The organism is Dyella sp. 01N36 (assembly GCF_056399745.1).
Map to the genome: position 1 here is coordinate 1 of NZ_JBFTRY010000003.1, position 115,343 is coordinate 115,343.

94 protein-coding genes (1 of these 94 running past the window's edge) are annotated in these 115,343 nt (G+C 63.0%); 48 read left to right on the top strand and 46 right to left on the bottom strand.

The genetic code is table 11. The features are described 5' to 3' along the window. Positions 1 to 144 (bottom strand): helix-turn-helix domain-containing protein (locus AC1DMG_RS01250; protein WP_477180132.1); only part of this gene is annotated, 144 nt, incomplete at its 3' end. Between the two features lie 151 nt (positions 145 to 295). Between AC1DMG_RS01250 and AC1DMG_RS01255 the strand changes: the two genes are divergently transcribed. Next, positions 296 to 1,225, top strand: coding sequence for a hypothetical protein (locus AC1DMG_RS01255; RefSeq protein WP_477180106.1), 930 nt, complete (start codon positions 296 to 298; stop codon positions 1,223 to 1,225). After that, positions 1,222 to 2,232 carry an ATP-binding protein gene (locus AC1DMG_RS01260; protein WP_477180107.1) on the top strand — a complete coding sequence of 337 codons (1,011 nt, stop codon included), beginning with the start codon at positions 1,222 to 1,224 and terminating at the stop codon, positions 2,230 to 2,232. Before AC1DMG_RS01255 ends, AC1DMG_RS01260 begins: the two co-directional genes overlap by 4 nt. Before the next feature lie 1,493 nt (positions 2,233 to 3,725). Here the strand turns inward: AC1DMG_RS01260 and AC1DMG_RS01265 are convergent. The 6 genes from AC1DMG_RS01265 to AC1DMG_RS01290 form a co-directional block, all read right to left on the bottom strand. Next, on the bottom strand, positions 3,726 to 4,658 hold the full coding sequence (locus tag AC1DMG_RS01265; RefSeq protein WP_477180108.1) for a plasmid partitioning protein RepB C-terminal domain-containing protein: 933 nt from the start codon (positions 4,656 to 4,658) through the stop codon (positions 3,726 to 3,728). After that, a complete protein-coding gene (locus AC1DMG_RS01270) occupies positions 4,655 to 5,536 on the bottom strand; it encodes a plasmid partitioning protein RepB C-terminal domain-containing protein (RefSeq protein ID WP_477180109.1) in 882 nt (293 codons plus the stop codon). Before AC1DMG_RS01270 ends, AC1DMG_RS01265 begins: the two co-directional genes overlap by 4 nt. Before the next feature lie 14 nt (positions 5,537 to 5,550). Next, positions 5,551 to 7,119: a recombinase family protein gene (locus AC1DMG_RS01275; RefSeq protein WP_477180110.1), complete on the bottom strand. Its 1,569-nt coding sequence runs from the start codon at positions 7,117 to 7,119 to the stop codon at positions 5,551 to 5,553. Between the two features lie 112 nt (positions 7,120 to 7,231). Further along, the gene (locus AC1DMG_RS01280; RefSeq protein ID WP_477180111.1) at positions 7,232 to 7,540 is read right to left on the bottom strand and encodes a helix-turn-helix transcriptional regulator; all 309 of its coding nucleotides are present in this window, start codon (positions 7,538 to 7,540) and stop codon (positions 7,232 to 7,234) included. A gap of 38 nt (positions 7,541 to 7,578) precedes the next feature. Continuing rightward, the gene (locus tag AC1DMG_RS01285; protein ID WP_477180112.1) at positions 7,579 to 7,818 is read right to left on the bottom strand and encodes an antitoxin VbhA family protein; all 240 of its coding nucleotides are present in this window, start codon (positions 7,816 to 7,818) and stop codon (positions 7,579 to 7,581) included. After that, positions 7,815 to 8,102, bottom strand: a complete 288-nt coding sequence (locus tag AC1DMG_RS01290) for an antitoxin VbhA family protein (RefSeq protein WP_477180113.1) — start codon at positions 8,100 to 8,102, stop codon at positions 7,815 to 7,817. The genes AC1DMG_RS01285 and AC1DMG_RS01290 overlap by 4 nt, the downstream gene beginning before the upstream one ends. Between AC1DMG_RS01290 and AC1DMG_RS01295 the strand changes: the two genes are divergently transcribed. The 6 genes from AC1DMG_RS01295 to AC1DMG_RS01320 all read left to right on the top strand — a co-directional run bounded on the left by AC1DMG_RS01295 (position 8,013) and on the right by AC1DMG_RS01320 (position 13,846). Then, positions 8,013 to 8,222, top strand: a complete 210-nt coding sequence (locus tag AC1DMG_RS01295) for a hypothetical protein (RefSeq protein WP_477180135.1) — start codon at positions 8,013 to 8,015, stop codon at positions 8,220 to 8,222. The two genes, AC1DMG_RS01290 and AC1DMG_RS01295, sit on opposite strands and share 90 nt — an antisense overlap. Positions 8,223 to 8,376: 154 nt before the next feature. Next, positions 8,377 to 8,598 (top strand): ribbon-helix-helix domain-containing protein, encoded by a 222-nt coding sequence (locus AC1DMG_RS01300; RefSeq protein WP_477180114.1) that lies wholly within the window; start codon positions 8,377 to 8,379, stop codon positions 8,596 to 8,598. Continuing rightward, positions 8,591 to 10,087, top strand: a complete 1,497-nt coding sequence (locus AC1DMG_RS01305) for a DNA cytosine methyltransferase (RefSeq protein ID WP_477180115.1) — start codon at positions 8,591 to 8,593, stop codon at positions 10,085 to 10,087. The genes AC1DMG_RS01300 and AC1DMG_RS01305 overlap by 8 nt, the downstream gene beginning before the upstream one ends. Beyond that, positions 10,056 to 11,714, top strand: a complete 1,659-nt coding sequence (locus AC1DMG_RS01310) for an McrB family protein (RefSeq protein WP_477180116.1) — start codon at positions 10,056 to 10,058, stop codon at positions 11,712 to 11,714. Before AC1DMG_RS01305 ends, AC1DMG_RS01310 begins: the two co-directional genes overlap by 32 nt. Positions 11,715 to 11,717: 3 nt before the next feature. Beyond that, positions 11,718 to 13,370, top strand: coding sequence for a DUF2357 domain-containing protein (locus AC1DMG_RS01315; protein ID WP_477180117.1), 1,653 nt, complete (start codon positions 11,718 to 11,720; stop codon positions 13,368 to 13,370). Between the two features lie 8 nt (positions 13,371 to 13,378). After that, entirely contained in the window at positions 13,379 to 13,846 is a 468-nt protein-coding gene (locus AC1DMG_RS01320) for a very short patch repair endonuclease (RefSeq protein WP_477180118.1), read from the top strand. Between the two features lie 89 nt (positions 13,847 to 13,935). Here AC1DMG_RS01320 and AC1DMG_RS01325 read toward each other — a convergent pair whose 3' ends face one another. The 10 genes from AC1DMG_RS01325 to AC1DMG_RS01370 form a co-directional block, all read right to left on the bottom strand. Then, complete coding sequence (locus AC1DMG_RS01325; RefSeq protein ID WP_477180133.1) at positions 13,936 to 14,466, bottom strand: GNAT family N-acetyltransferase; 531 nt, start codon at positions 14,464 to 14,466, stop codon at positions 13,936 to 13,938. Positions 14,467 to 14,528: 62 nt separating this feature from the next. Continuing rightward, positions 14,529 to 15,032, bottom strand: a complete 504-nt coding sequence (locus tag AC1DMG_RS01330; protein WP_477180119.1) for a holo-ACP synthase — start codon at positions 15,030 to 15,032, stop codon at positions 14,529 to 14,531. 310 nt (positions 15,033 to 15,342) lie between these two features. Further along, positions 15,343 to 16,350 carry a nucleotide kinase domain-containing protein gene (locus AC1DMG_RS01335; RefSeq protein WP_477180120.1) on the bottom strand — a complete coding sequence of 336 codons (1,008 nt, stop codon included), beginning with the start codon at positions 16,348 to 16,350 and terminating at the stop codon, positions 15,343 to 15,345. Positions 16,351 to 16,452: 102 nt separating this feature from the next. Further along, complete coding sequence (locus AC1DMG_RS01340; protein WP_477180121.1) at positions 16,453 to 17,301, bottom strand: dCTP deaminase domain-containing protein; 849 nt, start codon at positions 17,299 to 17,301, stop codon at positions 16,453 to 16,455. After that, positions 17,301 to 17,891: a hypothetical protein gene (locus AC1DMG_RS01345; protein ID WP_477180122.1), complete on the bottom strand. Its 591-nt coding sequence runs from the start codon at positions 17,889 to 17,891 to the stop codon at positions 17,301 to 17,303. The genes AC1DMG_RS01340 and AC1DMG_RS01345 overlap by 1 nt, the downstream gene beginning before the upstream one ends. A gap of 14 nt (positions 17,892 to 17,905) precedes the next feature. Further along, positions 17,906 to 18,721, bottom strand: a complete 816-nt coding sequence (locus tag AC1DMG_RS01350) for a hypothetical protein (RefSeq protein ID WP_477180123.1) — start codon at positions 18,719 to 18,721, stop codon at positions 17,906 to 17,908. Positions 18,722 to 18,734: 13 nt separating this feature from the next. Next, positions 18,735 to 19,370, bottom strand: coding sequence for a C1 family peptidase (locus AC1DMG_RS01355; protein ID WP_477180124.1), 636 nt, complete (start codon positions 19,368 to 19,370; stop codon positions 18,735 to 18,737). Then, complete coding sequence (locus AC1DMG_RS01360) at positions 19,367 to 20,341, bottom strand: ImmA/IrrE family metallo-endopeptidase (RefSeq protein ID WP_477180125.1); 975 nt, start codon at positions 20,339 to 20,341, stop codon at positions 19,367 to 19,369. Before AC1DMG_RS01360 ends, AC1DMG_RS01355 begins: the two co-directional genes overlap by 4 nt. A 37-nt stretch (positions 20,342 to 20,378) precedes the next feature. Continuing rightward, positions 20,379 to 20,735: a helix-turn-helix domain-containing protein gene (locus AC1DMG_RS01365; RefSeq protein ID WP_477180126.1), complete on the bottom strand. Its 357-nt coding sequence runs from the start codon at positions 20,733 to 20,735 to the stop codon at positions 20,379 to 20,381. A gap of 11 nt (positions 20,736 to 20,746) precedes the next feature. Then, a complete protein-coding gene (locus AC1DMG_RS01370) occupies positions 20,747 to 21,118 on the bottom strand; it encodes a hypothetical protein (RefSeq protein WP_477180127.1) in 372 nt (123 codons plus the stop codon). Between the two features lie 898 nt (positions 21,119 to 22,016). Between AC1DMG_RS01370 and AC1DMG_RS01375 the strand changes: the two genes are divergently transcribed. From AC1DMG_RS01375 to AC1DMG_RS01390, 4 genes are all read left to right on the top strand, one after another. Next, the gene (locus AC1DMG_RS01375; protein ID WP_441602879.1) at positions 22,017 to 23,255 is read left to right on the top strand and encodes a parallel beta-helix domain-containing protein; all 1,239 of its coding nucleotides are present in this window, start codon (positions 22,017 to 22,019) and stop codon (positions 23,253 to 23,255) included. A gap of 11 nt (positions 23,256 to 23,266) precedes the next feature. Further along, the gene (locus AC1DMG_RS01380; protein ID WP_441602878.1) at positions 23,267 to 24,412 is read left to right on the top strand and encodes an SO2930 family diheme c-type cytochrome; all 1,146 of its coding nucleotides are present in this window, start codon (positions 23,267 to 23,269) and stop codon (positions 24,410 to 24,412) included. A gap of 61 nt (positions 24,413 to 24,473) precedes the next feature. Then, entirely contained in the window at positions 24,474 to 26,936 is a 2,463-nt protein-coding gene (locus AC1DMG_RS01385) for a TonB-dependent receptor (RefSeq protein ID WP_441602877.1), read from the top strand. A 16-nt stretch (positions 26,937 to 26,952) separates the two neighbouring features. Next, positions 26,953 to 28,365, top strand: a complete 1,413-nt coding sequence (locus tag AC1DMG_RS01390; protein WP_441602876.1) for a coniferyl aldehyde dehydrogenase — start codon at positions 26,953 to 26,955, stop codon at positions 28,363 to 28,365. A 210-nt stretch (positions 28,366 to 28,575) separates the two neighbouring features. On the opposite strand, the gene AC1DMG_RS01395 is transcribed toward AC1DMG_RS01390, so the two are convergent. After that, the gene (locus AC1DMG_RS01395; protein WP_441602875.1) at positions 28,576 to 30,015 is read right to left on the bottom strand and encodes an OmpP1/FadL family transporter; all 1,440 of its coding nucleotides are present in this window, start codon (positions 30,013 to 30,015) and stop codon (positions 28,576 to 28,578) included. Positions 30,016 to 30,339: 324 nt separating this feature from the next. Here AC1DMG_RS01395 and AC1DMG_RS01400 point away from each other — a divergent pair, with 324 nt between their 5' ends. Together AC1DMG_RS01400 and AC1DMG_RS01405 are read left to right on the top strand one after the other, a co-directional pair. Continuing rightward, positions 30,340 to 30,642: a YcgL domain-containing protein gene (locus tag AC1DMG_RS01400; protein WP_441602874.1), complete on the top strand. Its 303-nt coding sequence runs from the start codon at positions 30,340 to 30,342 to the stop codon at positions 30,640 to 30,642. A 71-nt stretch (positions 30,643 to 30,713) separates the two neighbouring features. Then, positions 30,714 to 34,178, top strand: coding sequence for an ankyrin repeat domain-containing protein (locus AC1DMG_RS01405; RefSeq protein WP_441602873.1), 3,465 nt, complete (start codon positions 30,714 to 30,716; stop codon positions 34,176 to 34,178). On the opposite strand, the gene AC1DMG_RS01410 is transcribed toward AC1DMG_RS01405, so the two are convergent. The 3 genes from AC1DMG_RS01410 to AC1DMG_RS01420 form a co-directional block, all read right to left on the bottom strand. Further along, complete coding sequence (locus AC1DMG_RS01410) at positions 34,097 to 35,266, bottom strand: glycosyltransferase family 9 protein (RefSeq protein ID WP_441602872.1); 1,170 nt, start codon at positions 35,264 to 35,266, stop codon at positions 34,097 to 34,099. The two genes, AC1DMG_RS01405 and AC1DMG_RS01410, sit on opposite strands and share 82 nt — an antisense overlap. 176 nt (positions 35,267 to 35,442) lie before the next feature. Then, a complete protein-coding gene (locus tag AC1DMG_RS01415; RefSeq protein ID WP_441602871.1) occupies positions 35,443 to 37,287 on the bottom strand; it encodes a monovalent cation:proton antiporter-2 (CPA2) family protein in 1,845 nt (614 codons plus the stop codon). Positions 37,288 to 37,378: 91 nt separating this feature from the next. Then, complete coding sequence (locus AC1DMG_RS01420) at positions 37,379 to 38,269, bottom strand: LysR substrate-binding domain-containing protein (protein WP_477178240.1); 891 nt, start codon at positions 38,267 to 38,269, stop codon at positions 37,379 to 37,381. Positions 38,270 to 38,374: 105 nt separating this feature from the next. Here AC1DMG_RS01420 and AC1DMG_RS01425 point away from each other — a divergent pair, with 105 nt between their 5' ends. The 3 genes from AC1DMG_RS01425 to AC1DMG_RS01435 are packed head-to-tail and all read left to right on the top strand — an operon-like array spanning position 38,375 to position 39,468. Beyond that, the gene (locus AC1DMG_RS01425; protein WP_441602869.1) at positions 38,375 to 38,524 is read left to right on the top strand and encodes a hypothetical protein; all 150 of its coding nucleotides are present in this window, start codon (positions 38,375 to 38,377) and stop codon (positions 38,522 to 38,524) included. A 5-nt stretch (positions 38,525 to 38,529) separates the two neighbouring features. After that, positions 38,530 to 39,066: a DUF4865 family protein gene (locus tag AC1DMG_RS01430; protein ID WP_441602920.1), complete on the top strand. Its 537-nt coding sequence runs from the start codon at positions 38,530 to 38,532 to the stop codon at positions 39,064 to 39,066. Positions 39,067 to 39,087: 21 nt separating this feature from the next. Further along, entirely contained in the window at positions 39,088 to 39,468 is a 381-nt protein-coding gene (locus AC1DMG_RS01435; protein WP_441602868.1) for a tautomerase family protein, read from the top strand. Here the strand turns inward: AC1DMG_RS01435 and soxR are convergent. Further along, the gene (gene soxR / locus AC1DMG_RS01440; RefSeq protein WP_441602867.1) at positions 39,465 to 39,935 is read right to left on the bottom strand and encodes a redox-sensitive transcriptional activator SoxR; all 471 of its coding nucleotides are present in this window, start codon (positions 39,933 to 39,935) and stop codon (positions 39,465 to 39,467) included. The genes AC1DMG_RS01435 and soxR overlap by 4 nt on opposite strands. A 69-nt stretch (positions 39,936 to 40,004) precedes the next feature. Here soxR and AC1DMG_RS01445 point away from each other — a divergent pair, with 69 nt between their 5' ends. Continuing rightward, positions 40,005 to 40,334, top strand: coding sequence for a hypothetical protein (locus AC1DMG_RS01445; protein WP_441602866.1), 330 nt, complete (start codon positions 40,005 to 40,007; stop codon positions 40,332 to 40,334). Positions 40,335 to 40,899: 565 nt separating this feature from the next. Here the strand turns inward: AC1DMG_RS01445 and hemB are convergent. Further along, a complete protein-coding gene (gene hemB, locus AC1DMG_RS01450; protein ID WP_441602865.1) occupies positions 40,900 to 41,892 on the bottom strand; it encodes a porphobilinogen synthase in 993 nt (330 codons plus the stop codon). 187 nt (positions 41,893 to 42,079) lie between these two features. Between hemB and AC1DMG_RS01455 the strand changes: the two genes are divergently transcribed. The 4 genes from AC1DMG_RS01455 to AC1DMG_RS01470 all read left to right on the top strand — a co-directional run bounded on the left by AC1DMG_RS01455 (position 42,080) and on the right by AC1DMG_RS01470 (position 47,767). Continuing rightward, entirely contained in the window at positions 42,080 to 43,636 is a 1,557-nt protein-coding gene (locus AC1DMG_RS01455) for a S53 family peptidase (RefSeq protein WP_441602864.1), read from the top strand. Positions 43,637 to 44,357: 721 nt separating this feature from the next. Beyond that, positions 44,358 to 45,137: an alpha/beta fold hydrolase gene (locus AC1DMG_RS01460; protein WP_441602863.1), complete on the top strand. Its 780-nt coding sequence runs from the start codon at positions 44,358 to 44,360 to the stop codon at positions 45,135 to 45,137. A gap of 489 nt (positions 45,138 to 45,626) precedes the next feature. Beyond that, positions 45,627 to 45,923: a hypothetical protein gene (locus AC1DMG_RS01465; protein WP_441602862.1), complete on the top strand. Its 297-nt coding sequence runs from the start codon at positions 45,627 to 45,629 to the stop codon at positions 45,921 to 45,923. Beyond that, positions 45,920 to 47,767: a tetratricopeptide repeat-containing diguanylate cyclase gene (locus AC1DMG_RS01470; RefSeq protein ID WP_441602861.1), complete on the top strand. Its 1,848-nt coding sequence runs from the start codon at positions 45,920 to 45,922 to the stop codon at positions 47,765 to 47,767. Before AC1DMG_RS01465 ends, AC1DMG_RS01470 begins: the two co-directional genes overlap by 4 nt. Positions 47,768 to 47,791: 24 nt before the next feature. Here AC1DMG_RS01470 and AC1DMG_RS01475 read toward each other — a convergent pair whose 3' ends face one another. The 5 genes from AC1DMG_RS01475 to AC1DMG_RS01495 form a co-directional block, all read right to left on the bottom strand. Then, on the bottom strand, positions 47,792 to 50,827 hold the full coding sequence (locus AC1DMG_RS01475) for an efflux RND transporter permease subunit (protein ID WP_441602860.1): 3,036 nt from the start codon (positions 50,825 to 50,827) through the stop codon (positions 47,792 to 47,794). After that, positions 50,824 to 51,870 carry an efflux RND transporter periplasmic adaptor subunit gene (locus AC1DMG_RS01480; RefSeq protein ID WP_441602859.1) on the bottom strand — a complete coding sequence of 349 codons (1,047 nt, stop codon included), beginning with the start codon at positions 51,868 to 51,870 and terminating at the stop codon, positions 50,824 to 50,826. The genes AC1DMG_RS01475 and AC1DMG_RS01480 overlap by 4 nt, the downstream gene beginning before the upstream one ends. Continuing rightward, the gene (locus tag AC1DMG_RS01485; protein WP_441602858.1) at positions 51,867 to 53,207 is read right to left on the bottom strand and encodes a TolC family protein; all 1,341 of its coding nucleotides are present in this window, start codon (positions 53,205 to 53,207) and stop codon (positions 51,867 to 51,869) included. The genes AC1DMG_RS01480 and AC1DMG_RS01485 overlap by 4 nt, the downstream gene beginning before the upstream one ends. 87 nt (positions 53,208 to 53,294) lie before the next feature. Next, positions 53,295 to 54,701: an ATP-binding protein gene (locus AC1DMG_RS01490; RefSeq protein ID WP_441602857.1), complete on the bottom strand. Its 1,407-nt coding sequence runs from the start codon at positions 54,699 to 54,701 to the stop codon at positions 53,295 to 53,297. Then, entirely contained in the window at positions 54,698 to 55,363 is a 666-nt protein-coding gene (locus tag AC1DMG_RS01495; RefSeq protein WP_441602856.1) for a response regulator, read from the bottom strand. The genes AC1DMG_RS01490 and AC1DMG_RS01495 overlap by 4 nt, the downstream gene beginning before the upstream one ends. Before the next feature lie 238 nt (positions 55,364 to 55,601). Between AC1DMG_RS01495 and AC1DMG_RS01500 the strand changes: the two genes are divergently transcribed. From AC1DMG_RS01500 to AC1DMG_RS01515, 4 genes are all read left to right on the top strand, one after another. Beyond that, positions 55,602 to 59,168 (top strand): autotransporter domain-containing protein, encoded by a 3,567-nt coding sequence (locus tag AC1DMG_RS01500; RefSeq protein WP_441602855.1) that lies wholly within the window; start codon positions 55,602 to 55,604, stop codon positions 59,166 to 59,168. 75 nt (positions 59,169 to 59,243) lie between these two features. Beyond that, complete coding sequence (locus AC1DMG_RS01505) at positions 59,244 to 61,664, top strand: DEAD/DEAH box helicase (protein WP_441602854.1); 2,421 nt, start codon at positions 59,244 to 59,246, stop codon at positions 61,662 to 61,664. Then, a complete protein-coding gene (locus AC1DMG_RS01510; RefSeq protein WP_441602853.1) occupies positions 61,661 to 62,527 on the top strand; it encodes a ribonuclease H-like domain-containing protein in 867 nt (288 codons plus the stop codon). Before AC1DMG_RS01505 ends, AC1DMG_RS01510 begins: the two co-directional genes overlap by 4 nt. 110 nt (positions 62,528 to 62,637) lie before the next feature. Further along, complete coding sequence (locus tag AC1DMG_RS01515) at positions 62,638 to 63,309, top strand: MarC family protein (RefSeq protein WP_441602852.1); 672 nt, start codon at positions 62,638 to 62,640, stop codon at positions 63,307 to 63,309. A 15-nt stretch (positions 63,310 to 63,324) separates the two neighbouring features. Here the strand turns inward: AC1DMG_RS01515 and AC1DMG_RS01520 are convergent, their stop codons facing one another. The 3 genes from AC1DMG_RS01520 to AC1DMG_RS01530 are packed head-to-tail and all read right to left on the bottom strand — an operon-like array spanning position 63,325 to position 64,970. Then, positions 63,325 to 64,053: a cytochrome c biogenesis CcdA family protein gene (locus tag AC1DMG_RS01520; RefSeq protein WP_441602851.1), complete on the bottom strand. Its 729-nt coding sequence runs from the start codon at positions 64,051 to 64,053 to the stop codon at positions 63,325 to 63,327. Next, positions 64,053 to 64,439, bottom strand: coding sequence for a thioredoxin family protein (locus tag AC1DMG_RS01525; RefSeq protein WP_441602850.1), 387 nt, complete (start codon positions 64,437 to 64,439; stop codon positions 64,053 to 64,055). Before AC1DMG_RS01525 ends, AC1DMG_RS01520 begins: the two co-directional genes overlap by 1 nt. A 27-nt stretch (positions 64,440 to 64,466) precedes the next feature. Next, positions 64,467 to 64,970 (bottom strand): DoxX family protein, encoded by a 504-nt coding sequence (locus AC1DMG_RS01530; protein WP_477178239.1) that lies wholly within the window; start codon positions 64,968 to 64,970, stop codon positions 64,467 to 64,469. Between the two features lie 276 nt (positions 64,971 to 65,246). On the opposite strand from AC1DMG_RS01530, the gene bufA2 reads away from it, so the two are divergent. The 10 genes from bufA2 to AC1DMG_RS01580 all read left to right on the top strand — a co-directional run bounded on the left by bufA2 (position 65,247) and on the right by AC1DMG_RS01580 (position 77,202). Further along, a complete protein-coding gene (gene bufA2 / locus AC1DMG_RS01535; protein ID WP_441602848.1) occupies positions 65,247 to 65,531 on the top strand; it encodes a BufA2 family periplasmic bufferin-type metallophore in 285 nt (94 codons plus the stop codon). Between the two features lie 61 nt (positions 65,532 to 65,592). Then, positions 65,593 to 66,435, top strand: coding sequence for an MNIO family bufferin maturase (bufB, locus tag AC1DMG_RS01540; protein WP_441602847.1), 843 nt, complete (start codon positions 65,593 to 65,595; stop codon positions 66,433 to 66,435). After that, a complete protein-coding gene (locus tag AC1DMG_RS01545) occupies positions 66,432 to 67,223 on the top strand; it encodes an HvfC/BufC family peptide modification chaperone (RefSeq protein WP_441602846.1) in 792 nt (263 codons plus the stop codon). The genes bufB and AC1DMG_RS01545 overlap by 4 nt, the downstream gene beginning before the upstream one ends. Positions 67,224 to 67,300: 77 nt before the next feature. Next, on the top strand, positions 67,301 to 68,245 hold the full coding sequence (locus tag AC1DMG_RS01550) for an AraC family transcriptional regulator (protein ID WP_441602845.1): 945 nt from the start codon (positions 67,301 to 67,303) through the stop codon (positions 68,243 to 68,245). Positions 68,246 to 68,712: 467 nt separating this feature from the next. Beyond that, positions 68,713 to 70,704, top strand: coding sequence for a serine hydrolase domain-containing protein (locus tag AC1DMG_RS01555; RefSeq protein WP_441611437.1), 1,992 nt, complete (start codon positions 68,713 to 68,715; stop codon positions 70,702 to 70,704). A 3-nt stretch (positions 70,705 to 70,707) separates the two neighbouring features. Next, on the top strand, positions 70,708 to 71,088 hold the full coding sequence (locus AC1DMG_RS01560) for an MliC family protein (RefSeq protein ID WP_441602843.1): 381 nt from the start codon (positions 70,708 to 70,710) through the stop codon (positions 71,086 to 71,088). A 229-nt stretch (positions 71,089 to 71,317) separates the two neighbouring features. Further along, positions 71,318 to 74,248: a TonB-dependent receptor gene (locus AC1DMG_RS01565; RefSeq protein WP_441602842.1), complete on the top strand. Its 2,931-nt coding sequence runs from the start codon at positions 71,318 to 71,320 to the stop codon at positions 74,246 to 74,248. Positions 74,249 to 74,472: 224 nt separating this feature from the next. After that, positions 74,473 to 75,426 (top strand): prolyl aminopeptidase, encoded by a 954-nt coding sequence (gene pip / locus AC1DMG_RS01570; protein WP_441602841.1) that lies wholly within the window; start codon positions 74,473 to 74,475, stop codon positions 75,424 to 75,426. 255 nt (positions 75,427 to 75,681) lie between these two features. Continuing rightward, complete coding sequence (locus tag AC1DMG_RS01575; RefSeq protein WP_441602840.1) at positions 75,682 to 76,632, top strand: hypothetical protein; 951 nt, start codon at positions 75,682 to 75,684, stop codon at positions 76,630 to 76,632. Positions 76,633 to 76,740: 108 nt separating this feature from the next. After that, the gene (locus AC1DMG_RS01580; RefSeq protein WP_441602839.1) at positions 76,741 to 77,202 is read left to right on the top strand and encodes a hypothetical protein; all 462 of its coding nucleotides are present in this window, start codon (positions 76,741 to 76,743) and stop codon (positions 77,200 to 77,202) included. Between the two features lie 66 nt (positions 77,203 to 77,268). Here the strand turns inward: AC1DMG_RS01580 and AC1DMG_RS01585 are convergent, their stop codons facing one another. From AC1DMG_RS01585 to AC1DMG_RS01600, 4 genes are all read right to left on the bottom strand, one after another. Further along, positions 77,269 to 78,849 (bottom strand): tryptophan halogenase family protein, encoded by a 1,581-nt coding sequence (locus AC1DMG_RS01585; RefSeq protein ID WP_441602838.1) that lies wholly within the window; start codon positions 78,847 to 78,849, stop codon positions 77,269 to 77,271. Between the two features lie 201 nt (positions 78,850 to 79,050). Next, positions 79,051 to 81,492, bottom strand: a complete 2,442-nt coding sequence (locus tag AC1DMG_RS01590) for a TonB-dependent receptor (protein ID WP_441602837.1) — start codon at positions 81,490 to 81,492, stop codon at positions 79,051 to 79,053. Positions 81,493 to 81,860: 368 nt separating this feature from the next. Continuing rightward, complete coding sequence (locus AC1DMG_RS01595) at positions 81,861 to 84,314, bottom strand: glycoside hydrolase family 3 protein (protein WP_441602836.1); 2,454 nt, start codon at positions 84,312 to 84,314, stop codon at positions 81,861 to 81,863. A gap of 395 nt (positions 84,315 to 84,709) precedes the next feature. Further along, positions 84,710 to 85,723 carry a LacI family DNA-binding transcriptional regulator gene (locus AC1DMG_RS01600; protein ID WP_441602835.1) on the bottom strand — a complete coding sequence of 338 codons (1,014 nt, stop codon included), beginning with the start codon at positions 85,721 to 85,723 and terminating at the stop codon, positions 84,710 to 84,712. 304 nt (positions 85,724 to 86,027) lie between these two features. Between AC1DMG_RS01600 and AC1DMG_RS01605 the strand changes: the two genes are divergently transcribed. Both AC1DMG_RS01605 and AC1DMG_RS01610 read left to right on the top strand, forming a co-directional pair. Further along, a complete protein-coding gene (locus AC1DMG_RS01605; RefSeq protein WP_477180128.1) occupies positions 86,028 to 86,516 on the top strand; it encodes a hypothetical protein in 489 nt (162 codons plus the stop codon). Between the two features lie 70 nt (positions 86,517 to 86,586). Beyond that, positions 86,587 to 87,282 carry a dienelactone hydrolase family protein gene (locus AC1DMG_RS01610; RefSeq protein ID WP_441602833.1) on the top strand — a complete coding sequence of 232 codons (696 nt, stop codon included), beginning with the start codon at positions 86,587 to 86,589 and terminating at the stop codon, positions 87,280 to 87,282. Positions 87,283 to 87,304: 22 nt separating this feature from the next. On the opposite strand, the gene AC1DMG_RS01615 is transcribed toward AC1DMG_RS01610, so the two are convergent. After that, positions 87,305 to 88,153, bottom strand: coding sequence for a LysR family transcriptional regulator (locus AC1DMG_RS01615; protein ID WP_441602832.1), 849 nt, complete (start codon positions 88,151 to 88,153; stop codon positions 87,305 to 87,307). A gap of 166 nt (positions 88,154 to 88,319) precedes the next feature. On the opposite strand from AC1DMG_RS01615, the gene AC1DMG_RS01620 reads away from it, so the two are divergent. Beyond that, the gene (locus AC1DMG_RS01620) at positions 88,320 to 89,099 is read left to right on the top strand and encodes an alpha/beta hydrolase (RefSeq protein WP_441602831.1); all 780 of its coding nucleotides are present in this window, start codon (positions 88,320 to 88,322) and stop codon (positions 89,097 to 89,099) included. A 66-nt stretch (positions 89,100 to 89,165) separates the two neighbouring features. On the opposite strand, the gene AC1DMG_RS01625 is transcribed toward AC1DMG_RS01620, so the two are convergent. Beyond that, the gene (locus AC1DMG_RS01625) at positions 89,166 to 90,350 is read right to left on the bottom strand and encodes an alpha/beta fold hydrolase (RefSeq protein ID WP_441602830.1); all 1,185 of its coding nucleotides are present in this window, start codon (positions 90,348 to 90,350) and stop codon (positions 89,166 to 89,168) included. Positions 90,351 to 90,654: 304 nt separating this feature from the next. Between AC1DMG_RS01625 and AC1DMG_RS01630 the strand changes: the two genes are divergently transcribed. Both AC1DMG_RS01630 and AC1DMG_RS01635 read left to right on the top strand, forming a co-directional pair. Then, positions 90,655 to 91,776 carry a hypothetical protein gene (locus AC1DMG_RS01630; protein ID WP_441611441.1) on the top strand — a complete coding sequence of 374 codons (1,122 nt, stop codon included), beginning with the start codon at positions 90,655 to 90,657 and terminating at the stop codon, positions 91,774 to 91,776. A gap of 182 nt (positions 91,777 to 91,958) precedes the next feature. Next, the gene (locus AC1DMG_RS01635; RefSeq protein WP_441602828.1) at positions 91,959 to 92,603 is read left to right on the top strand and encodes a hypothetical protein; all 645 of its coding nucleotides are present in this window, start codon (positions 91,959 to 91,961) and stop codon (positions 92,601 to 92,603) included. Between the two features lie 52 nt (positions 92,604 to 92,655). Here the strand turns inward: AC1DMG_RS01635 and AC1DMG_RS01640 are convergent, their stop codons facing one another. The 6 genes from AC1DMG_RS01640 to AC1DMG_RS01665 all read right to left on the bottom strand — a co-directional run bounded on the left by AC1DMG_RS01640 (position 92,656) and on the right by AC1DMG_RS01665 (position 102,410). Then, on the bottom strand, positions 92,656 to 94,305 hold the full coding sequence (locus tag AC1DMG_RS01640; protein WP_441602827.1) for a M20/M25/M40 family metallo-hydrolase: 1,650 nt from the start codon (positions 94,303 to 94,305) through the stop codon (positions 92,656 to 92,658). 120 nt (positions 94,306 to 94,425) lie between these two features. Beyond that, on the bottom strand, positions 94,426 to 95,400 hold the full coding sequence (locus tag AC1DMG_RS01645; RefSeq protein ID WP_441602826.1) for a glycoside hydrolase family 43 protein: 975 nt from the start codon (positions 95,398 to 95,400) through the stop codon (positions 94,426 to 94,428). Continuing rightward, on the bottom strand, positions 95,397 to 96,974 hold the full coding sequence (locus AC1DMG_RS01650) for an exo-alpha-sialidase (RefSeq protein WP_441602825.1): 1,578 nt from the start codon (positions 96,972 to 96,974) through the stop codon (positions 95,397 to 95,399). Before AC1DMG_RS01650 ends, AC1DMG_RS01645 begins: the two co-directional genes overlap by 4 nt. A gap of 106 nt (positions 96,975 to 97,080) precedes the next feature. After that, the gene (locus AC1DMG_RS01655) at positions 97,081 to 99,858 is read right to left on the bottom strand and encodes a TonB-dependent receptor (RefSeq protein ID WP_477180129.1); all 2,778 of its coding nucleotides are present in this window, start codon (positions 99,856 to 99,858) and stop codon (positions 97,081 to 97,083) included. A 110-nt stretch (positions 99,859 to 99,968) separates the two neighbouring features. Then, positions 99,969 to 101,153, bottom strand: coding sequence for a glycoside hydrolase 5 family protein (locus AC1DMG_RS01660; protein ID WP_441602823.1), 1,185 nt, complete (start codon positions 101,151 to 101,153; stop codon positions 99,969 to 99,971). A gap of 126 nt (positions 101,154 to 101,279) precedes the next feature. Further along, positions 101,280 to 102,410 (bottom strand): aldose epimerase family protein, encoded by a 1,131-nt coding sequence (locus tag AC1DMG_RS01665; protein ID WP_441602822.1) that lies wholly within the window; start codon positions 102,408 to 102,410, stop codon positions 101,280 to 101,282. Between the two features lie 425 nt (positions 102,411 to 102,835). Between AC1DMG_RS01665 and AC1DMG_RS01670 the strand changes: the two genes are divergently transcribed. From AC1DMG_RS01670 to AC1DMG_RS01700, 7 genes are all read left to right on the top strand, one after another. Further along, positions 102,836 to 103,561 (top strand): FadR/GntR family transcriptional regulator, encoded by a 726-nt coding sequence (locus AC1DMG_RS01670; protein ID WP_441602821.1) that lies wholly within the window; start codon positions 102,836 to 102,838, stop codon positions 103,559 to 103,561. Continuing rightward, positions 103,558 to 104,478 carry a 2-dehydro-3-deoxygalactonokinase gene (locus AC1DMG_RS01675; RefSeq protein ID WP_441602820.1) on the top strand — a complete coding sequence of 307 codons (921 nt, stop codon included), beginning with the start codon at positions 103,558 to 103,560 and terminating at the stop codon, positions 104,476 to 104,478. The genes AC1DMG_RS01670 and AC1DMG_RS01675 overlap by 4 nt, the downstream gene beginning before the upstream one ends. Positions 104,479 to 104,482: 4 nt before the next feature. After that, a complete protein-coding gene (locus tag AC1DMG_RS01680; protein WP_441602819.1) occupies positions 104,483 to 105,121 on the top strand; it encodes a 2-dehydro-3-deoxy-6-phosphogalactonate aldolase in 639 nt (212 codons plus the stop codon). Beyond that, complete coding sequence (dgoD, locus tag AC1DMG_RS01685; protein ID WP_441602818.1) at positions 105,118 to 106,266, top strand: galactonate dehydratase; 1,149 nt, start codon at positions 105,118 to 105,120, stop codon at positions 106,264 to 106,266. The genes AC1DMG_RS01680 and dgoD overlap by 4 nt, the downstream gene beginning before the upstream one ends. A 2-nt stretch (positions 106,267 to 106,268) precedes the next feature. Next, positions 106,269 to 107,030 (top strand): SDR family NAD(P)-dependent oxidoreductase, encoded by a 762-nt coding sequence (locus AC1DMG_RS01690; protein ID WP_441602817.1) that lies wholly within the window; start codon positions 106,269 to 106,271, stop codon positions 107,028 to 107,030. Next, complete coding sequence (locus tag AC1DMG_RS01695) at positions 107,027 to 107,932, top strand: SMP-30/gluconolactonase/LRE family protein (protein WP_441602816.1); 906 nt, start codon at positions 107,027 to 107,029, stop codon at positions 107,930 to 107,932. Before AC1DMG_RS01690 ends, AC1DMG_RS01695 begins: the two co-directional genes overlap by 4 nt. Before the next feature lie 64 nt (positions 107,933 to 107,996). Beyond that, positions 107,997 to 109,388 carry a sugar porter family MFS transporter gene (locus tag AC1DMG_RS01700; protein ID WP_441602815.1) on the top strand — a complete coding sequence of 464 codons (1,392 nt, stop codon included), beginning with the start codon at positions 107,997 to 107,999 and terminating at the stop codon, positions 109,386 to 109,388. Positions 109,389 to 109,450: 62 nt separating this feature from the next. Here AC1DMG_RS01700 and hrpB read toward each other — a convergent pair whose 3' ends face one another. The 3 genes from hrpB to AC1DMG_RS01715 all read right to left on the bottom strand — a co-directional run. Next, complete coding sequence (hrpB, locus tag AC1DMG_RS01705; protein WP_477180130.1) at positions 109,451 to 111,967, bottom strand: ATP-dependent helicase HrpB; 2,517 nt, start codon at positions 111,965 to 111,967, stop codon at positions 109,451 to 109,453. A 400-nt stretch (positions 111,968 to 112,367) separates the two neighbouring features. Further along, the gene (gene gspD / locus AC1DMG_RS01710) at positions 112,368 to 114,809 is read right to left on the bottom strand and encodes a type II secretion system secretin GspD (RefSeq protein ID WP_477180131.1); all 2,442 of its coding nucleotides are present in this window, start codon (positions 114,807 to 114,809) and stop codon (positions 112,368 to 112,370) included. A gap of 4 nt (positions 114,810 to 114,813) precedes the next feature. After that, positions 114,814 to 115,343, bottom strand: partial view of a hypothetical protein gene (locus AC1DMG_RS01715; RefSeq protein WP_441602812.1) — the 3' portion only. 196 nt of this gene lie beyond the right edge of the window; only the last 530 of its 726 coding nucleotides appear in the window; the start codon falls outside the window, past its right edge — the gene reads right to left on this strand; its stop codon occupies positions 114,814 to 114,816.

Here is a 115,343-nt window from a genome sequence, read left to right on the forward strand (position 1 = left end):
ATAGTGCGGGCTGGTCTCACCGCTCGCCAGGTACTTGGCAATGGTGTTGCGTGACAGCTTCGTGCGTCGGGCGATCTCTCGGATCGAGATCTTGTCGCGAAGGTGCCAGCGTCGGATTACGCTCAATAGGGCCACGTCGATCACTCCCGTTACTCCCGCTCGTGTCGTGAGCGGAGGGTGGTAGGAGGTGGCTCAAAATTCGACGAAAATCACCCCGGGAAGTGGCTCAGTTTTGGATGAAACTCAACATCACTCGCTCATTTTCGGTCCAGCGCGAACAGATGGACTTGCAATCTTGCTTCGCGAGTACGTACGGCGGCACGGCAGGCTGCCGCAGCTGATTCATCTCGATCGCGGGCCTGAAAATCGTTCTGGATGGCTGAGAGAGTTTGCAGAGCACTACAACATCACTTTGCGATGGTCGCCAACGGCCGCAAGCGCATGGAATGGCCTTGCCGAAGCGACCATCAAACGAGTCAACCAAGCCGTTGCTCACCGAATGATAGGCAGCACGCTCCCAGACCAGAAAGGAAGGAAGTCAGACGGCCGATTCAAAAGTCGTCGCAACGCCAAATTGGGCTTCGATGTCGTTCATGAGCAGTTCCTCGAGTATGTCTACAAGGATCTACCTGAAACGCCCTGTGCAGACGGCCGGTCCCCTCTTGAAAAGAAGGAGGCTTGCATCCTGCTGGCCGGCGACCTGGGCTTCGCATGCAGTGAGGACGAAGACTTCCTCTTAAGTACTTCCATCGAAGCCAAACTTAAGAGGAACATCAACCTGCGGCGGGGCATTCGGACGGAAGAAGGATATTTCTCGAGCGACGAACTCATAGCCGAACTCAGGCTAGGCAAAGTCGAACGATCCAAAAGTGATTGCGAAGATCCGACGATTCTGCGCGTCCGCATAAACGGCCAGTGGATCAAGGCTTTTCACAGCAGCGTCCAATCTGCCGCCGTCCTATCCGCGGAGGATAAGCTCTTTAACTTGCTCTATCAGCCTACCCAACGTGCGATCTCTCGTAGGCGAAAGAATCAAATCAATCGACACACGTTCAACCGTATTGAGAACGCCAATCTTGCGGCGAAATTGCCTCGTGTCGAACTCAAGGATACGGGGCCATCAGCGACAGATGTGGACACCCGCGCGCCTAGCGAGAACCTAGGTGGCGATGGGACCAGCTGGGATGACATCCGCGGGTGGGATGAACGGGGGGAGGCGTCGTGAACATTATCGAACACTTTGCCTTCCTGGAGGCGCGAGAGAGGCTGAAAGCGGCGTTCGACAATTTCCAGCCGGGTCATATGGTCTTCATCATCGGGCCGTCCGGTGCCGGGAAGACGACCCTACGACATGCAGTAATGCGAGAAGTCTTTGGAAACCCTTTGCGCTGGGGGACCGGGATGATACCGATCGTCGAAACGTTTGCGAAACTGCCGCACAACGCCTACTTCTCGTCACGCGAGCTGGTGAAAGCCCTTATATACGAGACCCAAAGTCCAAATCTAAGGTGGCTGTTGCAGGATAGCGATCTTTCACGCCAGACCGTCGCAGACATCCAGCGAGATCTATCGGATAGCGCCAAAGTAGCCGATCTTCTACCACTCCGCCAGATGACTGAGGGCGATCACTGGAGGACCCTATCACGAACATTGAAAATGAGATCCTGCAAGTTTCTCTCTGTCGACCAGGTCACCGCCTTATTGAAGAACCGGCGCGACACTTCCCCAAGCGATCACACAAAGCATCTCATGTTCTTCGCAGAAGAGAACGAGATCATGTTCATCATGACAGGCGTGCATGAAGCAGCGCTTCTTTGGGACATACACTCCGAACTTCGCCGGCGTGTCACTACCGTGTGGTTGCCACCATACAGCCCGAGGAGAAAGAGAGATCACGAGCACTTCTTGCGACTTCTCAAAAATATCAGCACGTCCCATTCATTCTCACCACGTGATTTGCCATACAGGATGGCGCACGACGTCCTAGCTGCCACCGGCGGCATCATTGGCGAGATCACCAAGCTATTCGATAGAGCGAGGCAATCGGCCAGATTAGACGGAAAGACAAATATCCATAAGAAAGATGTCGAAAGCTCCTACTACAACCAGCGCGACATCGACACCTTGTGGCGAGACATCCACGCCTTCGAAGAAACGATGGCAGCCGGAAATGTCGCCATGAGAGCATCGCAGGTCGCGTTGCAGTGGCCGCGCGAAATCAGCGCCTCGTAGATGCAAGCGGGCATGTTCGAGACTTGTGGCGTCCGCTTTTGGGCGCCACTTCCACCCGTACCACTCTTAAATCTCGGGACACCAATCGTTGAGTCCGTAGAGCATTACGCGTTGAGATTGGCTGCAATCACCGGGATCGCGATGCGACCATTGGTTTCGTTGCCACCACCGCACGACGAACCCGGCAGGCATCAGGTAAGGCTAACCTCGAGCTTTTGCGGGCCGGGCAAGATCTATCGTCGACGGATTGAAAATCTAGAATGGCTCACCGGGGTACGCACGATCCACTGCGGCTCATTCTTCGTCCTCGATGCCTTATTGGCGCCGGGGGCCATCGGCCGGAAGGGCGGACGCCGTCGTTGGTGCCCACGCTGCTATCTGTCCTGGGATGAGCTTACGTCCTGTGAATGTCTTCAGTGGTCTATCGACCTGAGAATGACCTGCCCGATCCATGGGTGCAATCTGGAAGATAGGTGCCCCCACTGTGGCTCCATGCAGCCCACAAGCACGCCGTACGATAGAAGACGAAACTGCGCATCCTGCGGCGCATTTCTGGGGTCGACAGGAACACTTACTCCCAGGTCGAACTACGTGAAGTGGGTAGAAGCTCAGATATCGGACATGGTCGCCATTTGTGCTGACCCGGCGCAACCACCCATTTCCGGGGACACATTCGAGATATTTGTTAAAGAACTGACTCGATCACTACCCGACGAATGTCGGCGAGAACCAAACGTCTCCAGTTCCATCAATCGACTGGCAAGACTGAACAACCCAAGCACGAGCAGCAAGGTAGCACTTCACACCTTGATCAATGCCTGCGCTTTGCAAGGGATACCTGTGCGAGAGCTCATTCTTCGTCCTAGAGAAGCTGCTTGCGCGCCGCTACGCGGCGGCTGGGGCGGCTACCGCGCTCTTCAGCACAGCACCAACAGCGACCTCGATAAGGCGCGGATAATGCAGCTATGCCTTGCAGGGCTCCTGTCCAATCGCGATATACGACGCCTCCCTCGGCTAACTCTTATCGCTCAAGAGATTGACGAGGGCATCATTAAACGCCCGAGTCGCGGATCGGTGTTGTATCGTGAGTATGTGCAAAGGTACCGCCAACAGGGGAGCCCGAAGAAACTTGTTAGAGCAAACGCTGATTTCGTGGCAGCCCTCGACTGCATGAAGGTTTTGCGACCTAACCCTTTTGGGTCCTACGACGTCAAAGCAGCGCGCTACGCGGTAGCGCGTGCAACGGGGAGATCACTGAGCGAAGCTCGCGAGCTAGTGGGCTCCGTTACGCGATTCAGGAGAATCGTTGAGCTAGCCAAGGCCAAGGTCCTTGACCTGACACCCGCCGAAGTACGTGCACAGAAAAAGCTGGGCGGTATATACGATCACTGGCCAGACTTACTGCCACCATAAGTGGTGCCATTCCAGGTCATTCGTTCTGGGATATTGAACAGTCCAGCCTTCGGAAGTGTCGACCCAACACTAGGGCTGAATCAGAACTTTGCTTCGCGAGGTTCACCCGAGATTGTGGCAAGCGAATCAAATTCAGCAATCTCCATGAATTCGGCAAGATATTCTGGCTCGTGTGAGGCGAGCCATGCGGAAACGCGCTCATTCTTCACGAGTTTTGCGACGTAGCTCCTGGCGATGGTGAGTTGTAAATTGTCTTCGCCATACGTCTCCTCTGCATACCGTGTTCGACTCTGGGCCGCCTCCAGCTCGCGCTCGAGACGTGCAATCTGCTCGCGCGATATGTCACGATCTCCTGTCGGATGCCGTGGTTTCACCAATTGGCTATCCGATGTTGCTGCGAGAATCGCTTTGATGAAGGGTGTTGTGAAGTTTCTTTGGCCCGTCATCAATTCAGCGGCCTCTACCTGGCGCATAGGTTTCATGCGTTTGAGAAGGTCAAAGACCACCATGGGACACGATTTATCCGAGAGCTGATCTGCTGCTTCCTGGCAGATACCATCGAGCAACTTGAAACGCCGTCGGATCGCGCCGAGTTCCATATCTAATGCCTCGGCGATTCGTTCCTCTGGCACACCGTGTTCGACCGCATGGACGATCTGCCTGTGCTCCTGTATGGAGGCGAGCCGGCTGATTCGTTTGTTGTATGTGTAGCCTTCGTCATCCGTCGATATCAGACATTCGACTTCTTTCCATCCAAGCTCCTTGATGATTTCAAGTCGAAGGAGCCCATCAAGCAAGAAGTACGTACCTCGCTTATCTGGGTTTGGGCTGACGACCGGACACTCGACCAAGCCTATGGCGTGAATCGACTTCGCGATCTGCCTATACTTTTGGCTTTGCTTTGTCGTAGGCCGAAGAATTTTTAGCGGAAGGATGGCCGACAGAGGAATGATGCGGGTGCCAAATTCAAAGCCCTCGGGCGCACAGCCCTCGGAATCATCTTTCGTGCTCATTGGATTATCCCTCGTGCCATTCGCCGTTCAAGCGGACCCGGAATCGTCTCCAGATGTTCTTCCCGCAGCACAGCTACGAATTGGGGGTTTTTTAACAGAGTCTGCATAGCCTGAACGACAAAGAGCAGCCGCTTCTGAGTGAAGTCGGCCTTTCTTATCAACAGTTGCTGTTTGCCGACTTCGCGTTGATAGATGCGGCGAAGGTTCTCTGCCGAGAGTTTCCTGCTACCCCTTCTACCATACGACGAGTGTCTTTCATTCTTACCCCGTGATGCTCGCTGTTCGAGCAAGCGGCGTAGTACGGGGAGCTTCTTCCCTCTGACGACACCTTGCGTGTACGCCTCTGCCAGAGCTTCTTGAATGCCAGCATCGTCACTTCTAGCGATGGTGACCGCGAGGCTGATCGGGATGAGGCCGGTCTCAACAGCTGCCACCAGACGCTCCTCTCCGTTTTCAAGGAGGTTCAAGAGCATGCTCACCCAAGAGGCCGTGACGCCGAGCTTTTGACCTATCTGCGTTTCGTTGTAGCCTCGTTTATGCAGCGTTTCTATCTCACGCATCAGCTCGATCGCCGGATGCTGCCGCCTGGCGATATTTTCGACGAGGCTCATCACCAAGCAATCCTCTTCACTCGCGGACACGATGATGGCCGGGACCTCGGTTCGGCCGAGGCGCTGATATGCCTCCAGTCGCCCCTGGCCGCAGACAAGATCGTATTCGAAGCCTCCTTCGGAGATAGCTTTACGGCTGACGGTGACTGGGCGCTTGAGACCAATTCGCCCAATGTTCTCGATGATCTCGCGATACTGTCGTTGATTGCGGGCTCGTGGATTCAGAACGCGGACGCGTTCGATCGGAATCATCTCTATGGTGCGCATGATGTCCCTCCAAGTTAGGCTGCTCGGCTGATGGAGCAGCGCTCTGCCAGCGCGTACAAAGGCTCCAGAGAATCAAAACGGTATGCATCCAGAAGCACATCGTTATCCTGTTCCGCGAGGCGGCATGGTCTTAGTGGAAGATCGATTCTGGGAAACAAGTAGTAATCGAGTACGGCTTTCTGGTCGGCCGCCAAACGCGCAACCACGGTGATGTCTGGGGCAAGACTTGCCTCGAAGTGTAGGTGCCAGCGGAATGTGCCGCTGACGAGCTGAAGGCACCGCGCGATCACGATCGACATTGTGAACTCATCGTTGACTCGCAAGAGGCCCGTCTTCGCCTGTGTCTCGGCAGAGGCATGGTAACGATCAAAGCCCGCCACAATTTCCGAGACGATATCCGGCATCATGGCCCTTAAGGCCTGATTTATTGCGAGATAGCGGTAATCGCGGTTCGGACGAAAGCCGATCAACGAGTAGGCACGTACAAGCCCACCGAATCGTTGCCGATAAGTGCTGCTGGATGGCATTGCCTCCTGCTCGTCGATCAACATCCCTGAGAGAACACCTGCCTTTCGCAGAAGACCACTGAGAAGCTCAAGCATTGCAGCGTCATCGAGGCGCTGGGACCGCGCCGCGATAATTTCTTGTGCGCGCACAAACCATTCTCTTGGGACCAACGGCTCGAACGCACCATCGTGGCGCACCCACATACTGGGTGAATTCCTTACATGCCGTTGCTTTAACTTGAACGAGGTTCGGTTGTAGACATTGTTGCCAATGTACTTCTCGTTCGTTAGCACTTGGTGGACGGTGCCTCTCGTCCATAATCGGCCGAGGTCAGTTGCAACGCCCTTCGCGTTAAGTAGCTCGGCGATTTCTTGCTCCGGCCTCCCAGCTTCGAGGAACTCCTTATATATGTGGCGGACGGTAGCTACTTCCTCGTCCGGCCCCGGAACAAGGACGACTCGATCTGTTTGAAGGCCTTTCTGCTCTCCTGCCTGCAGGCGCCCCTTAGGCTGACGGTGATCGTCTAACAGCATCCGACGCAGTCCAAAGCCTGGAGGTCCGCCTTGTCGAAAGCCGAGCTCGATGAGCCTGCATTGTCCTTGGAAGACTTTGCTGGACAGTTCCCGGCTGTATTCCCCAGCCATAGCGCGCTTAACGCTTTTCATGACAGTGGCCATGGGGCTGCCATCGTTTTCGAAGGGCTCAGCACAGTAGAAGACCTGAATTCCGGAGCGCCGGCACAAGTACTCGTAATAAGCGCTTTCATCAGCATCCTGAAAACGTCCCCAGCGACTGATGTCGTACACGAGGATCGCGTGAAAGACGCAGTCTCCCGACTGAACGTCCCGAATCAGCTGCTGCAGGGCATTGCGCCCCTCGAGGCTTAAGCCGCTCTTACCCTCATCTGCATAGGTCTTGCTGATGACCATGCCGTGCTGTTCGGCGTACTTGGCGATGATCTCTCGTTGGTTTTCTGTCGAATACCGCTGATGGTCGGTAGACATGCGGACGTACTGAGCCACCACTATCGGCCGCCCACCTGCGCTCAGATTCGATGTCACACTCCGCCGGCTCATGACCGCGCCCGGGATCAGCTCCCACGCCGTAGAGCAGAAGGTTTAGGCTCTACGTTGGATTTTGTCAAGCAAATCCAACATTTGATTTGGATGTTACCGCGGCGCCACGGCTTTAGTGTCGCCGAGAAGCCAACGCTTCCAGGAAGCCGAGCAAGGCCGCTTGCTGGACCTCCGTAAGCCTCTTGAACTGGTCAAGGAGGCGGATGTCCTGAACACGCAATGGCCTAGGTAGGTCAGGTGAAACGATTTCCCAGGGATGGCAACCCAGCGCATGGGAGAGGCGCAACAGCCAATCGACGGTAAGACGCCGCTTACCGGCTTCGAGAAGACTGATCTGCTGATTTGAGGTATCCGCCGCACTGGCAAGCGCCTCGAGCGAAAGGCCCCGCGCCTCACGGAGCACTCTTATCCGATTGTCCACGTATCCAGGATGCTCCGCCTTTCGATGTAACTAAGGTATCAGAGACGTTCCGGCCTTAAGGCTGTGGCGCCTTCGATGGTCGCACCCAGCGGCTGGCTAGTTGCAGGTAAGGGCATCGAAACAAGCTCCGCGATCGTGATCTCGCCGGCCACCCAGCGCTGGGCTGCCACAAGGGCATGCTTGCCTGGCACAAGACCTTCCAGCCCAACTGTGGCAAATGCGTAATCGACAAATGACTGGCGAAGCTTTCGCTCCTCGTCACCCAGAGGCCCGTTCATAACCTCACCCCATTCAATTCCGCTCGATCAACATCACCATCAATGAACCGCTGGGCCTGAGCTTCGTCAACAGGGCTCAGTTTGCCCCCCTGAATCTCCAGCATCTCCCGTGCTTGGCACACCGCTCGCGTCCGTAAAGCACGCTCCTCGACTGGCGACCTGCTGGGATCCAAAGGAACTGCGGAGACGCTAACTTGATGTTGTCCGTTCATGGCGGCCAAGAAACGCCGGCGTCCGGCTTCCCGGGGCTCAACCGCAAGAATCAAGCGGAATTTCTGGCTCATAACGCACCCAACCGCCTTGGAGGACGCCGCATTGATTTGGTGGCAAAGGCTCTCTTCAGAACTCAAACGCTACCAGAACTCATCTATATGCGCCGCTCCCAGGACGGTATCAATGTATGAGATCAGTGTGCTGAAGACTCGCACCAGAACTGGGCCCAACCCTTTTACGACACGCCTTTCGTATAACGCCGAGCACGGAGTTCGTGCTGCATGCTGGTGTCTGTCGTATGCAAAGTGGTGCATAATGGTGCCATCGACATACGCCGGACTAATTATGGCCCGCAGCCCCGTGGCACCCGACAGAAAGAGCGTCCGAACCTCTGTCACTTTGCCAGAGGACGCACTCTTCCAGGTTCAGGCTTTGGCTGACGCCAACCACGTTTCTTCTGCGTGGGTGATTCGCATGGCTGTACAGCGCTTCTTAGATGAGCACCACGGTCAGCTTGAGCTGCCGTTGCGTCTGTCTTCGAAACAAGGATTCGATATCAATGAATAAAAACATCCTTAGTCGCAAACTGGAACGTTTGCGCACCGATGCGAAGCCTCGCGTCCTCGACTTGTTCGCGGGCTGCGGAGGGATTTCGCTCGGCTTCGAAGCCGCCGGATTTGAAACGCGTGCCGCAGTGGAATTTGATCCAGAAGCAGCTCGTTCCCATGGGCTCAATTTCCATGGAGGCGCCGAACCTCATAGTCAGCCGATCGACATCACTAAGACGTCGCCCGCAGAACTCTGCGCTCGCCTCGGGCTAGGCAAGGTAGCCGAAGCGTTCGACGTTGTCGTGGGAGGGCCGCCTTGTCAGGCATTTGCACGGGTGGGCCGCCCTAAACTTCGGGAGATCGACGATCATCCTGAGGCGTTCATCCATGATCCTCGCGCACAGCTATACAAAAAATATCTTGAGTACGTCGATGCGTTTCAGCCGCTCGCCGTGCTCATGGAGAACGTGCCTGACATCCTGAACCACGGTGGACAGAACATCGCAGAGGAAACGTGCGAAGTTCTGGAGTCCAAGGGGTATGTCTGCGGCTACACCCTGTTGAATGCCGCCTTCTATGGCGTCCCCCAAATGCGTGAAAGGATGTTCCTGATCGCTTATCGCCGGGAACTTGGCGCGAAAGTATCGTTCCCATCGCCTTCGCACTGGCTCGTCCTCCCACCGGGCTATGAGGGATCGCGATCAGTCGCGTTAAAGACTCTTCGCGGTCTCCTGAGTGACGCTCATTCCTACATAGAGCCCCCGGCCGCCAGCCCCGAATTGCCGCCGGCGATCACCGCCGAAGACGCCCTGGGAGATCTACCCACGATCAACGCCAGAGAGCTCCTCGCCGCTGGAAAGATTGCGCGTGGCGCCCGCCGATTCGACACCCCGGTCGGCTACAGCCGAAAGAAGCCTTCGACCTATGCGACGCTGATGCGAACTTGGTCGGGGCACGAGGCACCAAAGGAAGGCGTCAGCGATCACCTTATCCGCTACCTCCCGCGTGACTACGAACTGTTCGCCCGGATGAACCCGGGAGACCAGTACCCGCAGGCGCATGCTCACGCGCTGGAAATGTTTCAGGAGCGTTTGGCAGCAGCGCGTGCCAGGGGCGAGAAGATCAAAGAGGGGTCGGAAAAATATACCGCTCTACGGGATTCCATCGTTCCTCCGTATGACGCCAGCAAGTTTCCAAACAAATGGCGAAAGATGTGGCGCGATCAGCCTGCGCGTACGCTCATGGCGCATCTTGGCAAGGACAGCTATAGCCACATTCATTACGACAGCAAGCAGGCACGTACCATTTCCGTTCGTGAGGCCGCTCGCCTACAGTCGTTCCCGGACGGCTTCATCTTTAGCGGCACGATGAACCCCGCTTTCAAACAGATCGGCAACGCGGTGCCACCACTTCTTGCGGCCGCGATCGCCAAGCAGATGCTGACAACCATTAAGCAAGCGCAAAGGGAGATTGTGGATGAATCTGAACGAGCGGCAGCGGCGGTTTGAGGAAGCGGTAACCGCCCTCCCTTCTGTTGGCCAGGAAGCGCGCGTAGCGAAAAATTTTGGATTTTCCAATAGCGCTCGAGTGCTTGAGGGCGGCCTCTTTGCCTGCACAAACAACTTAGAGACTTATTCAGAGAAGCTCGCGAACGGCAATATCGAGCCGCTGAAGCGATTTGTCTTGTTGTGCGTCCTTACCTTCCCGCCGCAGGATGAAGTCTATTTTGCGATCGTCATCAACTCGGACATTGATCGATTCAACAAAGGACTGATCAAGCTATTCGGGCAAGGCGAGCAACGCAACAAGGACCTCATTGCTGCAGGGAAGAAGGTCGGAAGCATAAGCAACAACGTGAAGTTCTATCTCACCAACGATGGTCAGATCTATTTTCACAACAACGAATTTCTTGAGTCGTTAGCACCAGCGTCCGACAGGGATCCGCTTGACGAAGACTGCAAGGCTAAGATCGACTCGATTGCCTTTTGGATCTGGCCGCCATCAGCGTCCGCGAGGCGGAGCCTTCTTGCGCGTGACTTCGTTGGGTATCTTGGAGATCTTGTTGGCAAAGAGAAGATTCGAGAGCTGACCATTGCGGGCGCCACTGAGCCGCTCGGACCGCAAATGCGCAGAATGCCTACAGCTGTCCCGGTCGCAGATATCGAGCAGTCGGTGAATGATCTCGGCGGCTACTACGTGAACGGCGAGATCAGGCGCTTTCACGCAGCTCTGAATTTTCTGGAGCACAAACACTTTGTCATTCTGTCCGGCTTATCTGGGACAGGTAAAACTCAGCTCGCTCTTAGGTACGCGCGAGCCGTCCATGGAATAGGTTCAAACCGCGAAGCTGATCCTCTGATCTTTGAGTGTCCTGTGCGTCCTGAATGGACCGATCCCACGGGACTTACTGGTTACTACGACGTACTGACAAATCGATACGTCGTTCCGACCTTCCTTGAAGCCGTCCTAGTTGCCACCGCACATCGAGATTCACCAGTATTCGTGATCCTCGATGAAATGAATCTCGCCCGCGTCGAGTACTACCTCTCGGATGTGCTGTCCTGCATTGAAACGGGAAGCGCGCTTAGCCTTCACTCCAACGGAGTACCGCTGGAAGGGACCAACGGCACAAGCATACGGGCCGAGCTTCATCTTCCACCCAACCTCTTCATCATTGGCACTATCAATATCGACGAAACTACCAATCCGGTAAGCGACAAGGTGCTCGACCGCGCATCGGTCATTGAGATGTCGTCCGTTGACGTTGAAGGCTTCCTCAACAACCTTAGTGGCCGCGACAAAACTCTGGAACAGGCTTGCACGACAGCCAGGTCAACTTTGGTTAACGTCCATCGTAGTCTTCAGGAGCATGGACTGGGCTTTGGTTACCGTGTCATCGAAGAGTTTGTCCGCTACCACGCTTTTGATTCGCTGCACCTCAAGAACGTTCCTGATGAAGTTACGGACCAGCTGCTGATCCAGAAGATCTTCGTCAAGCTGCGCGGCGCCGAGAAGCAACGAAGCCTATTGGATGGACTCGATAAGTTGTGCTCGAAATTCCCAAGGTCCCAGGCTTTTGTTAGAAAGCTAGTGTCAGACCTGGACGATTTCGGCTCCTTTCAAGCCATGCGGTGAGATGTGACCTCACTCTATATCCAAGCCGAAGCTGGGGGCACCGCTTGGCAAGTGTGGCCAACGCCGGAGGTCATTCCTGCAGGAGCAGTGCGGGAGGCCTCCTCCTATCTCTTCGAGCTAAGAGATAGTGATGACGCAATTGCTGCTGACCTTTTCATTGATGATGTACCCATTGAGGCTCTACGTTCGCGCGAATCACGTACTGCGCGATGGCGTTGGTCCCCGGGTTTTCACGCAGGCACTGTCGAAGCAGCACTACGAGTCCCCGGCGCTGGTTTGCATCGGTTCGAAATCATTACTGATCCAGACCTCCGCAAGCTCACGCGTGATGACTTTGACGCAATGGTCCGCGAGATTCTCGAGGACACATATGCACTTTTTTCTATCAGTGCATTCCGCAAAGGTATAGCGCGACAGTCGGCGAACAGGCCTCCGCCCATCGCTCGCTTGGAATTTCTGCGCTCACGAGTAGATGAGATCACGGCATCAGTCGACGCAATCGCGCGCACGCCTCGCCACTTTCTGCGCGCCCACGAGATAATCGTTCCCATCCATCGAGCGACGCGAGCGACAGGCCCCGAAATCATCAAATCGTTCCGCTCAGGGGCCATAAGAACTGAGGTGGGGAGCCCCTCGCGGCTTCCCGCGATGCTTCGTGGCAAATTGCCGGCCCAAGTAAGATTGCGCCAGCGCCGCAACAGCGTAGATATCCCCGAGCACCGCCAGATCAAAGCCTGTCTCAAATCGTGGTCAGCTTGGTTAGGTGGCATTGCGGATGTTCTGGCAAAAGTCGACGTATCTAATGAGCCAGACGATGTTTCCGCAGCAAGAGGCTGGTCAGTCAGGTCGCGCAAAATTGCGCGGAGGCTGAGCGACTCGGCAAATAGAAGCGTGTTCGCTGAAGTCGGCGAAGACAAAGCCTTCCTTCACATGTCATCTTTGTTCCGAAACGATCCGGTCTATCGGCGGTTCTATAAGCTCTGGCAAGACATGAATCTGGGCCTCGCTGCTCTGTTCGGTGACTTCCTGCAGATGCCCCTGGCCAAAACCTACAAGCTATATGAACTCTGGTGCTTTCTGCGGCTCTTGCGTGCTGCCCTGGAAGAATATGGATCCAATGACGCAGATCTGAGCAGCTTGTTCATTGCGGAAGCGGCGGGCGGCGTATCCATCTCGAACGGCGCCGTTGTAGTAAATGTTAGCCCGAATAAGGCTCTCTGCTTTCAAAGGCAATACCGCGAGTATTGGCTTGACTCCAAAAAGGAAGGAAGTTACAGCCGGACCATGGTCCCGGACGTCGTCCTTTCAAATACTGAGTCTGGCGACGCGGACCGCTCCATCATCGTCCTCGATGCTAAGTATCGAATCAGCGATGGACTGAACGATGCGCTGTCGTCCATTCACATGTATCGCGACGCTTTGGTCAAAGAGGTCGAGACCGGGAAAGCAGAAGGAATTGTTTCTGCCGCGTACTTACTGACCCCGCACCTTCCCTCGCTAGGAGATGACTTCAAGGACACCAAGATGCCAGGCCGGCTCTTCCATCCAGCGTACAGACAGAAGTTTCAATTCGGCGCCGTAACATTGCGCCCTGGCATGGCCACTAGCGATTTACGAGCGACGCTGCGAGCTATAGTCGCAGATGCCGCTGCATAGATAAGCACATGACTGATGTACTCACTCCGGCGCAGCGCAGCTTAAATATGAGCCGGATTCGTGGGCGTGACACGAAACCTGAAATGCTTATCAGGCGTGGACTACATGCACTTGGGCTTAGATATCGCTTACACGACAGACAGCTTCCGGGGCGTCCCGACCTAGTATTTTCTCGTCACCGCACCGCCATTTTCGTCCATGGATGTTTTTGGCACGCCCATGACTGCTCACTGTCAAAGCTACCCGAAACTCGTACGGATTTTTGGCGTAGCAAGCTTGCGGCTAACATGGAGCGAGATCGACAGGCCATCGAAATGCTCAGGTCTGAAGGATGGCGTGTCCTAATAATTTGGGAATGCGCGCTTCGAGGAGCAGGGAAGAGAGACTTGACCGAGGTCATTGCTCAGGCGTCGCAATTCATCACCCAGAGCCAAAGCACAATACGAAACATAGAAGCAGCCCGGTTCCAGCAGTAATGTCCCACTGCAAGAGTAGATCAAATGCCGCGCTTCACGGACTGTCAAAGGCTGGACAAGACCTAGAGCTGCTTGTTCGCGAACTCATTTTAAGAAGAGGGCTCGCCGCGCAATGGAGTGGCACCTGAGTCTCGTCCTTCTGGAGAACGCAAAAACAGTTGTATGGTCCGAGCCTTCCGTTGCGAAGCATAAGTCCTCCCAGCCGGCACGAAGTCAAATAGCTTCAACACACGGTGCATACTGCTATTCGACTCTGCCGACGTCGCATAGACGGCACACCCTTCAGCCCTCTCAAGAAGCAGTCTAACCATGTCGCGACAAATGCCACGCTGTCTTGCGTGCGGCCGTACGAACACCCAGCCGAGCTCTAGGATGAAGTGCTCTGCTAATTCGGGCACGCCAGCTTTCTCGAACGCCTGATTTCTATACCCAACGTTAGGACTTTTGAGACCCGCTACTCCATGAACGATTTCCCCGTCTTTGGAGATCGCTACGCTATGCGCGCGGTCAAGTAACTGAGGCAGAGTCCCTGGATTTACTTCTCCGCTTTCCAGGACGCATCGCATAAAATCGCGGCGATCATCGAATGAGAGCTCGCCCGGTACTTGAATCTTCACCATAGAACCTTGGCCCACTTCTCTTTCCTCGGAGCGGAATGCGTGTCGTGAAAAAGCTCGGCAAATCAACGACCCGACACATCTTCGATGGTGGTATGCGCTTGGTGCCCAACCTCTCTCGCCCACCCCGATTTCTCCATCGCTACATAGGCAAGCACCCAGCCATGCGATAGGTCGACTTCTGCACAGCCGTGAGCATCTATACCCTCAGGAGCGAGGCTAACCGCGCGCCGAAGCGCACCGCCGGAAAGCGCAATACTAACCTTATCGGACATCGTGACCTCAAAGTCGACTCGTGCTACATCGCCTGCAAAGCCCGAACCTAAAGCTTTCGAGCTTGCTTCCTTGAAAGCAAATATCACGGCGAAGTTGACGTATGGATCTCCAACCCGTGTACAACCGTCTCGCTCTGCTTTCGTGAACACCTCATTTAGCCAGTCGTCGCCAAAACGGCGTATAGAACGGCGTATGGGTTCGATGAGACAGATATCTACACCGACCCCCACAATCACGTCAGTCACCAGAGGATTCGAAAGGCAACAACAATAGCCGCGAATGCGCAAATCCAAGCGATCAGCGCCCCGCTCGCTCCCCGGGCCCGAACGCCTAATAGGTCCAACTTGAAGGTCCCATCTAGGGCTCGAAACCCGCTCACCAAGATAGTGGCGCCACCAGCCGCCGAAGGAAGCGCAATTGCCACCAAAGAATTGTGGAACAGGCCAGGATTGGATTCGATGGCCTTCCAGTTAACTCCCTGCAGATTTTGCCAAATCAGAGTCGAGACCAAGATGGCTATCAATACGTGGGTTACCCGGCACACGTATCCCAACCAAGCCGGCTCAGATGCCTTGTCTACTTTAGTTTCGTGCGCCGGAAAGGTCATACAGCCAAGGCCTTTCTTTTAGCTTGAGATGCCCCGCCCATCGAGCCATCTTGATGAGAAGCAGTATTCAGCTTCCATTTGGGGGGGAACATTGGAGAGGGCATTGGCGACCGCAACGGACGATAGTTCTGCTTGATTTTAGTCCTGCCCGACAGACCAAGCACATCTGGATGTGCGACGCGAGCGTACTTAGAAATTTCGCAGAAGAGGTTTTGACAATCTATAGGCTGGAGCCGCCTCCCGAACAGACTTCTAAACTTCAGGTTACATCTCGCGAACTCTCGCTCCTGCTGTTCGTACACCCAAAATATGAATTCTTCGGGAGCGTGTTTGTTGCTGTTCGAGAAACACTTTGCGATGCCATCGATCGCACCAGGGCCAGCAACAACAAATTCCGCCTCGTCGCGCTCAAGTATCTCGGAGTAGTTCAAATCGATGGTGTACTGAAAGGCCAAAAATGGCCCCAGACCAGGATAACTGAGCAATAGCCGGTAGACAGCGTTCAAGTCGCGCGCCCGCCCGACACGCTGAGGCACCTTGTCGCGCATCATTTTATCGAGCAGCGCAATGTGATTTGCGTGTTTTCGAATATGCCCCAAGGATGGGGAGGGCATAATATAGGCTGCCGAATAGAGACTATGCCCTCTTGCTATTCGCTCATCTAGCACGCGAACGACGTCGTTTAGATCGATCGCCTTGTACGAGATTGGCCCAAGAGCCGCCTCTACAGCTTCCCAGGTTTCTATTTTGTTGAACAACTTAAAGAGTATTGTCCGAAAAAATAGCTCCCGTGCTTCGCTAGATCGATCCGCCCGATACTGGACGTCTCGAATCAGATATTGACTGACTCGATCGCTTGCTCGGTATGCATTTGTGAATCTGTACGATGCCAGGATCGGATCGTCGGTCCACGGCCCGAACGGATCCGTCAGGCGACGAAAGTATGTTTCCTGCCGCTCAACAGCAAACCGCCAGTATGTATCTAAAACAGGCGTGGCGTTCATATTCCTTTGCCCATACGCTGAGGTGCACGGTTCTCGTTAAGCTGATGCTCTGACCGGACTTTAGCTCATCCAAATCTTCGCATGTTGTTGATTCGCAGGCGCCTATCGCGCGCCAGCCGGGTGGGGCTCTTTGTGGACCGCTTTTGCCGAGCCAAGCGTGGTTGCGGCCGGAACTGGGACCGCTTGCGGAGCCGCTGGTGGCAGCACTTGTGGGGTTGTCTGCGATGGTGCGGGCGAAATCGCCTGACTAGTTGATTGCGAAGGCGGCTGGTCGTGAGGTCTCTCGAGCGTGCATCCTTTGACTCCGATGGTTATTAGAGCACCGACAATCAGTGCGGCGGCCCACTTGATCACGGCCTGTTCGCGTTCAACCGTCGTGATGCGATCCTGTAGTTTCTTTTGATTCTCATCAATCTTGGCAGATAGGCTTGCGAACGAATCAAGCCCGCCAGCAATGTAACCCGTAACATCGGACGGAATGCTGTCAGGCCCTTGCTTCTCATCAAACTTTAGCGGCTGGTCTAAATCAGCGTACCAAATGAGGAAGCATTCCTCCCCTCGCGATAAGTGCACCTCATTAGGTCCAGCGTTGAATACCGCAAAAATTAGCCGCCCCCTAAAGTTAGGGTCAACGTGGAAGCCAGAAACATTAACTAAGCCGCGAAATTTGTACTTGGCCCGAATAGAGATGAAGGCTATGGCTTCCAGAGGAACATGGACCGTCTCCTCTGTCAGGAGAAAACCGAATTGACCAGCGGGAATGGTGAAGCCTTCGCCCATCGAGAGGCGGGTCTTCGGCTTGTTTCGCGGGTCGCTAGGCTCGCCTGTCGGCGACACATAAACCTCAGGACCGACGCATAAACGATACGCCGCGCAGTCAACTCGCGCAGGCGTGTAGCCTGAAATCAGGCTGCCAAGATTTTGTTTTAGTTTCTCCCCACCCCAAAACATTAAGCCTCCTCTCCAGCGCCATCTCGAAAGTAGCTGTCGAACATGGAGCGTGCCTCAACATCGCGAATACGTTCCTTGTAAGCAGCAATGAGGTCAATAGCCCTTGCCGCAGCCTCCACTAAGACGGCTTGCAGAAGCGCTAGGTTGCTGGCCTTCATACCCTCTCGAAAAGGGAGCGGCTCGAGGTGATCCAACGACTCACAGAGCTTCGCCAGCTGCCCGTTATGACGAACGAACTGCCGAACAATCCAGAATGGTTCGGTGTCATGCCTCGACTGCTCCAGCAATGCGTTGCCAAGCGATTGAACCGATGATTCCGCGCCAGCACTGGAAAGCTCCAGCCCAAGGTTTTGGTTCAATGCGTTCGCGGTTGCGATGTGGATGATAAATGCGTCAACCAATGCTTGACGGAAGCGTTGATCATCATCGCCCTCGACAGCGTCCCAGAAATAGCTTGCATACTTCGCATTATGCAAAGCCATGTGCTTAACGCGTTGGGCTGGGCTGAGGATCGTAATATCCTTGTGGTAGGACTCATCGTGCCTAAGCTGCATCCATTGAAGTGTAAGAATTTGATCGCGAGCACTCATATGTTTCTCACTTTTCAGGCACCGACCGCAGCCGATCCAGCATAAATTTCACGGCAACGGGCTAGCAGTTCCTTGATATCTTTCTTCGTCCAATGCCCATTGCACTCGCTTCCCGTCGCGGTATCTAGACGGGCGAAGGTTGAGTTGATAGTTAGCTCTCCTACCTCAAGCCCCGTTTCTCGCGCCACGAAGTACTGAAGTCTACCGAGGCCTACTAGATTTCCCAGCAGTCTTCGCATGTAGTAGTGAGAGCGGTAGGTCGCATTGAATCTTATCTTTCCCTCATGAACCTTAATGCTCAGGTGGCTCAAACATGGACCGCCGTATAGCCTTTTTCGGTCCACGGCGGGCTCGTAAATTGGGATAGCGCTCTCGAACGGATGCTGCCCTGGCCCGAGCTCAAATGAGGCCCGATACTGCCCGTGCTCTTTGATCTTAATGATGAGCTGTTCTAGAGGATTGTAGATCGTCCCATCAGCGTCCTTCTGCCGAAGAAATCGGTAAGCATAACAACCCCAATTGCCATCGTCTCGTGCTTTCTGGATCGCCAATATCTTCTCTGGGTACTCGCGGAACACGCCGTCGGCCCCACACCGCAAATATTCGTCGAGAGGAAAGATGGTCTCAGCAACAGTGTGGATGCCGAAAGCGCCATGTGAAACGAGGAAGCGATCAACCTCGAGATAAACCTCGCGATCGGCTACCGATAACACCGTAGGCTTGTCGACGTGCAGGATCACATCAAAATCTTCTCCGTGAGGTCGCTCGGCTAGATAGTCCGCCGCTGCAAACCATACAGAAGGGGTGGTCTCCGCGGGAATCAATTTCATACCCGATCTCCAGCTACACCAAGACAGCTGTTTCGTAAAGATGTTTGGTCACATAGTTGCGAGATAGCCAGGCATGTCCGTCTTGCCCCCAATTCGGTCCCCAGCTGTTTCGAACAAGGAGCATTAAATCAGACGCACTATTCCTTCCATAACCAACGGCGAGCACAGCATGTCCGCCTCGCTCAATATCGTTTGTAATGTCCGGCACCAGTCCAAGCGCGCCAGGCATTCTAAACGCATCCGTAATAACCAACCCCAGGACAACGGGGCTACCTTGATCGAGAAACGTGACGATGTCGGTAACGCTACACTGCGTTACCGACATCGCCGCGCGGTAAATCGCCCCATCGATCGGAGGCGGAGCCCACGGAGTAGGCTGATTCGCCGCATATGGCCAGCCGGCTTCACTTGGCTGTCCATCGAACCTTAGGGCAACGGCGGTTGCGGCCATCGATGTACCGGCGCTTGAATCGCGGCCCGGCGTATGACTTACCGCGTGGTAGAAAAGATACTCAACAGACAGATAGTCATTGCAGGCAATCTTGTGCTCGTGTGCAGACGAGGTTGCGAACGAGAGGCAAGCCATGCGTTGTCCTTGATGCCTAGCCGGTAATAACCGATGGCGAAGGTCGACTGACGGAATGATCAAATCCGCGCCCCCAACTTTCGGCGCTCAACACGCGACAATCCCCCCGCCTCCGCGCCCTCTAGCGCCAAAACGATTGAGAACCTCGCGTCATCCACTGAATCATCAATCCAGGGCTGCCGCTCTTTCATGGTCACCGAACCAACGCCACCTTGCGGCGGTCGGACTATAAATACCCTCCGAGACGCAGCGCCATACAGAATAGGGGCGCGAGAAAAAAGTGACTCGTCTGACAGCACTTCAAAGCCCGCATCCACTAAAGCTTGAATCTGCCACTGATGCCCGGTGGAAACGTGCTCTTTCAGTTCAATATGGAGCAGGTCGTCTGGATTACCGATCAACGGCAGGCCATTGTCCTTCTCAGTAAGACACCAAACGTCTGACCAAGGAGCTCCAGGGCGAGAACCGTTCCCTAGCCTAGACTTCACCGCCGAAAGTCGCGCTTTGCGAAGTTCTTCTACGTCCGAATACGGAAGTATTTGATGACCGACCAGGCCCCAACACGTCGCCTCGTAGCTCGCACCCATACGTAACGATAGTTGGTAGACAATGTCCGGGTCACGCAGGTGACTGCTGACGGTCCATCCCTGTGTTCTGATGTGGTGCTTATAGAGCCAACGCGGGAGCATAAATTCCGCAGCAAAGGCGTCCGCGGCAATCTCCTGAAGATCGCGATTGTCGCCACCTGAAAAGGGATCACGCTCTAGAATTTCTCTGTCGACGCTTCCTGCATGATCCAGCATCAAGTGGCCAAGTTCATGGGCTGCGGTAAAACGCTGGATATGCAAGCCTCTTCTCGTGGTTACCATGATCCCGCTCAAAGGCTTCGGCATGCAGAAGCCCAGCGCGGAGGTTAGAGGCTTAAATACAAGCGGAATGCCCAGTTCGCCAATAACATCGAAGACATCAACGAAGCCTCCGTGAACAATACTGCGATGCTTCAAATTCAAGTCGCGATGTAACTCCTTCGCCATGGCGACGGCACCGAGGCGAGCGTCACCCGCAGCTGACCTATTCACGGTCTACATTCCGCGCATTCCGGAGCTGCAAAAATTCAGCGAAACGAAGGAGCTCCGCGCGATCATCCGCCGAAAGCTCTGATGCCGCTCGCGCCAGGGCCTGGACGTTTTCCGGAAGCGGTGGAGTTTCCGCAGCTCCTGTCAGCGCTTCAATTGACTGGCCATAGACCTGCCCAAATCGTCCAAGCTCAACTGCGTCTACCTTGCGACGTCCATTTTCGACCATGGACAGAGCTGAGCGAGACAAACCAACTGCATCGGCTGCCTCCTCTTGATTCAATTCAAGGTATTCCCGAGCCTGACGCAATCGATCCCCGATCTCATGCCATCTTGTGAATTCTTCGCTCATTTCTAGATTCCTTACGCAGCCTGCAGCACTCCGGCTCGCCTGCGCTTCCTTGCCCTGGATTCACCGGTAAAGACTTTCTTTAGCTTCGGAACGATGTCCGCAATCATCTCATCGCAAGTCGTATATCCACCTGGCCTGATGATGTTTGGCGGCAGTTCGATTCCAAGAACTCGTTTGGTGACCACCGTGGCGTCAATTACCCTTTTTGAATCAATCGCAGGGCGCATACCCATAATTGAGCCGCCCATCCCAGCCGGTGCCCCCGCCTCGATAACACCGTCAATAGATTCAGCCTCTTCAGCAAACCAAGCTTCAAGTTCGGCAACCAGTTGGGCCGACTTCTCTTGAAAGCTCTTCTCCAGTTCTGCCTTTGTCGTGGCCACAGGAACTCCCTCCTGTTCGATTTTCTAACACTCTATCCATTGGTTGTTGGAAAAGTCAACAAGAAGGGCCGACCTAGGTAGACGGGATCATGAGGGTCTCTGCCTTTAGAAGGGGCCGGTTGGTTAAGCTTTCCAAGCTCGCCGCTCACTCGAAAAATTTTCCAGGGAAGCTATCGGCAGATGATCGTGGGTACTGGTGTCCATCTAGTTCCATTTTCTGTCGTCTCCGACGGAATCAGGAGGCTTGGACGGAGGTTCCTAGAGCGGCACTACACGGTGGCGGAACGAAAGATTGCAGCCATTGAAGGTGATCAGGTTCGCTTTTACTCCGGCCGCTTGGCCGCAAAAATTGCCTGCAGGAAAGCACTTGGTCCACTAACAGGGGGGCAACCTGTTTGGACAGAGTACGAAATCAACCGAGACCCCGTGGGGCGACCCCTACTCGTGCTATCCGGTGACGCACTGCGCGGGGCACGCAACCATTCGGGTAGAACAGGCGAGTACGTCGGCCACGTCTCGATCAGCCACGACGGCGACCATGCGATGGCATTCGTGATAATCGAGCATCTCTAAGCGGACCTAAGGCTGGGCGCGGGATGCTCAGAGCCTACCCTCACAGCAAATCTGCTCTCTGACGCCCCCCCAAAGCAGGATTTGCAAATCTGCCAAAGCTTGTTGGGGGTTGGGTTCACCATAGTTTGTATTTCCCTTACAAACTATGGCGTTCCGACCATCAACCCGCTGCACGGAGCGCTCCCCCAACAGCGACGATTTTCAAACGATCGTCACACTGGCCGATTTGCCCCCCTTCGACGGCCGTTCTCCCCTCCCTGCCGGGCGGCGGTTTCCGGGACAGTGGCTTGTCACGCAGCCAGCGCTCCTGGGGAGGAAAGCGACCATGCGCAAGATCTACCTGATTCTCGCCCTACCGTTGGCCCTGGCGGCCTGCAACCATGATGAACCCACCGCGCAGAGCAGCGGCGACGTCTCGTTCGAGGCCAAGTTGCAGCAGCAGTTGCTGGATGCCAAGCCTGGCAGCGTCATCGATATCCCGGCCGGTCACTACCACCTGCAGCGTGGCCTGAGCCTGCGCACCGACGGCGTCACCATCAAGGGCGCCGGCATGGACAAGACCGTGCTGTCGTTCAAGGGCCAGGTGGTTGGGCCCGAGGGCCTGCTGGTCAACGCCAACGACTTCACCATCGAGAATCTCGCCCTGGAAGACACCAAGGGTGACGCGCTCAAGATCAACCAGGGCAAGAACATCACCATCCGCGGCGTGCGCGTGGAATGGACTGGCGGTCCCAAGACCACCAACGGCGCCTACGGCCTGTATCCGGTGAAGACGCAGAACGTGCTGGTGGAAGACTCGGTGGTGATCGGCGCCTCCGACGCCGGCATCTACGTGGGCCAGTCCAACAACATCGTGGTTCGCCGCAATCGCGCCGAATTCAACGTGGCCGGCATCGAGATCGAAAACTCGGTGAACGCCGACGTGTATGAGAACACCGCCACCAACAACACCGGCGGCATCCTGGTGTTCAACATGCCCAACCTGTCGCAGGCCGGCCACAGCACGCGCATCTTCAAGAACAAGACGATAGGCAACAACACCGACAACTTCGCCGCCAAGGGCGCCGCGGTGGCCAGCGTGCCGCGCGGCTCGGGCGTGGTGGTGAACTCCAACGACAAGGTGGAGATTTTCGACAACGACATTGCCGACAACAAGACGGCGAACGTCATCATCTCCAGCTATTTCTCCACCAATTACTACAACACCAAGGGTGTGGCGGCCGATTACAACCCCTACCCGAAGGGCATCTTCATCTACGACAACCGCTTCAAGGGCGGCGGCGATTCGCCGGATGGACTGAAGCTCAAGACCTTGAAGACCGCGGTGTTCGGCCTCAGCGGCAAGTTCCCGGACATCCTGTGGGACGGCTATGTGGATCAGACGAAACTGGTGAACGGCTTGCCGCCCGACAGCGACCGCTTCTGCATCCAGAACGGCGACGTGGGCGTGATCAACGCCGATGGTCCGCACGATTACAAGAATCCCAGCACCGACACCAAGCCCTACCAGTGCACGCTGCCCAAGCTGCCGCCGGTCGTACTTGACCCGGAACCGAAAGCCTGAGGTTGCAGCAGATGATGAAGTGGTTCGTGCATGTCGGCCTGTTGCTGGCATTGGTGCTGTTGACTGCCTGCCACCGGGGTATGGACCCGGTGGCGTTCCAGGCGGATGGTCGCCCGCCCAAGTTGAGCGACTGGCATGTGGTGGAAGCGCGCGATGGCGCACTGGTGCTCAACCAGGGCGTCGTGCCGTACGACCTCAATACGCCGCTGTTCACCGATTACGCGCACAAGCTGCGCACGATCTGGATGCCCAAGGGGGTCTCGGCCAAGTACGACCCGACCGATACCTTCGATTTCCCGGTCGGCACCATCATCAGCAAGACCTTCTACTATCCGCGCGCCGCGGACGGGAAGCTCGGCGACGTCGCGCGCACGTACGACAGCTCGCACGATTTCTCCGGCGAAGGCCTGGACCTGGCCCGCGTCCATCTGATCGAGACGCGCATCCTGGTGCGTCGCGAATCAGGTTGGGCGGCCATTCCCTATGTTTGGAAAGACGACCAGAGCGACGCGCTGCTCGCGCGCACCGGCGCCGTGATTCCGTTGACCCTGGTGGCCGACAGCGATGCGCGCGAAGACTTCAACTACGTGGTGCCCGACGAAAGCCAGTGCGCCAGCTGCCACGCGCAGGACTGGGTGACGCGCAAGATCCATCCGATCGGCCCGAAGGCACGTCACCTCAATCGCGACTATCACTACGCGGCCAGCGACGAGAACCAGTTGGCGCACCTCGCCAGGGTCGGCTACCTCAGCGGCGCGCCGGCAGCGACAGAAACGCCGCGCAACGCGAACTGGATGGACGAGCGCGCATCGCTCGACGCACGGGCACGCGCTTATCTGGATATCAACTGCGGGCACTGCCACAACCCCAAAGGCGCGGCCAACACCACCGCCCTTACGCTGGATGTGAGCGCGCCCGAAGACCGCCATCTCGGCATCTGCAAGCCGCCGGTCGCGGCGGGACGTGGCACGGGCGATCATCTGTTCGACGTCGTGCCCGGCTCGCCCGATGAATCCATCCTGCCCTACCGGATGGATTCGGCCGACCCGGGCGTGATGATGCCGGAACTGGGCCGTAGCACAGTGCACCGCGAAGGCGTGGCATTGATCAAGGCATGGATTGCGGCGCAGTCGGGGGGCTGCGTCGCGATTCATTAAAACCAAGCAGTGCCGCGGCCTCCGGGCCGCGGTTTTTTCATATCGAGGGGAGAAACTGCTGATGAACATGCGTCCGCGTCCGTTGTCCGTGTGCCTGCATCGCCTGCTGCTGGGGAGCAGCCTGGTGCTAGGTGTATTGCCCACCGAAAGCTGGGCGAGCGACGACGTATCGCCCGCGCCGCAGGACAGCAGCAGCGCCCAACCCGCTGCCGGCACCAAGGCCGATCCGGAGAAAGCCAAGCTATTGGGTAACGTCACCGTGACCGCGCAGAGCCGCACGCAAGAAGTGCAATCGGTACCGATTTCGATGGAGATCGTCACCGCCAAGCAGATCGACACGCTGGCAGCAACCGATCTGAGCAAGATGGATATCTTCGTACCGGGCCTGGTGATCAGCGCCAGCCAGCCGACGCAGCCGACGTATGAGTTGCGCGGCATCTCCACCAGCAACTTCGGCATCGGCACGGAACCGTCGGTGGGCGTCTACGTCGACGGCGTCTACGCTGCCCGCTCGGGCGGCGCGCTGCTCGCGTTCAACGATATTGCGCGCGTCGAAGTGCTGAAGGGCCCGCAGGGCACGCTGTTCGGCCGCAATGCGGCGGCTGGCGCCATCTCCATCGTCACCAACGAACCCACCGACAAATTCGAGGGCGATGCGCGCGTGCGCGTCGGCAACGATGGCCGCAAATACGCCGATGCGCTGGTGAACATCCCGATCAACCAGGATATGGCGCTGCGCCTGAGCGTGCTCGACAACCAGAGCGACGGCTGGATCCGGGACGCGGCCACCGGCAAGCAGTACGGCGGCGACAACGATTGGGGCACGCGCGCGGTGTTCCGCTGGAACGTCACCGACAATACGCGCGTGCTGCTGTCGTGGGATCACGAGAAACTCAACCAGACACCCGAGCCTGCGATCGGCCTGATTCCGCTGTCCAACGACACCAATGAACGCGCGCCGTTCCCGGCCGATCCGGCCAACTATCTCAACCCCTTGCATGCGCCGCTCTACAACGACGCCATCGGTGGGCGCGAATCGCGGCGCTTCGACGGCGCCACCTTGCGGATCGATCATTCGTTCGGCTGGGGCGACTTCGTTTCCACCACCGCCTGGCGCGGTTTCGACACGTTCAACCTGGGCGACTACGACGGCACCAACCATGTCGTGACCTATCTGGACACGGCGAACATCGAGCACAACAACAGCTGGTATCAGGAGTTCAAGCTGTCGGGCAACAACGACCTGATGGATTGGGTGGGTGGCGTCAGCTACTACCAGGAGCAGGCGCGCCAGACCAGCGAGACCAACGTCAACACCAACAGCATCGACACGCTGGCCAACAATGTACTGGGCGTGGGCACGCCGCTCACCGATATCAGCAATATGCTTGCATCGTTCGGGCTGCCGTTCTCGCTGCTGGGCGACCCGTGGCACGAGGCGATCAGCAACGACGGCAACTTCAAGGCCTACGCCGCCTTTGGCGACGTGATCTGGCACGTGAGCGACAAGTTCGACGTGACCACGGGTCTGCGCTACACGCGCGATGAAAAGGAGTTCAGCTGGTACAACATGCCGCGCAGTGCACCCGCCTTCGACGCCACCATCGCCGGCCTGTATGGCCTGGGCATCCTCCCGCCCGGCACCCTGGACGCGTTCCAGCAGAACGTGATCTTCACCAGCGCCGTGGGCACGCCGGTCTACGCCAGCAACACCTGGAACAACTGGAGCCCCCGCGTGGTGGCCAGTTACAAGTTCACGCCGGACGTGATGGGCTATGTCTCCGTCACCCGCGGCTACAAGGCTGGCGGCTACAACAGCGTGCAGCCCGGCTCGACTTTCCAGCCGGAAAAAGTGACCAACTACGAGGGCGGCATCAAGAGCCTGTTCCCGGATCAGAACCTGCTGCTCAACGGCTCGGTCTACTACTACCGCTACGACAATATGCAGTCGCTGGCGCTCGATCCGAACAGCCCCGCGACCGGCCTGCCGATCTATGTGGTCAACAGCAGCAACCAGGAAGCGAAGGGCCTGGAACTGGAAGCGCAATGGCAGCCTATCGAAGGTTTCCGCATCAATTTCGCGGGCGCTTATATCGATTCGAAGTATCGCAGCGCCACCGCGCCCGACGGCGTGGATCTCAGCGGCCAGCCCACCGGCGCGCCGTACTTCTCCGGCGCGCTGTCACTGGCCTACACTTGGCGCAACGTGGCCAACGGCGACCTGGAGTTCGATCTGTCGCAGGGTTATCGTGGAGCAACGCGCTGCAATGACGACTCGCAGTATCAGGGCTCCTGCAACATCAGCCCGAACTTCAAGATCGGCAGCAGCGAGCAGCGCACGGATGCACGCATCGACTGGCACTCTCCGGGCGACCGTTGGGGCGTGGCGCTGTACGGCAACAATGTGTTCAACAAGCGATACGTGACCGGCGTGAACAATATCAGCACCTCCGTGTTCGGCACGCCGTTCGCCTCCATCACGCCGCCCCGCATGTGGGGCTTGGAATTGCGCGCGAAGTTCTGACCGTGAGCCGATGACCATGAAAGAACCCAGCTCGTCACTGCATTCCATCCTCCTGCGCATGCGTGAAGCGCAGTCGCGCGATCCGTTGCCGCCCTGGGACGTTCGCGCCACGCGATTGCGCACCCTGGAGAAGATGCTCGACGAGCAGCGCGGCGCGTTTGCCGAAGCGATCGATGCCGATTTCGGCCATCGCCCGGCGGAAGAGACCGAGTTGCTGGAGCTGTATCCCAGCCTCTCCAATCTGAAGCACTCGCTACGCCGTGGCCGCCGCTGGATGCGGCCACGCGGCAAGCTGGCCAATCTGGTGTTCCTGCCCGCGCGCACCACGCTGCTGCCGCAGCCGCGTGGCGTGGTCGGCATCATCGTGCCGTGGAACTATCCGCTGTTCCTGGCCGTGGGCCCGCTGATCGATGCACTCACCGCGGGCAACCGCGTGATGCTGAAGATGAGCGAATTCACTCCGCGCTTCTCGCAGTTGTTTGCCGATCAGGTGGCGCGCTATTTCTCCGCGGACGAAGTGTCCGTGGTCACCGGCGACGCCGAAGTGGCGCAGGCATTCTCGGCACTACCGTTCGACCATCTGCTGTTCACGGGCTCCACTGCCGTGGGCCATCACGTGATGCGCGCGGCGGCAGCCAACCTCACGCCGGTGACGCTGGAACTGGGCGGCAAATCGCCTGCCATCGTCGGTCCCGGTGCGCGGCTGGATCATGCCGTCGAACGCATCGTGTTCGGCAAGCTGGTCAATGCGGGGCAGACCTGTATTGCGCCGGACTATGTGCTGGTGCCGCGTGCGCAGATGGCTGCGTTCGTGAGCGCCGCGCGCGACATGGTCGGCAAGCTGTATCCCAATCTGCGCCTGCAGCAGCAGTACTCCTCGATCGTCTCCGATCGCCAGTACGAACGCCTGGGCAGGTTGCGCGACGAGGCCGTGGCCGCGGGCGCGACACTGGAGCCGATGAGCGACGCGCATGACATCCCTGCCAAGCGCCTGCTGGCGCCGGTGATGCTGACCAACGTCAACGACGGCATGGCAGTGATGCAGGACGAGATCTTCGGTCCCTTGCTTCCGGTCATGCCATACGACTCGCTGGACGAAGCGATCGGCTATGTCGCCAGCCATGCGCAACCGCTCGCGTTGTATCTGTTCGAGCAGAACAGCGCGACCATCGACGAGGTGCTGACGCGCACGCAGGCCGGCGGCGTCACCGTGAACGACACGCTGTACCACATCGCGCAGCATGGCCTGCCGTTCGGCGGCGTGGGCCCGTCGGGCATCGGCGGCTATCACGGCGAGGCAGGCTTCCGCACGTTTTCGCATATGAAGCCGATTTTCCGGCAGGCGCGCTTCAACGGCACCGGCATGCTCAATCCGCCGTACGGGGCGCAGTTCAAGCGGATGTTGAAGTTGTTGATGCGGGTGGGCTGAAGCGCGCGAAACCTCAATGGGCGAAAACCCCTTTGTGGGAGCGCACCCTGTGCGCGACGGCCACACCGTACGTTGGCGCTTCGATGTGGCCAGTCGCGCACAGGGTGCGCTCCCACAAGGTGGCGTTTTGTTTTCACCCGTGACGCCATAAAAAAACTCCCCGCTTTCGCGGGGAGTTTTTTTGCAACCGTTGCTCGCGATGAACCGCGATTAGAACTTGTACTGCGCCGACAGGCTCAGCAGGTTGCCGTAGTCGTCCGACTCGCCGGTGATCACGTCGCCGGTGGCGCTGGTGGCGTTCACGCGCGCGCTGTTGACGAAGATGTGCGCGTACGAAGCGTTCAGCACGAAGTGGTCGTTGACCTTGTAGCCGACGCCGAACGAGGCCAGCTGGCGGGTGCCATCGGGCACGCGCGGATCGCGGGTGGCGGTGACGGTCGGCGTGGTGTCGAGTGCGAGACCCGCACGCACGGTGAACTTGTCGTTGACGTAGTACTCGCCGCCCACGGACACGTACCAGCTGTTGCGCCAGTTGAACGGCTCGGTGGTGGTCGGCTGCGCCGGGTTGGCGTAGTACACGTTCAAGTTCTTGAACACGTCCCACTTGGTCCAGGCCACGTCGGCGCCCAGGCCGAACTTCTCTTCCTGGTGCCAGTAGCTGGCGGTCGCCACGGCGGGCGTGGTGAACGGCGCGGTGCCTTCGGTATGCGTGAACGGCACGCCACCCGCACCGGCCAGCAGCGCGGCGACGGTCGGGTTGCTCAGCAATGCCTGCACGTTGGACGGTACGGTGAAGTTGGCCGTGCCTTCGATGGTGTGCGAAATCTTGGAGCGGTAGTCCAGCGCGAACTTGTCGTTCGAGGTGATCCGCCACAGCATGCCGACCTGCCAGCCATAGGCCCAGTCGTCACCCTTGATGCGGGCGACGCCGTCCGAACCCGGCGGCACGATGGCGCCGACCTGCTGGGCCAGTGCTGCGCCGGTGGCCGGCGGAATCGCACCCGCCTGCACGGCCTGATTCACCAGGCCCAGGCCCACGGCGTTGTAGTTGATGGCGGAGGTCAGCTCGGCCGAGGTCTTCTGCGCGATGCCGCTCACGCCCAGGGCGAAGTTGTCGGTCACGTCGTAGGACAGCGACAGCGTGCCGTCGAGCGATTCGAACTTGGACTTGAGCGCGTTGTAGCGGCCGATCCAATTGTGGTCGTACTCGGTCTGGAAGCCGAACGGCACGGTGAAGCCCGCGCCCACGTGCCACTTGTCACCCAGCTGGGTGGCAAAGAAGAAAGCCGGGACCGGCATGGTGGTGCCGGCGTCGCCGCCGTTGCCGCCGCTGATCGGGCGACCCAGCGCGTCGTGCGCGGAACCACTGAAGGTGGTGCCGAAATTGATGGCGGTGACGTCAGCCTGGAAATAGGTGCCCTTCAGGTCGCTCATGGCGGCCGGGTTGTTGGCCACCACCGACACGTCGCCACCGGCAGTGGCGGAACCGGCATAGGCGCGACCCATCGCGGCGGCGCTGTCTTCATGCAGCTGGAACGCACTGGCATGGGCGCGCTGCGGTGCAGCAAGCGTCCCAAGGATCGCCAGGCTCAGCGCAGCGAGCGTGAGCGGACGACCCGCACGTGAAAATTGACGGTATGACATCTGCATCAGCAATGCTCCTGCTTATCGTTGATCTGGCATCGGGGTGGTAGCAGGGGCTTGACGTCCACGCTTGATTTTCATACGCGCGTTTGACACCCCTGGCCGGCACTGTGCCGACACAACGCAAGCTTTACAAGTGCGCTTGCAGCAAAATTCCCCGTGAATTACCCGCTCATCCGCTCTGTTCGTCGTCGATAGGCGAAGATAGGGGGTGTAACGCGTCTGGCACAGGGGACTACGCGGAAAATCGCGGTGGCGTGACAAGCGGTGCTAATCTCTCAGACCGCGCCCGCGGGTGCGCCCCTCCCATGATTGCCGACGGGTGCCGCCATGCACTGTTTTGTCTACGCCAGCCAGCGCAAGCCCGATACCTATCTGTGGGTGGGCCGCCGCGACGATTTCGAGAGGCTGCCCGAGTCGCTCGCCCTCATGCTTGGCGACCTGCGCTTTGTGCTCGAGGTGGAACTGTCCGGCGAGCGCAAGCTGCCGTATGAAGACGCCGCTCAGGTGATCAAGCATCTGGACGCGCAGGGTTGGCATCTGCAATTGCCGCCGAACGAGACGCTGGCCACCGCCAACCATCTTGTCTACAACAGCGCGCCGCTCGATCCTCACGACGATCGCGATCACTAAAGCGCACGCCGCCGTATCCGTTAACACCGGATTACCTTCTGGCCTCGTCACGATTCCTATACTCCGCGCATATGGCCTACTCAAAAACGCGTCGCCCGCCTCCGTTTCTGCAAGCCCTCGCCTGGTTCGTTCCAGGTCTGGTCGCCGCAGCGATAGCCGCCTTCGGGGCCCATCCACTCGCGCTGATTCCGCTGCTGGTCGCCAATGCGCTGACCATGGCGGCGGTATGCCATGCGATCGGCTTCGACCCGGAACCGCGTTTTGGCCGCACCGTGCTGCGCCGTGGCGCGGCTTACCTAGTGATGTTCACCGGCTATGTGGTGCTGGTGTTCCTGCTGGTGGCGTGGCCGATGCTCAAGCTCAACCAGTCGCCCAGCCTCGGCGCGGCCTTGCTGCTGGCCGGTGCGCTGGTGGTGGCGCTGGCGGCGCTGTGGCGGTTGTGGCCGGCGTTTGGCCTGGTCTATGTGTGGGACGACGCTTATCCCGCCCAGAGTGACGGCTCGTGGATCTTCACCGCCACGGCACGCAGCCTGGCGTTTGGTCGCCACTTGTCACGCGAAGAGCGCTTCTTTACCCATTTCCTGCCTTCGGCGATTGCGCTGCTGGCGCTGGCCTTCATCGCCATCGCGCTCACCGGTCTGTATGGCGTGCTGCCTTCCGAGCTGCGCACCGCGGCGCTGGTGATCTACGGCGTGGTTCTGATGCCGCTGGGCTGCCTGATCGTCGCCAACCGTACGCTGCGAGCCATGCTGTGCGAACGCCGTCGCCCTCGTCAGCCCGCCGCTGGCGTGATCGATGCGCCGGCGCCGACACCGCCGCCCAAGCCTGCGCCGACGCTCACCGAGCAGGAACGCACCGCCGGTACGCCTGAGCAGGCTTATGCCTTGCTGATGGCCACGCGCGAGGGCGACATCGAGCGCGCCCTGGCCCTGGTGGAAGCCGGCGCCGATCCGAACACGGCGCCTGCGCCGGGCGATCGCGACCAGCGCCCGGTGCTGATGCTCGCCGCCCTGCTGCCGGATATGCGCCTGTTGCGCGCGCTGATCGCCAAGGGCGCCGACGTCAATCGCGCCAGCGGCGGCCTGACGCCGCTGCTCGCCGCCACCCGCGACAGCTGGCATGGCCGTGCCGAAGCGGTGATGACGCTGCTGGCCAACGGCGGCAGCGCACTGGCCACCGACGCGGAAGGCAACACGCCGCTGCATGGCGCGGTGCTCAGCGGCGAGGCGATCGTTGCCGCGATGCTGCTCGACGCCGGCGCCGTCATCAATGCGCTCAACAAGGCCGGCCTCAGCCCGCTGGCCGTGGCCTGCCGCGCCGCCAACTGGCCGGTGGCCAAGTTCCTGCTGGAGCACGGCGCCAAGCCCACGCCCGCCGATGGCGAACCCGCCCTGGTGACGGCCGCTGGCGTGCCCGACGACGACGTCGAAGGCGTGAAGCTGCTGCTCAAGCATCGCGCCGCCATCAACGCCGTGGATGCGCGCCACCGCAGCGCCCTGATGGCTGCCTCGGCCGAAGGCCACGAACAGATTGCCCGTACGCTGCGTGCCGCCGGCGCCGATGTGAACCTGACGGATCGCCACGGCAGCACCGCCTTGATGGAAGCGGCACGCGCCGGCGCCGTAGGCATCGTCAAGCTGCTTGCCGAAGCGCAGCCCGACGCCCGCCTGCGTGACAGTCATGGTCGCGATGCGCTCACCCTGGCCTGCCAGTCGCCGCAGGCGCACGCCGATGTGGTGCGCGCCCTGCTCGCCCTGGGCGCCGAAGCCAAGACCGCCGGCAGCAATGGCCGCAGCGCGCTCGATTACGCCGCTGCCGCGGGCCGCTGGGATCTGGTCGCCCTGCTCGATCCGGAAACGCCGCTGCCCGCCAGCCTGAGCATGGATGCGTTGCCCGAAGGCGCGGACACGCCGGCGCACCTGCTGGACGCGCTGCGTTTCGGCCACTGGGCGGTGGTGTCCACCTTTACCCAGCGCGTGCGCGAGTGGCCGCAGTCGCAGCTCGCCCAGCTCTATCTGGATCTGGCCGGCGCCGGCCAGAGCGCCGCGCGCCGTTGGCTGCTCGATCATGCGCTCGATCCCGAAGCACGCTTGCAGCCCCAGTTGGTCGACGACGCTGAAACCGTGGAAAACATCGAATCGTCGCTGCCGCCGCTCGGACGCCGCCTGTTCGACGCCTTGCTGCCGCAACTGCCCGCCGCCACCGAGGCCATCGACGATCTGCTGAGTGCCGGCGCTACGCCCGCTGGCGCCGGCTTGCTCGCGCAGGCTTTGCTGCGCCTGGAAGACAGCGCGCAGGGCGCGGCCTTGCCGCTGGCCATGCTCGAGCGCGGCGCCGATCCCTTCGGTGCCGATGCACGCGAACGCACGCCGGTGCATCTTGCCGCCACGTACGGCCACGCGGCCTTGCTACAAGCCTTGCTGGCACGCGGCTGCGATCCGAATACACGCGATATCAGCGGCCGCACGCCGTTGTTCGCCGCGCTGGAACATGGCGAGCGCGCGTTGCCGCTGGTGCGTTCGCTGGTGGCGCATGGCGCCGATCCGGAAGCCATCGATGCCAATGGCGAAACGCCGCTGGGCCTGGCGCTGGAGCACGAGGCGATCGAGCGCTGGATGAATTGGGGCGACTGGACGCGCCCGCTGCGTCCCCTGCGCGCGGACGATCTGCCTGCCGCCGCCAAGGCCGGCGCGGTCACGGCGGTCGAGCGCCTGCTCGAACTGGGCTTTGCCGTCGACACCCGCGATCACCAGGGCGCCACCGCGTTGCTGCATGCCTGCGGCGCCGGCCAGCGCGACGTCGCCGCCCTGCTGCTCGACAAGGGTGCCGACACCACGCTCGCCGCCACCAACGGCATGACGCCGCTTGCCGCTGCCGTCAGCGCGCGACGCGAAGCACTGGTGGCCTTGCTGCTGCAGAACGGCGTGGCCGTCGACCAGCGCCTGCCGGGCGAAGCGACCGCACTGATGATTGCCGCCGCGATGGGTTATCCCGATCTTGCCGAGCAACTGCTCGACGGCGGCGCCGAGGTGAATGCCGTGGACGAGCGCGGTCACTCGCCGCTGCATGCGGCGGCACAGTACGGCTTCGATCACAACGACAGCCTGCGCGCGCGCCGCCTGTTCGACGCACTGCTCAAGCGCGGCGCCGACGTGAGCCTGGCCGACAAGGAAGGCAAGACGCCCTTGCTGCTGTTGCTTGGCGCGCATCTGCGTCCGGGCAGCGATTGCGATCCCACGCACATCGGCGCGCTGGTGCCGGTGCTGCTCGATGCCGGCGCCACGCTCGAACACGCCGATCAGCGTGGCGTCACCGCACTGCACTCCTGCGCCATGCATGCGCTGCTCGCGCCGGCACGCGTGCTGCTGGCGCGTGGCGCCGATCGCCAGGCGGCGGATGCCTTCGGCCGCACGCCGGCCGATGTGGCGCGTGCGATCGGCTATGTCGACATCGCTCACGAACTGGCGGCGCGCAGCGGCTCGGCCATTCCCAGCGTGCGGCAGATGTTGAGGCAGCCGGCCCAGCCGGCCGACTGAAGCGCCTCTTCGACCAGACGACGAGCCATCGTCTCGGGGCGTGGCGGCAACTGCCGCCACGCGCTCACGACTTCATCCAGTCCGATGCGATCCACGCTGGGCACATCCGGCAATCCGCCAATGGCGTGCACCGCGCTGCCCGTTGCGCTGCGCGGCGTCCACATGGAGGGCCAGCGGTTGCCGAACAGGACGACCAGCGGACAACCCACCGCGGCTGCCAGATGCGCAGGCCCTGTATCCACCGACACCATGCTGTGCGCGATATGCAGCAACGCGCGCAAATGACCGAGCGGCAGTCCTTCGCGCGGGACAATCACCTGCGCATGCTCTGCCGCGTCGCCAATCGTGGCGAGATAAGCCGCCTCGGCCGCCGAACCACACAACAGCACACACGCATCGGGCATGGCTTCGACGATGGCGCGACACAAGGCAGCCCATCGTTCCACCGGCCACGACTTGTCGTCGTCCTCGCGCTTGCGTATGCCATTCCAGCGCATCGTGCGCTTGTTCGCGGGTTGCAGCAGTACCAACGGACGTCCGTGCAGATTGCGCCGCGCCAGCCACAACTGCGCTTCACCGAGTTCTATGGCGGTTGGCTCCAGTCGTGGCGCGCAAGGTAGGGCATGCGACGAACACAGGGCATCGTGAAAGGCCGCTGGCGTTTCATCCGCAAACCGCATCAGCCAGTCGATCCAATGATCGCCCTGGATAAACGGCGTGTCTTCGATGAACACGCAATGCTCGGGCGCAATGCCGGCCAGCGCCAGCATCGGCCTTATCTTCGTGCGCGTACGTACATCCGGCTCGCAGATGTAGAACGGCGCCGCGCGCAGTTCGCGCAACGCGAACGCCGTGCGCAATCGCTGCGGATTGAGCCAGAGCGAACCATACTGGCTGTCGACCTTCCGCACTTCGGCGACGTCTTCATGGCCCTCGTACAACACGCGCGAGCATTCGCCCAGCGAAACGAGCCGGCATGCACTGCCATAACGGCGATGCAGCTTGTGCAGCAGTGGCTGCAAAAGAATGGTGTCGCCCAGTCGTCCGAATCGAATGACGACGGGATGAAGTGGCGCACGCTGGCCCATGCAATTCAGGTCGACGTCGGGCAGGCCCGATCCCTCAGGCGGCCCGCCCCGCGACGGCACGACCTTCAGGCGCGCCTATCTTTCCCGATGCGCGGCGAAATGAGTTGCGGATTTGACGCAAGTTCGCATGCAGTCACGTGCAATAACGGCACGCAAGAAATCCCGTCAGCCCAACGTCAGCGTGTCACATCTTCGTCATTTGCCTTGGCATCGGTGGGCTTCTCCAAGGCACGCGTGACCTCGGGCGAAGCGTCGGCCTGGAACAGCTGTTCCAGATCGACCAGCGCTTCGCGCGTGGTCTGCACAATGCGCGCATCGTCGTCGTAGACGAGGTATTGGCGCTTGAGCAGTTCGGCATCCTGTCGACGAAAACGCTCGACGTGATCGGCCGCCATTTCCGGCGACATGCCGAGTGCTTCCAGTGTCTGGCGCGTCATCTTCAAGCTGGAATACAGCGTTTCGCGCACCGGCAAATCCACGCCCAGATCCATCAGTCGCCACGCATGCTGGCGATTGCGCGCACGCGCGATGATCTTCAGGCTCGGATACATGCGACGCACCACGCGTGCCGTGCGCAGGCTTGCCTCGGGATCGTCCACCGCGAGCACAAACACCGCCGCCTGGTCCGCCTGCGCGGCGCGCAGCAATTCCGGACGCGCCGGATCGCCGTAGAAGATGTCGGTCCAGTTGCCAAAGCGCTGGACCAGGTCGATCTGCTCCACCGAATGATCGAGCGCCACGAACGGAATGCCTTGCGCGCGCAACATGCGCGCCACGATCTGCCCCATGCGCCCGTAGCCGGCAATGATCACGCGCGGCTTGTCGGCCACGATGGTGTCGAACTCGCGCTCTTTCTTGGTCTTGGCCTGATACAGCATGCGACCGAGCACGGCCACCATCAGTGGCGTCAAGGCCATCGACAAGGTGATGGCCAGCACCTGCAGGCTGTGCTGCTCGGTGGTGATGAGGTTTTGCTCGCCGGCGAGCTTGAGCAGCACGAACGCGAATTCGCCGCCGCAGGCCAGCAACACCGCCAGGCGCAGCGCATCGCGACCATTCAGGCCGCCCACGATGCGACCCAGCGGCCACAGCAGAGCGCCCTTGATCAACAACAGGAACAGCACCAGCAGGAACACGCGCATCGGCTGCTCGATCAGCAGGGTCAGGTCCATCGACATGCCCACGCTGATGAAGAACAGGCCGAGCAGCAAGCCCTTGAACGGTTCGAGATGCGATTCCAGTTCGTGGCGGTATTCGGAATCGGCCAGCAGCACGCCGGCCAGGAACGCACCCAGCGTGGCGGACACGCCCACCAGCTCCATCAACCACGCTGTGCCCATCACGACCAACAAGGCGGTGGCGGTGGACACTTCGACATTGTCGACCTTCGCCACGAAGCGGAAGATCGGACGCAACAGATAGCGGCCACCGACCATTACCGCCACGATCGCAGCCACCGTGCGCAGCACCGCGTAGACATCAAAACCATGCTTGGTCGATGCGCTGGCCAGCAGCGGCACGGCCGCGATCAGTGGAATCGCCGCCAGATCCTGGAACAGCAGCACGGCGAACGCCTGTCGCCCGTAAGACGTACCGGCTTCCTTGCGCTCGGCGAGTATCTGCAAGCCGAACGCGGTGGACGACAATGCCAGGCTGCCGCCCACGATGGTGGCGGCATTCACCGTGAGTCCAAACAGGTAGTACGCCGCCGCACCGATCACCAGGCTGGTCGCCAGCACCTGCAGCAGGCCCGTGCCGAACACCTGCTTGCGCATCACCCACAGACGCTGGGGCGACAGCTCCAGGCCGATCACGAACAGCATCAGCACCACGCCGAACTCGGAGATGGTGGCCACGCCCGCGGTATCGGAGATCAGGCCCAGCTCCTGCGGACCGATGACGATGCCAGCCAGCAGATACCCGAGCACGGAACCCAGGCGGAAGCGCTTGGTCAGCGGCACCGCGATGACGGTCGCCAGCAGGAATACGAGCGCTGTCTGCAGAAAATGGCGGCTATCCACTCGTGCGCTCCATTCGGGGGAATCGCATTATTCCACGCTGACGCTGTGTAAGCCGACCCCTGAAGAGAAAGTCAGCGATCAACGCTACGACTTATGCAGCAAGCGAAAGGCCTTGCCATTGTTGCGTGATGATGGATGCAAGGCGCTCCACGGCGGGTGACGACTCGGCCTCGGCGCGGTGCAGGCACAAGCCCAATTCGCCCATCGACGGCAGCGTGGTCTCGTGTGGCAGCAGGGCGCGCACGCTGGCCGGGAGTCCGGCGGGCGTACGCAATGACACGCCCAACCCTGCCGCGACGGCGGCCCAGGTGCCCGCCAGGCTCGCGCTGGTGAAGGCGATGCGCCAGGGGATATTCGCGCGGTCCAGCGCCGTGGTGGCGGCGGTCCGCATGATGCAGGGCGCGTCCAGCATCACCAGCGGCAAGGGCTCGCCGTCCTTGCGTGGCCAGTTGGAGCCGGCACCTGCGCCGTCGATCCAGCGCAGCGGCAGGGTGCCGATGCGTTCGGTATGAGGCGTGGTCATGCCGGCCTCCCAGGCCAGCGCTAGGTCCAGACGCCCCGAGCCCACGCGCTCGAGCAGCTCAGCGTTGCGCGCGATGCGCACTTCCACCTTCACGCGTGGATGCGCCCGGGCGAAACGGCCCAGCACGTCAGTGAGCAGGCTCTCGCCGAAATCTTCCTGCAGGCCCAGCCGCACCGCACCTTCCAGCTCTGCACCGTGCAGCGCGGCGGCGGCTTCGTCATTGAGCTCGAGCAGGCGGCGCGCATAGGCAAGCATGGTTTCGCCGGACTCGGTGAGCGCCATGCCGCGGCCGGATTTGCGCAGCACCGGCGTGCCGGCCTGCTCTTCCAGTTTCTTCAGCTGCGCGCTGACGGCCGAGGTCGAGCGCCCCAGCCGGTCAGCAGCGCGGGCAAAACTGCCCAGCTCCACGCCCGTCACGAAGGTGCGCAGCACATCGAGATCAAAGGTGATCCGCCGCATGGCAATCATCCTGTTTTTATGGACTATTGATTCAATATTTTCCGCTTTTCAGGACGGTACTCTCCGCCCTAGGCTTCGCTTCGTCAAGCGCACGAGGAGTCGTTCATGGGCATTCGTTCCGGCCACGGGCAAAGCAGCTTCGGCGATGTGGCGGGCGAACTCGGGACGCTCACGGCACATCTGGCTTGCTATGCCGCCTGGCCTGCAGCCACGGCGGTACTGCGCGAATTGAAAGACGAGGAGGCTCACTCGTGATCGCGATGCAATACAGCTTCACCCTGCCCGCCGACTACGACATGGCGATCGTCCGGCAGCGCATCGCGGACAAGGGGCACCTGCTCGATCACTTCGAGGGGCTGATGCTGAAGGCGTATCTGCACGCGGAGCGCGGTCCGTCGTCGGATGAAAATCTCTACGCGCCGTTTTACGTGTGGCGCGACAGCGCGGCAATGCAACGCTTTCTCGGCAGCGAGGGCTTCGCCAATCTCACCAAGGCTTTCGGCTGGCCATCCATTCGCGTGTGGCCGGTGTGGGATGTGTATCTCTCGCCGGAGGCCGAGCATGCGCGCTTTGCTACACGCGACATCCAGCCGATCGCGCCTTATGCCGCGCTCGAGTCACTGCGCGAGGAACAACGCAGCGTGCTGCAGCGTGATATCGAGCGCGGCGCCGTCGCCGCCGTCAGCGCCTTCGAGCCCACCACGTGGACGCGAGTGAGCTTTCGCCTGTGGGATGAGAGCCTTCCTGCCCACACCTCTGGCCAACGCTACGACGTTGGCCACGTATCACAACCCTGATCCTTCACCGGAGATTCCCCCATGCCTCTCGTACGCGTCTCGCTTCGCCGCGGCAAATCCAAAGAACACATCGCCGCCATTCGCAACAGCATTTATCGCGCGATGATCGAATCCTTCAACGTGCCGCAGAACGACCGCTTCATCGTGGTGCACCAGCACGACGCCGACGAATTCGACTACGACTCCAATTATCTCGGCATTGCGCGCACCGACGACCTGGTGATCATCCAGATCGCCTGCAACAACACGCGCACCGTCGAGCAGAAAAAGGCGTTCTACAAGTACACCGCGGAGCTCCTCAGCAAGGAACCCGGACTGCGACCGCAGGATGTCTTCATCAACCTGCTGGAAACGGCCAAGGAGAACTGGTCGTTCGGCAACGGCGAGGCGCCATACGCCTAAGTTCGTTGCTTGACGAGCAGCCGCCGTGGCCCGGCGCCTTCGCTGGCCAGTCGATCGCCGGGATTGCGCAGGCGGCAGCGGTCGATCGACAGGCAGCCGCAGCCTATGCAGTCGTCGAGCGTGTCGCGCAGTTTCCTCAGCTGCGCCATGCGCTCGTCCAGTTCCGCGCGCCATTGGGCGGACAAGCGCGCCCAGTCGCGTCGGCTGGGCGCCTCGCCGGCCGGCAGCGCAGCCAGCGCAGCAGCAATATCGGCCAGGGAGATGCCCACGCGCTGCGCGACACGAATGAACGACACGCGCCGCAATACCGCACGCGCATACCGCCGCTGATTGCCTACCGAGCGTTCGCTGCGGATCAGTCCCTTCGTCTCGTAGAAGTGCAACGTGGAGACCGCTACACCACTGCGACGCGCAACCTCCCCCACGCCCAGCGTGGTCGGCAGCCCGTGCTTCGCACCCTCACTCATGCGACACCTCTTGACCTCAAGTTAGCTTGAGGTCCTAGAGTGCCACGCACTTCATTGCGAGGCATACCCATGAGCCCACCGACCGCCCGTCGATCCATCTACCGCATCGACCGCTTCAACGTCCCCGCCAAAGCCCTAGCGGCCTTCATGGAACGCCTGCACCTCACCCAGCGCCTGCTCGACAAACTCCCCGGCTGCCGCCAGAACCTGGTACTCACCCAACCCGACCTGGCCGGCGAGTTCAATGTGATGACCCTGGTGGAATGGAGCCACGAATCCCACTTCGCCGCCGCCAAAGCGGTGATGCAGGCGCGTTATGCGCAGGAGCGGTTTGATCCCGCAGCTTTCATGCAGCAGTTGGGGGTGCAGGCGGATCTGGGGACGTATCGGCATGTGTGATGGGTGGACGTAGTGAGGCGCTTGCTATCTCTTGCACTCACATCGCCGGCATTGAAACGAAGAATAGATATGCCCCCGCGAGCACCCGACCCTCTCCCCGGAGGGGAGAGGGAGAAGTGCGGTGGATCGCTCCGTAGGTTTGTCGCGCACAGGGTGCGCTCCCACAGACAAGCGCCAGGCGCGGTACTCAGTTCGCAATGTACGGGACTAAAGCCGATGCGAAGCGAGGCCCCGCTTTGAGTCCTCAGCGATTCGGGCGCGTTGCGCAGCGCTTTGAAGTACCCGCTGTGTACCCTCGGAGGTTGTTCCATGACAGCGAGCCTCGAGCGTTCGGGCTTATCCCAACACGATGCTGCGGGCGTTATCAGGCCATTTTCTTTGGGTTACTTTTCTTTTGGGCCAGCAAAAGAAAAGTGACTCGAGCGGCGGCAGCCGATCGAAACGCCCGCCGCGTAGGCGGCACCCTTGCGGTAACGCGACAACCAGAAACCGAGGCTCTGGATCTCCGCCTGCGCCGGGATGACGAGCTAGTGAATGCGCGCGCCGGGACAACGAGCGAGAACCCTCACTCCCCCCTCAACCACCTCGCCGCATCCACCGCAAAATAAGTCAGGATCGCATCCGCCCCCGCCCTCTTGAACGCCGTCAACGACTCCAACACAACAGCCTTCTCGTCGAGCCACCCATTCTGCGCAGCCGCCTTCAACATCGCGTACTCACCGCTCACCTGATACACAAACGTCGGCATGCCAAACGCATCCTTCACCCGACGCAACACGTCGAGGTAAGGCATGCCCGGCTTCACCATCACCGCATCCGCGCCCTCGTGGATATCAAGCTCGATCTCGCGCAGTGCTTCGTCGCTGTTGCCCACATCCATCTGGTAGGTGTGCTTGTTGCCCTTGCCGAGATTGGCGGCCGAACCCACGGCGTCGCGGAACGGGCCGTAGAACGCCGAAGCGTATTTGGCGGAATAGGCGAGGATGCGCGTATGGATGTGGCCGGCATCCTCCAGCGCATCGCGAATCGCACCAATGCGGCCATCCATCATGTCCGAGGGCGCCACGAAATCCATGCCGGCCCCGGCCTGCGCCAGCGACATCTTGATCAGCGCTTCGATGGTGGGCTCGTTCATCACGTAGCCGTCCTCATCGATCAGGCCGTCCTGTCCGTGCGTGGTGTATGGATCGAGCGCCACGTCGCCGATCAGGCCGAGCTCCGGATACTGGGCCTTGAGCGCACGCGTGGCGCGCTGCATCAGGCTGTCCGGGTTCCATGCTTCGCGTGCATCTTCGGTTTTCACCGCGGCACCGGGCGACGGGAACAGCGCCAGCGCCGGGATCCCCAGGCGCACGCACTCGCCGGCGAGCTTGAGCAGTTCGTCGATGGACAATCGCTCCACGCCCGGCATGGACGGCACCGGTTCGCGCTGCCCTTCGCCTTCGATGATGAAGGCGACCATGATCAGGTCGGTGGGCAGCAAGGTGTTCTCGCGCATCAGCGCACGCGAGAAGGCATCGCGACGCATGCGACGCATGCGGACAGCGGGATAGCTCATGGGTGAACTCTCGGGCAGGACATCGGCCCATTTTAGCGCCTGTTGGAGGGTTCGCCGGGAAAGGCAGGTTGACGCGGTCGATGAGACGACAAAACCGCACCCTGCATGAACGCGCCGCCGCGCAAACACCCTGCTGCAACATTTGAGAGTGCAGTCTCTCTGCCCGCCGCCCCGCAGGAGTCAGACCATGAGTACGCCCGCCGTCCAGCAGCATCACTGGCCGCTCGCCAATGAAGCCCGTTACCTGGGACCGCATGAAGGTACGGATCCCATCGATATCACGGTGGTGATGCGACGCCGCGGCGACCATCCGACGCCCGCTGCGTGGCCGCACCAGGCCGCCGTGCCGCGCGAGGATTTCGGTGCGCAGTGGGGCGCCGATCCGGCGGATGCCGAGTCGATTCGCAATTTCGCACGCGGTCACGGACTCACCGAAACCAGTTGCGAGCTGCATCGTCGCGTGATGCATCTGCGCGGCACGCCGCAGGCGCTGCAACAGGCGTTCGGCGTGCAACTGGGGCGTTATCAGATGCCCGATGGCGGCCCGGAGATGATGGGGTGCCATCTGCCGCCGTCGCTGCCCGGCGATATTTCGTCCCGCGTCATTGCGGTGCTCGGCTTCGACAAGCGACCCATCGCGCGCCCGCACTTCCGTCGCCCCGCTGCCAAGCCCGCACAAACCTATACGCCGGTGGCACTGGGCACGCTGTATCAGTTTCCCGCGAAGCTCGACGGCACGGGCCAGAGCGTGGCGGTGATCGAACTCGGTGGCGGTTTTACGCAGAGCGACTTCACCCAATGCATGCAGTCGCTGGGCATCAAGCCGCCCACCGTCAACGTGGTATCCGTGCAGGGCGGCAGCAGCCAGCCCGGTGGCGATGCGGACGGCGAGGTCATGCTCGATGTGGAAGTGATTGGCGCGCTCGCGCCCGGCGCGAACATCGACGTGTACTTTGCGCCCAATACCGACCAGGGATTCTACGAAGCCATCTCGCAGGCCGCGCACGACGCCACCCATCAGCCGTCGGTGATTTCGATCAGCTGGGGCGGCCCGGAAGACAGCTGGTCCGCCTCATCGCTCAACGCCATGGAGAGCGCACTGCAGGATGCCGCGGCGCTTGGCGTTACCGTCACCGTCGCCTGTGGCGACAGCGGCTTTACCGATGGCGAGAGCGATGGCAAGCCGCATGTCGACTTTCCTGCCTCCAGCCCTTATGCGCTCGCCTGCGGCGGCACCAAGCTGGTGGCCAGCGGCACGGCGATCACCAGCGAGACCGTGTGGAACGAACTGGCCACCAACGAAGGCGCCACCGGTGGCGGCGTCAGCGCGAGCTTTGCGCTGCCGGCCTGGCAGAAGGCGATGAAAGTCCCCAAGGCCGCCAATGGCTTCGTCGGGCGCGGCACGCCGGACGTCGCGGGCGACGCCGATCCCAATACCGGTTATCAGGTGCGCGTGGACGGACAGAACGAGGTGATCGGCGGCACCAGCGCAGTCGCGCCGCTGTGGGCGGCCCTCATCGCGCGCTTCAACCAGCAGCTGGGGCAGAACATCGGCGATCCGCATGAGGCGTTCTACAGCATCGGACTTGCCGCGTTCCATGACATCACCCAGGGCAGCAACGGCAAGTTCAAGGCAGCCAAAGGGTGGGATGCATGCACGGGCCTGGGCACGCCCAAGGGACAGACCCTGCTCGATGCACTGGCCAAACTGAAGACGGGCAGCGGAACCTCGCCCACGACGTAAAGCCAGTGATCACACCTCGGCAGTCACGACGTTGCGCAACGCGCCAGTGCACTCGCTGGAAGTGTCACCGGCGTCCCGATCAAGCGACTGAAGTGCTCAGGGCTTGACGGCTACGCCGGGCCCGCGGTGCTCCATCGTCACGATCGCGTCGGTGTTGCAGGCCGCCGGCATGTTCTGCGAACCCAGGGGCGGGCAAAGTCGTTCGGTGGTTGCCGGCTCAGGCACGGACATAGCGGGGCGATAAGGCTGCGATGGCGCAGATGCAGGGGGCGGGAAGCTGCCCCGCTTTTGGGCTGCCAGCGAGACAGCAGTGAGGGCCGCAAACGTCATCGCGTTCTGCGAGACGCGCTGGGCCGCGGTGGGCTGCACTGCAAAGGTTGGCAACGACGCGCGAGCTGCCAGTGTCGGCGCCGAAGGCGCTTGTGTCTTTGCCGCCGCGCTCAGGGGCTCATGGTAGGGCGCCTCCGACTGAGCCGGCGTGTCCTGCTGCGCCCATGCCGGCGCGATTAAAACGCCAGCCCACAAGCCCATCGCAAAAATCGTTCGCTGTTTCATCGCCCTATTCCTCTCCATGGCCTGACCGATGTTGTGCTGCCGACACCCCGTCGACCGACCGATCATAGCCAGCTCAATATGAAGCGAGCCAGTAACGACTTTCCTGCTACCGCATCGCCGGTCGCCATGCGACATTGCCACCATCGCGCCGTGGAGCCCGGATGTCTTGGATAGCCGCCTGTCGATGCATCGCTTCCTCCCGCTGCGCGGCCATCGGCTGGCCTATCGCTCGTGCGGTGACGAGGGCGGCGAACCAGTGGTACTCATCCACGCGTTTGCGAGCCAGTCCGGCAGCTGGGAGTACATCGCCGAAGCGTTGGCGCGACAGGGCTTCCGGGTAATCGCCCCGGACCTGCGCGGGCACGGGCGCAGCCAGTGGACGCCCACCTATTCGCTGATGGATTTCGAAGAGGACTTGAGCGCCCTGCTCGATGCGCTCGGGCTGGGCGCCATCAACCTTATCGGCCATTCGCTGGGCGGGCATCTGGCCCTGAAACTGGCCACTCGCCAGCCCGAGCGCATCCGTCGCCTGATCATTGAAGCCGCCCCGGTACCACCCCGCGACATGGCGGACGCCGCCGCCCTGGCAGCCGCCCGGCCCGGCCCCGCCTGGGTGCGCTCCCTGCATCTGCTGGGTGGAGGAAAACTGCTGCGCCTGATGCTGTTGCGTCAATTCGACGTGCGCTCCGCCCGTACCGTGCTGCCGGAACTGCGCACGCCGATGCCGGCATGGTGGGCACGCCTGGGCGGCGTGCGCGCCCCGTGCCTGTTGCTGGCCAGCCATGACGACGGCCTGGTCAGCGCGCGACTGCCCCTGCTGGCCGCACAGATTCCGCACGCCGTCACCCGCCAGTTCGGCAGTGGGCATCGCCTGCATGGCGAACATACGGACGCCTTCCTGGCCGAAGTGATGTCCTTCGTGGGGACCTCTTCGTACGCGCAATGACACAATCGGACGCTAACCTGCCGGTCACCTCGGTGCTGGAGCACGTCGCCCAAGCTCGCCTTCAGGCCGCCAGCTTCGTTTGCGTGGGCAGCGACTGCTGCCCGAATGTCCAAGCCCAACGAAGCATGCTATCGAATCGATCCAAGTCCATGGCCGATCTCACGCTGGCGGATACCGCTGCCATCGCCGGCGCGCACCGCATCTAAGTCGACATGCGATCCGCGGCGGCCCGGTCTGTCTCGACGCCGAGCCGGCGCAGGTCCGGCGTCGTCTTCACCTTGCACATTTCCAGCAAAAAACAGCGCTATCATCACAAATCGCGCCGAGCCAGGGGCAAAGTCGAATCGGCCAGTCGCGTGGGGATATCGGGGAAAACAAGCGAGACCTCGTTGCCGCTCCTTCCGCCTGGGAAAAGCGCAGCGTCGCCGTTCACGCGCAAGGCGCAAGGAAGTTGTGGCCGTCGTATCAACCGCTAGGGGGGAAAACCGCATGTCCAACGTGATCGAGTTTCTGGAAAGGCTTGGCAGCGACGCGCGTTTATTTCAGGGCGCCAAGGACGAAATCGCACTGGCGCTGGCCGATGCAAAGATCGAGGCTACCGCCGGTGAAGCCATCCTGGCTCGCAACGTGGAAGAGCTTCATGCGCTGCTGAAGGTCGTACCGCTGTGCTGCTTCCAGACCGTGCCGCGTCGCCCCGACGAGGAAGAGGAAGAAGAGCAGGAAGGCGAGGAAGGCGAAGAGAGCGAGAGCGACGCACCCCCGTCCAAGCCCAGCAAGAAAGCATGACGATGTTCCGCGCCGGCCACTTCGGGCGGGCGATCATCCTGGCAGTGCTGCTGTCAGGTTGGCACGCAGGTGCGGCCGTCGCGGCCGCAGCTGCGCCTGCGCAAGATCCGGTGCAGATGCTGGCGCAGGCCGACAAGATCAAAACCGCCGACCACGCCCAGTTCCTGCGCCTGCTCGGTGAACTGGACCAGCGCGCGAGCGAGCTTTCCTCCGACCAGCAATGGCATTTGCGCTATCTCGATGCCTGGCAACTGGCGTTCGAAGGTCGCTACGACGTCGCCGGGCCGGCGCTGCACGACATCGTCACGCACTCGGGCGAGACCACGCTGCAGGTTCGCGCGCTGGCCACGCTGGTGAACATCCTCGGCTTCAGTCGGCACTACGAGGAAGCGTTCACCCAACTGAGCGTACTGATGGATCTGATGCCGGCGGCGAAAGATCCGGAGGCCCGCTACCAGGCACTCGGTGAAGGCGCGCAGTTCCTTGCCGCGGCGGGGCAGTTCGACCTGGCGTCCAGCTACGCGCAGCGCATCCTGGATGACCCCCAATTGCGCGACCGCGCGTGCCAGGGCATGGCGTTCAAGCTGCGCGTGCTGTTCCGCGCAGGCAAGGTGCGCGGCACCGATCCCGAATACGATCGCGGCATCGATACGTGCATCAAGGCCAACCAGGCCTTGTATGCCAACTCGCTGCGCAACGACCAGGCCAAGTACGCGATCGACCAGGGGCGCCCCAAGGACGCCATCGCCCTGCTGCAGGCGCATTACGACGAATTCGTCTCGTACCACTATCGCGTGCTGATGAACGCGGTCAACGTGACGCTGGCGCAGGCTTACTGGCAGCTGGGCGACGCCACGGCGGCGCGCAAATACGCGGGCGAAGCCGTTGCCGAAGCCATCAAGGACAAATACTCCGATTCACTGGGGCCGGCCTACCAGGTGCTGTACCAGGTCGAGGAACGCGAAGGCAACACGCGTGCCGCGCTCGACCTCCACAAGTTGTACATGGATGCGGACAAGGGCTATCTCACCGACGTGAGCGCCCGCGCCATCGCCTATCAGACGGTCAGGCAGCAATTGCTGGCCAACAAGGTGCAGGTCGATTCGCTCAACAAGCAGAACGAGATCCTGCAACTGCAGCGCAAGCTCGACCACAAGGACATGGAGACCAGCCGGCTGTATATCGCCCTGCTGCTCACCGTGGTGGCCTCGATCGCGCTATGGCTGCTGCGCATCAAGCGCTCGCAGATGCGCTTCAAGCGTCTGGCGACACGCGACAGCCTCACCGGCATCCACAGCCGCCAGCACTTCATCGACGAGACCGAACTGGCGTTGCGCGCGGCGGCCAAGGCCACCCGCACCTCGTGTCTGATCCTGCTGGACCTGGATCACTTCAAGGAAGTGAACGATACGCACGGCCACGTCATCGGCGACCTGGTGCTCAAGCGCGCCGTCGCTGCCTGCCAGCACCATCTGCATCGCCGCGACATCTTCGGGCGCCTCGGCGGCGAAGAGTTTGCGTTGTACCTGCCTGACTGCAGCGCGTCGCAGGCGCGCGAACGCGCCGAGCGCATCCGCCAGGCGATTGCCGCCACCCCGCTGTGGGGCGAGACCCGCAACGTGGTGATCACCTCGAGTTTTGGCGTGGCGTCTACCGATCGCAGCGGCTACGAATTGCGCCAGCTGATGATCGATGCCGACAACGCGCTGTACCAGGCCAAGCGCGAAGGCCGCAACCGCGTCATCTACGGCGAGCATGCCGAGGGCATCGTGCCCACGACCGTGCCGGCGGCGGAGCCGCCCCACGATCATCCGATCGAAGGCATCGCCGGTCTTCCGAGCTAGGCACCAGCCGGCGCTGGTGGCCGCTCATCGCCTTCGTGCATGTCCTGCCACCACGCCGATCAGGGTCGGCATCACCAGCAGCACCAACGGATATTGCAAGGCGAGCCCCGCAATGATCGCGATGGCGAGCGGTTGCTGGATGCCAGCACCCTGCCCCCAGGCCAGCGCGAGCGGCAACAGCGTGAGAATCGCGGCGAGCGTGGTCATGGTGATCGGTCGCAGGCGATCGCGGCTGGCCAGGCGCAAAGCCTGCAGCGGCGGCAGCTCGCGCGACAGCGTGACGTACTCGGACACGTAGAAGATCGCCATCTCCGTGCCCATGCCGATGATCATCGTCATGCCCATCATCGCGGTGATGTTGAGGTCCACGCCGCACAGCCATAGCGCGATGAACACCGCCGTGGCCGAGAACAACGAGCAACCCATCACCACCAGGGCCAGCCCGGCACGGCCGTAGAGAAACAGCAGCAGCACGAATTCCGCCACCAGCGCCATCAGAAACACCTTGCCCAGGCCGAGGAAGGCGATCTGTTGCTGCTGGTAGAGGCCGCCCAGTTCGTAGCGCGTATCGGCATCGAGCATGCCCGGCTGCGCGAGCAGTTTCTTGACGTCGGCCACGGCAGCGCCCATGCCGCGGCCGTCGATGCGCGCCGTCACCGCCGTCATCTGCTGCAGGTTTTCGCGGGAAATCTGCGGTTGCCCGTTTTCAGTCGCGATACTGGCGACGCGGCTCAATGGAAAGACATGTCCGTCGGGTGCGCGTACCGGCAAGGCGAGCAGCTGCGGCAGCCGCCACTGCATCGAGTCCGGCATGCGGATGCGCACGCCCACGCTCTTGGTGGCCTGCGGCAACTGCGTGGCCACCACGCCGGTCAGCGCGTTGTTGATCGCCTGCGTCACCGCCGCCACCGTCATGCCCTCGAGCGTGGCGCGGTCGGGATCGATCCGCACGTTCAAGGCATCGCCGGCCAGTTGCAGGCCATCCTTGATCTCCACCACGCCGGGGATATCGGCCAGCGCCTTGGCCACGCGTCGCGCCTGCGGCACCAGCGTGTCCGGATCGGCCGAATACAGCTTGATCTCGATCGGCTGCGGCACGGCGGTGAGATCGCCGATGAGATCTTCCATCAGCTGTGCGAGCTCCACCTCCACACCGGGCACCTCGTGCTCCACGTGTTCGCGCACGTCGCTCATCACGTCCTCGGTGGCACGCGCGTGATCGGGTTTCAGCCGCACGAAAAAGTCGCCGTGATACGACTGCCCCAGATCGCCGCCCAGCCCGGTGCCGAGACGGCGGGAGAACGTGTCCACTTCGGGCATCGCATGCAGGATGGCTTCGATCTGCGCGACCTGCCGCGCCGTTTCGGGCAAGGAGGTGCCGGGCTTGGTGTAGTAATCCATCACGAAGCCGCTTTCGTCCACCGAAGGCATGAAACCCGTGGTCACGTGCGTGTAAGCCACGCCGCCGATCACCAGCAGCGGCACGACGAACGCAAGCAGCCACGCCGGGCGGCGCGCGAACGCGTCGTACAGGCGCGCATGCGAACGCGACAGCCAGCTTTCGTGATCGAGCCCCGGATCATGCCAGTGTCGAAAGTCGATCCAGCGCCGCAACAGCGGCGGCACCACGAACGCGGTCACCAGCCACGAGACGGCCAGCGCACTGGCCATGGTAATCGAGAGCGCCTTGGAGAAGGCGCCGGTGACGCCGCTGAGCAGACCCAGCGGTACGAACACGATCAGCGTGGCGAGGCTTGATCCAGTCAGTGGTGCGAGGAACTCTCGCGCCGCTGGCAAAACGACGGCTTCGCCACCGCCATCCAGCGTGCCCGCTCGTCGCGCGACGTGTTCCACCATCACAATCACATCGTCGATCACCAGGCCGACGGCAGCCGCGATGCCGCCGAGCGTCATGATGTTGAAGCTCATGCCGAACACTTGCAGCAGCAACACCGTGACGGCCAGCGTCACCGGCACCACCAGCATCGCGATCAGGGTCACCCGCAGATTGCGCAGGAATACCAAGAGCACCACCGCGGCGAGCAGCAGGCCGATCAACACCGCATCGCGCACGCTATGGGCGGACTCCACCACCAGCTCGCTCTGGTCGTACCACGGCTTGAGCGTCACGCCCTTGGGCAGTCGATACGAGGCCAGCCGCGCGCGTACTTCGCTGGCGATCTGCACCGCATTGCCGTCCGGCTGCTCGAACACGTTGAACAGCACGGCAGGCTTGCCGTCCTCGCTCACCTTGATCCATTGCGGCACGTAGCCATCGCGCACCGTGGCGACATCCGACAATCGCACCCAGCCGTGCGCATCGTTTTTCACGATGATCTTGCGGATCGCTTCGATGTGTTGCAGCGAGTGATCGGCGACGACGAGATAAAGCTGATTGCGATCCTGCAGCCGACCGACGGCCTCCAGCTGGTTGGCGCCGCTCACGGCGGTGGCCAGGTCGTCCAGGCTCAGACCGTATTGCGCGAGCTTGCGCGGGTCGGCCTCCACCTGCACTTCGGCGGTTTCGCCGCCTTGCACGTCGACGCGCGCGAGACCCTCGACCGACGCCAGCAACGGCACGATCTGGTATTGCGCGAGATCACGCAGCGCAACCGGCGACATGCTGTCCGACTGCAGCGCATAGGAGATGATGGGAAACACCGTGGGATCCATGCGGCGCACGTTGTAGCTGGCGCCCGCGGGCAAACTCGGCAGCACGCGTGCAATGGCCGAATCCACCTGCAGAGTGGAGGCGATCATGTCGCGTCCCCAGCCGAAGTCGACCGAGATCTGTGCCGAACCGCGCGTGGTTTCCGATCGAAGACCGGCCACACCCGGCACCGTGCGGATCGCCTCTTCCACCGGCCGCGTCAGCAGCAGCGCGGTCTGGTCCGCCGGCCGGTCGCCGGCGTCGAGATCGATCACCACGCGCGGAAACGACACTTGCGGGAACAGCCCCACCGGCAGCGTGAGCGAACTGGCCAGACCCGCCAGCGCGAGTGCGAAAGCCACGATGACGATGGCACGCGCGTGCCGCGCCAAGAGTGTCGGCAAGCTCATGGCTTGGCCTGTTCCGTCGGCAGGCGCACGGCCATGCCGTCGTCCAGCTGCGTCGCGCCTTCAGTAACCAGCGGCAGCTTGGCGTCGAGTGCGCCGCTGGCGACGGTGATGCTGTCCGTCTCGCCCAGCACCTTGACCGGCACGCTCACCGCCTTGTGGTTCGCCACCTGGAAGACATGGCGATCCGCGTCGTCGCCCAGCACCGCATCACGCGGCAACAGCCAGCCTTGCCGTTGACCCACGATGATGTCGGCGCGGAAGCCCTCACCGCTGACCAGTGCGCCATCGGGCACGATCTCCACATTGAGTTGATGCGTGTGCGCATCCAACGCATGGGCCACGCGGCGCACCGTGCCGTGCATGGCGGCACCGCCATCGATGGGCGCAAGATCCGCCTTCGCGCCGACCTGCACGCGCGTCATCGCATCGCGCTCGACGCCGACCGTGACGACCATGCCGTCACCACGCTGCAGCGTGAGCAAGGCGGCACCCGCCTGCAGGTTGTCGCCCTGCGGTGCGTCGACCGTCACCACCGTGCCATCGAACGGCGCGGTGACATCCATGGTGGCGCTGCGGCCTTGTTGCTGCACCAGTGCATCGAGATTGGACTGCGCATCCTGCAAGGCCTTTTCGGCCTGCTCGAGCTGATCGCGGGTGGCGAGTTGCTGCGACAGCAGCTGCGCGGTATGGGCACGCTGCGCCTGGGCCAACTTCTGCGCCGTCAGCGCCTGTTGATAGGCCGCCACCGACGAGGGCGCCAGTGCGAAGGCAAGCAGGGACTGTCCACGCTTCACCGACTCACCCGCCGTGACGTTCCAGCGCGTCACGCGACCCGCGGCCTGCACGCTGATCACTTGCGCGGCATCGGCGGCCGGACCGGCGCTGCCGTAGGCGGTCACGGTATCGGCCACGCTGCCCTGCTTCAGCGGCACGGTGGTGACCGCGGCGCTCACGGCCGTTTCGTCCGGTGCTTCGCTGCTGGAGCAGGCGGCCAAAACAAACGCGGCCAGCGCCGCAGCGATCCATGGCTGTCGGTAACTCATGGGGCCATCACATCCTGTTCGAGAGAAGTCGGCATGCCGCGACCGACCAGCAATTCCAGTGCAGCCTGCTGTTCGAGCATGGCCTGCTCGGTCGCCAGTTGCGCCAATTGCCGGTTGAGGGCGGCCACGCGCAGATCGGTGACGTTGCGCAGGTCGATCAAGCCGGCTTGCGCCGCCTGGCCGGCCTCAGAGGCAGCGTGCACGGCGTCGTCGGTAGCGGGAGTAAGCGCCTGATGCTGCGCATCGAGCTGTGCGTATTGCGCCAGCAGCGCTTCGACGTCGTCGTGCGAAGTCGCCAGGCGCGTGGTGTATTCCTGGTGCAGCTGGTCGCGGGTGGCGCGGGCCATCGCCACGTTGTGCTGGTTGTGATCGAAGATCGGCAGCGTGAAGTTCACCGCGGGGCCGCCATTGCGCACCCGGCTATTGTCCTGCGAGGCGTCGTAGCCGATCGCCAGCGGCGGAAACTGCGCCAGCACGGCGGCGCGCAAGTTCGCTTCCTGGGCCTGATAGCCCAGCTGCAGAGCAACGAGGTCCGGCCGGCGACGACTCACGCTGTCGAACTGCGTGCGGATCGCCGCGGGGTCCACCTGGGCGGATGGCAAGTTTGTCGCCAGCGGCAGCACGACGCCCGGCTGCAGACCCAATAGCGCATGGAGCTGCTGTTGCTGGTCGAGCTGGCGGCGCTGCATGTCGCTCAGTGCGCTGCGTGCCTCGGCGGCAGCGGCGAGATCGGAAGCCACCGCCACGCGCTCGAGGTTGCCATCGCGGACGGCTTTGGCGATACGCGATTCGCGCTCCGCCTGGGCCTGCAGTGCCTGCGTCTGCAGCGCGATCTGCCGCTGGCCTTCGACCAGATCGATCACCAGCAGGCGCGCCTTGCCCACGGTCTGCCATTGCTCCCACAGCAGGCCGGCGTCGACTTCATCGGCGCTGGCTTTCGCCGCCTCGCGGCGGGGACGCAGGGTGATCAGCGAGGCGATGTCCTGGCTGATCGAGGCCGTCCAGGCCGTCGCGTCACCCGGACCCGACAGCAGATAGCCGATGCTGCCGCCGACGGTGGGATTGGGCAGCACGCCATCCTGCAGCCGCTGCGCCTGCGCCGCCTGGTGCCGGGCGCGCTGGGTCTTGAGGTCGGGATTATTGAGCAGCACCAGGCGCTCGACCGCGGCCATGTCCAGCGGCAGCGCGGCGGCGTCATAACCTTGCAGCTGCGACAGCGATGACGCGGAAGCGGCCTGTTCCGGCAGCGGCTTGGGCTGGCTGGTGGCGCAGCCCGCCAGGCACATGGCCAAGGCGATGGCCGCGAAGCTGCGATGCTTGGCAGACAGAGAAGACACCAACAATCCAGGCATGAGTAGGGAGTCCATACCCTAGCGAAACTGGCTTAGCGTTCACTTTGTAAGCGCCGCCAGGATCTCGCGGACTCAGGCGCGGCAGTCGCCCAGCGGCAGGCGGACGCAGACGCGCAGGCCGCGGCCATAGGGCGAATCGAGCAGCTGGATCGACGCATCGTGCAATTGCGCCGCCCGCTGCACGATGGAAAGTCCCAGCCCGTAGCCCTCGCCCTGACTGCCGGCCTCGCGGTGAAAGCGGGTGAAAACGGCCGCGCGGCGTTCCGGGGGAATACCCTCGCCATTGTCGATCACGTCGATCACGGCCTGGTCCTGCTCGCGCTGGATGCTGAGCCGCACCTGGCCGCCCAGCGGCACATGGCGCAGCGCGTTTTCCAGCAAATTGCGCAGCAGCGCGGCCAGCGCCACTTCGTGGCCGTGCACGATCAGCGTGCCATCGGCCAGGGCCACGTCCAGTTCCACATCGGAGTCGCCGATCAGCGATGAGAGTTCCTCGATGACATTGCGCGCGACCGCCAGCAGGTCGATATCGCTGTTCTGCTCGGCGCGCGAGCTCGCCTCCAGGCGCGCCAGCGACAGCAGCTGTTCCACCCGGCGCGCCAGCGCAGCGAGACTTTCGCGCGCGCCGGCCAGGGCCACGTCGGCTTCGCGCGTATCGCGGCTGGCCTCGGCGTTCTCCAGGTTGATCATGGTGGAGGCCAGCGGCGTGCGCAGTTCGTGCGCCACGTCGGCACTGAAGCGGCGCTCGCGCTCCAGCGCCTCCTCGAGCTGGGTGAACTGGCTGTTGAGTGCAGCGAGCACCGGCTCAAGTTCGCGCGGCGCGTCGGCGACGTCGAGCGTGTCGCGACTGCCCGGTTTGCGCGCGGCCAGTTTTTCCGCGAGCGCATCCAGCGGACGCAACCCGCGCCGCACGGCCCAGCCCACCAGCAAGGCCAGCACGGGGAGCGCGATCAGCGGCGGCAGGCCATGCTCGATCCACAGCGCAGTGCGGATGTCGGCACGGCTGTCATAGCGCTCGGCCGCACGCACGACCACGCCATCGGCGGTCGGCGGCAGGGTGAACAGGCGCCATCGATAATTGCCGTAGCGCAGATTCCTGAAACCGGGCTTGGCGGTGTCGGGCGGCGGCAAGGCAGTGAGATTGCCGGTCACCAGGAGCGGGCGATGGTCGCGGTCAAACACCTGGAAGCCGACTTCGGACTCATAGGTGTGGCCATGCAGCACCAGCTCCTGGGTGGAGCGCGCCGTGATCGGCACCACCACGCCTGCTTCGGCGTTGCGGCGTTGCAGGGCAGGCAGCCCGATCTCGCTGATCAAGGTCTGCAGCGTGCGCGCCGATTGCGCCAGGCGCCCATCGGAAAGCTCGTTCACTTCATTGGTGGTGCGACGCAGGCTGTAGATCGCCAAGGGCACCAGCACCACCGCGAGAACGCCGAGGACCAACCAGAGCAGACGTCCGCGCAAACTGCCGCGGCTCACTTGGGATCCTGCGGAATCATGTAACCGAAACCACGCACGTTGCGCACCGTCTCGAAGCTCAGCTTGCGGCGCAGCGAATGCACCAGTACTTCGAGTGCGTTGTTGCCCACCACGTGATCCAGTCCGTACAGGGAATTCTCCAGGCTCTCGCGCCGCACCAGGCGGCCGGCGCTTTCCATCAGCGCCTGCAGCAGCGCGAATTCGCGGCGGGTGAGGTCGACCGCCTCGCCGCGAAAGGTCACCTCTGAAGTGCCCACGTCCAGGCTCAGCGCACCCACTTCGATACGGTTCACCGACAGGCCGCGCATGCGGCGGGTGAGCGAGCGGATGCGTGCAGCCAGTTCTTCCACATGGAAGGGTTTGGTGAGGTAGTCGTCGGCGCCGGCATCCAGACCATCGACGCGCGCGGTGAGCCCGTCGCGCGCCGTCATCACCAGGACGGGCGTATCCACATGGGCGCGGCGCGCCTCCACCAGCACTTCGATACCGTCGCGACCGGGCAGGCCCAGATCAAGCAAGACCAGGTCGGCGGTGCGATCGCGCATGGCGTTGAGCGCCGAACGGCCGTCGCGCAGCCACGACACCGTATAGCTCAGCCGTTCCAGGGCGCGCTGGATCGCCGCTCCCAGCTGCGCGTCGTCCTCGACCAGAAGAATGTGCACGACCTGACGCTCCTTCGCCCTGCTGGCGATGTACGCCGGGATTATCGGTCATGCGCCTTAGGAAACACTTAAGCGACTGTCCCGCCTGATTTTTTCTCTGCCAGGTCAGACGCCTGCGGCTGGCCGCGAAGGCTCTCTAAGACAACGCTAAGGAAAGGGCCGGACGGCGTAGCCAAGCTGTCATGGGTCTTACGCAATGCCATCGCAACACTTGCGGGCTTACGCCACAGGGGGCCCCATGAAGAAGAAGCTGCTCGTCGCCGGAATCCTGCTCGCGCTGGTCGATACCGCCCACGCCGCCACGTTCGAGATCACCGCCGGACAAACCTCCAACACCGCACAGACCCTCGCCGCGGGCCAGACGGGCACCATCGACGCCACCGGCACGCTGTCGATCGGCGGCAGCACGGCGGTCGCCGTCACCGTGACCGGCAGCAGCACGATCACCAACAACGGCAGCCTGATCGATACGACCACCGGCCGCGCCATCCGCGACAACACCGGCAACCTCACGCTCACCGTCACCAACGGTGTGGGCGCGTTGATGCAGACGGCGGACAACGACGTCATCCAGATGAACAAGGCGAGCAGCAGCGTCGTGTTCTACAACTACGGCAAGTTGGTTTCGTCCAATGCGTCACTCGGTGGCGCCCAGGCGATCGACTTCAATGCGATCACCACCGGTAGCAATAAGCTGTACAACTACGCCAGCGGTGAAATCGACGCGTACGAAGCGGACGCCGTGCGTCCCGGCGTCAACGGCTTTGTCTACAACGACGGCCTGATCAAATCGACCAACGCAGCGGGCAGCACCGACGGCAGCGATGGCATCGATGCGCAGAGCAATAGCGGCATCACCATCGTCAATGCCACCACCGGTTCGGCCAGCGTGGCCGGCACCGGCACCATCGAAGGCGCGCGCCACGGCATTACCGGCGGCAACACGGATGTGACCACCAGCGGCGCGTACACCTTGTCGGTGACCAACAACCTCGGCGGCACCATCCAGGGCGACAACGGCTCGGGCATCAATATCGACGGCTTCAACGCCAACGAAGTGGTGACCGTGGTCAACCACGGCACGATCACCGGCAACGGCGTGAATGGCGACGGCGACGGTGTCGACGTGGATGGCCTGGTCAACATCACCAACACCGGCACGATCAAGTCGCTGCATGCGTACAACGACACCAGCGAAGGCGTGACCGTGGGCGGCGGCACCATCGTCAACTCCGGCACCATCGAAGGCGACAACTCGGCGACCAATGGCGACGGCACCGTCAACACCGGCACGGGCCGCGGCATCACCCTGGCCGGCCTGGACAAGGACCCGACCACCGACGCGTCGATTCCCACCCAGGGCATCTATGGGAATACCAGCGTCACCAATAGCGGACTGATCCGCGGCCAGAGCGACTCCGCCATCGCCGTGACCGGCGCTGCCAACGCCTTCACCGTCACCATCACCAACCTTGCCGGCGGCACGCTGGAAGGCGGCGGCACGGCAGCGGCGGTTTACACCGGCGGCAACAACGCCACCGTGATCAACTACGGCACCATCACGGCCGACAGCAGCAACCTGGCGGTGGATCTGGGCAGCGGCAACAGCAGCCTGCAGATCCTGGGCGGCTCGGCAGTGATCAACGGCAATATCAATGGCGGCACCGGCAGCAGCACGCTGACCATTGCGCCCGGCGCCGGCAACAGCTTCAGCTATGCCGGTTCCATCGCGAACTTTGCCAGCGTGATGATCGGCGCCGGCACCACCACGCTCAACGGCGCCAGTACGTACAGCGGCAACACCACGGTCAGCGGCGGCACCCTGGTGCTGGGCAACAGCAGCGCGATCGGCACCGGCACGCTGGTGGCCGCGGCGCCGACGCTGGTCTATCGCAACGGCATCAACCTCGCCAATGCGATCAGCCTGCAAGGTGCAACGACGCTCGATGTGGATGGAAGCGATGCGGCCACGCAGTCGGGCGTCATTGGTGGCAGCTTCGGCATTAACAAGACCGGCAGCGGCACGCTCACCCTCACCGGCGCGAACAGCTACAGCGGCGGCACCACCATCAGTGGCGGCACGCTGCTGGGCAGTACCGCCAGCCTGCAGGGCAATATCACCAACAACGCGGCGCTGGTGTTCGACCAGGCCAGCGACGGCATCTACAACGGCGTGCTGAGCGGCACGGGCTCGTTCACCAAGAGCGGCAGCGGCATGCTGGTGCTCGACGGCAAGAACAGTTTTGCCGGCACCACCACGGTGCAGGCCGGCACGCTGGAAGTTGGCGATGCGAGCAATGCGTCTGCGACGCTGGGCGGCAATGTGCAGGTGGCCGCGGGCGGTACCCTGCGCGGTCACGGCACCATCGTGGGCAATGTCACCAACAACGGCATGCTGCAGCCGGGTGGCTCGATCGGCACCCTCACCATCAACGGCAATTACACGCAGGCTGCCAACGGCGCGCTGGTGATCGATGCGGCGCCCACCGGCCAGGCCGACCTGCTCACCGTCAACGGCAAGGCCAGCATCGCCGGCAGCACGGTGGTGCTGGGTACGACGGGCAACTGGGCTCCGCGCACCGACTACACCATCCTCACCGCCACGCAGGGCATCACTGGGCAGTTTGCTTCGGCCAGCAGCAATCTCGCCTTCCTCACGCCCACGCTGGCCTATGGCGCCAACAGCGTGACGCTGTCGCTGGAGCGCAACGACGTAAGCTTCGCCGGTGTCGCACAGACGCCGAACGAACGCGCCACGGCCACGGCGGTCGAAGCGCTGGGCTGGAATAGCGCCCTGTACAACGCCGTGGTGATGGCTGACGCAGCAACGGCGCGCCATGCGTATGACCAGCTCTCCGGCGAGATCTACGCCAGCACACGCACCGCATTGATGGACGATAGCCGCTACGTGCGCGACGCGATCAACGATCACCTGCTTGGCCTCAACAACAGCGCCACCGGAACCAGTGCCACCAACGACAACGGCGTATCCGCCTGGACCGCCGGTTGGGGCCATTGGGGCAATCACGATGGCGACGGCAATGCCTCGCGCCTGCAAGCGAACGGCAGCGGCCTGCTGGTCGGTGCGGACATGTTGCTGGGTTCGCAGGCACGCATCGGTGCGGTGGCGGGTTTTGGCCAGAACAGCGCGAATGTCGATGCCTTGGGTTCGTCGTCGCACACCACCGGCACGCACCTGGGTGTATACGGCGGTTTGCATGCCGACGCCTTCCAGTTGCAGGGCGCGGTGGCGTATAGCTGGCAGACGGTGGACAGCCATCGCTCGGTGGCCTTCGACACCTTCAACGAACGCTACAACAGCGAGTACGACGGCAACACCGGGCAGGCCTATATCGACGCGAGCTACGCGTTCGGCACGCCGGCCGCGACGTTCTCGCCCTTCCTCAATGTGGCCTATGTGCGTCTGCACACGGATGCCGCCAGCGAAGGCGATGGCGCCGCGGCGCTGGACGCGAATGCGCAGACCGATTCGTCCACCTATGCCACGCTCGGCCTGCGCAGCGCGTTTGCGCTGGATGCCAGCGGCGGCCTGCGTGCGCACTTCAGCCTGGGTTGGCAGCACGCCTGGGGTGACACTGCCACCAGCAGCGCGTTGCGCTTTGCCAACGGCAACCTGGCCTACACCGTCGATGGCGTGCCGGTGGCTCGCAATGCGGCAGCCTTCACCGGCGGGCTGAGCTTCGCCTTGTCGCGTAACGTCACGGTGGATGCCAGCTACAACGGCCAGTTCGCCAGCCGGGCGAACGACCAGGCGGCCCGCATGAGCCTGACCTGGATGTTCTAAGCCACGCCGCACCGGGCCGTCTCAGGGATTGAGACGGCCTGCGGGTGCAATGCCATCCCCCGATGGAGCGCACCGATGAACGCCTTGCCTAACCCCATGGCCCAACGCGCGGTGCGCGGCGACGGTGCGCTGGCTGCACCCGTTTCCGGCGGCGACCAGCTCGCCCGGCGGCTTGCCAAACGTTACGGCGACCGCATCACCGGCTCGTTCGTCCTCCCGGGACGGGAGGGTCAATTCGCTCCGCTACCCGGCGACATGCCGCCAGCACTTGCCCAGGCGCTGCGAGCACGCGGTATCCATCAGCTCTATGCGCATCAAGCCCAGGCATGGAATGCCACCGCTGCGGGCGAGCATGTAGTGATTGCCACGCCCACCGCCTCGGGCAAATCGCTGTGCTACACCTTGCCGGTGATCAGCGCAGCGATCCGCCAGCGCGCCAAGGCGTTGTTCCTGTTTCCCACCAAGGCCCTGGCGCAGGATCAGGTGGCGGAGCTGCTGGAACTCAACCAGGCCGGCGACCTCGGCGTCAAAGCCTTCACCTTCGACGGCGACACGCCGGGCGATGCGCGCCAGGCGATCCGCCTGCATGGCGACATCGTGGTGAGCAATCCGGACATGCTGCATCAGGCGATCCTGCCGCATCACACCAAGTGGGCGCAGTTCTTCGAGAACCTGCGCTACATCGTGATCGATGAGGTGCATACCTATCGCGGCGTATTCGGCTCGCACGTGGCCAACGTGCTGCGCCGCCTGCAGCGCGTGTGTGCTTTCTACGGGGTGACGCCGCAGTTCATCCTGTGCTCGGCGACCATCGGCAATCCAGCGGAGCATGCGAGCGCGCTGATCGAACAACCAGTCACCGCGATTACCGAAAGCGGTGCTCCGGTGGGCGAGAAACATGTGCTGCTGTGGAACCCGCCGGTGGTCAATGCGGATCTGGGCCTGCGTGCCTCGGCGCGCTCGCAATCCAACCGCATTGCGCGCACAGCGATCCGGGCGGGACTGAAGACGCTGGTGTTCGCGCAGTCGCGGCTGATGGTGGAAGTGCTCACCAAGTATTTGAAGGACGTGTTCGACAGCGATCCGCGCAAGGCGCCGCGCATTCGCGCTTATCGCGGCGGCTATCTGCCCACCGAACGTCGCGCGGCGGAGCGTGAGATGCGGGCGGGACAGGTGGATGGCATCGTCAGCACCTCAGCGCTGGAACTGGGCGTGGATATCGGTGCGCTCGACGTGGTGGTGCTCAACGGCTATCCCGGCAGCGTCGCCGCCACCTGGCAGCGTTTCGGTCGCGCGGGTCGACGCCAGCAGGCCTCGCTCGGTGTGCTTGTCGCCAGCAGCGATCCGCTTGACCAGTATCTGGTGCGTCATCCGGAATTCTTCCAGGACGCCACGCCGGAACATGCGCGCATCGCCGCCGACCAGCCGCTGATCCTGCTCGATCACATCCGCTGCGCCGCCTTCGAGCTGCCCTTCCGCGACGGCGAGCTGTTCGGCCCGCAGGACGCCACGCCATGGCTGCAGGTGCTTGCCGAAGAAGGCGTGCTGCATCAGGAAGGCGAGCGCTTCGAATGGATCGCCGATAGTTACCCCGCCAACGCGGTGTCCTTGCGTTCGGTGGCCGACGGCAACTTCGTGGTGGTGGATCGTACCGATGGTCGCCAGACCATCGTGGCGGAGGTGGACTTCAGCGCGGCCTCGCTCACCTTGTACGAGGGCGCCATCCATATGATCCAGTCGGTGCCCTACCAGGTGGAGCGGCTGGACTGGAACGGCCGCAAGGCCTTCGTCACGCGTACCAACGTGGACTACTACACCGACGCCATCGACTACACCAAGCTCAAAGTGCTGGAGGCATTCGATGGCTCGCCGGCCGGCAATGGCAGTGCGCATCACGGCGAAGTGCATGTAGCGCGCCGCGTGGCGGGCTACAAGAAGATCCGCTATTACACCCACGAAAATATCGGCTACGGCCCGGTGAACCTGCCCGACCTTGAACTGCATACCACCGCCGTGTGGTGGCAGTTGCCGCAACGCGCGCTGGAACAGGCGTTCGATCATCGCCAGGAGGCGCTCGACGGTTTCCTAGCGGCGGCGCATGCCTTGCATATCGTGGCGACGGTGGCGGTGACGGCCGAAGCGCGCGACCTGCAGAAGGCCGTGGGTAGCGGCGACGGTGCGTGGTTCGCCACGCCGGACGCCAACGGTCGCGCGCAGCTTCGCTCGGGCTTCGGCGAGGGCGAGCCATCGATGAGCGGCCCCTTCGTGCCCACGCTGTATCTCTACGACGCCTTTCCTGGTGGCGTGGGACTCAGCGCACCGTTGTATGAGCGACGCGAAGATCTGGTGCGCCTCGCGCGCGAACTGGTGCGTCGTTGCGATTGCCGCGGCGGCTGTCCTGCCTGCGTTGGCCCGGTGCTGGCCGCGGACGAACAGAACGAGCGTTCGCTGAAATCGCTCGCTACGCGTGTGCTCGACCTGATCGTCGCCCTATGAGCGCGCTGGCCGATAAATTGCGCGGCCTGCGTCGCCAGGCCGGCGTGGTGCCGCCCGCACCCGCCGCCGTGGCTGTGCCGGCGAAGCCGCGTCCCGCGTTGCCGGACAACATCGCGCAGCTGCTCGGCATCCGCCAGCGCACGCAAGGCGCGGCCGCCACGCCACGACGCAAGGCAAGCATCGAACCCTCGTCGCTACCCGGGCAGACCATCGCACCCGGCCTGCAGCTGTGCGAAACGAGCAGCGCGTGGCCGCCCGAACCGCCTGCCTTCCATGCCGCGTTTGCGCGCGTCGACGAAGAGATCGCCGCGGAACGACTGGTGCTGTTCGACACGGAAACCACTGGACTGGCCGGCGGCACCGGCACACGCGCCTTCATGATCGGCGTGGGCGACTGGCATGAAGGCCGCTTTCGCGAACGCCAGCTGCTGATCACCACGCTGGCCGGCGAAGCGGCCATGCTCGATTGCTTCGCGTCGTGGCTGCGTCCGGATGCGGTGCTGGTGAGCTACAACGGCAAGTCGTACGACTCGCCCTTGCTCAAGACGCGCTTTCGCCTGCACCACCGTGCGTGTCCGCTCGAAGGATTGGCGCATATCGACCTGCTCCACCCCGTGCGGCGCCGCTGGCGCGGTGCCTGGGAGAACTGCCGCCTGGCCACCGCCGAGCGACAACTGCTGCAGGTCGTGCGCGAGGACGACCTGCCCGGCTCCGAAGCGCCGGCCGCGTGGCTGGGCTATTTGCGCGGCGGTTCGGCGCAGGCGCTGCATCGCGTGGCGCGGCACAACAGCCAGGATCTGCGCAGCCTGGGCGGCATCCTTCACCGCTTCGCGACACCCGACGAGGCAAACACGCAGGCATGAGGGGCGCGGTCGGCGGATCGACATGCTAGGTTTTCCCCGCGGGCTGCCAGCGGGCCCGGTGCGCCACACATCGTGATCCCACCGCAAGCCTGCCCCGGGGAGCTGCGAGCATGCTGAGAGATTTCACCCAGACCGCCCTGCTGCTCATCACGGGCCTGTTCCCGATCATCAACCCGATCGGCTCGGCCTTCATCGTGTTGAGCATGGTGCCCAACACTACGGCTGCCGAACGCACCGAACTGGCCTGGCGCGTCACCACCAACAGCTTCGCCATCCTGCTGGTGTCGCTGCTGATGGGCGCCTACGTGCTCACCTTCTTCGGCATTTCCATTCCGGTGCTGCGCGTGGCGGGCGGCATGATCATCGCGGTGGCGGGCTGGAACCTGCTGCAAAAGCCCGACGATGACGATGCCGCCAACGAGAAGGCGCAGGAAGTGAACCCCGGCTCGCGCAGCGGATCGCTGGCCGCCAAGACCTTCTACCCGCTGACCCTGCCCTTGATGGTGGGTCCGGGCTCCATCTCGGTGGCCATCGCGCTTGGTACCAGCTCGCCGAAGGATGGCTTGTCGGCCGTCCACTTCCTCGGCGTCGCCGCTGCGCTGGTGGTCTTATGCGCCAGCATCTACATCTGCATGCGCTTCGCCGACACGCTGGAGCGATGGCTGGGCTCCGGCGGCACCAAGATCGTGATGCGCCTGTTTGCGCTGGTCACCTTCTGCATCGGCATGCAGCTGTTGTGGGTGGGGTTGTCGGACCTGCTGGCATCGGTGAAGTGGCGCTAGCGTTGCGCAAGCACCTTATAGCGACGTGGTCAGGCGAGTCAGCCAATCCGGGCTGACCGAAAGCACCAGTGCTTCGAAGCGGCGGTCCAGGCCGCTGATCACCAGCACGCCGATCACCACGAAGCAGGCACCCAGCAGCGATTTGGCCACGCTGCCCGCCGACATCAGTGAGCCGCGCATGCGTGTCATGGCGGCGCCTGACACCGTGCTCAGCGCCAGCAGTGGCAGTCCGGCGCCGAGGCCAAACACCAGCATCAACAGCGCGATCTGCACCAGATGCGTGCCCTGTGCCGCCAGCGTGGTCGCCGCACCCAGGGTCGGCCCCACGCAAGGACTCCACACCAGTCCCAGCAGCAAGCCGATCAGGAACTGGCTGAAGCCGCCTTCGCCACGCACCGAACCCAGCGCCTGCTGACTTCGGTTGCCCAGCTGCGCGGTGATACGCGCAAACGTACGCTGCAGCGGCGGCAACAGCATCACCAGGCCGAACACCACCATCAGCACCGCGGCCGCAACGCGCAAGGTGCCAGCCTCCAGGCCGATCGAAGCACCGAGCGTGGCGAGCAGGGTTCCGGTCAACGCGAACGAAAGACTCAAGCCCAATGCCAGCGCCGCGACGCCCCACCGATGCCGGGACAGCGCCGATGCGATCAGGATCGGCAGGATGGGGAGCACACACGGCGACAACAGCGTCGCCATGCCGGCCAGGAAACCCAGCACATAAGTGCCCAGACCAAAATCCATCAGAGCGCCTGCTCAAGCACCGCGCGAATGGCAGGCTCTGTCGTCTGGCCAGTGGAGCGCGTTACCTCGTGGCCCTGCTTGAAAACCACGAACGTCGATTGCTGCGTGACTTTGAGCGATTTCTCCAGCGCCGTTTCCTTGTCAAAGTCCGCTACGTAGATGGTCACATCCTTTAGCCGTGGTTCCTTTGACAGGCGATCCACGATGGGTTGCTGCGCGCGACAGGTCGGACACCAGTCGGCGTGCAGGTACACCACGACGGGCTTGCCCGCGGCCAGCGTCCGCACATAGGACGCCTGGTCGAAAGGCACTTCAGCGGCGGCTGTGGTGCCGGCCAGCGCCAGCAACAGCGTGCCGAACATCCATCGGTGAAACTTGGTTTTCATGATCACGAAGACTCCTGTGCCCCACCGTCAGTCGATGACAGGGATGGCCATGCGCGCTGACGGTGTCGCCTCGGATGCGGTGCGAATTCCCAGCGCCCGCGCCAGCAGCGTGTCGAGGCTGGCCTTGCCCGGGCCGCTGATCAGCAGCCAGAAGAAGATCAGGCTGTAGACGATCTCGTCGGCTTCCACGAAGTCATCCAGGCCCGTGAGGTTGGCCGATACGACCAGCACCACGGCCACCGCCATGTTGATGAGCATGGGGATGCACACCAGGCGGGTGAACAGGCCGAGCATGATCAGCAGGCCGCCGAGCAATTCCGTCCACGCGGACAGTCCCGCGCTGAACGCCGGGAAGGGAATGCCCCAGCCGACGAAGCGCTGGGTGAAGCCATCGAGGTTGTGCACCTTGGCGATGCCGGTTTCCAGCCAGAAGTAACCGAATACCACGCGCACCACCAAGGGCCCGAGCCATTCGATGCGCTGTAGCCATGCGAGCAGTTGCGTTGCCTTGTCGGCGAGGTAGGGGCGCATGACGTCAGCTTCCGGGGATTGAGGTGCGGGCATCATGCGAAGCGCTGGCGATCGCCGCCATGGCTGGTCGTCCATGCTTTCTTGCCCGCCGTCCGGTCCTGCGCGACACCTCCATCGCCGGACGATCGGGCACAAAAGGGAGACGCGTGGGGACAGCGCGCGGCTGGCCGTCTGTCGAGAATGCTGAAGTCGGCAGTGCTTGGCCATGGTGTCCGGGCCCGACGTTGTCCATCCAAGCCGCCAGCAAGCGGCCGTCCACCTGTCAGGAGTGTTTCCATGAAGACCAACAAGCTCAACGGCGCCGCCATGGCGATGATGGTTGCCGGCCTGTTCGCCGTCACCACGATGTCCGCTTCGGCGGCCGAGAAGACCGACGGCAGCAAGTCGGCCGATACCGCCAGCGTGAAGTGCATGAACTCGTCGTCCTGCAAGGGCCATGGCGCCTGCAAGCAGGCCAGCAATGCCTGCAAGGGCCAGAACGCCTGCAAGGGCCAGGGCTTCACCATGCAGAAGAGCCAGCAGGAATGTGACGCCGCCCAGGCAGCCGCCAAGGCCTCCTGAGCTTGATCGCGGGGCTTTCGGCCCGCTCGAAAGCCCCGCGCTTTTTATCGCGAGAAACGCCATGCCCACTTCCCGCCAGCTGCCTTATCTGGGCTTCGGTCTCGGCCTGCGCGTCGATCACTACGAAACGCTGATCGACGAACCGTCCAACGTCCAGTGGCTGGAGATCGTTTCGGAAAACTATCTGGTTCCCGGAGGCCGGCCGCTGCGCTGGCTGGAGCGTTTTTGCGAGCGTTTCCCGCTGGTGATGCACGGCGTGTCGATGTCCATCGGCGGCACCGATCCACTCGACATGGCTTATCTCGACCAGCTTGCGGCCTTGGCGCGACACGTCGAACCTGCCTGGATCTCCGATCATCTGTGCTGGACCGGCGTGCACGGGGTCAACCTGCACGACCTGATGCCGCTGCCATACACCGAGGAAGCGCTGGTGCATGTGGTGGACCGCGTGCGCCGCGTGCAGGACAAGCTGGGGCGGCGCATCCTGCTGGAGAACGTGTCGAGCTACATCAGCTTTGCGCAGTCGCAGTTGACCGAGTGGGAGTTTCTCGCCGCCGTCGCCGAGCGTGCCGATTGCCTCATCCTGCTCGACATCAACAATGTGCACGTGAGCGCGCACAACCATGGGTTTGCCGCGCTGGACTATCTCGACGGCCTGCCGCCTGCACGCGTGCAGCAATTCCATCTGGCCGGCCACGAGCACGGCGGCGAGTTGTTGATCGACACGCATGATGCACCCGTGGTCGATGCCGTGTGGGATCTCTACGTGGAGGCCGTGCGGCGCTTCGGTCGCGTGTCGACCATGATCGAGCGCGACGACCACATTCCTCCGCTCGCCGAGCTGCTGGTGGAACTCGACCATGCCAGGTCGCTGGCCGACGCGCTGATGCAGGAAGCCGCGTGAGCGATCTGCGCGCCCTGCAGCTGCAACTGGCCGATGCGATGCTGGCGGGCGGCACGCCCTTGCCCGGCTCGTTGCGCGGTGACGACAGGGCCGACGAGTCGAGCCGGCTCGCCATCTACCAGCATGGCTATCGCATGCGTCTGCGCGAGGCGCTGGCAACGGAGTTTCCCGGTCTGGCCCTGCTGTCCGGGCGACGCTTCGCCGGGCTGCTGGACGACTACGTGGCCGCGCATCCCTCCACGCACTTCAATATTCGCTGGCATGGCGCAGGCCTCGCCGGGTTTCTCACCCGCACGGCGCCATGGCGTGACCGGCCCGAACTGGCCGAGATGGCGCGACTGGACTGGGGCATTTCCACCGCGTTCGACGCAGCCGACCATGGCACGGTCAGCGCCGCCGAACTGGCGGGCATCGCGCCCGAGGGATGGGCGGCATTGCGGCTGCATCCTCTGCCGCACGCGCATCTGCTGCGCAGTACCTGCAATATCGATGCGTTCCGGCGTGCGGCCGACCGGGGCGAGCCTCGTCCGGCGTTGCGGCGTTGGCGCCGGCCACGTCATCTGCTGGTATGGCGGCCGGCGCTGGACGTGCGCTACCGGCAGGTTGAAACGCGCGAATTGCCTGCACTGCTCGGCGCCCTCCATGGCGACACCTTTGCGCAACTGTGCGAACGCCTCGCCCAGCGTCATGGCGATTCAGACCTGCCCCGCATGGCCGCCCTGCTGGCGCAGTGGCTGGGCGATGGGCTGATCGGACAGCTGGCCCTGCCAGGAGGATCAGCCCTCTAAGCGGTCATCCAATCGGCGATGTAACCGGCAGCCTACCGGCGGCGAAGTCCTTGATGAGACCCGCCGGAAGGAACCCCATGTCCATCGAACCGAATCCGTCGCTACCCGCCGGCCCGCGCCCGCGACTGGTGGAACCGGCGTTGGAGTCCCTGCTCAACCGGTCGATGCTGCAGGTGCAGGTGGTCGCCGAGCTGCATCGTTGCGGTTCGTGGTTTGCGGATGCACCGCGCTATGAGTGCGGCTTGTTCCATCTGGTGGGCACCGGCCGCTGCCAGGTGGAAAGCGAGGAACTCGGCGGCGCGGTGACGCTTGAAACCGGCGACCTGGTGATCTTTCCGCACGGTGCGCCGCATCGGCTCAGCGGCATCGGCGGTGACGGGGACGGGGACGGGGACGGGGACGGGGACGACATGCTGCAGACCAGCCTGATCTGCGGCGAGTTCCGCTTCACCGGCAGTTCCCAGCATCCGCTCAATCTGGCCTTGCCCGCCTGCATGGTCATCCATGCCGCCGACGCCAGCGCTCCGTTCCGACAGCTGGCTTCGACCATGGCGCAGGTGGTGCACGCCGACTGCGCCGGCCGCCTTGTGCTGCTCAACAAGCTGGCCGATGCGTTGTTCACGCTGGCGATCTGCGATTACTCCCGCACCACGGAAGAACGCCAGGGCCTGTTTGCCTCACTGGCCGATCCGCGTATTTCCCGCGTGCTGCAGGCCGTACACGACCATCCCGGCAAGGCCTGGACCATGCAATCGATGGCCGCCCTGGCCTGCATGTCCCGTTCCGCGTTTGCCGAGCGCTTCACCCAGCTGATGCGGCAGCCGCCGATCCAATATGTCACGCAGTGGCGCGTCAGCGTGGCCGAGCAGTTGTTGCGCGACCGCCAGCAATCGGTGGCGGGCATCGCCCAGCAATTGGGCTATAGCAGCGAAGCGGCCTTTCGCCGCCTGTTCAAGCGTGTGAGCGGCCGATGTCCCGGCCGTGTGCGCGGCGAAGGCGTGCACGCTGCTGCGTTGAATTGAGTGCGACTCAGCGCGAGGGCGGCATGCACTTGCGCCCAGAACATCGAATGGGGGTTCACTGGTTTCTCGCATGCCTCGGCCGGCTTGAAGTCCTGCATGGCGAGTCTGTAGAACGCCAGCAGCACGGTCTTGGGGTCTTTGCCGGCATCCGCCGCGGACAGCGGGCGGACGACCAGCAGGCACAGCAGCAAGGACAGCCAACGCTTCATCGCAGTTCCCCTATCGATGGAACGGTCAGGTCGCGCTTAGCCGTACGCTCGGTGGCAAGGCCGCGCCGTCCGGACCGGACCGCATCGCGGCGTCTGTATGGCACGGCGTAGCGCGTGCGCTGTGGAGGCCACGCGCACTGGCACGCCATCGCAACCTGTGTAGACTCCCCCGGACCACCCGTGTCTCCGACCATGTCGCGCCGGGTCGCCGTTCCGGCGCGTGACAACAGAGCGTTTCCCTCGCTGCGAGGTACCTCCATGTTGATGCGTTGCGTTGTGTTTGTCGGGCTGTTTGCACTGGCCGCTTCTTCGCTGGCCGGCACCGCGACCTCACCTGCTGCACCGGCCGCGGGCGCGGCGGTGAAGGCCGATGCTCCCAAGAGCACATCGTCCGGCACGCAATTCATGCTGCCCTCCGACTGGACGCTGCACGCCAGCGGCAACAAGCTGACGCTCAATCCGCCCGAGGCCGGTTCGCAGGCCGTGCTGGTGGACGTGAAGGCCGGCACTCCCGATGACGCCGTGGCGCAAGCGTGGAAGGCCTATGCCCCCGCCAAGACCTGGCCGCTGCAGGTGGCGACCGATGTATCCCCGCGCGACAACTGGGACCAGATCCGCATCTACAACTACGAGACCTCCGCCAACGACAAGCGCGGCGTCACCGCCATCGCCTACCGTCATGGCGACCAGTACACCGTGCTGATCTACGACGTGGCCAATGCGGTGGGCGAAAAGCGCGCCTCGCAACTGCGCGCGATCTCCGACCGCCTGTTGCCCAAGGGCTACCAGCGCGAGAGTTTCGCCGGCAGGCAGGCGCATCCGCTCGATGCGGCGCGCATCGAAACGCTCAAGAGTTTCGTGGACGATGCACGCAAGGCGTACGACGTGCCGGGCGTCGCCATCGGCCTGATCGATCACGGCAAGGTGGTGTTCGCCGGCGGCCTGGGCGTGCGCGAGATCAACAAGCCCGAGCCGATCGACGCCGACACGCTGTTCATGATCGCCTCCAATACCAAGGCGCTGACCACGCTGATGCTGGCGCGCGAGGTCGATCAAAAGAAATTCACCTGGAACACGCCCGTGGTGCAAGTGATGCCCAGCTTCAGGCTGGGCGACGCGGCAACCACCAGGCAAGTGCTGATCAAGCACCTGATCTGCGCCTGCACCGGCATGCCGCGGCAGGACATGGAATGGCTGCTCAACAGTCGCGACGCCACGCCGGAGACAGTCTTGCGGGCATTGTCGGGCATGCAGCCCACCAGCAAGTTCGGCGAGCTGTTCCAGTACTCCAACCTGATGGCGGCAGCGGCCGGTTATATCGGCGGCCATGTGCTGTATCCGGATATGGAGCTGGGCGCGGCCTACGACCTGGCGATGCAGAAGCAGGTGTTCGATCCGCTCGGCATGAAGATCACCACCTTCGACTACGACCGCGCCCTGCTCGGCGACCACGCCACGCCACACGGCATGGATGTGGACGGCCATACGGCGGTGGCCGGCATGGGCATCAATGATTCCATCCGCGCGGCGCGTCCCGCCGGTGCGGCGTGGAGCGCGGTGAGCGACATGCTGCGCTATGTGCAGATGGAGCTGGCCAACGGCATACTGCCGGACGGCAAACGCTACGTATCAAAAGAAGCCTTGCTGGAACGCCGCAAGCCGAACGTGGCGCTCGGCACCACGGCCACCTATGGCATGGGCCTGATGGTGGATCACACCTGGGGCGTCCCGGTGGTGCATCACGGTGGCGACCTGGCCGGTTTTCATTCGGACATGCTGTGGTTGCCCGAGCAGGGCGTGGGTGCGGTGATCCTCACCAATGCCGACGCCGGCGTGTTCATACGCGGACCGTTCCAGCGCCGGCTGCTCGAAGTGCTGTTTGACGGCAAGCCGCTGGCGCAGGGTGACATCGATGCCGGCGTGAAGCGGCTGAAGGCGGAGATCGCCGCCCAGCGCAAGCGCCTGACCGTGCCCGCCGATCCCGCCCAGGCAGCCAAGCTGGCGGACCGTTATCGCAACCCGGCCGTGGGCAGCATCCAGGTGGATCGCAGCGGCAAGAACCTGGTCTTCAACTTCGGCGCGTGGCATAGCGATGTGGCGTCACGCAAGAACGACGACGGCTCGCTGTCGTTCGTGACCATTTCGCCGGGATCCGATGGTTTCGAATTCGTCGTCTCCGGCACGGCGGACAATCGCAAGCTGGTCCTGCGCGACGACCAGCATGAATACGTCTACGACGAGGTGAAGTAAGCCATGAACGCTTTGCATCGCAACGGGCTGCGCCTGGTATTGGGCGCGGCAGTCTCCGTGGCTGGCGCCACGGCGCTGGCCGATACGCTGAACGTGCCGGAGATCCCGGTGGACGGGACATTGCAGCGCAACTACCAATGCCAGGCTGGCAAGTCGCTCAAGGTGACGTACTACAACAGCCATGGCGGCCAGAGCTTTGCGCTGCTGTTGGTGAAGGACAAGCCCATGTTGTTTGTCGACACCATGGCCGGCTCCGGCGTGAAATACGTGGCCGGTCCGTATACGTGGTGGACCAAGGGCAACAACGGCGACCTGTACGACATGACCGCCGGCCCGAACGCAGCGCCCATCGTTGCCGGCTGCACGTCGTCGTCCAGCAAATAGACGACAGTCTCCTCACCTCGCTGAACCGGGGAGCGCGTCTCCTTCAGCACCATGAACGAACTTGCTGCGTCGCATGATGACAGCGGCAAATTCTCTCGCTCATGCTCCCCCTCCACGCAGAAACCTACCGCCCAAAGTCTGACCGCAAGAAATTGCCGGTCATGTCCAAGTGCGTTTCAGCGTGCTGCACCGGGGGGTGCAGTCATCGAATCACGTCATGGGGAAGGGAATGAACGGTCGCCGCTCGCAGGTTTTCGTCGCAAGTTTCATCGGGGCCAAGCGCCCACTCACCGTTGCATGTGCCGCTGCCCTGATCGCCTTGGCGGCTGCGCAACCGGTGTTTGCGCAACAGGCACAGGATCCATCCAGCACGCCGCAGAGCACCCAGCCGACGCCGGCTACGAAGCCTGCAAAGACCGACCAGAACGCGCTGCCCAAATCGGAAGACCGAGCCGCCACGCTCGATGCGATCACCGTCACCGGCATCGCGGGCAGCATCGAGAATTCAATCAAGGCCAAGATGAACTCGGACAACATCATCGAGGCCATCTCCGCCGAAGACATCGGCAAGCTGCCCGATGCGAGCATCGCCGAAAGCCTGGCGCGCCTGCCCGGCCTCGCTACGCAACGCGTGGATGGTCGTGCCAACCAGATTTCCATCCGCGGCCTGGCGCCCGACTTTGCCGGCACCACCTTGAACGGCCGCGAGCAGGCCACCATCGGCGAAAACCGCGGCGTCGAATACGATCAATACCCTGCGGAACTCATCAGCGGCGCGGCGGTGTACAAGACGCCTGATGCGAGCCTGATCGGCCAGGGCCTGTCCGGCACGGTGGACCTGCACACGCTCAAGCCGCTGGACTTGTCCACCCGTACCATCGTGGCCAACCTGCGCGGCGAGTACACCACCAACGGCAAGAACAACCCGGGCTCGGATGTGGGCGATCTTGGCCATCGCGCCAGCTTCTCCTACGTCGACCAGTTTCTGGATCACACGCTGGGCCTGGCCATCGGCTTCGCCCAACTCGATTCGCCGATCCAGGAAAAGCAGTACCAGGCGTGGTGGTGGAGCCTCAACAACGGCCCGGGCAGCATCGAAGGCGCCTGGGGCGGACCACATTCGCCGGGCCTGCCCGACGGCGTGCTCTCGCAGGAAGGCATGCAGCTGCGCGCGCAGTCGGAGAACCAGTTGCGCAACGGCCTGATGGCCGTGCTCGAGTGGGCGCCGAACGACTGGTACCACTCGACGCTGGACACCTACTACTCCACCTTCAACGAAAAGAAGACCACCAACGGCGTGCAGTGGGCGAGCGGCCCCTATGACAACGCCGGCCCCGCCGTGTACAGCAATGTGGGCGTGGTGCCGTCGCAACCCTATCCGGTCGTCACGACTGGCACGATGGATGGCATCCGGCCGATCCTGCAGAACGAGTACACCAAGGAACACGACAAGCTGTTCTCGGTGGGCTGGAACAACCAGTTCGAATTCGGCGGCGGTTGGCAGGGCGTGGCGGATCTGTCCTATTCCAGCGCGAAGAAAGACCTGCACGACGCCTACCTGTTCACCGGCATTCCTGGCCAGGGCACCACCAGCGTGCAGTTCGCCACGCCGCTCAACTACGGCTTTCCGAACTTCAACGCGGGCGTGAACCTGGCCGATCCATCGGGCATCCAGTTCACCGACCCCGATGGCTACGGCTACAACGGCCGCCAGGAGTTCGACCACCAGAACGATGTGATCAAGGCGATCCGCCTGCAGGTCTCCCATCCGGTGGGCTGGATCTTCAGCACCGTGGATGTGGGCGTGAACTACTCCGACCGCAAGAAGACCAAGTCGGCGGACGTGCAATTCGCGTGGCTCAACGGCAACGGTTCGACCGGCAGCACCTACCAGCCGGGCTACTCGGTACCGGTCAATCCGGCCTTCCTGTACGGACCCACCTCGATCAATTACGGCGGCATCGGGCCGATCCTCAACTACAACGTGCTGGCGGCGCTGAACAGCCAGTTCTATCTCACCGACGGCAACGGCCAGGGCGACTGGGCGCGCAACTACAGCGTCGAGGAGAAAGTGCCGGTCGCCTACGTGAAGTTCAATATCGACACGATGCTGGGCAACGTGCCGCTGCGCGGCAATATGGGCGTCCAGTTTGTACACACCGACCAGTCGTCGACAGCGCTGCAGACCAACGGCAACACCCTGGTGGGCAATATCAGCGGCGGCACCACGTACAACAACGTGTTGCCCAGCCTGAACCTGGCGGCTGAGATCGCCGACCAGCAATACCTGCGTTTCGGTTTCGCCAAGACCATGACGCGCGGACGCATCGATGATGAGAAGGTCGCCACCTCGGCCGGCGTGTATCAGGTCACCGATGGCCCCGCGGCCGGCCAGGTGCTGTGGACGGGCAGCGGCGGCAATCCGGAGCTCAAGCCTTATGTCGCGGTGGGCACGGACTTGTCGTGGGAGAAGTATTTCGGCAAGTCCAGCTACGTCGCCGTCGCGGTGTTCAACAAGAATCTGTTGAACTACATCTACAACCAGACGGTGCTCAACTACGACTTCTCCAAGTACGTCAACAACGATCCGACCCTGGTGCCGACCAGCAACATCGGCTCGTTCACCACGCCGGAAAACGGCACGGGCGGCCGCATGGAAGGCCTGGAACTGTCCGGTGCGCTCGAAGGCGCGCTGATCGCCCGTCCGCTCGACGGCTTCGGCATGCAGGCCAATTTCTCGCTGACCAACAGCACCGTGCCGGTGAGTTCGGTGTCCTCGATTCCGGGCGCGCCGTCCACCCTGCCCGGCCTCTCGCGCAAGGTGGCGAACCTGGCGTTCTACTACGAGAAATACGGCTGGTCGGTGCGCATCTCCGAACGCTATCGCTCCTCCTTCACCGGCGAAGCGATCGCCCTGTTCGACCAGCTGGGCTATCAGCAAGTGCTCGCCGACAAGCAGACCGATTTCCAGGCCGGCTACAACTTCACCGATGGCTCATGGAACGGCCTGTCGGTGCTGCTGCAGGTCTACAACCTCACCAACTCGGCGTACAAGACCGCGCAGATTTCCGCGCTGCCCAATGGCGTGTCGATCGGACGTCCGCTCGACTACAACACCTGGGGCCGCACGGTGATGTTCGGCATCAACTACAAGCTCTGATCGGGTTACGACCCGCCTCGCCTTAACGCCCCAGGGAAGCGGCATGAAGGAAATTGGCGGATGGATCGGGTGGGCGCTGGCCATCGTTAGCACGATGGCCAGCGCCCATTGTTCGCCCACCATGGCTCCGTAGCCTTCACACTGTGGGAGCGCACCCTGTGCGCGACTGCCCCACGAGACCAGGGATGGCTATGCTGGGACGAGCACTTCAACGGAGAACACCCGTGCGCGAGCTATACCCCGAGATCGAGCCCTACCGCACCCATCGCCTGCGCGTGGATGACATCCACGAATTGCACGTCGAGGAATGCGGCAATCCCGATGGCCTGCCGGTGGTGTTCCTGCACGGCGGCCCGGGGGCTGGTGTGTCGCCGTATCACCGCCGCTTCTTTGACCCGGCGCGCTACCGCATCGTGCTGTTTGACCAGCGCGGCGCCGGCAAGTCGACGCCGCATGCGGAATTGCGCGACAACACGACCGTGCATCTGGTCAGCGATATCGAAGCCATCCGCGAATTCTTCGGCATCGAACGCTGGGTCGTGTTCGGTGGCTCGTGGGGTTCCACGCTGGCGCTCGCTTATGCGCAGAAGCATCCCGAACGTGTGCTCGGGCTGGTGCTGCGCGGCATCTTCCTCGGCCGGCCCGGCGAGCTGCGCTGGTTCAACGAACTCGATGGCGGTGCGCGCTGGATCTTTCCCGAGCGATGGGAACGCTATCTCGCGCATATCCCCGAGGAGGAACGCCATGACATGGTGGAGGCGTACTGGCGACGCCTGGACAGCGACGACGAGGCCGTCCGCATCGCCGCGGCGATCGCGTGGGGCAATTGGGAGGGCGGCAGCACGACGCTGGTCCACGATCCCGACGAGCCCGGCAGTTTCGAGGACCCGCATGCCGCCGTGAGCGTGGCACGCGCGGAAGCACACTACTTCCGCCACCGCGTCTTCCTCGAGCCGGATCAGCTGCTGCGTGACGTGGACCGTGTGCGGCACATCCCCGCCACCATCGTGCATGGCCGCTACGACATCATCTGTCCGGTGAAGAGCGCCTGCGACCTCGCCAATGCATGGCCAGAGGCGGCATTCCATATCGTGCTGGCCGGTCATAGCGCGGCCGATCCCGCCATCGTGGATGTCCTGGTCAGCGCGACGGATGCCTTGGCCGATCGCTACGTGTGATGCCGGAGCAGCAGATCGCCACGCGTGCGCACAACGTGTGCCGCGTGGCCGATATCTCCCCCTTGTCACCGACGGGTGACTGGGGTTTGATGCAGTCATCTGGCGACGACGTCCCCCTTTGTTGCGTCGCCTGAACTCAGAAAGATAGACGCGATGCTGCGGCATTCGCGTGTCTGACCGGACCCAACGACTCCGGCCGGATGGATGTGCCTGGCTTCAGGGGTTGTCGAACTGCCACGCCAATGAGGGACTGACATGCGCGCACGCAAAGCTGGAAACACGCTGGGTTTTCTCGTCGCCGTTCTGATGTTGCTGGGAGGCGCTGTCCATGCTGCGCCATCGACTGATGCAAGCCAGGCTGCTCCCTCGCTGGAATTTGTCGCCTCGCCTTTTGCCGACTTCCTGTTCTATCTGCTGCATCGGGACAACGCGAACTTCCCCGACCTGCGAGCGTCCGTGCCGCTCGATGACGTCAAAGAGCTCAATACCGGTGCCTTTCTCCCCGCGTACGCGATGGTGTCGGATATCCGCAGCTACGCCGACCTGTATCGGCTCGCCTACACCTATGACAACAGCGCTGCACTGGTCGCAGCGTTGAAGCAGGGTGAGTCGCACTTCCCCGCGTTCATGGCCTACTGGCGGCGAAACGTGGAACCCAGGGAGCAGGAGACCATCGCTGCATGGAAGGCCGAAGAGGCGAAGGCCCGCAACGTCGAGCGGCTGGAAGGACTCACGCGCTTGCGCTTTCCCTATTCCACGGTGAAGGTCGCGGTGATCGCGCTCGGCCCGCTCGGTGGAAACATGCAGAATCCCCCGATCATGTTTGCCACCATGAAAGATGCGAGCCTGCCTGCGGTGGTGGGCTACGACGGCACCCACATGATGCTCAGCGGCCACGCTGACGACTGGAAGAAGCGCCACAAGGCATCGCAAGCCATCAACCTGATCTATGCGCACGGCGGCACGGCTTACGACATCGAGGAAGCACTATGCCTGCTCATGCAGGCCAAGCTTCCGGCGACCTATGGGACAGGCGCCGGGCAATCACCCGCCGATATCGGCGATACACCACGTCGCGTGCTGTTGCGCGCGATGGAGCGGGACTGGGACCGCTATCGCGCCGACCCGTCGATGAATGCGACGGACTTCGCCATCGACGAAACCATCCGCACGTTCGGTGCGACAGGCGTCGCCACACTGCCCTGAGCACGCTTGCGCATCGCCAACCGCCGGCTAAACGCAGGTTCTTCCGGCAAGGCCTGCGCAAGCGGGGGCGCTGAATAATGCGGCCACTTTCCTACCCGAGGGGGCCGCATGAAGTTGCTTTGCAAGCGCATGATGTTGACGACCAGCCTGGCCGTGTTGTTGCCGTTGGCTGCCCACGCCGATATGCCGGGTCGCCACCCTGCCTACCTGCACGCGCTGTCCGATCTGCGTGCGGCACGCTGGATGCTCTCGCATCGTCCGGGCGATGCTGCGGTGAGCAGCCAGGAAGATATCGCCATCTCGGAGATCGACCGCGCGATGGGCGAGATCAAGCACGCCGCCTATGACGACGGCAAGAACCTGGACGATCACCCGTCGGTCGACATGGGCACGGACCAGCCGGGCCGCCTGCATCAGGCTGCACAGCTGCTGGCCAAGGTGCACAACGATATCGATCGCGAAGAAGACGATCCGCAGTCGCGCGAACTCAAGCATCGCGCCCTGATGCACGTGGACCAGGCCCAGGCGGCCGTGGACCACGCGATCGGCGATATTCACTACGGGCGTTGAGCCGCCGCATGCCAGCGCTTCATCGAGGCGCTGGCGTGCTTGCATTGAGCGCGGAGGTCAGCGGCGCTACGCCACTGCGTTCTCGACACCCGCCCGTTCGCGAAACTCCTTGCACATCTGCTCCACCAGGGCGCGATGATCGGGCAGATCGTGCAAGGCCTGTGATGCGGCCACCTGGATATTGCGAAATTCCTGCCGCGCCTCGTCGACGCGCGGATACAGGTTGCGCATGGGCAACAGGTCCGTCTTGAATTCCATGCCATAGAGCACGTACTGCCAGCTGGAGACCAGGAACATCTCCAGGTCGCTGACAAAGTCCAGCCGATGCGGCGGCCGATGCTTCCACTGCGCCAGCTTGTCCTGCAGCGTGTCGGGAATGCTCACCGGATCGGCGTTGTCGATCCAGAACTTCGAGTCGCGACGCTGGCTTAGGCAATAGTGCATCTTGATGAAATCGATGATGCGGTCGTAGCGCGCGATCATCATCTCGTTGAAGTGGCGCGCGGCCTGCTCCATCGTGTCGGTATCGCTCGGCAGCAAATGCGTGAGCAGATAGGTCGCCAACTCGATCAGCGCAATGCCGGTGGATTCCAGCGGCTCCACAAAGCCGCCGGCAAGTCCCACCGCCACGCAGTTCTTGCGCCAGTGCTCCGGCCGATAGCCGGTTTCAAATTTGATATGGAAGGCCTTCAGGCCCTCTGCGACCGGACCAAGATAGTTCCGGAACACCGCCTCCGCTCGCTCCACGTCGGTGTGCCGCGAGGAATACACATAACCTGCGCCGCGCCGCTTCTGCAGGCCGATATCCCAGATCCAGCCCGCTTCTTGCGCGGTGGAAATCGTATACGACGGAATCGGCGAATCCGGCTGCGCATAAGGCACCTGGATGGCCACCGCGCGATCGGCGAACAGCACGTCGGCGCGGCTGCGGAACGGCGACTGCATGACGTTGCCGATCAACATGCCCTTGAGGCCGGTGCAATCCACGTAGAGGTCGGCGGTGAGTTCGCCCAGTTCCTTGGTCACCACGCGCGCAATGGCGCCGTGCTCGTCGAGCTCCGCGCGCTCTACCGTGGCCACATGGCGCTGCACGCCCAACGCTTCCTGGCCATGCTCGGCCAGCACGCGCGCGAAGCAGGCCGCATCGAAATGGAACGCGTGGTTCAACGGACCCTGGTAATCGGGGTCCTTGAGGCGCTTGGGGCCCTTGCCGTGATCGACCAGGGCGCTCTGCATCGATACCGCATCGGCGAACGGCACGCCTTCCGGCGCCACGCCGAGCAGCCAATACGGCAGCAGCTCCGGACCACCGGGACGCTGGCTCGGTGCATTGAAAGGATGGAAGAAATGATCCGCACCGGGCGTGCCCGGCGGGCGCACCCAATGGCGGTAGTGAATGCCTTGCTTGTACGTCGCCGTCGCGCCGACCAGGAAGCGACGCTCGTCCAGGCCGATGGCGGCAAGCGTGCCGCGAATGGAGGGAAACGTCGCCTCGCCCACGCCGAGCAGACCGATATCCGGCGATTCCACCAGATGCACCTGCACGCCATGGGGATCGACTGCATTCACCGCCTTGGCGAGATAGCACGCGGCCAGCCAGCCGGCGGTGCCACCGCCGACGATCAGCACTTTCTTCAGACGAGCCATGGGATCTCCCGGCTGGCGGGCAGGCCAGCGCGCTGCGGCAATGCATCCGCAGACGATAGTAAGAAAGAACTGCCGGGCCGCCCCACGCGGGCCCGGCAAAAAAGCCATTCAAGGGGAGAGGCGGCGATGCTCCCCGGAGCATCGCCTATAGAACGGCAAACCATCGGCGGCGCGTATGTCATGGGGCCGCCCCGAACTTCATCAGAACCACACGCCCAGCTGCACACCGTAGGTGCGCGGCGCCAGGTACTGCGATACGTACTGCAGCGAACCATCAGACATCAGGAAGCGACCGGCACTGGTGCGGACCTTTCCGTCGGAGATGTTCTGCACGTACGCGTTGACCCACCACTTGTCGCCCGGCTCGGTGTAGCGCAGCGAGAGGTCGCCGCGCGTATACGCCTTCTGCTGGTCGCCGGAGCCGAGGTTGAAGTAACTCAGCCACTGCGAGCTCTGGTACTGCGCGCTGACGCGCGGCGTGAGTCGACCGCCGTTGCCCAGATGGAAGTCATGCTCGTAGATCGCGGTGAGCGAGACATTGGGCGCGTGCGGCAGATCGTTGCCGGTGACGTTTGCGCAGTTGGCCAGGTTGGACGCCGGCGGACAGGCGGGCAGGCCCTGGTAATCGTTGCTGCCTGCGTAGACCAGCGTGCCGAGCTCCTTCTTCGGAATGGCCGAGAAGATCAGGTTGGCGCGATCGTCCTTGGTCTGGTACGCCAGCTCCGATTCGATGCCGAACACCTTGGTGCTGCCGCCCACGTTGGAGAAGCCCAGGCCATGGTTGCCGTCGGGATAGACAATGGGCGCGGACAGCTGGAAGTTCTTGAAGTCTTCGTAATAGACGGCCGAGTTCCAGGTCATGCGGCCATCGAGGAAGCTGAACTTGCTGCCGATCTCATAGTTGGTCAGCGTCTCGGGCTTGTACAGCGTGCCCGCGTCCTGCGTGCCGCCGGACTTGTAGCCGGTGGACACGCTGGCGTACAGCAGGCCGTTGGCGCCGACATCGGTATCCACGCGCACCAGCCAGGTCGGCTTGCTCTTGCTGTACTTGGCCGTGTTCCGCTGCGAAATGCTGAAGCCGTTGGACGGATCCGGATACACGCCCGGGGAGATCGGCAGCTGCGGCACATTGGGATCGTAGTTCCAGCCCCAGTTGATGCCGCCCTTGTTTTCCTTGTCGTCATGCGACCAGCGCGCACCACCGGTGAGGCGCCAGTGATCGGTCATGTGCCAGGTGGCCTGGCCGAACAAGGCGTACGACTCCACCGTTTCCTTCGGCTGGATGAAGGAGCCCTGCCAGTTCACGGAACCGTACTTGGTGCCGTTCATGATGGGGATGTCGAAGCGGATGTTGTTGTCTTCGTAGCCGTAGTACGCGCCCACGATCCAGTCCACGGTCTGCGGGCCGGTCGACTTCAGGTCCACTTCCTGGCTCCAGCTTTCGTAGTTGGAGTAGTTGGTGCGGTCGTCCTGGTACACGCCGTTGGTGGTGAAGCTGGTGGGCACGCTGACACCGACGTCCTGGTCGAAGTCGCTCTTGCCCGAGTAGCGGTTGTAGCCGGCGATGTAGCTCAGCTCCATGCCATCGTTGATGTTCCAGTCCATGCGGCTGCGCACCGTCTTGGACGTGCGGTCCAGGTACGGCGCCGTGTCGATCAGCGCGGACCAGAACTCCTGGCCCTGGCGCGGCGTCTGCATCAGGCTCAGATCCGGCGTGCCGCGATCGAGGAAGTACTCGTAGGAGAGGTTCCACTTGAACGTATCGCTGGGCTGCCACAAGGCACTCACGCGCGCGGCGGACTGATCCTGCGAGTTGTACTTCTTGCCGCCCTGCACGTACTGGCTGGGGTCGATCGGCTTGAAGTTGGCCAGCGTGCCGCCCGATGCGGGCGAGGCCAGATACGCCTGCTGCTGCTGCGCCACGCTGGGCAGCTCGGTGGACGGATTCTGGTAGTCGACGTAACCGTCGTGCTGCTCGTGCACCACCGCTACGCGCATGGCGAAGGTACTGCTGATCGGCAGATTGAATGCGCCGCGCGCGCCCAACTCGTTGAAGTTGCCCGCTTCCACCTGCGCATTGCCGTAGAAGCCCGCAGCGATATCGGGTTTGGCCGTCTGGAAGCTGATGGCGCCGGCGGTGGAGTTGCGACCCCACAGCGTGCCCTGCGGACCGCGCAGCACTTCCACGCCATCCATGTCCAGCAGCAGGCCGGAGGCAGCTTCCGCACGCGGCGCGTACACGCCGTCGACGAAGGTGGCGACTTCAGGATCGGCGTATTCGGTTTTCGCGCTGTCGTTGCCGATACCGCGCAAGGTCAGCGTGACCACGCCGTGGTCGCCCTGGCTGGTGCCCTGCAGGCCCGGCACCAGCTTGGTGAGATCCTGCACGGTCATGACGCGCTCTTTGTCGAGCGTGTCGGGCGTGATGGCGCTGACTGCGACGGGCGTTTTCTGCAGCAGCGTCTCGCTCTTGGTCGCGCTCACCGAAATCGCATCGAGCTGCTTCACCTTGCGCTCGCCCGGCGGCGTGGCGTTTTGCGAAGACGCGCTCTGCGGCGCTGCATCCTGATCCGCCGCCAGCACTGCGCCAGGCGCGAGTACCAGGGACATGGCGATGTACAACGCCGAATAGCGCAACTTCATTTGGCTTCCCCTCAATTCATTCGGATTGTTGTTCGTCACCGCCCTCGACGGCGACTGGTTTGATGTCATCCCCGATGACAGCGCTGTCATTTAGATTGATGACAGCGCTGTCATGCGGATCATAGACCGGTTCCCCGGCAGAAGCTTGACGCGCGGCAGCAAGTTAAAGATTCCCCCGGAACCCTTGCTGTAGCTCGTTTTCGCCTTTCAAGCGAACCGCCTTGATGCCGGTTTTGATGCAAGAGCAAATCGTCATTCAGCCATCCGTGGCGCGTTATCGCTGACACATCCCTTCCTTCAAACCCTTCTTGAGGCGGCCTGGGCTGACCTCGCAAACCTCTGCGGGCCCGCCGTTCGCCTCGCTTCCCTTACTTGACGCAATCGACCACCTGATCGACGTCCGTGCCGAGGGCCACGCGTGAAATCGCCAGCCTGGTGCCCTTGCCGGCGCCCCACGCAAACGGCTGATCGATGTGATGCATGTCGGCGCCAGCGGCCCGGAAACACTTCAACGGCACGCCGACGCGCGTCCACTGGCCCGGCGGCAATGTCGCCAGTGTCTTGGCCAACGGCACGTGGCCTTCGCAATGCGCACCGCAGCCCATGCCGACCCATGCGTTTTGCGCCGGCATCGCATCGACACGCAGCGTCGTCACCAGCAGCACGTCGCCATTGGTTTCGCGATCGAGATCGAGCGGCGTGCGCGCGTGGATCGCCAGCTGGGCGTTGTCGCTGTTCCAGCTGAAGAGGCGCGCATCCTCCTGCGCCTTGTAATCGAGTGCGGCCATATGCAGCGCGCCGTCCGGCGTCGTTGCCGGCGACACATCGCCAGTCATCGATGCGCCTTGGCCGTCCACCAGGGTGAAGCGATAGCCGTGCACGGCCTTGCCGCGATCGAGATAATTGCCGATCGGAATCTGCTCGCCGCTGATGCCCGACACTTCGGAGAGCCTGGGCACCGCCGCGCGATCGGCATAGGTGAGCCCGTAACCCAACGCGAACTGCGGCTTGCCCTGCCCCACCATGGCCGTGCCCGGCCACGCATAGGCCAGCTTGCCGTGGAAGTCGTTGGCGATTCCGCCGTCGCGCTTGCGCAGCAGCACATCGGCGATGCCGCCGCCTTCGCTGCCCGGCAGCCACGCCGCGACAAAGGCGTCGGCCGCATTGATCTCGCGATTCACCCATAGCGGACGGCCAGTGAGGAATACCGCCACCACCGGGATGTGTTGCGCGCGCAGCTGGCGGATCAATTCAAGCTCGTGATCATCGCCGGGATGGAACATCAGGTTGGGGATGTCACCCTGGAATTCGGCATAAGGGTCCTCGCCGAACACCACCACAGCCACATCCGGCCTGGCTTTGAAATGGCCGTCCGTTTCGATTTCGACCGAGCCGCCCGCGGCCTTCACCTGCTCCGCGAAACCGGCGCCGATCGACTGCGCACCGGGGAAGTTTTCATTCTTCAGCCCCGTGCCCTGCCAGTTGAGCGTCCAGCCGCCGCTCTGGCGCGAAATGTTGTCCGCGCCATCACCAGCGATGAGGATGTGCTTGCGCGGATCGAGCGGCAGCACGCCGCCGTTGTTCTTCAGCAGCACCAGCGACTCGCGCACCGCGCGGCGCGCGATGGCGCGATGGGCGGGACTGCCCACGATTTCTGCGGCCTTCTGCGCGACCGGCTGCGTCGACGGCGCACCCGCATCGAACAGGCCGGCGCGGAACTTCACGCGCAGGATCCGCGCCACCGCATCGTCCAGTCGCGCCTGCGGGATCACGCCGGACTTCACCTCGGCCAGCGTGTGCTCGACCAGGCCGCGCCAGCTGTCGGGTGCCATCAGCATGTCCAGGCCGGCGTTGAACGAAGCCGGACAATCGTCGTTCGCGCAACCGGGCACCTGGCCGTGCGAATTCCAGTCGCCCACCACCAGGCCCTGGAAATCCATGCGCTGCTTGAGCACGTCGGTGATCAGCGCCTTGTTGCCGGACATCTTGCTGCCGTTCCAGCTGGAGAACGAAGCCATCACCGTCTGCACGCCGGCATCGATGGCGGGCGGATAGCCAGCAGCGTGGAGATCACGCAGCGTCGCCTCGCTGATTTGCGCGTCGCCCTGGTCCTTGCCGTTCCTGGTGCCGCCGTCGCCGACGAAATGCTTGGCCGAGGCAAGCACATGCGAGCCGTCGAGAAACTGCGGCGTGCCGACCTTGCCCTGCAGGCCTTCCACCATCGCCGTGGCGTACTGCGCGACCAGCTTGGGATCCTGCGAATAGCCTTCGTAGGCGCGGCCCCAGCGCACATCCTGCGGTACGGCAAGGGTCGGCGCGAAACTCCAGTTGATACCGGTGGCGCGCACTTCAGCCGCGGTGGCCTCGCCGATCTGACGGATCAGTTCCGGATCGTGCGCGTTGCCCAGCGCGGAGTTTTGCGGGAACAGCGTCGCGCCCACGACGTTGTTGTGGCCGTGCACGGCGTCGATGCCAAACAGCAGCGGGATCGGCGCATGCGCGCTGCCGCTGGGCTGCATCGACGCGCGATAGAACTCGTCCGACAAGGCCTGCCATTGCGCGACCGTGGCGGTGAGCTGCGCGTTGGGCTTGGAATTGCCGCCGGCGAGGATCGCGCCAAGGTGGTACTTGCGCACATCGTCCGGCGTCACGCTGAGGATGTCGGCCTGGACCAGCTGGCCGACTTTTTCCTCCACCGTCATCTTCGCCAGCAGGGCGGCAACGCGCTGTTCGAGCGCCGCATCCTTGGGCAAGGGCCAGCTGGCACGCGGCCAGCTGTCGGGGTGCACGGTGGACGCGTCGTCGGCGGATGCGACACCCATGGCGCAGGCCAGGGCCACGGCAAGAACGGTCGGAACACAAGGCAAACGACGAACGGAAGCCCGCACGGCTCTCTCCAGCAGACAGGGGGGATGGCTCCCCCTCGGAGCCAGTCGGTCCGGAGACTGACAGAAATGACAGCGCTGTCAATTTGCGATGCAGCAAGCTGGGGCGAGGGCCGCGAGGATGCCTCATGGCTGCCTTTTCTCTTTTAAAGCAGGGTGTTATGGGAAGATGGGGCGCTTGCCGCGCAAAAGGACCCGTTGAGGGAGGCCCGTCGCGCACAGGGTGCGCTCCCACAAGTGTGCCGGCCTGTTCCTCTGTGGGAGCGCACCCTGTGCGCGACTCAGGCCGCCTCGGACCAAGGCCGGAGCGGCGGTAAGCGAGTCCGAAGTCCTTAAGGCGCCTTCGACGTGGATTCGCGCAGCTGGAGCGCATACGGCACCTGCACCAGCAGCCCATCCCCCCGACCACGCAGCACTTCCATCAACTGCAGCGCGGCCAGCTTGCCCATGTCGCGGCTGGGCTGGCGCACGGTGGTCAGCGGCGGCCACAACTGGGTGGCCAGCGGCGTGTCGTCGAAGCCGCAGACGGAGAGATCGCGCGGCACTTTCAGTCCACGCTCGTTGGCCGCCCACATCACGCCGGCGGCCATATCGTCGTTCGCGGCAAAAATCGCCGTGGGCTGCTCGGGCAACGCAAACAACTCGCGCGCAGCCAGCACGCCCGAGCCGAATGAAAACTCGCCCTGCACCACGTATTGCGGATCGAACGGCAAGCCCGCGGTGGCGAGCGCTTCCTTGTAGCCGGCCATGCGCCAGCGGCTGGCGCCGTGATTGGCGATGCCCACGATGTGCGCAATGCGCCGGTGACCCAGTTCCACCAGGTGCATCACCAGGGCTTTGGCCGCCTGCTGCTCGTCCATGCACACGCCGATGGACGCTTCGCGATGCACCGGCGAGATGCTCGAATGCGGCACGCCGTGCTCCTTCAGGCGCTGCAGCAGCGGTGCGTAGTCGGTGAGCGGCGGCGTCATGATCACGCCTTCGATGTGGTGATCGAACACCAGCGCATCGACGCGGCGGATGAAATCCTGCCCGCGCATGCGCAGGGGGCAGGCCATCATGCTGTAGCGGTGGGCATCGCAGGCGTCGAGCACGCCGTCCTGCACCTCGGCCAGATAGGTCGAGGCCGGGTTGTCGTTGTTGTCATAAAGCATCGCCACCAGGAACGAGCGGCTGCCGGCCAGGCCACGTGCCGCCGGGCTGGGTCGGTAGTTCATGGACTCCATCGCCGCCAGCACCTTCTGGCGGGTGGATTCCTTCACCGAAGATTCTTCGTTGAGAACGCGGGAAACCGTTTTTGGCGAGACACCTGTGGCGCGTGCTACATCTTCGAGGCGGACCCGCATGACTTCTCCCAACGGCGAACTGCTGCTGCCCGACCAATATGCCCCCTGCGCCCGGCGGTTTACAAGAACTGGCGTGCCACGCGGGCGCTGTCACCTGCGTTTCACAACACGCCTCGATGCAGCGCGCCCACCCACAGAAGGATTGAGGCCAGGCCGGCCACAGGCGCATAGTGGGCAGCGGGTGGCCAGGGGACCGCCCGAGTAACCAAGCGCAACACAACAGCCGATGGCGGCATCGCGATGCATCGCCCCTGCGCGAGCCGTGCCCACGTTAGTTTCCGCGACACCACCACGGAGCGCCTTGATGAATACACCACTGGGTTGGCTTACCGCTTTCCACACGCTGATCAGTCTCGTCGCAACCATCGTCGGCCTCTGGGCCATTCGCGACCTGATGGTCGGCCGCTATCGCTCAGGCGCCATCACGAGCTTCCTCTGGACGGCAGTCATTACCAGCGTCACCGGGTTCTTCTTTCCCTTTCATGGCGTCACGCCGGCCATCGTGGTGGGGGTGATTGCCCTGATCGTGCTGGCCTGGACGGTCATGGCGCGACGCTCGATTGGCCGCTCCGGCTTCTGGACGGCGCAATTTCCCATCGGCATCGTGATCAGCGAGTACTTCCTGATGTTTGTACTGGTCGCGCAGATTTTCGCGAAGTGGCCAGTGTTGAACGCGCTGGCGCCGGACCTAAAGCAGAAGCTGTTTGGCGCCACCGAACTGGTGGTGTTGATTGTCTTCATCGTGGTCGCCGTGCGCGCCACCAGATCCTTCAGGGTGCGCGCGGTGGCCTGAGGCCGCTCCATCCTGCAGGGTCTGCCACGTCGCCCGCTGGCACAGGGGCGACACATCCCCGGAGTACGTCATGGGCGAGTACCACACTCTTTCGACGGCCGACGGCAGCTTTCGGCTCTACATCGACTATCCCGATCAGACACCCGCACCAGCGGTGGTGGTGCTGCAGGAAATCTTCGGCATCAACAACGACCTGCGCCAGTCCTGCCGCGAACTGGCGGAACAGGGTTTCATCGCCATCTGCCCGGACCTGTTCTGGCGCCAGGAGCCGGGGCTCGACTTGAACGAATGGTCCGAACAGGACTGGAAAAAAGGCTTCGCGCTGTATGAAGCGTATGACTTCGACGCCGGTGAGCGCGATGTCGAGGCGGTGGTCGCCGCCGCACGCAAGCTGGAGGGCGCCAACGGCAAAGTCGGCGTGATGGGCTACTGCCTCGGTGGCCTGATGACTTACCTCACCGCCGCGCGATCAAGCATCGACGCGGGCGTGGAGTACTACGGCGGCGGCACTGAGAAATACCTGGCCGAGGCGCCGGCGATCAAGGCACCGCTGATGATGCACCTGGGCGAGGAAGACGAATTCATATCCAAGGACGCGCAGGCCAAGATCAAGGCGGCGTTTTCGAACAAGAGCAACGTGACGATCTACAGCTATCCCGGTTGCAGCCACGCGTTTGCGCGGCATACCGGAACGCACTACGACGCTGACGCCGCCAGGCTGGCGAACGGACGCACCTACGAATTCTTCCACCAGCATCTCGCCTGAAGCCAGGCGCGCGAAGGAGCGCTCAAAGCTCCTTCGCCGCGTCCGCGAGCACGTGTTCCAACGCCTGCGCGGCCTGCGAGATCGATGACTGCCGGTCGATCACGTATTCGAGCACGCCAAGCGATGGAAGATCCTCGGCCAGCGGCACGATGCCCTCGGGCATGGCATAGCCGGTGAATGCCGACACGCCCAGGCCGGCCATCACCGCGGCCTGGATCACCATGATGCTGCTGCTCACCACGGCGATGCGGTACGAACGATCTGCCGACTTCAAGGCCTCGAACATGCGCGTCCGCGAAATGCTGGGTTCGGGATGGACGGCCAAAGGCAAGACGGCCTCATCGCCACGCACCGGCGATGACGCACCGGTGCACCAGTGCAAGGGCTCGCTCTTCACCACGTAACCACGCTGGCTGCCGCTGAGGCGCTTGGCAAACACCAGGTCGTGCTTGTTCTCGTCGAGCTCGCGGAACAGATCGCCGCTAAGGCCCGTGCGTATCACCAGTTCCACTTCCGGATTGCGCCTCACGAAGCTGCCCAGCGCGCCGGTCAGCCGCGACGATGCGAAGTCTTCCGGAAGACCCAGGCGCACCGTGCCGTTCAACGGCGGGCCGCACACCGTGGTCATCGCCTCGTCCATCAGATCGAGAATCCGCACGGCGTAGCGATGCAGCGACTCGCCGTGGCGCGACACCCGCACATTGCGCGTATCGCGTTCGAACAAGGGTACGCCGACCAGGTCCTCCAGGCGCCGAATATGTTGGCTGACCGTGGATTGTGACAGGCACAGCTGCTCGGACGCCGCGGTGAAGCTGGCGGTCTGCGCTACGACGACAAAGCTGCGAAGGAGTTCGGTGGGTAACGGTCTCATCGCAAAAACCTCTCAATCGTCGCTGGATTCTTCATAAATCAACGCCTTCGCCTGGGCTAGGCTGTGTCCATCCGGGAAACATGCCGCTCGCACCCGGCCATGACCGCAACGTTTTCGATGGCATACCGACGCCATCACCCCACTTCCCTGTCGAGAGGTTATCCCCGTGAACAAGCGCTTCTTCCACCCCAACATCCTGGCCGCAGCCTTGCTGTTTGGCACCCTTGCCGCCGGCCCCGCACTGGCCGCCGAACCCGTGCACAACATCGTCCTCGTGCATGGCGCATGGGTCAACGGCAGTGGCTGGAAACCCGTCTATGACATCCTCGTGAAAGATGGCTACCACGTCTCCGTCGCCGAACATCCGCTCACATCATTCAACGACGATGTGACAGCCGTGAAACGCATCGTGGACATGCAGGATGGCCCCACCATTCTCGTGGGTCACAGTTATGGCGGCGCGCTGGTCACCGACGTGGGCAACGACGCGAACGTGGTTGGCCTGGTCTATATCGCCGCCCATGCGCTCGACCAGGGCGAAACCGAAGTAGCCAATGGCAAGAAGTTCCCCAGCGCTACCAGTCAAACGACCGACATCAAGAAGACCGCCGACGGCTTCCTCTATCTCGACCCGGCCCATTACCCCGCCGACTTCGCTGCCGATCTGCCGCTGCAGCAGGCGCAGTTCGAAGCGAACTCGCAGGAACTGACCGCGGCTTCCGTGTTTGCAGCGCCTGCTGGCCATCCTGCATGGAAGGACAAGCCCAGCTGGTACGCCGTGGCCACAGCCGATCGCATCATCAATCCGGACCTGGAGCGCATGTACGCCAAGCGCGCCGGCAGCCATACCATCGAAGTGCAAGGCGCCAGCCACTCGGTCTACGAGTCGCACCCGAAGGAAGTGGCGGCGTTGATCGAGGATGCGGCCAAGCACGCCGGTACCTGATTCGATCTATGCAGAGTGACCGAGGCGTCGTGCAGACCATGCACGACGCCTCGGTCGTTTTCGTGCTCAGCGGTCGCGGGTCACTTCCGCCGGCGCCGCATCACCCACCTTCTGCGCCAGCGGCAGCGCATCGCTCACCAGGTGCATGAGGAAGCGGCCGGGCTGCTCCTGCATCATCATGTGCGCCGAGTCGGCAAAGATCACCAGGTGCTTGGACGGCGCCTTGAGATCGCCAAACCATTTTTCGGCGGTTTCGTGCGGCGTGGTGTAGTCGTGCGCGCCCGCATACACGATCACCGGCAATTTGAAGTCCGTGACCTGATCGAAGTTCACGTCCAGCAGCGGATCGAGCAGGTGGTTGAGCGAGAACAGGCTGCCCTTGTCGATCGCATCGAGGTCTTGGCGGTTGTAATCGGGTGAGAGCTCTTCCGCGTCCACGTCGAACTGGAAATCCTTGCGGCCCCAGGCCAGGCCGCCGTAGTACATCTCCCATTTGCCGCGCACACCGATGCGGTCGATGGTGAGCTTGGTATCGCCCGGATACGGTCCGATCGATGCCAGTTCCGCGATGGCCTTGGTGTTGTTCTCGGCCTTGGCCCGGCCCAGCGCGTAGTTGTAGCCAATCGCTTCATTGCGACGGCCGTTCACCACCTGTCCCACCGAGATATACGCGTAGAACCAATCCGGATGCAGCTGCGCGAGATGCACGCCGAGCACGGTGCCCCAGGAGTGGCCGAGCAGGAAGATCTTCTTCTTGTTGTAGTGCTCGCGCAGGTATTGGGCCACCTGCGCGGCGTCGTCGGTCATGCCGTCCACCGTCATGCCCGGTGCCATCGCCGCTTCGGTGTTCGCGCGATACGTCTTGCCGGAGCCGCGTTGATCCCATTGCACGACGGTGAAGTAATCCTCCCACGGCGTCTGGAAGGTGTAGCCCTCGGGCATCGCCGGCGAGGCCGGGCCACCGTGCAGGAACAACAGGATGGGGTTGCGGCGATCCTTGCCGCGCACCGAGATCCACTGGTCGATGCCGTTGATGTGCAGCTTGATCTTTTCGTCGATGCCTTGCGGCGTCAAGATCATGCGATTGCTGTCGAGGATGCGGCGCACTTCGTCGCGCGAAATCATCGATGGGTCCGCCTTGGTCGCGGATGCCGCCGGCTTGGCCGGTGCATCGTCGGCGCGGACGCGATCGACGGGCGCGCCGATCGCGAGCAACAACGTGGCGAACAGGGATGCACGCAAGATATTCAAGTCAGCTCTCCTGGCTGGTGTGATTGGCTTTCCGCCGGGCCCCTCGCCCGAACGGGTACGGTCTGACTGCCTGGGGCATGCCGTCATGGGGACATCAGCAAACGGCGTGCCAAACCACGAAGCATCACAGATCAGTGACTTGCGCACGCTACGCGCGCCCGCGGCCGCGTCCGCGGACAAACACGCGGACGTCCGGCCGTGTCCGCCCCATCCCGGCACGTGGCAGTACCGCCTTACCTCCTCTTCACTCGCGAGACATCCGCCTTGAAGCACACTTGCCGACCTCTGTCGCAGGATCAGCCGCGTGCCAGCCGTTCAAGTTCAACGCCATGCCGGCGCTCGATGCCGCCGTTCGCTCTATTTGGCCAGCACGCTGCTGACGAGCCTCTTCGCGGTGCAGGCGCATGGTGAATCTCCGTCGCGCAATGGATCGCAGAGTTCGGCCAGCGAACAGCTTGCCGTGCAGGTCAACGACGATCGCATGACCATCTCGGTGGCGAAGGTGCCACAGGTCTATCTGTATGGACCCATCGATGCCGGCGCCGCGCAGCGCGTGCAGGCCATGATCCAGTCGCGCAGGATCCCGCCCAACAGCGACATCTATCTCAACTCACCCGGCGGCGACGTGGCTGCGGGCATGGCGCTGGGTCGTCTGTTTCGCGCCGGCAACATGACCACCCACCTGGGTTCGCCGCGCAAGACCGCGCGCCAGCCCATCGTGCCGAAATCCTCGCAATGCGTGAACGCCTGTGTCTATGCCTATGCGGGCGGACTCTTTCGCTGGGCGCCGACGGGCAGCGATCGCTTTGGCGCGCAGCCGCTGCCAGGCACGGTTACGCCCGGTAGCGATGCTGCGGCGTACCTGAAGGACATGGGCGTGAATCCGCAGGTGTTCGGCACCTCGCCCGGCGGCGAAGTGACGTGGCTCAATGCCGATCAAATGCTGGCCAACGGTCTATCCAACAATGGGCGCTTGTTGCCCACGGCGGTCAACAGCCCGGTCAGCAGTGTCGCCTCGATCTCGCTCACGCAGGTGACGCGTGAAGGCGAGCATCGCATCACTCTGCAGTGCCGCCCCGATGGCCTCACCATCACCGCGTATTACGCCATCGGCGCCGACCGCGCCCGGCAGATGGTCGCGCGCGCCAGCCGTTCGTACTTCGAGATCAACGATCAGCCCATCAACAGCAGCGACCGCGTCAGCGCATCGGCCGTCGAGCAATCGGTGGTGGTCAGCCAGCCCTTGGCGCTCGCGCAACTCAACCAGTTGCTGTCCGCGCATCTGATGGCCGCATGGCTGGCCGATCGTGGCGGCGCGGTGCGCTACGGTTTCTGGATGGCGCTCGATCCGGTGCGCAACGATCTGCGTACCTACGGCAACAATTGCGAGTATCTGGCCAAACAGGCAGGCGCGAAGAAAAGCTGAGCGCTCGCATCGGCGGACGTCCGCACCGCGTCCGCGGACAGTGCTCCCGCATCGATCCATTCGTGGCGATGGCCGTGCCAGGCGATGTGCGAGCCGCATGAACCGTGGCACGCTTGTTGCCACACCACCTGCAGCGGGACGATGTCCTGCCCTGATCCCGACACGGAACGAAGAGGTGAGTCATGTGGAAAACGATGGCAACGCTGTCGCTCGCGCTGGCCTGCGCGCTGCCGGCGCTCGCAGCGGAACCGCAGCGTACGGTGAGCGGCAGCACCGTCACCTCGACGCACGATCCGAAGATACGCGTCGATCTGCCAGCCACCGCGACCTACGTGGGTTCGGATCGCTGGATGCTGCTGGGCTTCGACGATTGCGAGATGCACGTCTTCGTGGACGCCGGACCCGACAAGCGCATCCAGCGCCTGTACTGGGTGCAATTTGAGGCTTACATACCCGAACGCCCTGAACTGCACCACGACTACTCCGGCTCGCGCCATATCACCATCAACGGCCTGGACTTCTATCTCGACACTTGGGTGCAAAGCGCCGAACAGCCGGCCGAGAAGGACTCCGATGGCGACCATCAGCGTCGCCTGCTCGCCGCCAAGGGCTATCAGCGGCCAGCCAATGCCATGTATGTGCGCCTCGTGCATCTTCCCGATGACCAGAAGCGCAAGGAGCTGATGGTGATCTATGGCGAGGATCTCGCCCCTACCGGTTTCACCGCAGCGCAACTGGGTGAGCACGGTACGGCGCACGATCGTTGGCCGGCGATCGAAAAGGCCTTGATCGCTCGCGCGCAACAACGCGTGTCGTTCAGCCCGTAAACGAAAACACCCCGGCGCGCCGGGGTGTTTTCATCGCGGGTATGGCGATAGCTCAGGGCGACTTGTCGCTGCCCGGATGCGACACAAAGCGCGGCGGCGTGGCCTCGTTGGCGAACTGCCAGGTGCTCAGGTAAGCCAGTTTGAGGATCTTGGCCATCTTCGGATAGTCGATCTTCTCGGCCGTATCGCTGGGGTGGTGATAGTCCGGATGGAAGCCGGTGAACCACCAGAACGCGGGCACATTGTGCAGCACGAAGGGGAACTGGTCGGAGCGGAAGAACACGTTCAAGGCGTATTCGTGATCGAAGCGATCGTCCAGCACCAGGCCCACGTCCCCATTGGCCTTGGCCACCGTACGCTGGTAGTCCGGGCTGTACGCGGCACCGATCAGGTTGAGGCGATTGCTGGTATCGGCGGGAATCTCGATCAGGCCGTCGGTCTGCGGGCTGGGCTTCTCGTCGCGGCCGATCATGTCGAAGTTGATCATCGCGCGCGTGGTGTCGAGAGGACGCAGCGGGTGCGCGGCGAGATAGTACGCGCCGAGCAGGCCACGTTCTTCAGCGGCAAACACCGCGAACAGGATCGAACGCCTGGGCTTGGTCGGGTTGGCGGCGAAGGCACGGGCGAGCGTCACCACACCGACTGTCCCCGACGCGTTGTCGTCGGCGCCGTGCCAGATCTTGTCGCCGGCCTGGCCGTCGTGATCGTGGTGGGCGCTGATGATGATGGTCTCGGGCGCCAGCTTCGGATCGCTGCCTTCGATCAATCCCACCGCATTCCAGGTAGTCGCTTCACGGCGCGAGCTGTTCTTCAGGTGCAGGCTGATGGTGGTATCGGGCAGGGCTTGCGAGCGCGGCTTGAGGTCGCCATCAATGCCGGACTGCAGTGCCTTGGCTGTGTTGCCACTGGTGCTCAGCAGCGCGTCCTCGACCTCGGCGGAGATCACCATGCTAGGGATATGGACCGGGCTGTCCGCCAGCGCCTGGGCGGGAATCGGGTTCGCCGCGTGCTCAGCCTGGTGGCCGATGCGCTTGCGCACCTCCAGCTGCGAGGGATGGTTATGCGAGGGCTCCGGCGCCAGCAGCACCGCCACCGCGCCGTGCTCCTGCGCATTCAACACCTTCACGTAGCCGGTCGCGTAGCGCGTATTGCCGGTGCCATTGAAGATCGACTTCGGATCGGTCTCCTGCGGCTCGTGATCGAACACCACGACGACCTTGCCCTTCACGTCGAGGCCGGCGTAGTCGTCATAACCCAGCTCCGGCGCGGTGATGCCGTAGCCGGCAAACACCACGGGCGCGGAGACGTCCTGATCGGTGGGAAAGGCGCCGGAGACTTCCGGATCCTTCCATTCGGTCTCCTTGCCGGCACGCTTGAGCGTCAGGCGCGTGGCCTTGCCATCAGGGCGATACTCGATCAACGGCACGGCCTGCAGAAAACTCGGCTGGCCTTGCGCATCGGTCGCCGCAGGCTTCAAGCCGGCCTTGGCAAATTCCGAGGCGATCCACTGCACCGACGCATCGTCACCCGGCTGCAGCGAGAGACGCCCTTGCAGGGCATCCGACGCCAGGAAGCTGATATCCGCACGCAAGTCGCCCGGGCGGATCTGTGCAAGGCCAGGCTGCTCCGGTGCGGGAACCGCGGCCAGCGCGGTGGTGGTCAGACTCGCGGCTAGCGCGAAAGCGAGAAACGTGCGGGACATGGACGCTCCAGTGGCGCGGACGGCATCGTCCGGGGGGTGTGGACTGGGAGGGTGCCACGCCCGCCGGGATCGATCAAACCAGACCAACGTCGGATCGCGCCCTGCCCCGCACGGTCCAACTCAGTTTTCGCGACCGCCCATGAAGTCCGGCTCGCCATTGGCCTTCCAGTGGAACGGCATGATGTAAGGCGCGCGGCGTGCAGTGCACTTCCAGTCCGCGCCGCCATTGGCGTGGAAGATGATCCAGTCCTGCTTGCCGTCCTGCGATTTGAAGAAGCCATTGTGCCCCGGCGCATAGAAGCCTCGCGCCGGCGAACTGGCGAGCGCCTGCGTGGGCGATTTGCGCCATGACGCAGGGTCGAGCAGGTTGGCGTCTGCGGCGGCGCTCAGCAGGCCCAGCGAATAGCCGTCCGACCAGCACGCGCTGGCGGAATAGGTGAGGAACACCTGCCCGCGCGGACCTTCGATGAACTCCGGCGCCTCCAGGATCTTGCGGCCGCCCTGCATCTCCCATGCATAAGTGGGATGGGCGATATCCACTTGCGGCTCGCCCAGCGTCCACGGATTGCTCATTGGCGCGATGATCAGGTCGCTGTGATCGTCGACATAGGCGGAATAGACAAAGTAGCGCTTGCCGGCATGATCGAACACGGTGCCGTCGATGCCGGTGAGATGCGTCTTGAGCATGCCTTTGTCGATCCACTCGCCCTGGGTGGGATCGCTCGACGCATTCTCCAGCACCCACACGTGGCGATGCGCGTCGTCGTCATGCGCCTTGTCGGACGCTGAGTAATACAGGTACCACTTGCCGTCCAGGTAATGCAGCTCGGGCGCCCAGATCGAATGGGAGTTGGGACCTTCGGCCGGCGGACGCCACACCACCACCGGCGTGGCATCGGCCAGATGCGCCATGTCGGTGGTCTTGCGCAGCGAGATGCGGTTGCCTTCGGTGCTCGTGTAGTAATAGACGCCGTCGCGCTGCGCTACCCACGGGTCGGGCCCGGACGGCAGCAGCGCATGCATGGTGGCCGGCGGCTGCGCATGCGAGGCCGCGATCAGCAACATGCCAGCGATGGCGGCGAACGTGCGCTTCACGGCTGACCCGCCGTGGCGGCATCGCCGTCGATCTGCAGATAGTCGACGTCGACCACGTGGGCGCCGCCGTCCACGTCGATGGTGTTGAACCCGGGCAACAAGGACGCCGAGATGTTCTCGAGCAGCCAGCCGTCATCCGTCTTGGTGAGGTTGGCATTGGCAAGACGCGCACCATTGACGACGATCGCAGGCTGCGCCGCCAGTCCGAGATCGGCGTAGCGCACACGCAGCGCGTGTTCGCCGCCCGTACTGTTGACCACGAAGCGCAGGCGACCTTCGGGACCCGCACTCAGGCGCGCCTTGCGGAAACTGGACGCCTTTCGATCCGGCACGGAGACCGCGCCGGTGAACTGCGCGTCTTCGGCTTCGTAGCGATTGAAGTTCAACTTCGCCGTGTTGAACAGGATTTCGTTGTGCTTGACACTGGTCGGCGCCTCGGGCGACGACGAGGTGGTGACATGCAGCATGCGGCCGTCATCACGCAGCAGCAGTGCCTGCGTCCAACCCGCATGGATATTGCCGGTGCGCTTTTGTACCGGTGCACGTACTTCCCACCATGGGCCGCGACCGGAAGCGTTGTTCCAGTACAGCGAGCGGCCGCCTTCATCCGCACCGCCGCCGCCGCGTTCCGCGGACACCACAATGACGCCTTCGGGACCGCCCAGCGGGAACCACTGAACCACGGGACACGCGGCGGGCCAGAAGCCCGAGAGCGTCATCACCGGTTCGCCGTGGCGTTGCGGATCGCCCCAGTCCAGTCCGTCGCGACTGAACTTGATGAACACCTGGCCATTCCTGGGCCCATCGATGTTCTCGTACGTCATGGCATAGCGATGGTCGCCCAGGCGCGTGACGATGGCCATGCCGGGGCGCTCCACGCCACCGGGTATCGCCACATCCAGCACTTCCTTGCCCCAATGCTTGCCGCCGTCGTCGGAGACCTTGTGTCCCAGCGCCTGGTTATAACCCTCGGCCTTGTGCTGCTCGGTGGAGTAATAGGCCACCATGCGGCCGTCGTCGAGCACGTGGATATTGGATTCCCACACGCCCTTGTTGTCCTTGTCCTCCGGCCGCCCGCCGCCCTTGATGATGGAGCTGCGGTAATGCCAGGTCTTGCCGGCATCGGTGGAGGTATACATTTGCAGGTCTTCTTCGTTCACCCTGCCCTGCGCATCGTTGCCGGTGGCGTTGGCCGAGAGCACCAGCGTGCCTGCCGGCAGATCGCCGCTCGCGCGCTGCAGTTCAGTGATATGCGGTTGCCAGCGCAGCTGCCAGTTCTTGTCCTTGCTGTGCGTCTGATCGGCGACATTCATGAGGAAGCGCCAATGATCGCCACCGTCGCGGCTTTCCCACAGCGGAATGCCGTTCATACCGTCCTGTTCGAACGCCATCAGCAGGCGTCCCTTGTCTTCCGGCGAACCGTGCTCGATGCGCGTGATCGACACATAGCCCGAAGCGTCCGCCAGATGCGTGCCCACGGCGGGTTCAGGAGCATCCTGAGCGGTCGCACGGGTGGACAGCAACGTGGCGATGCAAACGGCCAGCGTGGACAAACCTAACGTCAAGCGAGTCATGCACGGAATCCCGGTTCACGCCTGCAACGGCGCACGATGAGTGAGCCTCCCAAAAAAGGAGGCGGGAAACGGCATGTCACTACCGTTCCCGCCAAGTGGGAGAGGATTACATCTTGAAGCGCACGCCCAGGCCGTAGGTGCGGTCCTGGTAACGGATGTCACGCGGGCGGGTGTCGCCATCGCCCCAATACTGATGCAGGTTCGCGCCAAGGATATTGGTCGCGTTGAACACTACGGTGAAGTACTTGTTGATGTCGTAACCGAGCGAGAAGTCGACCTGGTTGGCCGGCTTGATCTCGTCGTTCACGCCGGCCACGGTGGGCTGGTTGAAGCCATCGATGAAGCGGCTGCGGTAGTTGTAGGCCAGTCGTGCGGACCAGCCGAACTTTTCATACATCAGCACGGCATTGCCGTTGTTCTTGGACACGTTCTGCAGCGGCGAGGTGACCACCGGCCCGCCGATGAACTGCGGCGAACGCGTGGAACCTTCGATATAGGTGTAGTTGAGCTGCATGCCCAGGCCGTTGAACGGTTCAGGCAGGAAATCGAAGAACTGCTGGTACGCCACTTCCGCGCCATCGAGGTGACCCGAACCCGCACTCTGCGGCGAATTGAGCTGGAACGGCTGGCCACCGATGGTCACATCCGTCACGTAGTTCTGGATGTAGCCGTTGATATCGCGATAGAACACGCTGCCGCTCACGTAGCTGGCCGGACCAAAGTAATACTCCAGCGCCGCGTCGTAGTTGTTGGAGCGAATCGGCTTCAGGTCCGGATTGCCGCTGCTCGCCACTCCGGCGCGATTGATCGTGCCCGGGTTGAGCGACAGCGACGGGTTGAGCTGGCCGAAATCGGGATACGTCAGCGTCTTCGCCGCCACCAGGCGCAACTGCAGGTTGTCCTTGATGTGCAGGTTGAAGCTGAGGTTCGGCAAGTACACCGGCGAGTCGGTCGAATCGGACAGCGGCGAGTACACGTTGGTGGAAGCGTCATACGAGAACGCATCGAGGTTGCGCTTCACGCGTTCGATGCGCATGCCCATCAGGCCATCGAACGGCATGCCCCACAGCTCGTTGCCGTAACCAAACTGGAAGTAGCCCGCATAGGACTTCTCGTCGATGTGATAGAAGCGGCCCGGATTCTCCGCCGCCAGACCGGTCGGCACGCCGTACAGCGTGCGAATCGCATCGGCATTGTTGGTCAGGTAATTGGAGCAGCCACTGAGCCACGGCTGCGGGATCGCATTGGTGGTCGGCTGGCTGCAGAAGTAGCCGCTGGGGAAGCGCGCAATCACCTGGTTGGCCGGATTGGGATTGAGCGAGATATCTCCCGTGCCACCCGGCGGCGGCGTGGATACTTCAATGCTGCCGTTGTACTGCGCCTTGTGATCAGAATAACGCAGGCCGAAATCCACGTACTGGAAGAAGCTGCCGTTGATGTCGTAGTTGCCGTCACCACGCCACGCCGTCTGCTTGCCGCGCTGGTTGTTCCAGGTCTGGAACAAGCCGTTGAGGTAGTAGTTCGACGGATCGTTGGCCGGGTTGCCCGCAAGCTGCCAGTTCTGCGCGCCGTTCCAGACCGTTGTGATCGGCGCCTTCAGGAAGGTGTCGACAATAAAGGTCTGCTCATGGAACGAGGACGAGTTGAACGACAGGTCGGTCGACAGGTTCAGGCGATCGCCATGCCACTTCGCGCCGATCGAGTTCTGGATGTCGTGGCCCCACTCCTGGTGCGCCTGCGTACTGGTGGCCGCATAGGTGTTGCCGGTCCAGCTGCCGCTGGCCGCGTCGCAGATGGTCTGGCCGTAATAGGTGGAACCGGTCAGCTGATTGGCGTAGCAGTTATTGGTGACCTTGATGTTCTGCGGATCGACCGAGCCCACCGGGAAGCTGAAGAAGAACGGCTGGTTGTAGTTATCCGAATCCCAGTCATACAGGCCTTCGACATAGATCTCGGTGCTGTCGTTGGGCTTCCACTGCAGCGCGTAGTTGAATTCCTGACGCGTGCGGTCGCCGATGTTGTAGTCGGCGCCGAAGCCGTTCGGGGCGGAAATGAGATTGCCGCTGGACGTGCGCACGGGTGCGCCGGAACCATCGGTGAGCACCTTCGGGAAGTCGTCCCATACGGCGTTATAGGCGTAATGCTGGCGGTCGTAGCCCACATTCATCAGCGCGCCGAACTCGCCCAGGTCGGTCTTCCAGCGATCGCTGAGCAACACGCTGCCCGAGGGATCGGTGTGGTCGCCGTACTTGCTGTGCGTCTCGTTGACCGTCGCGGCCACCTTGCTGCCGTCGAAATCGAACGGGCGGAACAGCTGCATGTCGACCATGCCGGCGATGCCGCCGTCGGGCAGGCTGGCCTCGCTGGTCTTGTACACCTGCACGGTCTTCACCGCCGTCGCCGGCAGGTTCTGGAACGCGAATGCGCGACCGACACCGCTGAAGATTTCGCGGCCATTGAGCGTCGTGATCACGTTGGGCAGGCCACGGATCACCACCGAGCTGGTCTCGCCCTGGAAGCCCTGCGCCACCTGCACGCCGGTGATGCGCTGCAGTGCGTCGGCGACGCTGTTGTCCGGCAGCTTGCCGATGTCTTCGGCCACGATCGAGTCGGTGATCATGCGCGAATCCTGCTTGAGCGTCTGTGCGCTCTGCAGGCTCTCGCGCAAGGGCGTCACCACCACGCCCGACAGATTCACCGCGTCTTTCTGCTGTGCGTCGGAGGCGGTGGCGGGCTTCTTCGGTGCATTCGCCGGTGGATTGGTGGTGTCCGTCGACTGTTGCGGATCGGCCGGCGCGGCCGGTGCATCGGCAGCGTGCGCGACGCTGAACGATGCGGCGATGGCGGCTGCCAACAAGGTTCTCTGGATATGTGTGCGTATCATGGAAAGCCTCCCCTCAGAGGTCATGGCCCGCCAGCTCAGCCGGCGGCATCGTTATTCAGGACGCCGTCGTTCTCCGCGACGGCGCTAGAAGTTGAAAAGACGGCGCCGCCTCAGCGGACGGCACCCGCCGCTTGCATCGGAAACGTCACTGCATCCGCCGGCACCGTGCCGCGCGGCGCGTGCGACAGCGAACGAAGGATGTCGATCTCGCGCTGGCGATAAGGCTTGCCATCGGCATAGAACAGGTCGTGGAACCACAAGGTGGGCGGCGCCATCGTGTACGGGCGCTGCCACGAATCCCACGGCATATTGGTCTGCGACTTGCCGAGCACGAAGCCCCAGTTGACCATGCCCACGTCGGCCTTCTTGGCGATGGGCAACACGCCGTCGATGGTGGATCCGTTGCCGCGCGCCATGTATTCGGTACAGATCAACGGACGTCCATACGTCTGCAACTGCTTCACGCGACCCGCAAAGGTTTCCGGCCAGCTGTAGTCGTGGAAGCTGATCACGTCGGACTGCTCGAGCTGGGTGCGCTCCACCGCATTGAGCTTGGCCGGATCGGTCCAGTCGTCGTCGTGCCAAAGACCACTGGTGAGCGGCTGCACTGGCGCGGTGCTGCGCGCCCAGGCGAATACCTGCGGCAACAGCGCGGCTACGTGGTTGATCTTGTCGGCCGGCTCCTTGGCGTCGTAGTTGCCGCCACCCGGATTGTCCGGTTCGTTCCACACGTCCCACGCCAGGATGCGCTTGTCTTTGGCGAAGCTGCCCACGATGTCCTTCACGTACTGCTCCAGGCGCGGGACCTGGCTGGGATCAGTCATCGCCACGCCCGGGCTCTGCACCCAGCCGGAGTTGTGCACGCCGGGGATCGGCGGGTGCTGCGGGCCGAGCTTGGGCTCCGGATCCCAGCAGGAATCGAACAGCACGAAGATCGGCTTGATGCCGTGCTTGTCGGCGATGGTGAGGAAGGTATCGATGCGCTTCTTGAAGCCCGCCGCATCCTGCTGCCACAGCAGGTCGTGCAGGAACACGCGCATGGTGGTCATGCCGGCCTGCTGCGCCCAGCCGAACTCCTGGTCGATACGCGCGGGATCAAACGTGTCGGCCTGCCACATCTCCAGCTGATTGATGGCGTCGGACGGCAGATAGTTGCTGCCCAGCGGCCACTGCTGCCTGGCGTACCAGGTCTTGGCCTCGGCAGGCGTCCAGCGTTGCGACGCGTCGCGCGCATGGGACGGCGCGGCGATCGTTGCCGCCAGACCCAAGGCCACTGCCAAAAATGCGTACTTCATCAGCTCTCCCTCGATGCCGTCGCGCTTCATGCAGCGACGTAGTAGTTGCGCATGGACGCCTTGTTCGAAGACAAAGCGACCCTACGAGCGCCCTCGCGGGCGCCCTTGTTTCGAATGTTCGATAGGTCAGTGCGCTCCGCGCGCCGACTCGGTGGTGAACTCGTACACGATCAGGTTGCGGTACTCATGGCCCGGCTCCAGCCGTGCCGATCCGAACGACGCCTGATTGGGCGTATCCGGATAAAGCTGCGGTTCCAATACAAACGCGTCGCCCTGGCGATACACATGACCACCCGTGCCCACGGTGGTGCCATCCAGGAAATTGCCCGAGTAGAACTGCAGGCCTGGCTTGCTCGACTTCAACGTCAGCACGCGACCGGATGCCGGATCTTCCACGCGCGCAACCATGCGCAACGCAGGTGCTTCGTCCTTGCTGATCACCCAGTTGTGGTCATAGCCATGACCATTGAGCAACTGCGTGTCGTTGGTACGGATGTCGCGGCCAATGGGCTTGGCCTGGCGGAAATCGAACGGCGTGCCGGCGACGTTGCGGATCTCGCCGGTCGGAATGGAACCAGCATCGACCGGCAGGTAAGCGTCGCCGGCGATGGTGAGGCGATGGTCCATCACGCTGCCCGAGCCTTCGCCGGAAAGATTCCAATAGGCGTGGTTGCTCAGATTGACGATGGTCGTCTTGTCGGTGCTGGCGCGGTAATCGATGGAGAGACGGTTCTGCTCGTCGAGCGTGTAAGTCACCATGGCGGTGAGCTTGCCGGGATATCCCATGTCGCCATCGGGACTCTCATAGCTCAGCGTCACACTGGCCTTGCCGGCATCGTGCTTCACCTCGCCCACGGTCCACAGCACCTTGTCGAAACCCTTGCTGCCACCGTGCAGGGAATTGACGCCGTTGTTCACCGGCACGCTATAGGCGTGGCCGTCGAGGGTGAACTTGCCCTTGGCGATGCGATTGGCGTAGCGGCCGACGGTGGCGCCGAAATATTGGGGATTGCTCAGGTAATCAGCGAGCGACGAATAACCCAGCGCGATGTTCGCGCTCTTGCCGTTGCGATCGGGCGTGGCCAGCGACTGGATGCTCGCACCCAGCGCGATGATGCGCGCCTGCATGCCATGGCCGTTGCTCAGCACCACCGCATCCACCTTGCTGCCATCGGGCATGCTGCCGAAGGTCTCGCGCCTGGCGTCAGCCGCATGCGCGGCCATCGACAAAGTCGCCAGGCCAAGAATCGAAGCCATCAAACCTGCGCGCTGCATGTCCCTGGTGTCCCCTTCGCCGTATCACGATGGAGCGCATGCAATCACATTGTATGATTATCGTGCAAGTGTTCATCGGCACCGAATTTTTTCTTGGTGCGATGCGACATTGCGTGAAGTGGCATGCTCGAAAAAACCAAAAGCGGCGCTTTCATGCGATGTTCGGAGGCGAACACGGCGACGCTGGGGACGTCATGCGGATGAGAACTTTCTGCATTGCGTCATCGCATGTTCCTGCCAGCGCACACCCGGCCGGGACCAACGCACCAAAAAATCGCTGCGGACACCTTGGCATCAGCGGGCCAAGTTGCTTATAGTCCGTTTGTATGACAATCGAATCGGGCGCATCTAATATGCCTGCACGCGCACGGATCACCCTTCGTCAGGGCCAGGGGTAAGAGGATTTCATGAAGAAGCCGATCGCAGTTCGCAGCCTGTACGGGCATGTCATGCACGAGATCGGGCTGCGCATCGTCAGCGGCAAGGTGAAGCCCGGCGAGATCCTGCCGCGCGAGGAAACCCTCGCCGAAAGCCTGCAGGTCAGTCGTACCGCCTTGCGCGAGGCCCTGAAGGTGCTGTCGGCAAAAGGCTTGATCGAATCACGCACCGGCGTTGGCGCCCGCGTGCTCGAGGAGCGCTACTGGAATCAGCTGGACGCCGACGTGCTGGCCTGGCGTTGTGCCTCCATGCCCACCGACGACTTCGTGGACAAGCTGGTGGAAATGCGCGAGATCATCGAGCCGGCCGCCGCGGCTGCCGCTGCGCGTCGACGTACGACGACACAGCTGGCGCATATCGAAGAGGCGTACAACGCCATGGACGCCGCACAGACGCTGGACGAGTGGTCCACCGCCGACCTGATGTTCCATGACGCGGTGTTGCACGCCACCGGCAATGAGTTGATGCAGTCGCTGTTCTCGGTGATCGAAACGGCGCTGGGCACCTTCTTCACCTTGTCCGCACGCAGCGCCAGCGATTTCAAGTATTCGCTGCCCTATCACCAGAAGGTGCTCGAGGCGATCAAGCGCAAGCAGCCGGAAGTGGCGCGCAAGACCATGCTGGCGATGATTGCCGACTCGCAGACCAACCTGCATCGCAGCCGCGGCAAGGCGCGCAAGAAGGCCAGCGCGTGAACACCGCGCTTATCGGCCTGGACTGGGGTAGCACGCAGCTGCGTGCCTATCTCTATGACGGTCAGGGCCAGGTGCTGGAGAAGCGCACGTTCTCGCACGGCATCCGCCATCTTCCCGAGGGCGGCTTTCCGGCCGCCTTTGCGCAGGCCGTCGAACACTGGCCCGAGCTGCCGGTGCTGGCCTGCGGCATGGTGGGCAGTCGCAACGGCTGGCTGGAAGTGCCTTATCTCGATACGCCCACCAGCGTCGATCGGCTCGCCGGTGCGCTGAGCACGTTAGCTGCCGATGGCCGCACGCTTCATCTCGTGCCGGGCCTGCGCGATCCCGCGCGTCCCGATGTGATGCGTGGCGAGGAGACCCAGGTCGTCGGCGTCGTTGCGCAATCGCCGGATGTCGCCGGCCATGGCTGCCTGTTGCTGCCCGGCACGCACAGCAAGTGGGTGTCGCTGCGCGATGGCATGGTGACTGGCTTTGCCACCGTGATGACCGGCGAGCTGTTCGGCCTGCTGACCCAGCATTCGATACTTGGCGCGCAACTGCCGCCCGCCATCGATGACGACAACGCGTTTCGTCGCGGCGTCTCGATGGCGCGCGACAGCGGCGCGGCCGGCGCGCTCTCGTGCGTGTTTTCGGCGCGCACCCTCATGCTCGACGGCGTGCTTGCCCCCAGTTCGGTGACCGACTACCTGTCCGGCCTGCTGATAGGCGACGAAATGCGCATCGCTATCGCCGCCGGCTGGGCCGATCCATCGTCCAGCGTGCACATGGTGGGCGAAGGTGCGCTATGCGATCGCTACCTCAAGGCAGCGGCGATGTTTGGGCTCACCGTCCACAAGGCGCCCGATGCCACCACCTCGCACGGCCTTTGGCGCATCGCCGAAGCCGCCGGCCTGATCCCCACGCAAGCAACGGCATAAACGCATGAAGTCATGGCTTGATCCACTCCCCCTCGTCGCCATCCTGCGCGGCCTGACGCCCGACGAATCGGTGGAGATCGGCCGCGTGCTGGTCGACGCCGGTTTTCGCATGCTCGAAGTGCCGCTCAATTCGCCGCGGGCGTTCGACAGTATCCGTCGCATGGTCGACGCACTGGGCGATGGCTATCTGATCGGTGCAGGCACCGTGCTCGACCCTGCCGACGTCAAGAACGTGGCTGATGCTGGCGGCCGCCTCATTGTGATGCCGCATGCCGACGTCAACGTGATTCGCGCGGCCAAGCAGGCAGGCCTCTATTGCGTACCGGGTGTCGCCACACCAACGGAGGCGTTCGCCGCGCTTGCCGCCGGTGCCGATGCGCTCAAGCTGTTCCCTGCCGAACAAGCCAGCCCCGCCGTGCTCAAGGCATGGCGCGCGGTGCTGCCCAAGGATCTCGCGGTGCTGCCGGTCGGCGGCATCGCGCCCGACAACATGGGACCGTGGCTGGCCGCCGGCGCCGGCGGCTTCGGCATCGGTTCCTCTCTCTACGCTCCCGGCCGTCCGGCCAGCGATGTCGCGGCGCGCGCACGCGCGTTCGCCGACGCCTGGCGCAGCCACTCTGATGCACAAGGATCGCATGCATGAAGATCACCCGCCTCACCACCTTCCTGGTTCCCCCGCGCTGGCTGTTCCTGCGCATCGAGACCGATGCGGGCATCGTCGGCTGGGGTGAGCCCATCGTCGAAGGGCGTGCACACACTGTCGCTGCGGCCGTGGATGAGTTGTCCGACTACCTGATCGGCAAGGACCCGCGTCATATCGAAGACCTGTGGAATGTGATGTATCGCGGCGGCTTCTACCGCGGTGGCCCGGTGCTGATGAGCGCCATCGCCGGCATCGACCAGGCGCTGTGGGACATCAAGGGCAAGGATCTGAACCAGCCCGTGCATCAGCTGCTGGGCGGCCCGGTGCGCGATCGCATTCGCGTGTACTCGTGGATCGGCGGCGACCGCCCGGCCGACACGGCGCGTGCCGCGAAGGAAGCCGTGGCGCGTGGCTTCACCGCGGTGAAGATGAATGCCACCGAAGAACTGCAATACGTCGACACCTACGACAAGGTCGAGCTGGTGATCGAGAACGTGCAGGCGATCCGCGACGCGGTGGGCCCGCATATTGGCATCGGCCTGGATTTCCATGGCCGCGTGCACAAACCGATGGCCAAGGTGCTGATGCGTGAACTCGCCCCGTTCAAGCTGATGTTCATCGAGGAGCCGGTGCTGTCCGATCACCTCGAAGCGCTGCCGGAACTGGCCGCGATTTCGCCGGCGCCGATCGCGCTGGGCGAGCGCCTGTACACGCGCTACGACTTCAAGCGCGTGCTGCAGATGGGCGGCGTGGACATCATCCAGCCCGATCCCTCGCACTCGGGCGGCATCACCGAAACGCGCAAGATCGCCGCCATGGCCGAAGCGTATGACGTGGCACTGGCGCTGCACTGCCCGCTCGGCCCGATCGCGCTTGCTGCGAATCTTCAGCTCGATGCGGTGTGCCACAACGCCTTCATCCAGGAACAGAGCCTGGGCATCCACTACAACGCCGGCAACGATCTGCTCGACTATGTGAAGGATCGCAGCGTGTTTGCCTACGAGGATGGTTTCGTCGCCATTCCGAATGGACCCGGCCTGGGCATCGAGGTCAACGAAGCCTACGTGGCCGAGCGCGCCGCCGTGGGTCACCGCTGGCGCAATCCGATCTGGCGCCATGCCGACGGCAGCGTGGCGGAGTGGTAAGCATGGCGTACGCGAGCTATCCCAGCCTGATCGACCGCCACGTGTTCATCTCGGGCGGCGCCACCGGCATCGGCGCGGCCTTCGTGGAGCATTTCGCGAAACAGGGCGCGCGGGTGTCGTTCATCGATATCGATCAGGCCAATGGCGAGCAACTTGTGGAAGGTCTCGCCGCCAGCGCACATCGCCCTTTGTTCGTACGTTGCGACGTCACCCAGCTCGACGCGCTGGAAGCCGCCATCGCGACGGCGCGTGAAGTGCACGGCCCCATCGGCGTGCTGGTGAACAATGCGGCCAACGACGTACGCCACGAATTCGGCAGCACGACGGCAGCCGAGTTCGAGCAGAACATGGCGATCAATCTTCGCCATCAATATTTCGCCACGCAGGCCGTGCGCGACGACATGCGTTCGCTGGGCGGCGGGTCGGTGATCTGCCTGGGTTCCACCGGCTGGATGAAGAAGAACGCCGGCTATCCGATGTATGCGATGGCGAAATCCGCGGTACACGGCCTGGTCAATGGCCTCGCTCGGGAGCTGGGCCGCGACCGCATCCGCATCAATGTGCTGGTGCCCGGCTGGGTGATCACCGAGAAGCAGCGTCGCCTGTGGCTTGATGCCGAAGGCGAAGCGGAGATTGCCCGCGTGCAGTGCCTGCCCGGCTATCTGATGGCCGACGATCTGGCACGTGCGGCGCTTTTCCTCGCCGCCGACGACAGCCGCATGTGCACCGGCCAGGACTTCATCGTCGACGGTGGCTGGGTATGAACATCCGCGCCGCTGTCGCCATGCAGGTGCACAACACGCTGGGCGAAGGCGTCACCTGGTGCGATCGCGGCCAGGTGCTGTACTGGACCGATATCCACGCCAGTACGCTGTGGCGCTACCGCCCGCACGACGGTGCACTTCACCAGTGGAGCATGCCCGAGCGCCTCGGCAGTTTTGCGCTGTGCGAAGCGGACGGCTGGCTGCTGCTGGGGTTGGCATCGCGTCTGGCGTTCTTTCATCCATCCACACACACGTTCGTTGGCATCACCGACGTGGAAGCCGAACTGCCCACCCGACTCAACGACGGTGGCTGCGATCGCCAGGGCCGCTTTGTGTTCGGCACATTGCATGAGCCCGCAAGTGGGCCAAAGAAACCGGTGGGTGGTTTCTATCGTCTCAATCATGACTTGTCGCTGGAGCGCCTGCCCTTGCCGGGCGTGGCGATCAGCAACAGCATCGCGTTCAGTGCGGATGGCGGCACGATGTATTTCTGCGATTCGCCCACGCGCACCATCCAGTGCTGCGATTACGGCGATCAGGTATCCAACGTGCGCCACTTCGTGACGCTGGACGATGCACGCGGCGAACCCGATGGTTCAGCCATCGATCGCGACGGCGGCCTGTGGAACGCCCAATGGGGATTGGGCCGCGTGGTGCGCTACACGCCGGCGGGCCAGCTCGACCGCATCATCGACGTGCCTGCATCGCAGCCCACCAAACCGGCCTTCGCCGGCACGGATTTTTCGACGCTGTACATCACCAGTGCGCGCGACGGTCTCGACGAGGCCGCGCTCGCTGCTCAACCCTATGCCGGCGCGTTGTTCGTCGCCGATGCAGGTTTTCGTGGCTTGCCCGAACCGCGTTTCGCCGGGCCGCCGCCACACGTCATCGCTGCCGCCTAGGGACCGCGGCTCAAGCACACCAGCCCATTAGAGGCACCACTATCGCCAGCGGGGGAGTTTTTCCATGAATGCCCAAGTCATCTCGCCAGCCTCGGCGCAAGCCAAGGTCACCATCATCTTCACCTGTGTGCTCGCCGCGTTGGCGGGCCTCATGTTCGGCCTGGACATCGGCGTGATTTCCGGTGCCACGCAATTCATCCAGGCCGAATACAAAGTCAGCGACCACATGATCGAATGGATCGTGAGCTCGATGATGTTCGGCGCAGCCGTCGGTGCGGTAGGCGCCGGCTGGTTGTCGGCCACGCTGGGCCGCAAGCGCTCGCTGATCCTCGGTGCCGTGTTGTTTATCCTCGGTTCGCTGCTGTCGGGCGGCGCGTGGTCGCCGGAAACGCTGATCGCCGCGCGCGTGGTGCTCGGCCTGGCGATTGGCCTGGCGACGTTCACTGCACCGCTTTATCTGGCCGAAGTGGCGCCGGAGCGCATCCGCGGCGCGATGATTTCCACCTATCAGCTGATGATCACCATCGGCATCCTGGTGGCGTTTCTCTCGGACACCGCATTGAGCTACAACGGCGCCTGGCGCTGGATGCTCGGCATCATCGCGATTCCCGGCGTGCTGTTCCTGCTCGGCGTGATGTTCCTGCCGGATAGTCCGCGCTGGCTGATGATGCGCGGTCGCCGCGACGAGGCGATCGAAGTGCTGCAGCGCCTGCGCGGCGACAGCGTCGTGGTGGCGCGCGAGGCCGCTGATATCGAAGAGCAGCTCAAGACCCCGCAACGCGGCTGGCATCTGTTCAAGGACAACCGCAACTTCCGTCGCTCGGTGTGGCTGGGCGTGCTGCTGCAGCTGATGCAGCAGTTCACCGGCATGAACGTGGTGATGTATTACGCGCCGCGCATCTTCAAGGAAATGGGCTACGACACCTCGGCGCAGATGTGGTTTACCGCGCTGGTCGGCCTCACCAATGTGCTGGCCACCTTCATCGCCATCGCGCTGATCGACCGCTGGGGCCGCAAGCCCATCCTCTACACCGGCTTTGCCGTGATGGCCGTAGGCCTGGGTGTCGTGGGTACGATGATGAACAACGGCATCCACGACCATGGTGCGCAGATCTTCACGGTGACGATGCTGCTGATCTTCATCGTGGGTTTTGCCATGTCCGCCGGCCCGCTGGTGTGGACGCTGTGCTCGGAGATCCAGCCGCTCAAGGGCCGCGACTTCGGCATCGCCTGCTCCACCTTCACCAACTGGATCTGCAACATGATCGTGGGCTTCACCTTCCTGAGCCTGCTCAACGGCATCGGCAATGCACACACGTTCTGGTTGTATGCCGCGCTCAACGCGGTATTCATCCTGGTGACGTTCTGGCTGGTGCCGGAGACCAAGGGCGTGACGCTGGAGCAGATCGAGCGCAACCTGATGAGCGGCAAGCGGCTGCGCGAGATCGGCCGCTGATCTTTAGTTGAAAGCTGCGTCTGACCAAGGCTGCCGCACCGAAAGGTCGGCAGCCTTTTTTATCAGGTGCCGCGCGGCTTGGCCCGATGCGTCGGCGCGGCCGTCCACGGATCATCCGGCCAGGGATGACGCGGGTAGCGTCCCTTCAATTCCTTCTTCACCTCAGGGTAGGTGCGCTCCCAGAAGCCCTTGAGATCCTGCGTGACCTGGATCGGGCGACCCGCGGGCGAGAGCAGGTGCAACGTGACGGGAATGCGTCCGTTCGCCACGCGCGGCGTGTCAGCCAGTCCGAACAATTCCTGCAGCTTCACTGCCAGCACCGGCGCTTCGCCTTCGGCGTATTCGAGGCGACGCGTCATGCCGCTGGGCACAGTCAGGCTTTCCGGAACCTGCGCATCAAGCTGGCGGCGTTGCTCGTAATCGAACAAAGAGCCTAGCGCCTGCGAGAGTTTTTCCGCGCTCAAGGCGTCGAGGCGACGCTTGCCGTTGAGATACGGGGCGAGCCAGTCTTCCAAAGTATCCAGCAGCGCCGTATCCGAGATATCGGGCAGACCCAGTTCCGGCACCCATCCACGCAAAGCCTGCATGCGTGCGCGCAAGCGTCTGGCGTTATCGCTCCACGGCAAGGTATCGATGCCTTTCGCCCGCACCGCGGCGAGCAATGCCGGCAGCGCGTCTTCAGGCTTCACCGGCACGCTGCGTCGTTCCAGCACGATGTTGGCGAAGCGGTGTTCGTCGAAGGCTTCCACCGCGTTGCGTTCGTCGTTCCAGCGCAAGGCGCGTTCGCGTTTGAACTGCGCCGGGTAGTCCCGCTCCAGCACGCGGTAATCGATCGGCGCGGCCGCGAGAATCAGGCTGTCCCGCGCCTCGAAGCGCAGGTCCAGCGCCACCAGCCACGGCTCGCCGTGCAGCGCAGTATTCTCGTGCAGGCGCGCACCACGACCATTGGCTAGCGTGTAACGCAGCGGGTTGTTGTCGTCGCGGCGCGCCACGCGATCCGGGAACGCATGCAAGAGCAAATCGCCCACGGCATGGCTGTCCGGCACACCGCTTGCCGCCGAACGCATGTCCAGGCGACGACGCCAACCTTTGCTCGCCAGCTCGATGGCCGCAAGCGCACCGGCGTCCGCACCACCGCGCGCGCCCGCGGTGTGACGATCGCGCCACACATGAAGCGCGCTCACGCGGGCACGGAAGTCATCGCTGCGCGCCTGCTCACCGCGCAGGGGCGAGCGCGCTTCCATCAAGGCAAGCAGATCGGCGACCAGCGCGCGCAATTCAGGCTCGGCGCGCAAGGCCGCCGCACCCAGCCGTGGCGTGGCGCCGAGTTCGAGCATCTGGCGACCGAGCGCGGTGATGCGCCCATCTGCCGTCAACGCAGTCAGCTGCACGAGCAACTCACGCGCCTGCGCCAAGGCACCCGAGGGCGGCGCATCGAGCCAGGGCAGCGTGTTGCCGCTGTTCGCGGTGATGCCCCATGCGGCGAGTTCCAAGGCAAGCCCCGACAACTCGGCTTGCGCCATCTCGGCCGTGCGCGACGGATCCAGTCGTTTGCTTTGCGGCCACAGGCGGTACGCCGTCCCTTCGGCGACGCGACCGGCACGACCGGCACGCTGATCGGCCGAAGCCTGCGAGACATTCACCGTCTCCAACCGCGTGAAGCCGGAGTTGGGATCGAAGCGCGGCTCGCGCGCCAGCCCGCTGTCCACCACCGCACGGATGCCCGGCAGCGTGACACTGGATTCGGCAACATTGGTGGCGAGCACCACACGCCGCGTACCGGGCTCCGCCGGACTCAACGCGGCCTGCTGTTCGGCCATCGACAGTTCGCCATGCAAGGCCACGATGTCGATGTTCTCGTCCAGTGACGATGCCAGCACAGCCTGCGTGCGCGCGATCTCGCGACGGCCGGGCAGAAACGCCAGCACGTCGCCGGGGTTTTCCTCCAGGGCCTGACGCACCACACGCGCCAGCTGATGCTCGGTGGTCTCCTGCGCGCGAGCGGCGGGATATTCGACCCGCACGGGAAAACTGCGACCCGGACTGCTGATCCGCGGCGCATCGAGCCACTGCGCGATGCGCTCGCCATCGAGCGTGGCGGACATCACCACCAGTCGCAGCGCCGGACGCAAGGTGCCCTGTATGTCCAACGCAAACGCGGCACCCAGATCCCCGGCGAGATGCCGCTCATGGAATTCGTCGAACAGGATCGCACCGATGCCGGTGAGCTCGGGATCGTCCTGGATCATCCGCGTGAGGATGCCTTCGGTCACCACTTCAACACGCGTAGCCGCGCTGACCTTCGCCTCGAAGCGAATCCGATACCCCACCGTCTGCCCCACCTCCTCACCCAGCTGCCTGGCCATGAACTGCGCCGCCGCCCGCGCAGCGATGCGGCGCGGTTCGAGCATCAGGATTTTGCCGTCGGCGAGCCAAGGTTGATCGAGCAGCGCCAATGGCACCTGGGTGGTCTTGCCGGCCCCGGGCGGCGCTTCGAGCACGAGGCGCGGATGTGCCGCGAGGGAGCTTGTGATCTCGGGCAGGAGGGGGGTGATGGGAAAGGATGAGACGGTGTTCATCAGGGGATGATAGCGGGGTGCGGATTGGCGTCGCGTGGGTGGCTTTTGCCTGTTCGCGCGTTTGCGATGCATGACGGTGTTGGAATGACACAGTCAAAACCGGGCGCACCCGCTTGTCTGTGGGAGCGCACCCTGTGCGCGACAGCCGCGCATGGGTGTACCGCTCCGTAGGTCTGTCGCGCACAGGGTGCGCTCCCACAAATGGCGGTCTGCAGCCGTTGATCCACGACCCGAAGCCGGTGCCATCCACTGTAGGAGCGCACTTGTGCGCGACCGCAACGCTGCGGCGCTCCGCTCCGTAGGCTGGTCGCGCACAAGTGCGCTCCTACAAGAGGTGTGCCAGGCCTGCAAAACGCCGGGCGGCATTTTCAGGCCGCCCGCAGGAAAGAGAGAAACCCGTTTACGGATGCGCCGTCGTACTCGCCGCCCCCGCGCCAGGACTGGGCGCTGCCGCCCCGCCCGCTGCAGTACCCGTCGCCCGCAACGGCGCCAGCGATTCAAACTTGCGCTGGTATTCGTCCGTCACCTGCTTGGCTTCTTCACTGCTGGTGATCACGCGCGGCGTGATCAGCACGATGAGTTCGGTGCGGTTGCGGTTGTGATTGGTTGTGCCAAACAGCCGACCAATGATTGGCACCCGATTGAGACCGGGGATGCCGGTATCCGTGCTGTTCTCGTTTTGCTGGATCAGGCCGCCGAGCAGAACAGTCTGGCCGCTTTGTACGGCGATTTGCGTACCCACGGCGCGTTGCTGGATGGTGAAGTTGCCTTGCGAGTTGGCTGAGCCGGTCGTGTTGCTCACCTGCTGCTGCACATTCAGATACACCAGCCCGCCGGGATTCACGCGCGGCTGCACGTCAAGAATGACGCCCGTCGGAATATAGCTCACGCTGCTGGCCGTCGATCCGGTGGTGTTGAGGCCGGTCACGATGGACGTCTGATTGATCGGCACCTGATCGCCGACCTGGATGTGTGCGACTTGATTGTTGAGCACGACCAGCGAGGGCGCCGACAAGGTTTTGGTGTTGCCATTGGTTTCCAGGGCGCGAATGGCCACCTGGAACTTGCCGTTGGTGCTCAGGAAAGAATAAAAGAGCGGCTCGCCTGCGTATTGGTTGCCACCCGAACCCAGCGATATCTGACGATGCGCGCCTGGCGGAATATTGGTCGCGCCGTTGACGTTGCCGTTGCTGTCATAGCTGGGCGTGCTGCCGGCCAGGCCCTGCAGATACCACTGCACGCCAAACTCCAGCTGCCCCGTGAGATCCACCTCAAGGATGCGCATCTCGATCTGCACCTGCAGCGGCACGTTGTCGAGGCGCTTGATGGCTTCTTCGATCTCCTTCCACTGCGACGGTCGCGCACGCACCATCAGCTGGTTGTTGGAGTCGACCGAGCCGATGCGGATGGAACCGTCCTCGGAGACGTACTGTTGCCCGGCGCTGTTGTTGCCGCTGGCATTGTTGCTGGAACCGAAGGAGGACATGCCGCCGGCGGCACTGCCGCCCGTGCTTCCGAAACCACCGCCCGTGCCCGTTCCCGTCGTACCGAAGCCGCCCGTGGTGCCGGTCGTACCCGTCGTTCCCGTGCCGCCAAAGCCACCGGCGTTACCAAACCCTCCGCCCACGCCATTGACGCTGGGCGAACTGCCGAAGCTGCCCGCCGTGCTGCCCATGCCGCTGGCATTGCCGCTGGCGTTGTCGGTGCCCAACGTGGAGCCGGTGAGGCCCGGCCCGACCTTGCCGGCATCGTTGCCGCCGCCGTTGCCGCGGGTATAGATCTGCCCGAGGTACTGCGCCAGATCCGACGCCTTGAGGTTGCGCACGTCGTAGACAAACAACTCCGGCTCATTGCCGCCGCCGCGATCGATCCGGGTGATCCAGTCACCCACTTCCTGCAGATACTGCGGCTGGCTGCTGATCACCACGATGGCGTTGGTGCGTTCGATCGGCAGGAAGCGCACCATGCCGGCCAGTGGCGTGTCGCCCTTGGGCCCGAACATCTGATCGAGCTGCCCACCCAGTTCGCTCACGTTGGCGTGTTGCAGGCTGAACACGCCCACCGACATGCCCCGCAGCCAGTCCACGTCGAAGGTGTGGATGGTGCGCTGGTAGTTGTCCAGCTCCGCCGTGGTGCCGGAGAGCACGATGACGTTGCGCGAGGGATCGGCCAACAGCACCGCGTCAGTTCGCGCAAACGGCTTGATCAGTTTCTGCATCTCGGTAGCCGAGATGAAGCGCAATGGGAACAAGCGCGCCTGCAGGCCACCTTGCGGTGCCACGGCATTGAGGCTGGGCACGAGGTTGCCGCCCACGGCATCTTTGGCCGGCATCACCACGTATTGGCCGTCACGCATCACCAGCGCGTTGTTGGTCCACGACAGCAGCGTTTCCAGAATCGGAATCGCCTGGCTGCTGTCCACCGGTTCGGAGGTGGAGAAGGACACATTGCCCTGCACGCCCGGCACGATGGTGTAGTTCTGCTTGAGCAGGTCGCCGAGGATGGCCTTCACCACCGCCTGCACCGGCTGGTTCTCGAAGTTGAAGGTCACCGCACCGTCGCCGCTGGCCGCCTTGCGCGGCTGGCTGAGTCCGGTGGCGCGCACAAACTGGCCGCTGCCTTCGCTCAGTTGCGGCTTGGGTGTGACACCCTGATCGGGCGTGGTGTTGCGTGTGTTCAACGGTAACGGTGGGGGCACCGGCTTCTCGGTGCCGGCCATGGCCTCGCGCTGCAACGCGCCGTCGTCGCTCCGGGGCGGCGGCAGCGTCTGACAACCGGCCAGCCACAGGGCCAGGGTGAGCGTACTGATGCGGGTCAACCGCGGCGTGCGCTGGATGGACATGGCTTTAATGGGCTCCCTGGGGGGGCGCCGCCTGCTGTTGGGCGCGGCGCTTCTGGATGGCTTCTTTCAACAGACGAATACGGTCGGCCTGCGCGTCCACCCCGTTGGGCGACTGCAAGGCAGGATTGGGCGTATTCGTTGGGTTGGCGGTATTGAACATCGGTCCGCTTTGCGGTGCCGGCACCGGGCCGACGGCCATGCCCGGTTGCGGTGGCGGGGCCGGCGGCGCATTGCCGTCGGCCTTGGGCATGTCGATCGGCGCACCGGCCGGCAATTGCAGTTCGGTGCGGCCAGTGCCCGATTCGAACACGGCCGAGCGCGGCTTCAGATCGACCAGGCGCCAGCTGCCATCGGGCAGCGCATCCCCCTGGCGCACGCGCACTTCGTGCTCGCCGCTCTTGTCGCGCAGCAAAGCCATGTGCAGCGGCGGGGTGAGGATGATGCCGGTGAGCTGCATGTCGCCCAGGCTCGCGCCACCGGCGGCGGCATGCATCGTCGGTTTGCGGTCGTTGCTGAAGAGCGGCTGTGTCCACA

Bases quoted from the DNA above. Each gene is read 5' to 3' on its own strand.
- AC1DMG_RS01265 (WP_477180108.1), bottom strand. From the start codon at position 4,658: ATGAGCACGAAAGATGATTCCGAGGGCTGTGCGCCCGAGGGCTTTGAA.
- AC1DMG_RS01270 (WP_477180109.1), bottom strand. From the start codon at position 5,536: ATGCGCACCATAGAGATGATTCCGATCGAACGCGTCCGCGTTCTGAAT.
- AC1DMG_RS01275 (WP_477180110.1), bottom strand. From the start codon at position 7,119: ATGAGCCGGCGGAGTGTGACATCGAATCTGAGCGCAGGTGGGCGGCCG.
- AC1DMG_RS01285 (WP_477180112.1), bottom strand. From the start codon at position 7,818: ATGAACGGGCCTCTGGGTGACGAGGAGCGAAAGCTTCGCCAGTCATTT.
- AC1DMG_RS01290 (WP_477180113.1), bottom strand. From the start codon at position 8,102: ATGAGCCAGAAATTCCGCTTGATTCTTGCGGTTGAGCCCCGGGAAGCC.
- AC1DMG_RS01300 (WP_477180114.1), top strand. From the start codon at position 8,377: ATGGCCCGCAGCCCCGTGGCACCCGACAGAAAGAGCGTCCGAACCTCT.
- AC1DMG_RS01305 (WP_477180115.1), top strand. From the start codon at position 8,591: ATGAATAAAAACATCCTTAGTCGCAAACTGGAACGTTTGCGCACCGAT.
- AC1DMG_RS01310 (WP_477180116.1), top strand. From the start codon at position 10,056: ATGAATCTGAACGAGCGGCAGCGGCGGTTTGAGGAAGCGGTAACCGCC.
- AC1DMG_RS01320 (WP_477180118.1), top strand. From the start codon at position 13,379: ATGACTGATGTACTCACTCCGGCGCAGCGCAGCTTAAATATGAGCCGG.
- AC1DMG_RS01325 (WP_477180133.1), bottom strand. From the start codon at position 14,466: ATGGTGAAGATTCAAGTACCGGGCGAGCTCTCATTCGATGATCGCCGC.
- AC1DMG_RS01335 (WP_477180120.1), bottom strand. From the start codon at position 16,350: ATGAACGCCACGCCTGTTTTAGATACATACTGGCGGTTTGCTGTTGAG.
- AC1DMG_RS01340 (WP_477180121.1), bottom strand. From the start codon at position 17,301: ATGTTTTGGGGTGGGGAGAAACTAAAACAAAATCTTGGCAGCCTGATT.
- AC1DMG_RS01345 (WP_477180122.1), bottom strand. From the start codon at position 17,891: ATGAGTGCTCGCGATCAAATTCTTACACTTCAATGGATGCAGCTTAGG.
- AC1DMG_RS01350 (WP_477180123.1), bottom strand. From the start codon at position 18,721: ATGAAATTGATTCCCGCGGAGACCACCCCTTCTGTATGGTTTGCAGCG.
- AC1DMG_RS01360 (WP_477180125.1), bottom strand. From the start codon at position 20,341: ATGGCGAAGGAGTTACATCGCGACTTGAATTTGAAGCATCGCAGTATT.
- AC1DMG_RS01365 (WP_477180126.1), bottom strand. From the start codon at position 20,735: ATGAGCGAAGAATTCACAAGATGGCATGAGATCGGGGATCGATTGCGT.
- AC1DMG_RS01375 (WP_441602879.1), top strand. From the start codon at position 22,017: ATGCGCAAGATCTACCTGATTCTCGCCCTACCGTTGGCCCTGGCGGCC.
- AC1DMG_RS01380 (WP_441602878.1), top strand. From the start codon at position 23,267: ATGATGAAGTGGTTCGTGCATGTCGGCCTGTTGCTGGCATTGGTGCTG.
- AC1DMG_RS01385 (WP_441602877.1), top strand. From the start codon at position 24,474: ATGAACATGCGTCCGCGTCCGTTGTCCGTGTGCCTGCATCGCCTGCTG.
- AC1DMG_RS01390 (WP_441602876.1), top strand. From the start codon at position 26,953: ATGAAAGAACCCAGCTCGTCACTGCATTCCATCCTCCTGCGCATGCGT.
- AC1DMG_RS01395 (WP_441602875.1), bottom strand. From the start codon at position 30,015: ATGCAGATGTCATACCGTCAATTTTCACGTGCGGGTCGTCCGCTCACG.
- AC1DMG_RS01400 (WP_441602874.1), top strand. From the start codon at position 30,340: ATGCACTGTTTTGTCTACGCCAGCCAGCGCAAGCCCGATACCTATCTG.
- AC1DMG_RS01405 (WP_441602873.1), top strand. From the start codon at position 30,714: ATGGCCTACTCAAAAACGCGTCGCCCGCCTCCGTTTCTGCAAGCCCTC.
- AC1DMG_RS01410 (WP_441602872.1), bottom strand. From the start codon at position 35,266: ATGGGCCAGCGTGCGCCACTTCATCCCGTCGTCATTCGATTCGGACGA.
- AC1DMG_RS01420 (WP_477178240.1), bottom strand. From the start codon at position 38,269: ATGCGGCGGATCACCTTTGATCTCGATGTGCTGCGCACCTTCGTGACG.
- AC1DMG_RS01425 (WP_441602869.1), top strand. From the start codon at position 38,375: ATGGGCATTCGTTCCGGCCACGGGCAAAGCAGCTTCGGCGATGTGGCG.
- AC1DMG_RS01430 (WP_441602920.1), top strand. From the start codon at position 38,530: ATGCAATACAGCTTCACCCTGCCCGCCGACTACGACATGGCGATCGTC.
- AC1DMG_RS01435 (WP_441602868.1), top strand. From the start codon at position 39,088: ATGCCTCTCGTACGCGTCTCGCTTCGCCGCGGCAAATCCAAAGAACAC.
- soxR (WP_441602867.1), bottom strand. From the start codon at position 39,935: ATGAGTGAGGGTGCGAAGCACGGGCTGCCGACCACGCTGGGCGTGGGG.
- AC1DMG_RS01445 (WP_441602866.1), top strand. From the start codon at position 40,005: ATGAGCCCACCGACCGCCCGTCGATCCATCTACCGCATCGACCGCTTC.
- hemB (WP_441602865.1), bottom strand. From the start codon at position 41,892: ATGAGCTATCCCGCTGTCCGCATGCGTCGCATGCGTCGCGATGCCTTC.
- AC1DMG_RS01455 (WP_441602864.1), top strand. From the start codon at position 42,080: ATGAGTACGCCCGCCGTCCAGCAGCATCACTGGCCGCTCGCCAATGAA.
- AC1DMG_RS01465 (WP_441602862.1), top strand. From the start codon at position 45,627: ATGTCCAACGTGATCGAGTTTCTGGAAAGGCTTGGCAGCGACGCGCGT.
- AC1DMG_RS01470 (WP_441602861.1), top strand. From the start codon at position 45,920: ATGACGATGTTCCGCGCCGGCCACTTCGGGCGGGCGATCATCCTGGCA.
- AC1DMG_RS01475 (WP_441602860.1), bottom strand. From the start codon at position 50,827: ATGAGCTTGCCGACACTCTTGGCGCGGCACGCGCGTGCCATCGTCATC.
- AC1DMG_RS01480 (WP_441602859.1), bottom strand. From the start codon at position 51,870: ATGAGTTACCGACAGCCATGGATCGCTGCGGCGCTGGCCGCGTTTGTT.
- AC1DMG_RS01500 (WP_441602855.1), top strand. From the start codon at position 55,602: ATGAAGAAGAAGCTGCTCGTCGCCGGAATCCTGCTCGCGCTGGTCGAT.
- AC1DMG_RS01505 (WP_441602854.1), top strand. From the start codon at position 59,244: ATGAACGCCTTGCCTAACCCCATGGCCCAACGCGCGGTGCGCGGCGAC.
- AC1DMG_RS01510 (WP_441602853.1), top strand. From the start codon at position 61,661: ATGAGCGCGCTGGCCGATAAATTGCGCGGCCTGCGTCGCCAGGCCGGC.
- AC1DMG_RS01515 (WP_441602852.1), top strand. From the start codon at position 62,638: ATGCTGAGAGATTTCACCCAGACCGCCCTGCTGCTCATCACGGGCCTG.
- AC1DMG_RS01520 (WP_441602851.1), bottom strand. From the start codon at position 64,053: ATGGATTTTGGTCTGGGCACTTATGTGCTGGGTTTCCTGGCCGGCATG.
- AC1DMG_RS01525 (WP_441602850.1), bottom strand. From the start codon at position 64,439: ATGAAAACCAAGTTTCACCGATGGATGTTCGGCACGCTGTTGCTGGCG.
- AC1DMG_RS01530 (WP_477178239.1), bottom strand. From the start codon at position 64,970: ATGCGCCCCTACCTCGCCGACAAGGCAACGCAACTGCTCGCATGGCTA.
- bufA2 (WP_441602848.1), top strand. From the start codon at position 65,247: ATGAAGACCAACAAGCTCAACGGCGCCGCCATGGCGATGATGGTTGCC.
- bufB (WP_441602847.1), top strand. From the start codon at position 65,593: ATGCCCACTTCCCGCCAGCTGCCTTATCTGGGCTTCGGTCTCGGCCTG.
- AC1DMG_RS01550 (WP_441602845.1), top strand. From the start codon at position 67,301: ATGTCCATCGAACCGAATCCGTCGCTACCCGCCGGCCCGCGCCCGCGA.
- AC1DMG_RS01555 (WP_441611437.1), top strand. From the start codon at position 68,713: ATGTTGATGCGTTGCGTTGTGTTTGTCGGGCTGTTTGCACTGGCCGCT.
- AC1DMG_RS01560 (WP_441602843.1), top strand. From the start codon at position 70,708: ATGAACGCTTTGCATCGCAACGGGCTGCGCCTGGTATTGGGCGCGGCA.
- AC1DMG_RS01565 (WP_441602842.1), top strand. From the start codon at position 71,318: ATGAACGGTCGCCGCTCGCAGGTTTTCGTCGCAAGTTTCATCGGGGCC.
- AC1DMG_RS01575 (WP_441602840.1), top strand. From the start codon at position 75,682: ATGCGCGCACGCAAAGCTGGAAACACGCTGGGTTTTCTCGTCGCCGTT.
- AC1DMG_RS01580 (WP_441602839.1), top strand. From the start codon at position 76,741: ATGAAGTTGCTTTGCAAGCGCATGATGTTGACGACCAGCCTGGCCGTG.
- AC1DMG_RS01585 (WP_441602838.1), bottom strand. From the start codon at position 78,849: ATGGCTCGTCTGAAGAAAGTGCTGATCGTCGGCGGTGGCACCGCCGGC.
- AC1DMG_RS01590 (WP_441602837.1), bottom strand. From the start codon at position 81,492: ATGAAGTTGCGCTATTCGGCGTTGTACATCGCCATGTCCCTGGTACTC.
- AC1DMG_RS01595 (WP_441602836.1), bottom strand. From the start codon at position 84,314: ATGGGTGTCGCATCCGCCGACGACGCGTCCACCGTGCACCCCGACAGC.
- AC1DMG_RS01600 (WP_441602835.1), bottom strand. From the start codon at position 85,723: ATGCGGGTCCGCCTCGAAGATGTAGCACGCGCCACAGGTGTCTCGCCA.
- AC1DMG_RS01605 (WP_477180128.1), top strand. From the start codon at position 86,028: ATGAATACACCACTGGGTTGGCTTACCGCTTTCCACACGCTGATCAGT.
- AC1DMG_RS01610 (WP_441602833.1), top strand. From the start codon at position 86,587: ATGGGCGAGTACCACACTCTTTCGACGGCCGACGGCAGCTTTCGGCTC.
- AC1DMG_RS01615 (WP_441602832.1), bottom strand. From the start codon at position 88,153: ATGAGACCGTTACCCACCGAACTCCTTCGCAGCTTTGTCGTCGTAGCG.
- AC1DMG_RS01635 (WP_441602828.1), top strand. From the start codon at position 91,959: ATGTGGAAAACGATGGCAACGCTGTCGCTCGCGCTGGCCTGCGCGCTG.
- AC1DMG_RS01640 (WP_441602827.1), bottom strand. From the start codon at position 94,305: ATGTCCCGCACGTTTCTCGCTTTCGCGCTAGCCGCGAGTCTGACCACC.
- AC1DMG_RS01650 (WP_441602825.1), bottom strand. From the start codon at position 96,974: ATGACTCGCTTGACGTTAGGTTTGTCCACGCTGGCCGTTTGCATCGCC.
- AC1DMG_RS01655 (WP_477180129.1), bottom strand. From the start codon at position 99,858: ATGATACGCACACATATCCAGAGAACCTTGTTGGCAGCCGCCATCGCC.
- AC1DMG_RS01660 (WP_441602823.1), bottom strand. From the start codon at position 101,153: ATGAAGTACGCATTTTTGGCAGTGGCCTTGGGTCTGGCGGCAACGATC.
- AC1DMG_RS01665 (WP_441602822.1), bottom strand. From the start codon at position 102,410: ATGGCTTCGATTCTTGGCCTGGCGACTTTGTCGATGGCCGCGCATGCG.
- AC1DMG_RS01670 (WP_441602821.1), top strand. From the start codon at position 102,836: ATGAAGAAGCCGATCGCAGTTCGCAGCCTGTACGGGCATGTCATGCAC.
- AC1DMG_RS01680 (WP_441602819.1), top strand. From the start codon at position 104,483: ATGAAGTCATGGCTTGATCCACTCCCCCTCGTCGCCATCCTGCGCGGC.
- dgoD (WP_441602818.1), top strand. From the start codon at position 105,118: ATGAAGATCACCCGCCTCACCACCTTCCTGGTTCCCCCGCGCTGGCTG.
- AC1DMG_RS01690 (WP_441602817.1), top strand. From the start codon at position 106,269: ATGGCGTACGCGAGCTATCCCAGCCTGATCGACCGCCACGTGTTCATC.
- AC1DMG_RS01695 (WP_441602816.1), top strand. From the start codon at position 107,027: ATGAACATCCGCGCCGCTGTCGCCATGCAGGTGCACAACACGCTGGGC.
- AC1DMG_RS01700 (WP_441602815.1), top strand. From the start codon at position 107,997: ATGAATGCCCAAGTCATCTCGCCAGCCTCGGCGCAAGCCAAGGTCACC.
- hrpB (WP_477180130.1), bottom strand. From the start codon at position 111,967: ATGAACACCGTCTCATCCTTTCCCATCACCCCCCTCCTGCCCGAGATC.
- gspD (WP_477180131.1), bottom strand. From the start codon at position 114,809: ATGTCCATCCAGCGCACGCCGCGGTTGACCCGCATCAGTACGCTCACC.